The 115,343-nt window shown below is 31.1% G+C and carries 85 protein-coding genes (1 of these 85 running past the window's edge); 19 read left to right on the top strand and 66 right to left on the bottom strand.

Annotation, left to right across the window (positions count from 1 at the left end):
* Positions 1-185: 185 nt before the first annotated feature.
* From GQF29_RS09030 to GQF29_RS08970, 12 genes are all read right to left on the bottom strand, one after another.
* Positions 186-1,127: a hypothetical protein gene (locus GQF29_RS09030; protein ID WP_008788894.1), complete on the bottom strand. Its 942-nt coding sequence runs from the start codon at positions 1,125-1,127 to the stop codon at positions 186-188.
* Between the two features lie 130 nt (positions 1,128-1,257).
* A complete protein-coding gene (locus tag GQF29_RS09025) occupies positions 1,258-2,409 on the bottom strand; it encodes a phosphoglycerate dehydrogenase (RefSeq protein WP_008788895.1) in 1,152 nt (383 codons plus the stop codon).
* A gap of 9 nt (positions 2,410-2,418) precedes the next feature.
* The gene (serC, locus tag GQF29_RS09020) at positions 2,419-3,504 is read right to left on the bottom strand and encodes a 3-phosphoserine/phosphohydroxythreonine transaminase (protein ID WP_008788896.1); all 1,086 of its coding nucleotides are present in this window, start codon (positions 3,502-3,504) and stop codon (positions 2,419-2,421) included.
* Positions 3,505-3,679: 175 nt separating this feature from the next.
* Complete coding sequence (locus GQF29_RS09015) at positions 3,680-4,516, bottom strand: GGDEF domain-containing protein (protein WP_008788897.1); 837 nt, start codon at positions 4,514-4,516, stop codon at positions 3,680-3,682.
* Positions 4,517-4,652: 136 nt separating this feature from the next.
* On the bottom strand, positions 4,653-5,264 hold the full coding sequence (locus GQF29_RS09010; RefSeq protein ID WP_008788898.1) for a recombinase family protein: 612 nt from the start codon (positions 5,262-5,264) through the stop codon (positions 4,653-4,655).
* 76 nt (positions 5,265-5,340) lie between these two features.
* The gene (locus GQF29_RS09005) at positions 5,341-6,129 is read right to left on the bottom strand and encodes a PHP domain-containing protein (protein WP_008788899.1); all 789 of its coding nucleotides are present in this window, start codon (positions 6,127-6,129) and stop codon (positions 5,341-5,343) included.
* Between the two features lie 418 nt (positions 6,130-6,547).
* Entirely contained in the window at positions 6,548-8,953 is a 2,406-nt protein-coding gene (locus GQF29_RS09000) for a hybrid sensor histidine kinase/response regulator (RefSeq protein ID WP_236916411.1), read from the bottom strand.
* A gap of 158 nt (positions 8,954-9,111) precedes the next feature.
* A complete protein-coding gene (locus GQF29_RS08995; protein WP_054325167.1) occupies positions 9,112-9,474 on the bottom strand; it encodes an Hpt domain-containing protein in 363 nt (120 codons plus the stop codon).
* Between the two features lies 1 nt (position 9,475).
* Complete coding sequence (locus GQF29_RS08990) at positions 9,476-11,131, bottom strand: GGDEF/HDGYP domain-containing response regulator (protein ID WP_017143994.1); 1,656 nt, start codon at positions 11,129-11,131, stop codon at positions 9,476-9,478.
* Positions 11,132-11,692: 561 nt separating this feature from the next.
* Complete coding sequence (locus tag GQF29_RS08980) at positions 11,693-13,549, bottom strand: ABC transporter ATP-binding protein (RefSeq protein ID WP_008788904.1); 1,857 nt, start codon at positions 13,547-13,549, stop codon at positions 11,693-11,695.
* The gene (locus tag GQF29_RS08975) at positions 13,549-15,273 is read right to left on the bottom strand and encodes an ABC transporter ATP-binding protein (RefSeq protein ID WP_008788905.1); all 1,725 of its coding nucleotides are present in this window, start codon (positions 15,271-15,273) and stop codon (positions 13,549-13,551) included. The genes GQF29_RS08980 and GQF29_RS08975 overlap by 1 nt, the downstream gene beginning before the upstream one ends.
* An 11-nt stretch (positions 15,274-15,284) precedes the next feature.
* Complete coding sequence (locus tag GQF29_RS08970) at positions 15,285-15,713, bottom strand: MarR family winged helix-turn-helix transcriptional regulator (RefSeq protein WP_008788906.1); 429 nt, start codon at positions 15,711-15,713, stop codon at positions 15,285-15,287.
* A gap of 157 nt (positions 15,714-15,870) precedes the next feature.
* Here GQF29_RS08970 and GQF29_RS08965 point away from each other — a divergent pair, with 157 nt between their 5' ends.
* Both GQF29_RS08965 and GQF29_RS08960 read left to right on the top strand, forming a co-directional pair.
* Positions 15,871-16,911 (top strand): CobW family GTP-binding protein, encoded by a 1,041-nt coding sequence (locus GQF29_RS08965; RefSeq protein ID WP_008788907.1) that lies wholly within the window; start codon positions 15,871-15,873, stop codon positions 16,909-16,911.
* Positions 16,911-17,852, top strand: a complete 942-nt coding sequence (locus tag GQF29_RS08960) for a TIGR03943 family putative permease subunit (RefSeq protein ID WP_008788908.1) — start codon at positions 16,911-16,913, stop codon at positions 17,850-17,852. The genes GQF29_RS08965 and GQF29_RS08960 overlap by 1 nt, the downstream gene beginning before the upstream one ends.
* Before the next feature lie 318 nt (positions 17,853-18,170).
* Here GQF29_RS08960 and GQF29_RS08955 read toward each other — a convergent pair whose 3' ends face one another.
* The 6 genes from GQF29_RS08955 to GQF29_RS08935 form a co-directional block, all read right to left on the bottom strand.
* A complete protein-coding gene (locus GQF29_RS08955) occupies positions 18,171-18,503 on the bottom strand; it encodes a helix-turn-helix domain-containing protein (RefSeq protein ID WP_008788909.1) in 333 nt (110 codons plus the stop codon).
* Between the two features lie 170 nt (positions 18,504-18,673).
* The gene (locus GQF29_RS08950) at positions 18,674-19,846 is read right to left on the bottom strand and encodes an MFS transporter (RefSeq protein WP_008788910.1); all 1,173 of its coding nucleotides are present in this window, start codon (positions 19,844-19,846) and stop codon (positions 18,674-18,676) included.
* Positions 19,847-19,971: 125 nt separating this feature from the next.
* Positions 19,972-20,100, bottom strand: a complete 129-nt coding sequence (locus GQF29_RS18835; protein WP_017143996.1) for a hypothetical protein — start codon at positions 20,098-20,100, stop codon at positions 19,972-19,974.
* On the bottom strand, positions 20,097-21,506 hold the full coding sequence (locus tag GQF29_RS08945) for a glycoside hydrolase family 1 protein (protein WP_017143997.1): 1,410 nt from the start codon (positions 21,504-21,506) through the stop codon (positions 20,097-20,099). Before GQF29_RS08945 ends, GQF29_RS18835 begins: the two co-directional genes overlap by 4 nt.
* Positions 21,503-23,317, bottom strand: coding sequence for a beta-glucoside-specific PTS transporter subunit IIABC (locus GQF29_RS08940; RefSeq protein ID WP_008788912.1), 1,815 nt, complete (start codon positions 23,315-23,317; stop codon positions 21,503-21,505). Before GQF29_RS08940 ends, GQF29_RS08945 begins: the two co-directional genes overlap by 4 nt.
* Positions 23,318-23,327: 10 nt before the next feature.
* Positions 23,328-24,161, bottom strand: a complete 834-nt coding sequence (locus GQF29_RS08935; RefSeq protein WP_008788913.1) for a PRD domain-containing protein — start codon at positions 24,159-24,161, stop codon at positions 23,328-23,330.
* 503 nt (positions 24,162-24,664) lie between these two features.
* Here GQF29_RS08935 and tgt point away from each other — a divergent pair.
* Genes tgt through GQF29_RS08920 form a run of 3 tightly spaced genes read left to right on the top strand, consistent with a single transcriptional unit; the run spans position 24,665 to position 27,455 of the window.
* Positions 24,665-25,798 carry a tRNA guanosine(34) transglycosylase Tgt gene (gene tgt, locus GQF29_RS08930; RefSeq protein ID WP_008788914.1) on the top strand — a complete coding sequence of 378 codons (1,134 nt, stop codon included), beginning with the start codon at positions 24,665-24,667 and terminating at the stop codon, positions 25,796-25,798.
* Between the two features lie 2 nt (positions 25,799-25,800).
* Positions 25,801-26,826 carry a tRNA preQ1(34) S-adenosylmethionine ribosyltransferase-isomerase QueA gene (gene queA / locus GQF29_RS08925; protein WP_008788915.1) on the top strand — a complete coding sequence of 342 codons (1,026 nt, stop codon included), beginning with the start codon at positions 25,801-25,803 and terminating at the stop codon, positions 26,824-26,826.
* A 38-nt stretch (positions 26,827-26,864) separates the two neighbouring features.
* A complete protein-coding gene (locus GQF29_RS08920) occupies positions 26,865-27,455 on the top strand; it encodes an epoxyqueuosine reductase QueH (protein WP_236916410.1) in 591 nt (196 codons plus the stop codon).
* Positions 27,456-27,547: 92 nt separating this feature from the next.
* On the opposite strand, the gene GQF29_RS08915 is transcribed toward GQF29_RS08920, so the two are convergent.
* The 4 genes from GQF29_RS08915 to GQF29_RS08900 all read right to left on the bottom strand — a co-directional run bounded on the left by GQF29_RS08915 (position 27,548) and on the right by GQF29_RS08900 (position 31,458).
* Positions 27,548-28,921 (bottom strand): [FeFe] hydrogenase, group A, encoded by a 1,374-nt coding sequence (locus GQF29_RS08915; RefSeq protein WP_008788917.1) that lies wholly within the window; start codon positions 28,919-28,921, stop codon positions 27,548-27,550.
* A gap of 95 nt (positions 28,922-29,016) precedes the next feature.
* Complete coding sequence (locus tag GQF29_RS08910; protein WP_008788918.1) at positions 29,017-29,718, bottom strand: GTP pyrophosphokinase; 702 nt, start codon at positions 29,716-29,718, stop codon at positions 29,017-29,019.
* Positions 29,719-29,794: 76 nt separating this feature from the next.
* The gene (locus tag GQF29_RS08905; protein ID WP_117598839.1) at positions 29,795-30,967 is read right to left on the bottom strand and encodes an aminotransferase class I/II-fold pyridoxal phosphate-dependent enzyme; all 1,173 of its coding nucleotides are present in this window, start codon (positions 30,965-30,967) and stop codon (positions 29,795-29,797) included.
* Positions 30,967-31,458: an Lrp/AsnC family transcriptional regulator gene (locus GQF29_RS08900; RefSeq protein ID WP_008788920.1), complete on the bottom strand. Its 492-nt coding sequence runs from the start codon at positions 31,456-31,458 to the stop codon at positions 30,967-30,969. The genes GQF29_RS08905 and GQF29_RS08900 overlap by 1 nt, the downstream gene beginning before the upstream one ends.
* 104 nt (positions 31,459-31,562) lie before the next feature.
* On the opposite strand from GQF29_RS08900, the gene GQF29_RS08895 reads away from it, so the two are divergent.
* Both GQF29_RS08895 and GQF29_RS08890 read left to right on the top strand, forming a co-directional pair.
* The gene (locus GQF29_RS08895) at positions 31,563-32,594 is read left to right on the top strand and encodes a lactonase family protein (RefSeq protein WP_008788921.1); all 1,032 of its coding nucleotides are present in this window, start codon (positions 31,563-31,565) and stop codon (positions 32,592-32,594) included.
* Positions 32,595-32,665: 71 nt separating this feature from the next.
* Positions 32,666-34,588 carry a putative bifunctional diguanylate cyclase/phosphodiesterase gene (locus tag GQF29_RS08890; protein ID WP_008788922.1) on the top strand — a complete coding sequence of 641 codons (1,923 nt, stop codon included), beginning with the start codon at positions 32,666-32,668 and terminating at the stop codon, positions 34,586-34,588.
* Between the two features lie 90 nt (positions 34,589-34,678).
* Here the strand turns inward: GQF29_RS08890 and thiD are convergent, their stop codons facing one another.
* The 12 genes from thiD to mnmG form a co-directional block, all read right to left on the bottom strand.
* Complete coding sequence (gene thiD, locus GQF29_RS08885; RefSeq protein ID WP_117598837.1) at positions 34,679-35,470, bottom strand: bifunctional hydroxymethylpyrimidine kinase/phosphomethylpyrimidine kinase; 792 nt, start codon at positions 35,468-35,470, stop codon at positions 34,679-34,681.
* Complete coding sequence (locus GQF29_RS08880; RefSeq protein WP_160340796.1) at positions 35,467-36,111, bottom strand: HAD family hydrolase; 645 nt, start codon at positions 36,109-36,111, stop codon at positions 35,467-35,469. Before GQF29_RS08880 ends, thiD begins: the two co-directional genes overlap by 4 nt.
* Positions 36,104-36,757, bottom strand: coding sequence for a thiamine phosphate synthase (gene thiE, locus GQF29_RS08875; protein ID WP_008788925.1), 654 nt, complete (start codon positions 36,755-36,757; stop codon positions 36,104-36,106). The genes GQF29_RS08880 and thiE overlap by 8 nt, the downstream gene beginning before the upstream one ends.
* Positions 36,744-37,568, bottom strand: a complete 825-nt coding sequence (gene thiM / locus GQF29_RS08870) for a hydroxyethylthiazole kinase (RefSeq protein WP_054325169.1) — start codon at positions 37,566-37,568, stop codon at positions 36,744-36,746. Before thiM ends, thiE begins: the two co-directional genes overlap by 14 nt.
* A 232-nt stretch (positions 37,569-37,800) precedes the next feature.
* A complete protein-coding gene (locus GQF29_RS08865; RefSeq protein WP_236916409.1) occupies positions 37,801-39,288 on the bottom strand; it encodes an ABC transporter substrate-binding protein in 1,488 nt (495 codons plus the stop codon).
* A gap of 54 nt (positions 39,289-39,342) precedes the next feature.
* Positions 39,343-59,853 carry an SdrD B-like domain-containing protein gene (locus GQF29_RS08860; protein WP_160340795.1) on the bottom strand — a complete coding sequence of 6,837 codons (20,511 nt, stop codon included), beginning with the start codon at positions 59,851-59,853 and terminating at the stop codon, positions 39,343-39,345.
* Between the two features lie 511 nt (positions 59,854-60,364).
* Complete coding sequence (locus tag GQF29_RS08855; protein WP_008788929.1) at positions 60,365-61,216, bottom strand: tyrosine-type recombinase/integrase; 852 nt, start codon at positions 61,214-61,216, stop codon at positions 60,365-60,367.
* A gap of 160 nt (positions 61,217-61,376) precedes the next feature.
* A complete protein-coding gene (noc, locus tag GQF29_RS08850) occupies positions 61,377-62,144 on the bottom strand; it encodes a nucleoid occlusion protein (protein WP_008788930.1) in 768 nt (255 codons plus the stop codon).
* 360 nt (positions 62,145-62,504) lie between these two features.
* Positions 62,505-66,236 (bottom strand): hypothetical protein, encoded by a 3,732-nt coding sequence (locus GQF29_RS08845; protein WP_160340794.1) that lies wholly within the window; start codon positions 66,234-66,236, stop codon positions 62,505-62,507.
* A gap of 29 nt (positions 66,237-66,265) precedes the next feature.
* Positions 66,266-66,448 carry a hypothetical protein gene (locus GQF29_RS08840; RefSeq protein ID WP_008788932.1) on the bottom strand — a complete coding sequence of 61 codons (183 nt, stop codon included), beginning with the start codon at positions 66,446-66,448 and terminating at the stop codon, positions 66,266-66,268.
* A gap of 298 nt (positions 66,449-66,746) precedes the next feature.
* A complete protein-coding gene (gene rsmG / locus GQF29_RS08835; RefSeq protein ID WP_160340793.1) occupies positions 66,747-67,451 on the bottom strand; it encodes a 16S rRNA (guanine(527)-N(7))-methyltransferase RsmG in 705 nt (234 codons plus the stop codon).
* A gap of 9 nt (positions 67,452-67,460) precedes the next feature.
* On the bottom strand, positions 67,461-69,314 hold the full coding sequence (gene mnmG / locus GQF29_RS08830; RefSeq protein ID WP_054689343.1) for a tRNA uridine-5-carboxymethylaminomethyl(34) synthesis enzyme MnmG: 1,854 nt from the start codon (positions 69,312-69,314) through the stop codon (positions 67,461-67,463).
* Between the two features lie 96 nt (positions 69,315-69,410).
* Here mnmG and GQF29_RS08825 point away from each other — a divergent pair, with 96 nt between their 5' ends.
* Positions 69,411-69,788 carry a CoA-binding protein gene (locus GQF29_RS08825; protein ID WP_054689345.1) on the top strand — a complete coding sequence of 126 codons (378 nt, stop codon included), beginning with the start codon at positions 69,411-69,413 and terminating at the stop codon, positions 69,786-69,788.
* A gap of 54 nt (positions 69,789-69,842) precedes the next feature.
* Complete coding sequence (locus GQF29_RS08820) at positions 69,843-71,282, top strand: PstS family phosphate ABC transporter substrate-binding protein (protein ID WP_054689347.1); 1,440 nt, start codon at positions 69,843-69,845, stop codon at positions 71,280-71,282.
* Positions 71,283-71,490: 208 nt separating this feature from the next.
* Here the strand turns inward: GQF29_RS08820 and GQF29_RS08815 are convergent, their stop codons facing one another.
* The 17 genes from GQF29_RS08815 to rsmA form a co-directional block, all read right to left on the bottom strand.
* Positions 71,491-72,240, bottom strand: coding sequence for a GntR family transcriptional regulator (locus tag GQF29_RS08815; RefSeq protein ID WP_054325172.1), 750 nt, complete (start codon positions 72,238-72,240; stop codon positions 71,491-71,493).
* Positions 72,241-72,350: 110 nt separating this feature from the next.
* Positions 72,351-74,114, bottom strand: a complete 1,764-nt coding sequence (locus tag GQF29_RS08810) for a class I mannose-6-phosphate isomerase (protein ID WP_117598832.1) — start codon at positions 74,112-74,114, stop codon at positions 72,351-72,353.
* 15 nt (positions 74,115-74,129) lie between these two features.
* Positions 74,130-75,875 carry a class I mannose-6-phosphate isomerase gene (locus GQF29_RS08805; RefSeq protein ID WP_147331645.1) on the bottom strand — a complete coding sequence of 582 codons (1,746 nt, stop codon included), beginning with the start codon at positions 75,873-75,875 and terminating at the stop codon, positions 74,130-74,132.
* Between the two features lie 16 nt (positions 75,876-75,891).
* On the bottom strand, positions 75,892-76,854 hold the full coding sequence (locus GQF29_RS08800; protein ID WP_117598830.1) for a class I mannose-6-phosphate isomerase: 963 nt from the start codon (positions 76,852-76,854) through the stop codon (positions 75,892-75,894).
* Positions 76,855-77,661, bottom strand: a complete 807-nt coding sequence (locus GQF29_RS08795; protein ID WP_054689369.1) for an HAD-IIB family hydrolase — start codon at positions 77,659-77,661, stop codon at positions 76,855-76,857.
* A 14-nt stretch (positions 77,662-77,675) separates the two neighbouring features.
* Complete coding sequence (locus tag GQF29_RS08790) at positions 77,676-78,524, bottom strand: PTS system mannose/fructose/sorbose family transporter subunit IID (protein WP_117598829.1); 849 nt, start codon at positions 78,522-78,524, stop codon at positions 77,676-77,678.
* On the bottom strand, positions 78,521-79,324 hold the full coding sequence (locus GQF29_RS08785) for a PTS mannose/fructose/sorbose/N-acetylgalactosamine transporter subunit IIC (protein ID WP_054325180.1): 804 nt from the start codon (positions 79,322-79,324) through the stop codon (positions 78,521-78,523). Before GQF29_RS08785 ends, GQF29_RS08790 begins: the two co-directional genes overlap by 4 nt.
* A gap of 3 nt (positions 79,325-79,327) precedes the next feature.
* Positions 79,328-79,831, bottom strand: a complete 504-nt coding sequence (locus GQF29_RS08780; protein WP_160340792.1) for a PTS sugar transporter subunit IIB — start codon at positions 79,829-79,831, stop codon at positions 79,328-79,330.
* Positions 79,832-79,924: 93 nt separating this feature from the next.
* Complete coding sequence (locus GQF29_RS08775; RefSeq protein WP_054325182.1) at positions 79,925-80,326, bottom strand: PTS sugar transporter subunit IIA; 402 nt, start codon at positions 80,324-80,326, stop codon at positions 79,925-79,927.
* 140 nt (positions 80,327-80,466) lie between these two features.
* Complete coding sequence (locus GQF29_RS08770) at positions 80,467-81,405, bottom strand: G5 domain-containing protein (protein WP_008788938.1); 939 nt, start codon at positions 81,403-81,405, stop codon at positions 80,467-80,469.
* A 12-nt stretch (positions 81,406-81,417) separates the two neighbouring features.
* On the bottom strand, positions 81,418-82,176 hold the full coding sequence (locus tag GQF29_RS08765; protein ID WP_054689373.1) for a TatD family hydrolase: 759 nt from the start codon (positions 82,174-82,176) through the stop codon (positions 81,418-81,420).
* A 313-nt stretch (positions 82,177-82,489) separates the two neighbouring features.
* Complete coding sequence (locus GQF29_RS08760; protein WP_160340791.1) at positions 82,490-83,065, bottom strand: bactofilin family protein; 576 nt, start codon at positions 83,063-83,065, stop codon at positions 82,490-82,492.
* A gap of 152 nt (positions 83,066-83,217) precedes the next feature.
* Positions 83,218-84,174 carry a ribose-phosphate diphosphokinase gene (locus GQF29_RS08755; RefSeq protein ID WP_008788941.1) on the bottom strand — a complete coding sequence of 319 codons (957 nt, stop codon included), beginning with the start codon at positions 84,172-84,174 and terminating at the stop codon, positions 83,218-83,220.
* A 19-nt stretch (positions 84,175-84,193) separates the two neighbouring features.
* On the bottom strand, positions 84,194-85,591 hold the full coding sequence (glmU, locus tag GQF29_RS08750) for a bifunctional UDP-N-acetylglucosamine diphosphorylase/glucosamine-1-phosphate N-acetyltransferase GlmU (protein ID WP_160340790.1): 1,398 nt from the start codon (positions 85,589-85,591) through the stop codon (positions 84,194-84,196).
* Between the two features lie 80 nt (positions 85,592-85,671).
* Entirely contained in the window at positions 85,672-86,532 is an 861-nt protein-coding gene (ispE, locus tag GQF29_RS08745) for a 4-(cytidine 5'-diphospho)-2-C-methyl-D-erythritol kinase (RefSeq protein WP_054689376.1), read from the bottom strand.
* A gap of 5 nt (positions 86,533-86,537) precedes the next feature.
* Positions 86,538-87,284 (bottom strand): sporulation peptidase YabG, encoded by a 747-nt coding sequence (locus GQF29_RS08740; protein WP_008788944.1) that lies wholly within the window; start codon positions 87,282-87,284, stop codon positions 86,538-86,540.
* Between the two features lie 26 nt (positions 87,285-87,310).
* Positions 87,311-88,126 (bottom strand): 16S rRNA (adenine(1518)-N(6)/adenine(1519)-N(6))-dimethyltransferase RsmA, encoded by an 816-nt coding sequence (gene rsmA / locus GQF29_RS08735; RefSeq protein ID WP_008788945.1) that lies wholly within the window; start codon positions 88,124-88,126, stop codon positions 87,311-87,313.
* 91 nt (positions 88,127-88,217) lie between these two features.
* Here rsmA and GQF29_RS08730 point away from each other — a divergent pair, with 91 nt between their 5' ends.
* From GQF29_RS08730 to GQF29_RS08720, 3 genes are all read left to right on the top strand, one after another.
* Positions 88,218-88,721: a transcription repressor NadR gene (locus GQF29_RS08730; RefSeq protein ID WP_017144001.1), complete on the top strand. Its 504-nt coding sequence runs from the start codon at positions 88,218-88,220 to the stop codon at positions 88,719-88,721.
* Between the two features lie 151 nt (positions 88,722-88,872).
* Positions 88,873-89,280, top strand: coding sequence for an HTH domain-containing protein (locus tag GQF29_RS08725; RefSeq protein WP_054689379.1), 408 nt, complete (start codon positions 88,873-88,875; stop codon positions 89,278-89,280).
* A 5-nt stretch (positions 89,281-89,285) separates the two neighbouring features.
* Positions 89,286-90,230, top strand: a complete 945-nt coding sequence (locus tag GQF29_RS08720; RefSeq protein WP_243673026.1) for an IS3 family transposase — start codon at positions 89,286-89,288, stop codon at positions 90,228-90,230.
* 101 nt (positions 90,231-90,331) lie between these two features.
* On the opposite strand, the gene GQF29_RS08715 is transcribed toward GQF29_RS08720, so the two are convergent.
* Entirely contained in the window at positions 90,332-91,276 is a 945-nt protein-coding gene (locus tag GQF29_RS08715) for a PD-(D/E)XK nuclease family transposase (protein ID WP_160340789.1), read from the bottom strand.
* A 313-nt stretch (positions 91,277-91,589) separates the two neighbouring features.
* On the opposite strand from GQF29_RS08715, the gene GQF29_RS08710 reads away from it, so the two are divergent.
* Positions 91,590-92,165 (top strand): hypothetical protein, encoded by a 576-nt coding sequence (locus GQF29_RS08710; RefSeq protein ID WP_160340788.1) that lies wholly within the window; start codon positions 91,590-91,592, stop codon positions 92,163-92,165.
* A gap of 31 nt (positions 92,166-92,196) precedes the next feature.
* Here the strand turns inward: GQF29_RS08710 and GQF29_RS08705 are convergent, their stop codons facing one another.
* From GQF29_RS08705 to GQF29_RS08690, 4 genes are read right to left on the bottom strand one after another with little or no spacing between them, the layout of a single operon-like run.
* Positions 92,197-92,736 (bottom strand): RNA 2'-phosphotransferase, encoded by a 540-nt coding sequence (locus GQF29_RS08705; RefSeq protein WP_008788949.1) that lies wholly within the window; start codon positions 92,734-92,736, stop codon positions 92,197-92,199.
* Positions 92,733-93,260: a ribonuclease M5 gene (rnmV, locus tag GQF29_RS08700; RefSeq protein ID WP_008788950.1), complete on the bottom strand. Its 528-nt coding sequence runs from the start codon at positions 93,258-93,260 to the stop codon at positions 92,733-92,735. Before rnmV ends, GQF29_RS08705 begins: the two co-directional genes overlap by 4 nt.
* A gap of 56 nt (positions 93,261-93,316) precedes the next feature.
* Entirely contained in the window at positions 93,317-93,754 is a 438-nt protein-coding gene (locus tag GQF29_RS08695) for a hypothetical protein (protein WP_008788951.1), read from the bottom strand.
* A gap of 55 nt (positions 93,755-93,809) precedes the next feature.
* A complete protein-coding gene (locus tag GQF29_RS08690; protein WP_008788952.1) occupies positions 93,810-94,304 on the bottom strand; it encodes a superoxide dismutase family protein in 495 nt (164 codons plus the stop codon).
* Positions 94,305-94,403: 99 nt separating this feature from the next.
* Between GQF29_RS08690 and GQF29_RS08685 the strand changes: the two genes are divergently transcribed.
* The gene (locus GQF29_RS08685; RefSeq protein WP_008788953.1) at positions 94,404-95,090 is read left to right on the top strand and encodes a YjjG family noncanonical pyrimidine nucleotidase; all 687 of its coding nucleotides are present in this window, start codon (positions 94,404-94,406) and stop codon (positions 95,088-95,090) included.
* Positions 95,091-95,117: 27 nt separating this feature from the next.
* On the opposite strand, the gene GQF29_RS08680 is transcribed toward GQF29_RS08685, so the two are convergent.
* Entirely contained in the window at positions 95,118-97,496 is a 2,379-nt protein-coding gene (locus tag GQF29_RS08680; protein ID WP_160340787.1) for a YhgE/Pip domain-containing protein, read from the bottom strand.
* A gap of 151 nt (positions 97,497-97,647) precedes the next feature.
* On the opposite strand from GQF29_RS08680, the gene GQF29_RS08675 reads away from it, so the two are divergent.
* From GQF29_RS08675 to GQF29_RS08665, 3 genes are all read left to right on the top strand, one after another.
* Positions 97,648-98,073, top strand: coding sequence for an Rrf2 family transcriptional regulator (locus GQF29_RS08675; protein ID WP_008788955.1), 426 nt, complete (start codon positions 97,648-97,650; stop codon positions 98,071-98,073).
* Between the two features lie 75 nt (positions 98,074-98,148).
* Complete coding sequence (locus tag GQF29_RS08670; protein ID WP_054325229.1) at positions 98,149-99,165, top strand: M42 family metallopeptidase; 1,017 nt, start codon at positions 98,149-98,151, stop codon at positions 99,163-99,165.
* Positions 99,166-99,259: 94 nt separating this feature from the next.
* A complete protein-coding gene (locus GQF29_RS08665) occupies positions 99,260-101,464 on the top strand; it encodes a bifunctional diguanylate cyclase/phosphodiesterase (protein ID WP_117599001.1) in 2,205 nt (734 codons plus the stop codon).
* Here the strand turns inward: GQF29_RS08665 and GQF29_RS08660 are convergent.
* The 7 genes from GQF29_RS08660 to GQF29_RS08630 all read right to left on the bottom strand — a co-directional run bounded on the left by GQF29_RS08660 (position 101,461) and on the right by GQF29_RS08630 (position 111,713).
* On the bottom strand, positions 101,461-102,432 hold the full coding sequence (locus GQF29_RS08660) for an alpha/beta hydrolase (protein ID WP_117599000.1): 972 nt from the start codon (positions 102,430-102,432) through the stop codon (positions 101,461-101,463). The two genes, GQF29_RS08665 and GQF29_RS08660, sit on opposite strands and share 4 nt — an antisense overlap.
* A gap of 65 nt (positions 102,433-102,497) precedes the next feature.
* Entirely contained in the window at positions 102,498-103,901 is a 1,404-nt protein-coding gene (locus GQF29_RS08655) for an ABC transporter permease/substrate-binding protein (protein ID WP_236916408.1), read from the bottom strand.
* Between the two features lie 160 nt (positions 103,902-104,061).
* Positions 104,062-105,183, bottom strand: coding sequence for an ABC transporter ATP-binding protein (locus tag GQF29_RS08650; RefSeq protein ID WP_117598999.1), 1,122 nt, complete (start codon positions 105,181-105,183; stop codon positions 104,062-104,064).
* A 423-nt stretch (positions 105,184-105,606) separates the two neighbouring features.
* The gene (locus GQF29_RS08645) at positions 105,607-106,242 is read right to left on the bottom strand and encodes a hypothetical protein (RefSeq protein WP_017144003.1); all 636 of its coding nucleotides are present in this window, start codon (positions 106,240-106,242) and stop codon (positions 105,607-105,609) included.
* A 145-nt stretch (positions 106,243-106,387) separates the two neighbouring features.
* Positions 106,388-106,846 (bottom strand): DUF1307 domain-containing protein, encoded by a 459-nt coding sequence (locus GQF29_RS08640; RefSeq protein WP_008788964.1) that lies wholly within the window; start codon positions 106,844-106,846, stop codon positions 106,388-106,390.
* Between the two features lie 111 nt (positions 106,847-106,957).
* On the bottom strand, positions 106,958-111,181 hold the full coding sequence (locus GQF29_RS08635; RefSeq protein WP_008788965.1) for a 2-hydroxyacyl-CoA dehydratase: 4,224 nt from the start codon (positions 111,179-111,181) through the stop codon (positions 106,958-106,960).
* A gap of 100 nt (positions 111,182-111,281) precedes the next feature.
* The gene (locus tag GQF29_RS08630) at positions 111,282-111,713 is read right to left on the bottom strand and encodes a MarR family winged helix-turn-helix transcriptional regulator (RefSeq protein WP_008788966.1); all 432 of its coding nucleotides are present in this window, start codon (positions 111,711-111,713) and stop codon (positions 111,282-111,284) included.
* A 134-nt stretch (positions 111,714-111,847) separates the two neighbouring features.
* Here GQF29_RS08630 and GQF29_RS08625 point away from each other — a divergent pair, with 134 nt between their 5' ends.
* Complete coding sequence (locus GQF29_RS08625; RefSeq protein ID WP_017144005.1) at positions 111,848-113,152, top strand: amidohydrolase; 1,305 nt, start codon at positions 111,848-111,850, stop codon at positions 113,150-113,152.
* Between the two features lie 54 nt (positions 113,153-113,206).
* Here GQF29_RS08625 and GQF29_RS08620 read toward each other — a convergent pair whose 3' ends face one another.
* Positions 113,207-113,860, bottom strand: a complete 654-nt coding sequence (locus GQF29_RS08620; RefSeq protein ID WP_008788968.1) for a YggS family pyridoxal phosphate-dependent enzyme — start codon at positions 113,858-113,860, stop codon at positions 113,207-113,209.
* A gap of 128 nt (positions 113,861-113,988) precedes the next feature.
* Here GQF29_RS08620 and GQF29_RS08615 point away from each other — a divergent pair, with 128 nt between their 5' ends.
* Positions 113,989-114,945: a hypothetical protein gene (locus GQF29_RS08615; RefSeq protein WP_117598998.1), complete on the top strand. Its 957-nt coding sequence runs from the start codon at positions 113,989-113,991 to the stop codon at positions 114,943-114,945.
* Between the two features lie 124 nt (positions 114,946-115,069).
* On the opposite strand, the gene GQF29_RS08610 is transcribed toward GQF29_RS08615, so the two are convergent.
* Positions 115,070-115,343: the end of an accessory gene regulator B family protein gene (locus GQF29_RS08610; RefSeq protein WP_054325227.1), read on the bottom strand. The gene runs 278 nt beyond the window's last position; 274 of the gene's 552 nt are visible here — the last part of the coding sequence; its start codon lies off the right edge, out of view; the stop codon is at positions 115,070-115,072.

Raw genomic sequence — 115,343 nt, 5'->3', positions numbered from 1 at the left:
CCGTAAAGGTACAGATAAACGAACTTCATGACTAAATGAAATCCTTATAATAATCACACCCTTTACAATCCTATTTACTTAAGTTCATTATATCTTTTTATATCCTTTTTTTCAATAAAAATATCAATCTCCAAGATAGGATAACTATCTTATGACAAATAAAAAAAGAGATACAGTCATCAATATTATAACTGTATCTCAAATGTATTCCCTTCAACAAATAAATGTATTGTCCCCTTTTCAGATAAAACACTATTCTTTACAGGCATAGCCAAATACAATGTACGTGTTTGTAATGGCTCTATCTTTCCTGTTTTTGATACAGATTTATGATTTTCACTTTCTATAATAATTTGTGACTTAATCTGTTCTTGCCCTATTGTATATTCACAATAAATATAATCACTTGGATCTAGTGAACTATCTGTAGTATTTTTAATATCAATTTGTAAAATAACAAATGTTTCATCTTCATGATCAGTTGGAATATAACTGTAGAAGAAACCTTTATTAGAAGGCTCAATTTTATTCGATTGTGTTATATTATTTAAAGCAATTTGCGTTTGCTTAAGAGTTAAAATATCACCCAATGATTTGCTATCATTATTAACAATATGTTGTTCTGTTGTGAATGTATATTGAAATTCATGCTCATCTAAAACTTTAAATTGGAGACTTGCTTCTTCTTTAACTTGCTCCTTAGGAACTTCACAATAAAGATGTACATATCTTGTTTCATTTGTTTTTAAAGTATCTGTTGTACTCATTTGATTATAATTGACTGTTTCTATAGCATGTTTCATTGGATATGATTCTTTATTGATTTCAAATTGTCCATTAAATATATCTGTCATCTTCATTTCATTTTTTGATAAATTAACTGTTTTAACAACCATATCTATAAAAATATTATTTTCATCTGATAACTTAATATATTTATATGTTTTATTTTTATTTGAGGGTGCAATTTGTTGACTGACTTCTGTTTTCATAACTTCAAATTCTAACTGATCTTGATATGTATATGAATTTGCTTCTTTCAATATCTCCACTTCAGTTTGTTTTTGACAACCCATCAAGCAACAAGCAATACCTAGCAATATTCCTATTTTTTTCACAATTATCATTCCCCTTTTTCTTTATTCTAGCATATTTTACAATTAATTCCTACCAAACATTAAACCAAGAACAAAGAAATAAATAATCATATAAGACTTAAAAAGGATAGAAATTCTATCCTTTTGTCTCACAACTTCGTTATTCAACAACTCTTACTTTAATAACATTTTCCAAACTTTCAAACTCTTTTGTTCCTACAACATCGTTTGTATCAATAATTGTATAAGCATAATCATCCTTAGCTTTATTTACCATATTTTCAATGTTAATTTCTTGATTAGCTAAAAGAGTGGCAAATTGTGCTAACATGTTTGGTACATTTTTATGAATCAAACAAATACGATACTTTGTCGTGCGTGGTTCGTTAATAGTTGGGAAGTTAACTGAATTCACAATATTACCACTTTCTAGATAATCCTTTATCTCTTTTACTGCCATGCGGGCACAATTATCTTCTGATTCTGGCGTAGAAGCACCCAAGTGTGGCATGACAATCACATTTTCATGATCAATGATATCTGGTGTTGCAAAGTCAGTAATATACTTGGCAACTTTTCCAGAATCAATAGCAGTCAAAACATCTTGTGCATTGACTAAATCCCCTCTTGCAAAGTTCAAAATACGAACTCCATCTTTCATCATTGCAATACTTTCTTGATTAATAATCCCTTTTGTCTCTTTTGTGCTAGGTGCATGTAATGTAATATAATCACATTCACTAAAAATCGTTTCTACATTTTGAGCATTCTTAACCCATTTACTCATTCCCCATGCAGCATTAACTGAAATATATGGATCAAATCCATAAACTTCCATCCCCAATTTGATTGCAGCATTAGCAACATGAACCCCTATTGCACCTAAACCAATAATTCCTAATTTTCTACCTTCTATCTCTGGTCCTACAAACTGGCTTTTTCCCTTTTCCACCAATTTTGCAGCATCCTCATTCCCCTTAAGAGTTTTAACCCAATCAATCCCCTCTACTACCTTACGTGATGATAAGAAAAGTCCACATAATACTAACTCTTTAACTGCATTTGCATTCGCTCCTGGCGTATTAAAGACAACAATCCCCTCATTGCTGCACTTTTCAAGTGGTATATTATTAACACCTGCTCCAGCTCTTGCAATTGCTTTTAAATTATCATTCAATTCATATTCATGCATTGATGCAGAACGTACCAATACACCATCTTCTTTTTCAACATCTTCCCCAACAAGATATTGGTCATCAAATTGACCGACTCCAACTGGAGAAATTTTATTTAATAATTTAATATTATACATATATATCTCCTATTTATTCTCTTCTTCAAATTTTTTCATAAAATCAAGCAATGTTTGAACTCCATCCAATGGCATAGCATTATAGATAGATGCACGAATTCCTCCTACAGAACGATGTCCTTTTAAATTAGACATTCCAGCTGCAATAGATTCTTTAACAAATTTAGCATCCAAATCTTTATTAGGACAAGTAAATGTCACATTCATAAATGAACGATTATCTTTATCACTATGAACATGATAGAAGTCTGATTGATCTAAATAGTCATATAATAATTTCGCTTTCTCTTCATTTCTTTTTTGCATAACTTCTAATCCACCTAAACTATCAATCCATTCAAGCATTAAACCAAGCACATAGATTGAGAAAGTTGGTGGGGTATTGTACATTGAATCATTATCTGCAATTGTATTATATTCCATCAGAACTGGAATATTCTCTTTATGGTCCTTAATAAGATCTTCTCTTACAATAACTACACCTAATCCTGCGATACCCATATTTTTTTGTGCACCTGCATAAATCATCCCATAATCAGCAACATTGATTGGTTTAGACAAGATATTAGATGACATATCAGCGACAACTGGTACCCCTTTTGTATCTGGTACGTATTTCCATTCTGTTCCAAAAATTGTGTTATTAGAACATAAATGAACATAAGATGCATCTTCTCTTAAATCTAATTCCTCTTGTGTAGGAATATGTTTAAAGCCATTATCAGCACCATTGTAAGCAATATGAATATCACCAAATTTTTTAGCTTCTTGAGCACTTTTTTTAGAGAAAGCTCCAGTAACAATATAATCAGCTTTTCCATTTTTCATTAAGTTTAATGGAATAGTTGAAAATTGTTGTGTTGCTCCGCCTTGTATAAATAAGATTTTATAGTTATCTGGTATATTTAATACCTTTTTTAATAATGCCTTTGTTTCATTAAAGATTTCTAAATAGGACGACGATCTATGGCTCATTTCCATAACGCTCATTCCACTATCTTTATAGTTCAACATTTGAGCAGCTACTTTTTCTAATACTGGTACAGGTAGTGTTGATGGACCTGCTGAGAAATTGTAAACTCTTTTTTCTGTCATATTGACGTCCTCCTTTATAATGTTGTTGCTATTATATTTGATAAAAACAAATTTGTCCAGTGATATTATTAAAAAACACAAATTTTTATTATTTTTTATTTGAATTGTATACAATTACAAACAATTCTTTATATAATATGCAAAATAAGAAAAAAAAGAACCATGTGGTTCTATCTTACTCATAAAAATAATATTTTTGATCACACATAGATTTTGCTTTATACATAGCCATATCTGCTTTATGAAAAAATTCCTCATATGTGTCTTGACCATTATAATTAACAATACCAATACTTATTGAAAAAGGCATAATTTGATATTGAGATGTAACTTGAGTTAAAAGATAATCTATCTTATCAATAAGATTATCTTTTTTCATTGTTTTAAGATAAACAATGAATTCATCTCCTCCAATTCTCCCTATAATTTCATTCTGAAAAACGCTCGTTAATTCAGCAGCAAATCCTTTGAGAATTTTATCACCTTCTAAATGTCCATATTGATCATTTAATTTTTTAAAGCAATCAATATCTAACATCAATAAAGTTCCTTTCCCATGTAAAAGAATATTTTCCTCTATTCTTTTTTCAACTGTCACTTTATTATAGAGATGTGTTAACCCATCCTTTTGGGATACATCTAATAGATAACTTTCATATTGTTTCATGTCATCAATGTCAGTCATATAACCATCTATCCGTACTAACCTTTTATTCTTATAAATATATTGATATTCTAGTATCACCCATGAACCATTTAGATTTAATTGAACCCTCCCATAACAAGCTCCTTGTCCAGAAAGAATATTATCAAATAAATCATTATATGATGTCTCTAATCTATGTTTGGTGATATTAAAATACCTTTGACACCTTGGAACAACATATATATTGTGATTCTGGGGATTATATTGGAAAATAACAATATTTTGAAAGTGTTCTAATAAATAAATATGACAAGAATGAAATAGTAAGAACATTAATCTTTCTTTAAATCTTTGATATATATTCATAAAACACCTCCTTTGTTACAGATTGTAGACATTCTGTAACAAGCGAGTTATACTTTATTTAAGTAGTTTTCTTGGATATAATGGTTCATTTTGTTTTTATAGTTACTGTTACAAAAATTCTACATTTTGTGACAAATTAAATTATTTTTTGGTATTCTCTTTCTTTTGCTCGCCGTAAAAACGTTTGATAAGATATACCTAATTTCTGAGCTGCTTTTCTTGAAGAAATCTGGCCTTGATGCCATAGACATGCATAATCAATAAATTCTGGAGACAATTGAATACGATCTGGTCCAAAATGAACTCCTCTCGCTTTAGCTGCTGCAATACCTTCTGCTTGCCGTTGATGAATAAATTCTCTTTCTGTCTGTGCAACATAACTTAGTAATTGTAAAACAATATCTGATATAAGCGTTCCTATTAAATCTTGATCTTTCCTAGTATCTAATAATGGCATATCCAATACAACTATACTAATATGTTTCTCTTTTGTTAAAGTTCTCCATTGTTCAATAATTTCATCATAATTCCTACCTAAACGATCTATACTTTTAATAAACAATATATCTCCTGTTTTTAGCTTTTTAGTCAATTTTAAATACTTTGGTCTCAGAAAGTCTTTACCTGATTGTTTTTCAATAATAATATGAGAATCTTCTATACCAAAATTTCTCATTGCTATAACTTGTCTCTCTTCATTTTGATCTTTACTAGACACTCTTACATATCCATAAATCATTTCTTTCATTATTTTAACCTCCTTCTTTCATTATTGTAGGCAAAACAACTTTGAAGCAAACAAAAAAGCATATATCAAATATATGCTAAATTTTATTTCTTTCTTCTGCATCCTTTATATAACTTCCAACATCAGCAGGTTTATGTGCATCAGAAGCAGTAATTAATTGTACATGATTTTTTTTAAAGTTTTCTAAAAGTTCATCAGACAAGCCTTTATCTGGATGATTATACCTATAATAACAACCTGTATTATTTTCTGCTTTCATATGATGTTCATTTAAAAGTTCAGATAATCTCTGATATGTTGGTTTTAAGTCATATGTTGGATAAATTTCAAATAATTTAATTGTATCTGGATGTGCAAGTTGAGTAAATAAATCAGATTCAATTAATTGAAATATCAATTCATAATATCTTTTATAAATATGATTAACATCATATTTATCCCATAGTAAAGCTTTTGAAAATCCCATATCATATAATATTCCATCGATAGAATGAATAGCCCCTACTAGAAAATCAAAATGGTATTGTGATAAAATATTTCTAATGAATTCTTCATGTTGTGGAACATAACATACTTCTAATCCATATGTTACTTTTATAGGCAAATCCATTGCCTTGACATCTTCCATCAAATTAACAAAATCAGCAAGATGGTCCTTGAATTTCATCTTTTTATTTTCTAACCATGTTTTTTGGACCTCATAATCCTTAAGTTCCATATAAATAGGTTCAAACTCAATAAAGCGGTGTGTATGATCTAAGATTTGAATTTTATCAATTCCTTTTTTATGTGCTTCTTCAACAAATTCTAATACATATTCTTTTGTAAGCGGACCATTTTCTAAATGCATATGACCATCTATCATGTTTATTCCCCCTTATTCCCCTTCTTTTTGCTTATTATATTTTTATATATTCTATTTGTAAATAAAAATGATAAAATAAAAATTTAATTTGTATTCAAAACATTATTTAGCAATCACAATCAATTCTTGCCTTATATGATGAAATGAGTGTTGCTGATATGATGAATATAGCTCAGGATAGAATTGCTGATGAAAAGCAAATTATACTTTATTATATTGGCATAATAGACATTCACTGCAAAAATATGTATTTGTAATTATTAATGAATATAAAACGGGGTATGACTACCCCGTTAAAGATTTAAATTTTAATGATAAACTTTTATACTTATCTAAAATCTCCATTTATGTTGTCTAGTGGGTAAGTATTACATATATAAGCTTAATCGTTTAAATCCATAAAATCCCTTCTCAGACATCATATTAAATATTTCTTCAATAATCGAGTGAGTTCTTTAATATCAATAGGTTTTGCTATATGAGCATTCATTTGGCACTCTAAACATTTTTCAATATCTTCAGAGAAAGCATCTGCTGTCATTGCAATAATTGGAATAACTGATGCATCTGAACGCTCTAATGATCGAATTGCTTTAGTCGCATCATAACCTGTCATACGAGGCATACGAATATCCATAAGAATAGCATCATAATATCCTTCTGGTGATTCTTGGAACTTCTGAAGACATATTTCACCATCTTCAGCCCATTCCAATTCCATACCCATATCAGATAATATTTCTCTTGCAATTTCCCAGTTAAGTTCATTATCTTCGGCAAGTAAGATACGATGTCCAGATATGTCAATATTTTGATTCAATACTTGCTCTTGCATTGAATCAATACCCATATATTGGCGTAAACCATAAAATAAAGTTGATTTAAATAGAGGTTTTGAAATAAATCCATTAATACCGGCTTCACGAGCTTCTATCTCAAATTCGCTCCAATCATATGCAGAAATGAGTAAAATAGGGATGTCCCCTCCTAAATTATGTCGAATTTCTCTAGCAATTTGAATACCATCCATATCTGGTAGTTTCCAATCCAATAAGATAATTTGATAATCATTTCTTTTTTTATGATGTTGAATAACTAGATCTATAGCGTCTTCTCCACTTAATGTCCATTCAGCTTTAATACCAATAGAATCTAATGTTTTTATAGCACTCTCACAGAATAATTTATCATCATCAACAATCAACATATTCCAAGGCGGTAAAACCATATCCATTTCCATCGTCAATACTTTTTCAAAATCTAAAACGATATGAAACTCCGTTCCTTTTCCGAGTTCACTCTGTACATCAATAGTTCCTTCCATTGCATCGACAATATATTTTGTGATTGCCATACCTAAACCGGCCCCTTCAGTTTTATGTATTCTCCTTCCATCTGCCCGACTATAGGATTCATATATTTTTTCTAAAAATGCTGGAGTCATACCTATTCCGTCATCCTTAACAATGATATGAATACGAGCATAGTTCTCACCTTTTGGAGATTCTTCTTCTAAAAGAGAGAAATCTATAGAACCACCATCTGGTGTAAACTTAGTTGCATTAGATAAAAGATTTAATAAGACTTGATTTAAACGGACACCATCACACCATACATTTTCTGTTGAAATATCCTCAATATGTATACCGAATTTCTGTTTTTTTGCTTTTACCTGCGGTTGCATAATAATGATAATACCTTCAACAACCTCTTTCAATGAAATTGCTTCCATAGTTAAAGATAACTTACCACTTTCAATTTTAGACATGTCTAAAACATCATTTATGAGTCCTAATAAATGCTTACTTGATAGTGTGATTTTTTTCAAACAGTTTTTAACTTGTTCTTGATTATCTATATGTGCTGTTGCTATTGCTGTCATTCCTACAATAGCATTCATAGGTGTGCGGATATCATGACTCATATTTGCTAAAAATTCACTTTTGGCCTTATTCGCTTCTATAGCGGTTTCACGTGCTTTCTCCAATTCTTGCAATTGTAATTTTGTCATAACGAAAAAGCGTTGGAAAATGAGTATAAAAAGAATCAATATAGCAGCACAAGCAAGTACTGTCGTGCCAACACGTTGGATACCTAGATCATCTATGATAAATCCTAACATTTCAAACGGCATAACTGCGACTAAATGCCATTCAGAATAAGGTAAAGATGTGACATAAACTTGATGATATTGACCATTAATTTTAATCATTTTTGTATAATCTTTATTATTTTGAAGTGCTTTATCAAGTCCTTCAAGAAGAGTTTTTTTTGATGAATCAACTTTTTCAAAATTGTGTTGCTTTTGGATTACATCAAATGACTCCCATAAGTCAGTGTTAGAGTTACGAATAACAAAACTACCATCGGATCTAATAATATGATAATATGTCTCATCCCCTTCATTATCCAAAGAAAGAAATTCTGTGATATACTTCAAAGAAATAGCTACCACTAAACCAGTACATTTTTTATTGTTTTGCATAGGATAATCAGCATTAATCCCAAACAAAACAAGTTCATTCCCATTAGCATCAGTACCAACAGCAACTCGTTGCTGACCATTTTTTAAGGCATCTACGAAAGGCAATGGATTATTAGGAGATATTGCTTTTCCATAAATTGTTTCAAAAGTACCATCGCTAGCACATATTGATAAATGTTCAAATCCTCTGATTTCTGCCCTATAAGCCAATTCTTCATAGATTTCTTGTAAATCATTGTTTTCTTTTGAAACCGTAGAAACAATACCTGCCACTTGCTCAAAACGTAATTTAATAACGTTTTCAAAGTTTTTAGAGATTTCTTTATTCATGCTAGACATATAAATTTCGCCTATTTTATATATACTTTCATTACTTTTTTGGTTCATGAATACCCCTAACAAGAAAAATATAATTGTGCTAAACAGAATAAGCAAAATAAAACTACGAGTAAGAAAGCGAGTTATATGATTATTTGTTTTAATGCTACCCATTCTTGTTACTTCTCCTTAAACATTTGATATTCATTAATAGCATCAATTATTTGATAATAGTCTTTTGATAATTGGGGCATTAAATCAAGGGCTTTTTTATAATTATTATTTTTGAATTCATTTGTCATTTGATGACTGCTTTCATATAACTTAGAAAATGAAAGATTTTGACAAATTCCTTTGATAGTGTGAACATAGCGATGTGCATCTTCATAGTTTTCATTCTGGATAGAAATTTTTAAGAAATTAAAACTTTTATCTTTTAAAAACTTGAACATAAATTTCTCCACTATATACTCATTTTGTAATCTCTGAACGACCTCATCATAATTTCCATCAAGCTTCATATAACATTCTCTTAGGTTCATATTATATTTCCTCACTTTCTCTCATAATTTTTTTGTCATCATAAATAGCCACGATTCCTTTATTTTTTTTATTTTTTGCTTTATACATAAAATCATCAGCAATTTTAAATAGTTTTATTGGATTATCCGTTTTATAAATCCCACCCATACTTATTGATACACAAATGTTTGGACATTCATCAAATTCTAGCATATTTACTGAAGTACGTATAATCTTTAATCGTTTCTTAAATAAATCAGATGGAATACAACAGAATATAATAATGAATTCATCTCCACCATAGCGAATGACAGTATCTATCTTTCGGACACATGATACTATTGTTTTTGCTATTTTTTGTATAACACAATCTCCAACATAATGGCCATAAGAATCATTTATAGATTTGAAATTATCAATATCGATGACAACCATATTTTCAATATCTTGTTGATTGACAAAATGTTCATCATAATATCGACGATTGTATACTCCAGTTAGAGGATCAGTGTATAACAAATGCAATGTTTTTTCGTATGATAAGGGATCTTTATTTCTATCAAGGATTCCATTAATATTTTTCTTTTCAATCATATTTCTAATATTTTGAGGTGTTGGCTGAATCTTTGCTACATTTTTCAATTCAGTTTCAAGCATATCTGAAATATTTATTAAACATTGTAAAAGAATAGGATTAAAAGCCCCACATTCACCCCTTAAGATCATTTTTAGTGCTTGATTATGTGAATAAGCTTCTTTATAACATCTTTCTGTTGTTAATGCATCATAAACATCTGCTAAAGCAACGACTTGTGCTGCTATTGGAATTTCATCTCCTTTTAATCCATCAGGATATCCACTACCATCATATCTCTCATGATGCCATCGACATATTTCATAGGCAACACTAACAAGGGGAGATTCTTGTTGTTCAGTAGGTAAGTCCTGCAACATTTTTGCTCCAATTATAGGATGGGTTTTAATAACTTCAAACTCTTGATCAGTCAAACGAGCAGGTTTATTCAAAATAGAACTTGATATTGATATCTTTCCAATATCGTGGAGAGATGATGCTGTACTAATTAAAGCAATATCTGTCTCAGATAAAACATATTGATCAGTTTGTTGTATCAGCTTTTTTAATAAAAGATTAGTAATGGCATTAACACGTAATATGTGTAGACCGCTTTCACCATTACGGAATTCAACAATATGAGATAAAATTGAAATCATCAGTTTGTTATTTTTTTCCTGTTCATGAAACTGTTGTGTTATAATCTTTTCAAGATAATGCTGTCTCGCATATAGAAGCATTGTATTTGAAATACGACGATGGACAATTGTTGAATCAAAGGGTCGACTGATATAATCAAATGCCCCCAAATCATAAGCACGCTTAATATTAGAAGGAGAATTATCAGCAGAAATCATAATAACAGCAAGGTTATCATCCCAATGATATTTGTTTATATAAGTTAAAACTTCAAATCCATCCATTTCAGGCATAAAAATATCTAACAGTAATAGTGAAAAGTCTTTTCTTTGCTGTGAAAGAATTGTAATTGCTTCAGCACCATTATTTGCTTCTACAATATCATACTGATTTTTAAGAATTTCAACGAGTAGATCTCTATTCATTTCTGAATCATCTACAATTAATATTTTTTGTTTATCCATTATACTTCAGTCACTTTCATAACATTTTATAAATTCAATTTTATTATAATTTTTCCAATACTCATTTACAACTGGTATATTGGTGACGTATACTAATAGGTTGTATCATTTTCTGTTGATAAAATAAGAATAATATAAAATAAAAGGAAATGACTTGTCAAATCATCAGGAAGCATTGTTTGATTTAAATGAATCATTTTTTACTCTTAACTTCTTTTCAAAAATCTATATACTTGAATTAAAGAAATTTTAAGAAATTCAAATTTGTGATGAATAATAAACAAAAGTTAGCAAGGAACATGAAAGTATTGAATTAACATCTCTCTTATCTGACATTGCATACACCCCCACTCCCTATTGCTTAATTCTTTTATCCTCTTATTCATATATCCACATTTATGGCACTTTTGTGATGATGATTCACACTGCCCCACATTATATTTCAGCATACTAAAGTATCCTGACCATGATCCATCCAATATATATTTTTTTCGTCTATAGAGTTACAAAACAAAAAGAAACTGAACAAAATAACTACTAGTTATTTCGTTACAGTTCTTTTTAATCTAATTCAAACTGACCGGTATACAATTGATAATATCTTCCTCTTTGTTCAATCAGTTCATCATGACTGCCACGTTCAATAATTTGACCATGATCCAATACCATAATAGCATTAGAGTTTCTGACTGTTGATAATCGATGAGCAATTACAAAAACAGTACGGTTTTCCATGAGTCTGTCCATACCTTTTTCAATAAGCTTTTCAGTTCTTGTATCTATTGAACTTGTCGCTTCATCTAAGATGAGAACTGGTGGATTAGCAATAGCTGCACGTGCAATGGCTAATAACTGACGTTGACCTTGTGATAAGTTTGCTCCATCACCTGTTAACATAGTCTCATAGCCATTTGGTAAACGTTTGATAAAACTATGAGCATTCGCCAACTTTGCTGCCTCTATAACTTCATCCATAGTTGCATCAAGTTTTCCATAACGAATATTATCAGCTATTGTCCCTGTAAATAAATGCGTATCTTGTAACACTATAGAAATAGATTTCCTTAAATCGTTCTTCTTGATAAGTTTAATGTCAATTCCATCATAAGTAATACTCCCACTATGAATATCATAAAAGCGATTAATTAGGTTTGTAATTGTTGTTTTTCCTGCTCCAGTACTTCCAACAAAAGCAATCTTTTGTCCGGGCTTCGCAAAAAGATTGATATCTTTTAAGATTGTGACCTCAGAATCATAGCCAAACACAACATCATGAAAACGGACGTCCCCTTTTAATGGAACAAGTTCTACACTACCATCTGGTCGAGGATGACGCCATGCCCATAATCCAGTATGTTCCTGACATTCATATAAAACATCATTACGTTCTCTAACACGTGTTAAAGTCACTTGTCCTTCATCAACTTCTTCTATTTCATTCATCATTTCGAATATTCTCTCTGCACCTGCCATAGCAGCTAACACAAAGTTTAACTGCTGTGTAAATTGATTAACTGGTTGTGCAGTCTGCCTTACAAAAATCAAATATGATGATAAACTTCCCAAGTCCATCATACCAGCTATAGTAAAGAAACCTCCCACACAAGCAACAACTGCATAGTTAAAATAAGAAATACTGACAACTGTTGGTATTGTTCTTCCTGAGTAAGTTAATGCTTCTGTTGAAGCATATTGCAACGCTTGATTTCGCTTATTAAATTCATCTATATTTTTTTGTTCATGATTAAAGACTTTAACCACTTTAACACCATCAACCATTTCTTCAATAAATCCATTAAGTTGACCCATAGCTGCCTGTTGATGAGTAAAATAATACTTACTACGATGACTTAAATATTGAATAATAAAATACATAACAATCATGCAACCTAATACAATTAATGAGAGTTGCCAATTTAAAATAAAAATTAATATTAGTGTTCCAACAATCATAATAAAACTTTGAATCAAATTATCAAAACAATTATTTAAAGCATCCTGAACAGTATCTAAGTCATTTGTAAAATGACTCATAATGTTCCCGTGTGCATTGCTATCAAAGTATCGTAATGGTAACTTTTGCATTTTACAAAATAAATCCTGTCTCATTTCTTCAACTATTTTTTGAGAGGTATGAACCATGAGTTGTTTATATATTGCCGTAGAAGTTGCCCCTATTGCATAAATACAAGCCATGAAAATAAGAAATGATATTAACCCCTGAAAGTCTCTAGGAAGAATATAATGATTAACTATTGTACGAATTTGAAAGGTTCCCCATAAATTAACTCCAGTACTCATGATAACTAATAATGAAACACTTAATAATGCATATTTGTGATTCCCCATATATTTTTTAAAAGAACTGAGTGTTTTCATCATATCTCTAGGCTTAGCGTTCGTTATTTGTCTTGCCATTATAAACCAGCTCCTTCCATTTGAGAATAGTAAATATCTTGATAGATACTATTATTCTTTAAAAGTTCATCATGTGTTCCAATCGCATTGATATGTCCATCATCAAGGATAATGATTTGATCAGCATGTTGAATTGAGGATACTCGTTGGGCAATAATCAACTTTGTTGTTTCTTTAAGAGTTGCAAGACCTTCACGAATATTTGCTTCAGTCGCTGTATCTACAGCACTTGTTGAATCATCTAAAATTAAAACCTTTGGATGCTTTAATAACGCTCTTGCAATACATAAACGTTGTTTTTGTCCTCCTGAAACATTGACTCCTCCTTGTCCTAAATCAGTTTCATACCCTTTTGGAAATTGATGAATAAATTCATCTACACTAGCGACATGACAAGCCCAATCAATATCTTCGTCTGTAGCATGTTCATTACCCCATAAAAGATTTTCTCTAATTGTGCCACTAAATAGAACATTTTTTTGTAAAACCATTCCTACACTATCTCTTAAATGTTCTATAGAATACTCTTTTACATTATGACCATCTATGAGAACTTCTCCTTCACTAACATCATATAGTCTAGGAATAAGTTGAACAAGACTCGTTTTGGCTGAACCAGTTCCACCTAAAATACCAATTGTTGAACCTGCTGGAATATGCATATCAATATTACTTAAAACATATTCTTTAGCTGTTGTCTTATATTTAAAATAAACATGGTGAAATGTAATATCACCACTATTAACAATCAAATCTTTATTTTGCGGATCATGAATATCAGGAACTTCATCCAATACTTCTATAATACGTTCACAACTGGCAATAGAACGTGTTAACATTAAAAAAACTGCTGAAATCATCATCAAAGAGTTTAAAATTTGCATGACATAACTTAAAAAACCTGTTAACTCTCCAACTTTCATGACTCCTTCAAAAATCATCTGTCCTCCAAAGAAAAGAATGCAGATAATTGTTGTATACATTACATATTGAAATAGTGGCATATTCCAAACTGATGTTCTAAATGCATGTTCACTGTTATCTCTTAATGCAATATTCATTTTTTTAAATTTTTCTTCCTCATACCCTTCTCTTACATAAGATTTAACGACTCTTATAGCATTTAAATTTTCTTGCACAACTGTATTGATTTGATCAATGCTTGCTTGCATTAATCGATATAACGGTCCTACTTTCCTAACAATCACAAAAAGTCCGCAAGCCAATATTGGTGTCACTACAACAAACACCATAGTCAATTCTGGATTAATTGTAAAAGTAAAAAACAATGCCATTAATAACATAACTGGAGCACGTACAAGTGGTCGAATTCCATTACTAATTGCTGTCTGTAGAATTGTCACATCACTTGTTAAACGAGTAATTAAAGATGACGTTGAAAAATGATCAGTATTTGCAAATGAGAAATTCTGAACTCTTTCAAATTCATCTTTTCTAAGTTCTGCTCCAAATCCTTGTCCAGCTGTTGCAGCAAAACGAGCATACATTATTCCTAAAATCAGTGCTAATAAAGCACAGATAATCATTTGGGCACCTTTCCATAAAATATATCCTTTGTCACTATTTGCAACACCAATATCTATAATATCTGCCATTAATGTTGGAATAACCAACTCAAAAACTGTCTCCAAAATGACACATGCACATGCTAGCATCAAGTATTTACGATGTTTTTGTGCATAAGGAAACAAACGTTTTAGCATAAAAATTCCCCCTATTCTAATTCTTTTCCTGCTAAATTCATATACATTCTTGACAAATAGTCTTTAAATTGTTCTTTTTCTTGAGCACTAAAACCTTGCAGAGAAATAGCCTCTACTTCCCTACAATGAATATCCCATTTTTTTAAAGCCTCTTGTCCAAGTGGTGTAATTCTTAATTGATAAGCACGTTTATTGTGTGGATTAATCTGACGTGTTAACATATTTTTTTCTTCTAGACCATTTAAAATCTTACTCACTGTAGCTGGTTCTACATCACAAGCTTCAGCAATATCTTTTAATTTACAATCATCATTTGTAGAAATATAGCGTAAGACTTTTGGCTGTCCAGGTGCTAAATTCATTTCATACATTTGAGCACGATTTTTCTTTCTTTGAGCATGAAATGTTTTAAATAATAAAATATAGAGTGGTATCTGCATAAATTCACCTCTTTTGTTAGTATGCTAATAATTAGCATACTAACTATAATACTATATGAACCTATTGTCAAGATATGTCATACATTTATCTTGTATACGTTTTATTTGCTTGTCAAAAATATGAGTGTTATAATACGAAGAGAAAGAAGGTCATATTATGAGTAAAGTTGATATTATATCTGGTTTTCTTGGTGCAGGAAAAACAACATTAATTAAAAAGTTAATCAAAGAAAACTTAAGCCATGAAAAAGTTGTGTTAATTGAAAATGAGTTTGGTGAAATTGGTATTGATGGCTCTTTTCTTAAAGAGGCTGGTATTGAAATTACTGAAATGAACTCTGGATGTATTTGTTGTTCTCTGGTTGGAGATTTCAGTGAAGCGTTAGAAAAAGTTGTGAAAGATTATCATCCAGATCGCATTATTATTGAACCATCTGGTGTTGGCAAATTATCTGATGTTATTCAAGCAGTTATCAATGTCCATGATGATAAACTGCAATTAAACAGCTTTATTGCTGTAATTGATGCGAAAAAATGCAAGACCTATTCATTAAACTTTGGTGAATTCTTTAATAATCAAATTGAATATGCTTCAACAATTATATTGAGTCGTACTCAAGATGTTGATCAGCATAAGCTAGAAGAAGATATTCAAATCATTAAGACATTCAACACAAAAGCCAATATCATTACAACACCTTGGGATGATTTAACTGGAGATACAATTATGAATGCCTTAGAAAACAAAGATTCTTTACAACAAGTTCTCCTCAAAGAAGTAGAAATATGCCCAGTATGTGGACATCACCATGATGAAGAGCACCATCATGAACATGAATGCTGTCATGAAGACCACCATCATGAACATAGTCATGAATGTGAATGTGGACACCACCATGAACATGGACATCATCATGCTGATGAAGTCTTTACAAGCATGGGTAGAGAAACCATTCATACATACACACAAGATCAATTAGAAACCATTTTGAAAACTTTGTCATCTTCATCTCAATTTGGAAGTATTCTTCGTGCAAAAGGAATTTTACAAACTCCTGAAAAAACATGGTTACATTTTGACTTAGTGCCTGGTGAATATGAAGTTCGCGTTGGTCCTGCTGATTACACTGGACGTATTTGTGTCATTGGTAAGGATTTATTGGAAGATAAAATTAGTGAATTGTTTGGAGTTGAATAATGAAGACACGTATATATTTATTTACTGGATTTTTAGATAGTGGAAAAACAACTTTTATCAATGATACAATAACTTCAACTGATTTTTGTGAGGGTGAAAAATCATTATTAATTGTAAGTGAACAAGGTGAAGTTGGATATAATCAAGAAGAAATTGAAACTTTAAATTGTGATATTGTTTATGTTACGAATGAAGATCAATGGACATATGAATATTTTGAAGACTTAAGAAACAAATACAATCCAACTCAAGTTCTTATTGAACTCAATGGAATGTTTAATGTGAATCGCTTATTGGCTTGTAGTCTTCCTGATGGGTGGGAAGTTGTTCAAGTTTTAACAACTATTAATGCACAAACATTTAGCTTATATATTCAAAACATGCGTTCTTTATTATTTCAACATGTTGTACATACTGATTTATTAATATTTAATAGAATTGATAATTCTATTAAAAAATCTTTCTTGAGAAACAACATTAAGGCAATAAACTCAACTTGTCAGATTATTTATGAGAAAGATGACGGAACAGTGAACACTTTAGATGATGATGAATTGCCATTTGATATCTCTGGTGATGAACTTATTGTCCTGGATCATGATTTTGGTATCTTTTGTATGGATGCTTTAGATCATCCTGATAAATATGCTGGTAAAACAGTTACGCTAAAAGGCAAATTTATTGGACGTGATAAACAACTTGAAGATGGTTTCGTTATTGGGCGATTGGCAATGGTTTGTTGTGAAGAAGATACTTCGCTTATTGGAATGGTTTGTGAACACCCAGCAGCAAAACAACTTATTCCTGATGAATGGATTCAAGTCACTGGAAAGATTGTTCTAGAATTTGATTTGGATATTGGTGGAGAAGTTTGTATATTAAAAGTGGACGACTTAAAAGTCGTACCACCATTAGATAATGAATATGTAACTTTTGATTAGAGGACAATTATTGTCCTTTTTTCTTTGAAGGATATTGATTTTATTTATCATTTTCAAAAAATGAAGTTCTTATAAAGTAAAAGATGAGTGTACTTATAACTAGAGAAATAATTATTGGTAGATAAAAGATTAGAATAGTTCCTATTCTATTATCAATCAGTTGATATAATATGTTATAAAGATGCTGAAATGTCACTGTATATTCAATAAAATAGCGAATAGGTATAAGTGTTAACAACCAAATATTGATACTAAAAAATGTTTTCTGATATGATTGTTTATGCAATGGTATTGCAAAGACCTCAAAGAGTATAATACCTAATACCTGTATAAACATATTGAATTTTGATAATAATTCCATAACGTATAAGCTAAAACAAGTCCTAAAAAAATAATGAGTGTAGAAACAACGAGGATAATATCAATACGATTATCATCAGCCTGATTCTTCTCCATTTCATCTTTTAACAGATAATCAGTACTTACATGAAACAATTCACTCATAGCCACTATATTTTGTATATCTGGTATACTTTCGTTTAATTCCCATTTGGATACAGATTGTCTTGATACATCTAATTGTTCTGCTAGCTGTTGTTGAGATAGACCTCTTTCTTTTCTTAATTGCAATAATTTCTCATTCAGTTTCATTTTCTAATCCTCCTGACTCCTTTATTTTATCAAATTGAGTTGTTGCATACGACATAGCTCACTTGTCAGTTTCGCACCTAACAGTTGCATACTCTTATTTTACAAGAATTTTAAATGAAAACTCAAATATCTAAACTCTAAAATATTTTTCATCTCCCAGAATATTTTCTTTAGGAAATTTTTTCATATTGCTTTCGAATAACATATTGATAAACTATATAAATAACACTAACTACAACAAATAAAGTGATATAAGCAATCTTTAATCCAAAAAATTCACCAATCAATCCAACTAATGGAAAATAAATAATCATAACTAAACTAAATCCTAAAGATAAGACAGATAAGAGTGTTGCTCTTAAGTGACTTTCAACCTTTTCATTTAAAAAAGTCGTCATAGCTATATACAGTATTGTTTCAAAGAATGCCATCACACATATTGCTAAAATAGAAATAGGATAAAAAGGTATTCCAATCATAGAAATAACAATTCCTAATGGTAGAATTAAGAGTAACTTTTTTTGTGAATAATGTTTTAGAATTCTATAAGCCAACGTTCCTGCAATCATAGCAGCAACATTTTCTAATGATAAAAAGATAGAAATAGATGATATCTTTATACCTAACTCAGTCCAGTAATTTGTTAAGTAATAATAACATGTTGTTAATGATGCTGAAAAAAGTGATGTACTTAAAATCAAATAAAAGATTTGATGATCTTCTTTAATAAGCTGATAACTCATAATGACTTGTTGTTTCATATCATTTAGAATATGAGTTTTGACATAATGCTGATTTCGAATCTCTTTCATCTGCATCAAAACAAAAATAGATATTATCACAACAAGTATAGATAAGCCATATGTCAATTGATAACTCAATCCTGCAATGATTCCACCAATTGTTGTTGCTAATAAGGTTGCCATTTGAATCACAATTTCTCTTCTTCCCTGTATCTTAGGAAAAGTATCTTGTTCATGAGTTTCCATTAAAAGATCATAAACATAAGCACTATCAGTACCTGATTCTAAATTATATGATAATGCAGACAATATAAATGATAAATACATCATCCATTCTGATTGTCCTATAATTAAAACAATAATGGATATAATATCAATAAGTCTTCCTAGCAATCGACTCAATCGTCTTCCATATAAATCACTAATAATTCCTGTTGGCATTTCTCCTAACATTGATGTGATATGGAAAATACTTTCACATATTCCAACATCAATAAGAGTAAATCCTTTCATAATTAAAAATGTTGGCCAAAGTAATGTTGTGAGTTTCAAATTAAGTAAAAATTCAAATATATAATTTAAATATAAATTCTTTTTCATGATAAATCCCCTTTTCTCTTCTGGGGAACAAAAAAAGATTCCACAATAAAAATGGAACCTTTGTTTATTATTGTATTGACAGTTCCCCTATTTTGGACGCACTCATCCCTTGTAAGAAAAACTGGTTAATATTGTTCCTGTGTAAGCCATGCATCATGATATGAATTTGAATATTGTTGATTATTAATATGCATGTCTTCCACCTCACTATCTTTGTTTATTGTATCATTAATACATCTTATTGTAAACCTCATTCATACTCCTTGCTCTTTAAGAACTCTTTAAACCAGTAAAAAGAGTCTTTTTTTATACGCTGATACGAACCTGTTCCATCATCATTTTTGTCTACATAAATAAATCCATATCTTTTTTTCATTTCTCCACTTGTTGCACTTACTAAATCTATTGGTCCCCACATCAAATAACCAATACAATCAACATAATCTTTCTCTATTGCTTTTTGAATTTGGTCAATATGTTTTTGAAGATAATCGACTCTCACCTGGTCATGGATTTTTCCATCAATTATCTCATCTTCTAAACCAATCCCATTCTCTGTAATCAATATTGGTAAATGATATTTCCTATCTAAATAATTGAGAAGATATCTTAACCCAACTGGATCAATTGTTAAATCCCAAGCTGTTTTCTCTAAATAAGGATTACTATATCCACCAAATAATGCTTTTTCCTCATCAATTTCTATATGAGAACTCACTTCTGTACAATAATAGTTAATCCCAATAAAATCGATCTTTCCTTTTGCAAAAGCTAACTTATCTTCACTTGAAATTTCAATAAAGACACCTTTCTCTTGAAATTCTGCTAACTTATATTGAGGAAAGTATCCCATTGTCATAGCATCAAGTTGGTATAAGTCTTGATTCATATCCTGAAATGCTCTCATAACATCTAAAGGATGACAAGTTTTAGGATAAAAAGGGGTTATTCCAAAGACGCATCCAACTTTATTTTGAGGATTAATCTGGTGTGCAAGTTCAACAACTTTTGTACTTGCAAGCGACATATGATAAGAAAGTCTTGCCTCAAATTCGTGAATATTATCAAATTCTGATGGTTTTAATCCCGTGAGGATATATGTAAATAAATTAGAATATTTTCCTTTTAAATCTAAATGATTTGTTTCATTAAAAGTAATCCAATAATGTACCTTATTATTCAAAGATGTTATCACAGTCTGACAAAATCTAACATATAAATCAACAGTTTTTCGATTATACCATGACTGATATTTTTTCACAATATTCAATGGCATTTCAAAATGATACAAAGTTACAATTGGTTCTATATGATATTTTAATAATTCATCAATAACACAATGATAAAAATCCAACCCTTCCTGATTAGGATATTCATCATCTCCTTGAGGATATATTCTTGACCAGTCTATCGAGATTCTTAATGCTTGAAATCCCATTTCAGCAAATAAAGCAATATCTTCTTTATATCTATGATAAAAATCTATACCTGTATGATTTGGATAAATCACATCTTCTTTTATTTCATCATAGACTTGTCGCATTTGCTGATGGCTGCCAAAACTGACATAATCCATAATAGCTGGACCTTTCCCACCTTCCTGATAACCGCCTTCACTCTGATGAGCTGAAATGCTGCCACCCCACATAAACTTTTTCATGATAGCACCACCGTTAAACATGATTGATTTAAACTCAACTGATTTTCATTTGTAGGAACAATATCTAAATAATCATGAGAATTTGTAATGACCATAATCACTGTATTATCAAATCCTTCTTTTGAAATAGCTTCACGATCAAAATGTATCATTTCCTGACCAATATGAACATGATCTCCCTGTTTGATAAAAGATTTAAAATATTTTCCATTCAATTCTACAGTGTCGATACCTATATGAATAAGAACTTCTATTCCATAATCGGTCTTCAATCCAATTGCATGTTGTGTTGGAAATAAAGTCACAACCTCTCCACTCACTGGTGCATAAATCATATCTTCTTCTGGCATGAATGCAATTCCTTTTCCAAGTGCCTCACTTGCAAAAGCTTTATCCTCAACATCAGTAAGAGAAATAACTTTCCCTTCAACAGGTGCATGTATTTCTAAATTTCTTTTTTTATTTTGAACTGAATTCTCTTCATCTGTATCTGGGATTCCTAAAAAATAAGAGGCAATCCCCGCTCCAATAATAGCAATCACAACTGCTATAATAGCACAATAGAAATTACGATAGTCTCCATCTCCTATCCACGCTGTTAAAGAGACTAATCCAGCAAAAGAATAACCCTTTACACCCATAAGCCCTGCAAACATTCCACCTAGTCCACCACCAATCATAACTGCAAAAAATGGACGACGGAACTTGACAAAGACACCATAAATACCTGGTTCAGTAATATTCATAAATGCACTAAATGCTGTTGTTCCAAAAAGTTGCTTTTGTTGCGAATTCTTTGATCTTAAAAAATAACCTAATAACGCTCCACCAACTGCTGCATCAGAAATCAAAGACCCGACTAAGAAAATAGGATCATAACCTTGAGTTGTTAAGAAATTCATTAAAACTGGCATAACAAAATTTGCAGCACCAAACATAATCAAGAATGGTTGTAAAGCAGCATATAATGCAACAACTATCCAATTACCAACTGTACTCATTAAAAATTGACAAATGAGATTAATGCCATCACCTAACCAAGTTCCCATTGGTCCAAATAACAATAGAGTTACTGGCAGGCATATTAATAATGTTAAAACAGGTTTAAAGAAATAAGTTATTGCATTAGGAATAATACGAGATAAAACTTTATCAACATTTCCCATTAGCCAAACTGCTAATATAATAGGAAAAAATGAATTAGAATAAGTAATAGTGGGCAAAGGAATACCAAAGAGATTAAGCCCCTCCACACCATTAATACCTGTTGATAAAAGTGTAACTGCTAATGCAACTGCTAAGTAAGGATTCGCATTGAGTTTTTTAGCACATGACATTGCCATAAATACAGGCAGGAAATAAAATATAGCATTACGTAACGAATCTATAATCATATAAGTTGAGCTTTCTGCTGATATAATACCTGTTAAACTCAAAATAGATAAAACACCTGCTAACATACCAGCTGCCATTAAAGGCTGTAGAATCGGTGACATAGACTCTGACATCAAATCTAAAACAGAACGCCAGATATTCTTTTTCACAGTTACATCTTGAGAAACACCATCTCCTAATAATTTCATGAAATCTTTATAAACATCCATAACTTGTGGACCAATCACAATTTGAAAGACTGCTTCATTAGCTATAACATCGATCACTTCTTTTAATTCTAGAATTTTATCTATATCAGCAAGACTTTGATCAGTTAAAGTGAAACGGAGTCTTGTGACACAATGGACAACATTCTGTATATTATCTTTTCCACCAACAAGATAGATAATCTTTTCACATAAATTCTTATAATTCATAATAATCCTCCTATTTGTCTCGGTATGTCACACGATGAATATGCAATATCAAATATGCTTCTTCATCTTGTGACAATTCACATTGAAATACCTTGTAAACATATTGTTTCATCTTTTGTACACAATGATAGGATTGTGGATACATTTTATAGATGTGATTATACAATTCATTATCTGTCTCCACAAAGAAATCTTTATGTACTAATCTTTGGGCAAAATATTGAATATGAGTGACTAATCGCATATAATTCATTGAATCTTCATCAAACGTTGTATGGAAATGATATTTAATAATTGCTAATAGATCTTTAACAGTATCCATAATCAACATCGATTCTTCCATGTTATTATGTGTCTGAATATTAATGAAATGTAAGGTAATCGCTACAGCTTCATCTTCTGGACAATCTAGTTTGAGTTTTTCTTTAATGAGTTTAATCCCATATATGCCTATCTGATAATGCTTTGGATAAAACTTCTTTACTTCATAAGATAGTGGACTTCTCATAAATTGACCTTTTTTCATTCTCTTGATTGTAAAATCAACATGATCTAAGAGAGTAAGATAAAGATAATCAGACATTTTTTCTTCTAGAAGAGTTTCACCATAATCTATCACTTGATTGACAATCTGAAGATATTCTTCTTTTGTATTTGTTAATAAATAACTAAAATGTTCTAATTTATCATGTGAATCTAATACATATGTCTTATCTATTTCACTAAGTTCAATGGAATCTCCTGGTCGCTTTTTAAAAGAAATTCCTTTTGAATAAACAATAACCTCTTGTGATCCACGTTTGACAACTGCCACATTATTATTCAATATTTGGCTAACTTTCATATAATGACCTCCTTTCTAGAAAAAAAACTCAAACAACATGTCAAAAACATGTTATTTGAGTTCTGCCTGCATTCCAGTAACATACTCTTTTCTTGTAACAGCCTGTTACAAGGTTTTCTTTCTAATCCTAGTATAGAATATCATCTCATCCTTTGTCAAGCGCTTTCACAAATAATAATTTATATATTCACTCAACAAGTTATTTTATCATATAAATTCATGTTTTTTCTTACACAACTTATTGACATTGATTCTGCCTAAAATGTAAAAGGTATTGCTAATAAACAGTATCCTAAGGTTTCGTTATTTATTTGACTTGTTGATTATTTCAAGAAGTCATTCAACAACACTATTCATAATCATTAACATTTAATAATCTGTCATCCTATCACCTAATGTTATACACCATAGAATATGTTTTAAGCAAATATAAATAACAGATAAAATTTGAACTTATAACAACTTTCATGTATAATGAGTAGTGCTAAAAAAGAGGTGAAAAAATGGAAGGTTTTTGGTATGAATTAAAACATGTATGTAAGCAAAGTGGAGCAAGATATGGTATCTTGCATACCCCTCATGGAGATGTAGAAACACCTATGTTTATGCCCGTTGGAACATTGGCTACAGTCAAAGGTATCTCGCCTGAACAATTAAAAGAAATGAACTCACAAGTGATTCTTTCTAATACTTATCATTTATGGTTAAGACCTGGTGAAGATGTTGTCAAACAGGCTGGTGGTTTACATAAATTTATGAATTATGATGGACCTATCTTAACGGATAGTGGAGGCTTTCAAGTTTTTTCTTTAGGAAAAACAAGAAAGATAGAAGAAGAAGGTGTTACCTTTAAAAGTATTGTTGATGGAAAGAAATTATTTCTATCCCCTGAAAAAGCTATTCAAATTCAAAATGATTTAGGTGCAGATATTATTATGAGTTTTGATGAATGCGCTCCTTATCCTTGTACACATGACTATATGAAAAACAGTGTTGAAAGAACCCTTCGTTGGGCAAAACGTGGTAAAGATGCTCACCAAAGAGATGATCAAGCGTTGTTTGGAATTGTTCAAGGTGGAGAATTTGAAGATTTAAGAGAATTCAGTGCGAAAGAATTAGTGAAAATGGATTTTCCAGGTTATTCTATTGGAGGAACCAGTGTTGGTGAGCCTAAGGATGTCATGTATAAAATGATTGATGATGCGATTCAATGGCTACCTGTAGATAAACCACGTTACTTAATGGGAGTAGGAAATCCCATTGACCTCATAGAAGGTGCTATGCGAGGCATTGATATGTTTGACTGTGTTTTACCAACCAGAGTGGCGAGACATGGTGCATTAATGACACATTATGGAAGAATGAATATTAATAATGAGAAGTTTAAATATGACTTTACGCCTATAGATGATAAATGCCATTGTTATACTTGTCGTAACTATACACGTGCTTATTTGAGACATTTACATAAATGTGATGAAATATTTGGAAAGAGTTTACTCTCTATCCATAATGTTGCATTCTTATTACAATTAAGTGAAGATATTAGAAATGCAATTCAAGAGGATCGTTTATTAGACTTTAAAGAAGAATTCTTAGATCATTATGGTAGAGATGTATATGAGAGGGCATTTTAAATATGAAATTAAGTGAATTTGATTATCATTTACCTGAAGAATTAATTGCACAAACTCCCTTAAAAAAGAGAGATACTTCTCGTTTGATGGTATTAGATAGAAAGAATGAAACAATTGAAGATAAACATTTTTATGATATTCTTGATTATTTATATGAAGGAGATATCTTAGTCAGAAATAATACAAAGGTTATTCCTGCAAGACTCTATGGAACAAAAGAAGAGACCAATGGACATGTTGAAGTTTTGTTACTTAAGGATTTAGGTAATGACGTTTGGGAATGTCTCGTAGGTAATGCAAGAATTGTAAAAATTGATACTATTATTACTTTTGGTGACGGTTCTTTAAAAGCAAAATGTATTCATATTGGTGATGAAGGAATACGTCACTTTGAAATGATTTATGAAGGTATCTTTTATGAGATTTTAGATACTCTTGGAACAATGCCTCTTCCTCCTTATATCAAGGAAAAACTTGAAGATCAGGAGCGTTATCAAACTGTCTATGCAAAGATTGAAGGAAGTGCTGCTGCTCCAACAGCTGGTTTACATTTTACTGATGATATTATTGATAAAGTCAAAGCAAAAGGTGTAAAGATTTTAGATGTGACTCTTCATGTAGGGTTAGGAACATTTAGACCTGTTAAAGTAGATGATGTTTTAGAACATCACATGCATAGTGAATTTTACATGATTGATGAAGATGTTGCACAACAATTAAACAATGCCAAAGCAAATGGTCAGCGTATTATAAGTGTTGGTACAACATCTACAAGAACACTTGAAGCAAATTTTAAGAAATATGGACAATTTAAAGCAACTCAGGAAAGTACTGATATCTTTATTTATCCAGGCTATCAATTTGAAGCTATTGATGCTTTAATTACAAATTTTCACTTACCTAAATCTACCCTTGTGATGTTAGTGAGTGCTTTTGCCAATAAAGAATTTATATTAAAGGCTTATCATCATGCAGTTGAAGAAAAATATCGTTTCTTCTCATTTGGTGATTGTATGTTTATTCAATAATGAAAATAAACTATGATTTAAAGCTTCAAGAAGAATTAATGAAGATTGGAGATACAAAACCATCTCTATTGCTTCATGTATGTTGTGGTCCTTGTTCAAGTTATGTCATTAAAGAATTATCTGAATATTTTCATATAACTATTTATTATTCTAATTCAAATATTTACCCTATTGATGAATATCAAAGAAGATATCAGGAACTTTTACATTTTATAAAGAGATTTAATCAAGATTTCAAGCATAATATTCAAGTTATCGAAGATCCTTACAATCATCCCGAATGGGTTTCTCATCTTTATCCACTTAAAGAATTACCTGAGGGAAGTATGAGATGTAGACTATGTTATAGTTTAAGAATGCGTAGAACATTTGATTATGCAAAAATAAATCATTATGATTATTGGACAACTGTCTTGAGTATATCTCCACATAAAAATAGTCAATGGATTAATGAAATTGGAGATGCCTGGCAAAGTTCTACACCAAAGTTCTTATATGCTGATTTCAAGAAAAATAATGGTTATCTTAAATCAACTCAAATGACAAAAGAGTATGAAATGTATCGACAAAATTACTGTGGCTGTATGTTTAGTTATGAAGAAATGTTAAAAAGAGAAAAACAAAAATAGTATTTGAAAAGGAAGAATTAAATCTATGATAAATAGATTGAGTTCTTCCTTTTGTTCTTTATAGAGAATTATAATAGAGACTCATACATTTTTTATTTTCCTAATTCCTTACTTCTATCTATATAAGTTGTATGTAGCATGTTTTCTGCTAAATCACTCATTGGTTCTTGATAGAAATCCTTATATAACTGTTGAATTTCAGGATTATCATGACTTTTTCTTAAATTCATTGATTGGTCTCTGTTATAAAGTCCTGCAATTCTTTTTGCGCGAAGGAGATCGCCCTGATATTTCGTATCTTTTGGTTGACCACCACCACCAATACAACCACCTGGACATGTCATAACTTCAACAAAGTGATACTTTTTATCAGCAGTCTTCATCTTTTCAATAAATTGACTTGCATTTTTTGTACCAAAAATCACTGCAATATTTACTGTTATACCATTCATATCTACACTTGCTTCTTTAACATCATCCAATCCCCTTACAGGCGTATATGTAAGCAAATTGATTGGAGCTGATTCACCTGTCATTATTTCATAAGCAGTACGAAGTGCTGCTTCCATAACTCCACCTGAGTTTCCAAAAATAACACCAGCTCCACTTGCTTCACCCATTAGTGAATCAAACTTTGAATCTTTTAAAGATGTAAAATCAATATTTTCCTCTTTAGCCCACTTTGCGAGTTCTCTTGTCGTAATCACATAATCCATATCACGCATATTATCAATTCCTAAATATTTCCCAGCATCACACATCTCTTCTCTTTTGATTTCATATTTTTTGGCTGTACAAGGTGTAACAGCTATATTAACAATTTGAGTTGGATCTATGTTCATTTTTTTAGCAAAATAAGTTTTTACTGTGGGCCCTTGCATACCAATTGGACTCTTAGCAGTTGAAAGATGATTACGCATTTCTGGATGATAAATTTCTAAATATTTTACCCAAGCTGGGCAACAACTTGTGAATTGCGGTAAAGGCTTAGTTTGCTTTGTTAGGCGACGTATTAATTCTGTACCTTCTTCAAGAATAGTTAAGTCAGCTGAGAAATTTGTATCTAAAACATATTTAGCTCCTAGTTTTCTTAATAAAGCAATCATTTTACCTTCTACAAAAGTTCCATCTTCCATACCAAACTCTTCTCCTAAGGCAATTCTTACTGATGGTGATGTGTTAAAGATAATAATTTTATCAGAATTTTTCATGTCTTCTTGAATGAAAGGATATTCATAAGTTTCATGAATACTTGAGACTGGACATACATTTGCACATTGTCCACAATTGATACATACTGCTCTATCTAATGTATCTTCTAAGCTATACGTTCCATGAACCCCAATATAATCTTGACAGATATTCTTACATTGACCACACTTAATACATTTTTCTTCATCTCTTTGAATTGATGGATTATCACATTCTATGGGTACACGAATATCCATTCCTAAATGTTTGCTCATACATTATCCTCCTCTTAAATAGTAATCGTTACTATTATTATATCATCATGGAAAATATTGTCAAACAAAAGAGATATCTATAATGATATCTCAGTTTATTGAATCTCTGAATCATTATTCAGACGATTGTGTATACTTTGCATTTTATAATCTAACTCTGATATAGACATTGCACACTGGATTAATTCTTTTTTGATATCTTCAGGAACATTATTATCAGTTTTATATTTTAATTTATGTTCTAATGAAGCCCAGAAGTCCATAGCTATTGTTCTTAATTGAACTTCTACATGAATAGGCTGTACACCTTCAGCTAAAAATATAGGCACCTCTAACACTAAATGCAAACTTCTATAACCATTATCTTTTGGATTTTGAATATAATCTTTTATCTTGATAAGCTTAATATCATCTTGATTAATCAATAATTGAGCCACAACATAGACATCATCTATATAATTACATATCACACGAATTCCAGCAATATCATGTATATGACGCATAATTTCTTTTTCAGTCAATGTCACATCTTTATCTATCGCCTTTTTTATAATACTTTCTGGCTTTTTTAATCTAGACTCAATATGATGAATAGGATTATGATCATATTTCACCTTGAATTCAGAATCTAGTATCTCCAATTTTGTTCGAATTTCTTTAATCCCAGCTTCATAAAGCTGCTCCATACGTAATAAACTATTAACATTTTCCAAAATTGGATTTTTAACAACTTGATTAAGAATATTCTTTTTTAATCTCTTATTATCCAATAATCTTATTTTATCTTTCTTCAACATTTCACAATCTCCTTACCACTATTTAATACAATCGAGATGAACTCATGGTGAACTGATTGAAAAGCAAGAAAAGAGTCTAACGACTCTTTATTTTATCAACAAATATTTTTATTTTCTCTGTTGCGATTTTTAGTTCCTCAATACTATAAGCATATGAAACACGAATGAATCCTTCACCAGCTGGTCCAAATGCTGTTCCTGGTACACATGCTACCTTTTGATCTTCTAAGAGTTTTTCACAAAACTCATCTGAAGATAGTCCTGTTGATTGAATGCATGGGAAAACATAGAATGCACCTAATGGCTTAAATGTTTCTAATCCCATATCATTAAATGTTTTCACAAGAAAATTTCTTCTTGTTCTATATGAATCACGCATTTTCATAACTTCTTCCTGACAGTGTCTTAAACCTTCAATGGCACCATATTGTGCTGGTGATGGGGCTGACATAATAACATATTGATGAATCTTGCACATAGCACTAGACAAAACCGAATTGGAAAGAATATAACCTAAACGCCACCCTGTCATAGCATGTGCCTTTGAAAAACCACTGACAATAATTACTTGATCTTTAATTTCATCAAATGATGCAATTGAACAAAATTCCTCTTCATAACTTATTTCTGCATAAATTTCATCAGATAGAATAATAATTCCAGTCTCTTTTAGGATAGGAACTATCTTTTCATAATCCTCTTTTGTCATAAATCCACCAGTTGGATTAGACGGATAGTTTAACAAAATTGCTTTTGTCTTTGGAGTTATAGCAGCCTTTAATAAATCAGGAGTCAATTTAAATTGATCTTCATGACGAAGATTGATAGCAACTGGAACTCCACCTGCCAATTCAACACCTGGGGCATAAGCAACATAGCCTGGATCTAAAACAATCATTTCATCACCTGGATTAATAATTGAACGAATAGCAATATCTATTCCCTCAGATCCACCCACAGTGACAATACATTCTTTTTCAGGATGATATGATACCTGAAATCTTTTTTTATAGTAATTACATATTTCTTTACGTAATTCTAATAAACCACGATTAGCAGTGTAAAAAGTACGTCCTTTTTCAATAGAATATATTGCTGCTTCTCTAATTGCCCAAGGTGTTGTAAAATCTGGTTCCCCAACTCCAAGAGAAATAACTCCCTCCATTTGTGAGGCCAAATCAAAGAATTTTCTAATTCCACTAGGCTTAATAAGTTTAACACGGTCACTCAACATATTTTCATAATCCATTATGGAGTCACCACCAATCTATCATTAGAACCATCTTCATCTTCAATTAAAACAACACCATTATTTTTATATTGTTTTAATACAAAGAATGTTGATGTCCCTGTCACACCATCTAAACATGCTAATTTACTTGCTACAAAGTGAGCAACTTCCTGCATTGTTTTCCCTTTGACTATAGCTACAAATTCAAAACTACCACTTAAGAGATACATTGTATCGACTTCATCAAATTTATAAATACGACTTGCGATTCTATCATAACCATACTCTCTTTCTGGATTTGCATTGATTTGAATCAAGGCAGTGACAATTTCAGCATGAGTTAAATCCCAATTAACAATTGTATGATATCCACAAATGACTTTTTCTTTTTCTAATTCTGTTAATCTATCAATAACATTATCTTTCGTTTCTTCTAAGGCGGCCGCTAGATCAGTAATTTTCATCCTTGCATTTTTCTGTAACAAACTTAGTAATAACTTATCTTCCATAACGATCACTCCTTCTTTTATATTATATTTATTGTAGTACATTTTTTTATATTAGTAAATAGAATATTATTGTGTTAAAATAGATTTATGAAAGGGGTTTACTTATGAAAACATTCTATGTTGCCAGTTATGGAAAAAATAATGATAAGGGAATTTATATCATGAGACTTAATGAAGAGACACTTGAGATGCAACGTGTTCAGCAGATAGTCACGCAGGATTACCCTTCGTATATGATAACTAAAGATCATGTTCTATATGTTGCATATAAAAATGCCAGTTCATTGAATGATGGTGGAGGATTAGGGAGTTTCTCAATTTATAAAGATGAATTAATTCTTAATAATAATTATAATTCTAGTGGAAGATCTTATACACATTTATGTGTTGATGATACTCTCCGTTATATTTTTGCAGCAAATTATCATATTGGTGCAACAGCTTCTTATCAATTAGATAACAAAACAATAACTCAGAAAATTTCTGCTGTAAGACATAAAGGACTTGGACCTGATCTTTTAAAAAGGCAAACTGGACCCCATGCTCATTATGTTGGTATTACACCAGATAAACAATTTGTATATTCTGTAGACTTAGGTGCAGATAAAGTTGTTATGTATCGCTTTCATCAAGGGGTATTATTAGAAGATGCTGATTATACTCTCAATGTTATTCCTGGTTCTGGACCACGTCACATGATTTTTTCATATGATGGTCGTTTTGCTTATCTTGTGAATGAAATTGCGAATAATATTATGGTTTTTAAATACTCTGAAGGCCGTTTTAGTCTTATTCAAGCTATTCATTGTATTCCTAGACATTTCAAGGGGTTCTCAAGTGCATCTGCTATTCGTATGACATCAACTGGTGAACATTTATTTGTATCTAATCGCGGTCATGATAGTATTGCGATGTATCGTGTCAATAAAGAATCTGGTAAAATATCATTATTGTATATGGTTCATACTGGTAAAGGTCCTAGAGATTTTCATATTATTAATGATCAGTTCTTAATTGTTGGCTGTCAAGGTGATAATCAATTACAAGTATTAACCTTTGATGAAGATAATGAAAAATTACTTATGAGCGACTCAACAATAGATTTACCTGCACCTGTTTGTATAGCATTTGAATAACAGATAGACTCTTCTTAGCATTAAGAAGGGTTTTTATAGTTTGAATATCTTAAATGACAAGGAGGGATATCTTGTATTGGAATATTATACCTGAATGTATATCAATTATCATTCTTCTTATTATATGGTCTTACTCTAGAAAAGGAAGCAATTTACCAACGTTAACAAATCAGTTATTTCAGGCCTGTTTTTTAGTCACATTTCTCGCTATATCTACTAATATTCTATCAACTTGTATGTTGACTTATACTCAAATTTTTCCAATTTGGATGATAGAACTTGTGACGACTATTTACTTTATCTTCACCCCTTTAATGGGAATGATTTATTTCTTATATTCATCAACTCTTATTTACAATCATACAAAACTATCAAAAATAATGTGGTTAGGAACCTTGCCTGGACTTATTTATATCCTTATTGTCCTTTCCAATCCTTTTTCACATATATTGTTTAGTTTATCATCTGAAGGTGTTTACAATCAGGGTTCATTTATTTTTATAACTTACTTGTTATTTTACTTATACTGTTTGTTTTGTCTTATCATTGTGATTATCAATAAGAAAAAAATAAATTATCATATTTACAAGATACTTAGTGTCTTTCCACTTATTGCAGTTGCTGTTATTGTTATTCAACAAATTTATCCAAATATTATCCTCTCTGGAACAGCAGCTACTATGGCTTTATTAATTATTTATCTTCATTTGCAAAATAAGCAATTAACCTTAGATTCTTTAACAAATTTACCTAATCGTTCTGAACTATTTCAAATGATGGAAATATTAATTGAAAAATATGGTCATGATCCATTTGTTTTGCTTGTTATTTCTCTTAGAGATTTTAAGAAGATTAATGAATCATATGGACATGCTATGGGAAACGAATTATTAGTTAAATTTTCAGAGTTTTTATCTTCCATTGCACCATTAAATAGTGTTTATCGTTTTAATGGTGATGAATTTGCTATTTTAATTCAACATGAACAACGTCATTTGGTAAAACAAATTATTGATCTACTTGATAAAAAAACAATCTCTCCCTGGATAATTCAAGATTATAGTTTTTATGTTTCCACTGTTGCTGGAGTTGCAACTTATCCTCAAAGTGCTACAACAGCCGAAAAGATATTGAATGCTGTAGAATATGCTGTTATTCAAGCTAAACGTGATTCATCGAAGCAAGTCCATTACTGTGATGAAAATATTATGAACAGTATCAATAGAAGAGAGAGAATTATTGAGATATTAAAGGATAAAATAGCCAAACAGAGTTTTGAACTCTATTATCAACCTATTATTGATTTAAAAACTGGTAAGTATGATTTTGCTGAATCTCTAGTGAGAATTCCAAACTCATCATTGGGTCCATTATATCCTAATGAATTTATTCCAATTGCTGAAGAAACTGGTCTTATTATAGAAATAACTTATCAGATTCTTGAAAAAGCATGTGAATTTATAAATCATTTATCAAAAGAAAATATTCATATAAAATCTGTACATGTTAATTTTTCAGCTTATCAATTTAATGAATCAAACTTATCAAATAAAGTCATTGAGATTATAGAATCACATCATATCCCTTTATCAAAAATAAAAATAGAATTTACTGAAAGCACAATAGCTAAAAATGTAGAAGTTGTTACTCATTTTGCAAATTATGTAGCCCAAAAAGGAATTCGTATGGGTTTAGATGATTTTGGAACAGGCTACTCTAATATTGCAACAGTTATTGGTATTCCATTTGGTACTATCAAACTTGATAGAAGTTTAATATTAGCTGCTATGGATAATGAAAAGTCAGCTGGTCTTGTTAAAAACATAACACGTTCTTTTCAAGATTTAGGTTGTTCTGTTGTTGCAGAGGGTGTCGAAACGAAAGAACAAAATCAGTTTGTAAAAGATTGTCAAATAGATTTTGTACAAGGCTTCTATTATGCCAAGCCTATGCCTGAAAAAGATGTTATTGAATTCCTAAAACATAATACTTAATCATATTTATTATAAATAAAAGATGAAATACCTTTATTGATAATTAAGTGTATTTCATCTTCTTTTTTATTCCCTATTGAGAAAAATAAACTATCTCTTTTGCTTCAAATTCCAACAATGATTTAATGGTCCACTTCCATGCCCTAAATCAAGATTTGCTTTTAAGGCCCCACTAATATAATCTTTTGCTTTTCGAACACTTGTAATCATATCATATCCAGAAGCTAAATGACTTGCAATAGCACTAGATAAAGTACATCCAGTTCCATGTGTATTTGGATTATCTATATGTTCACATTCTAACCATATTTTTTCATTATTATGATATAACAAGTCATCAGCTCGATCTTCAAAATGGCCACCTTTAATCAAAATATCTCCTTGATACCATTGACGAATATCTTGTGCAGCACGAATCATATCTTCTTTACTTTTTATCTTCTTCCCAGTAAGAACTTCTGCTTCTGGTATATTAGGTGTAATAATTTCAGACAAAGGTATCAGTTCATATTTTAATGCATCAAGAGCACTATCTTCAATTAATCGGGATCCACTAGTGGAAACCATAACAGGGTCAACAACAATATGTCTCGCATGATATTGTTTTAATTTCTTAACAATTGTATGTATTAATTCTGTTTCTGACACCATTCCTATTTTCAATGCATCTGGAAAAATATCGTTAAAAACGCAGTCAAATTGTTCCTCCAGAAAATCTGGAGTTACATTCATAATATCTTTAACACCTAGTGTATTTTGAGCAACAAGAGCGGTTATAATACTCATCCCATACACGTTATGTGCCATAAATGTCTTCAAGTCCGCCTGAACACCTGCTCCCCCTGTAGGATCAGTCCCAGCAATAGTCAAAACAGTATTCATATTCTATCCTCCATCTCTATAAATGATTCATAATGTTCATGAGCAATTCCACATATCTTGTCCCAATCTTTTTGATTAGCCTGATCATAAATTGCTTTTACATAACAACCTGCATTTACTGCTGTCTCAATTGCATATAATGCATCTTCTACAACGACACATTCTTTCACTTTTAAATTCATACTTTTTACAAGAGTTAAATAACTTTCGATCTCTGTTTTATTATATCCACAAGTTTGACACGAATAAATATTCTGGAAATAGTGGAAAAGATTCAATCGCATGAGAGCTTTTGTTGCAAGTTCAACGGAACCAGCAGTGAATGCAACAATTTGATAATTCTTATCAAAACATTTTTCTATAACTTTTCGTGCTCCTATTTTTAATGGAATAGATTTTTCATATGCTTCTTCAATAATATAGGTTATTCCTAAAGCAACTTCATTAACAGATTGTGTTAAAACAAATGTATTTTTCATATATAGGGCTGCTTCTTGTAAAGACATATGTTCCATAAGAGAATCTAAATCATCTGACCCTTGAATCCCAATACTTTGTAGATAGCGATTCCCTACATTATCCCAAACATTTAGAGAATCTAAAAGTGTTCCATCCAAATCAAATATGTACCCCTTAATCATTAAAAAGCCCCTGACATATTTCTTTAAGACATTGTGTAGCTTTATGAATATCTTTTTGCGCTAGAATTGCACTGATAACTGCAACACCAGCAATACCACTATCTTTTAATTCCAATATATTTTGATAACCAATACCTCCAATAGCTACTACTGGTATTTGAACAGCATTACAAATATCTTTTAATGTCTGAATATCAACATCTACAGCATCTTTCTTTGTACCTGTATGAAAAACCGCTCCTACTCCTAAATAGTCTGCACCAGCTCCTTGTGCCTCTAAAGCTTGCTCAACACTTTGTACAGAAACACCTAGAATTTTATTTTCACCTATTAACTGTCTCACATTGTGAGCTTTCATATCGCTTTGCCCAACATGTACTCCATCTGCATCTACAGCCAACATGACATCAACATTATCATTAATAATAAATGGAATTGCATACTTTATACAGAGATATTTTAAATATCCTGCTTCCCTTATAAACTCATGATTATTAAGTTTTTTTTCACGCAGCTGTACACATGTCACACCTGCTTGAACAGCCTTTTCGACATCTTCACAAAGTGTATGCTTTCCTAACCAATAACGATCTGTAACTAAATACAATTGCATAGCTTTTCTTATTGCCTGCTTATCTTTTTTCAATTTGTATGCCTCCATTCAACAATTGACTATTCATCATACTTAGAGCATCAATGAGATAAACTCGTAAACTTCCTGTCCCACTATTTTCCTTAACAATTTTTTGTTTAGCAAGTTCACCACTATATCCCATGATAGCAACTGCACAACTAACCGCATCTAATAAATTATCTTGATTAACTGCTATATATGCACCTAATATCGCACTCAACATACAACCAGTTCCTGTAATTTGAGACATTTCTGGGCACCCATTTTTAATGATATAAGTATTCTTAGAATCAGTTATAATATCAATAGGTCCTGTGATTACAATAATTGCCTCTGTTTTTTGACTTAACTCTTTAGCAAAACTTATTGTCTGCATTAAATTATCATCACTAACAATATCATTAATATCTGCATCTACACCTTTTGTCGTTCCCGTTCCTGAATAAACAGTCTTCATTTCTGATATATTTCCTCTAATCACACTCAATTTCACTTCTTTGAGTAGACGAAATGTAGTCTCCGTTCGAAATTGACTTGCACCTGCTCCAACTGGATCTAATACGACAGGATGTCCAAGTTCATTTGCCTTTTTTCCCGCTTTAATCATCGCCTCTACTGTTCTCTCGTTAAGTGTTCCAATATTAATGACAAGAGCTTGAGAGATTGATGTGATATCTTCTACTTCTTGTTGCTCATCTGCCATAATAGGACTTCCATGTACTGCTAATAAAGCATTTGCACAATCATTCATTGTAACACTATTTGTTATACAATGAACCAAAGGATTTTGTTCTTTAACATTTTTTATAATTTTTTCAAACATTATTTTCTCTCCTTATAATATAAAAAGTGATATGCCAAACAACGGTATATCACTTCATTTTTAAGTTTATATCCCTCCGTTGGCATTACCCAAATCAGGTGCGGTCGAAGTTCACAACTCCCTCTCAGCCTATTTATAAGCTCCCGTTCTTGATATTTTTATCATAACACTTGACTATTTTATCGTCAATGAAAAACAACAGTAAACTAAATATTCTCATCAAAAGACAGATTTAACTGTTTATCATTAAATCTCTAACATTATCTTGGTCTACATCACTTGAAATAGCTAATCCATATGCAACTGTAGAAATAGGAACTGTAACATATTCATTATGACAATAGTCTTCGAAGTCTTTAAGTATATTTTGACAATTGTTCTGATATGAACTTTGTATAAATGTCTGATAACTTTCTTTTAATGAGGAATTCATAATACTCTCTTCAAAATCTAAAATAGGTGAAGTCAATTGATGAGTAGTATATCGAAGTGTAGCATCATATTGAGAAGTCTTTTTAAGATTTAATCCAACTTCTTTAAGATTTTTATTCATCATATCATATCTTAAAGCTGATACTGTATCTCCTAAGGTATAATACTCAATTTCTTTTATATTTTTGACATTACGGTATGCTTTTTTTGCAATATCTAAATCATAAGTTTCCAGAGATTTCTCATTATTTAGTGAAGACAATTGACAATTATTCATTCTTTCATTCTTATCAAATCCTTGTTGCAAATCAGATTTATTAATTGAATAATAAATTGTTTTTCTTATATCTTTATTCTCTCCTACTTTATCATTTAGATTGAATTCTAGATAATTGAGATGAAATGCTTCATTAACTTCATAAACATTATGATATTTTGCTTCTTTTATATCATTTATGTGACTGGTTAAAGAGACTTCACATATATCTAAATTAAATTTATCTACTTCATTTTTTCTTTCTATAGTAGAAGTTCCTTTAATAATTATTTTTTCAAAAGCATATTTTGAAGTATGTTTATATAAATTCTTTTTTAGCTCTATAGATTTATTATGAGAATATTTTTCAAAAGCATATTCTCCAGTTCCTATAGCCCACTTACTATTTTCAACTGTTTTAAATATTGGAATAGATAATCCCTGGATATTAAGAATTGAACAACTGTTAAATTGAAAAGTAAGTTCATACTCATTATCTATAATGATGCCTGAAATATCATTATTTTTTCCTAATTGATAATCTTCCATTCCTTTTATAGTTTTACATATATCCTTTTGAGAATATTGACTCGTTGTTTTATTCAATTCTAAATAAGATTTTTTAACTGTTTCAGCATTAACAACATCACCATTAGAAAACTTTGCTTTTTTATTTAATTCAACCTTTGCTTCTAACCCATCCTTTGAAAAGATAATTTTATCTGCTAACATAAACTCTATTGATAAATCTTTTTTTATATAAACTATAGGTTCATAAACAAGACGTTTTGTAAGTCGAGAGGTTTGATCTTGACCAAGATAACTTTTTGATTCTTGAGGGGGATTTGTGACTCCTATTGTTAATTGTTTCTTTTGTTCATCGCTCTTCTTTATATATTCAGGAGAACCTTCAAATATAAGTGTATTCGATTTCTCTCTATTATTAAAGATAAGAAACGTTATAACTAGACATAAACCAATGAAAACAATAAGAATATATTTTTTATCCCACTTTATTTTTTGTTGATTCATAATTTTCTCCTCAATACTATACAGCCATGAATACATAATTCATGGCTGCTTGTTTTAATCCTCTTTACGTTTCTTAAATGCAATGACACAAATACTTACAAATGAACTGATTGCTAATAAACAATATTCTATAAGTGTTGTATCATCAGCAGTAATAGTGATAACTATATTATCATTTGAAGCAAGTTGATAGAATCCTGCATTCATATCATCTATATCTTTTGATTTAACAATATCATAGCCATTTTTTACATATTGAGAACTGTTGATATCGTCTGCTCTTGAATGAGATGTTTGTGCAACAATCATATATCCATCTTTCTCATACATCGGATGACTCAGACGCAATTCTGCTTCTAATAATTTACTATCACTTTCCCCATTATTTTTGAAAGGCTCAGTAACTTCCATATCTGAAGGAACTTCATGAATATAAGCCTGATAACCAGCAAGGTATTTTTCTTCATCAATTTCTACATATGAATCTAAATCATTAAATTCATAGTAGCCATTTTGATCACTCGTTGCTGATTTAACCATAGTTAAATCTTCTACCCATTGCCCATCTTTATAATAGTATCTTTGTAAGTTTACAGTTTGATTTGCTAATCGTGGATCTAATCTATCAATCTTTCCAGTTTGACTCGCATCTAACCATACAATACCACAAATTTTACCTGACTCATATTGTGTAATTCCACCATCTAATGAATTCAGTTGATGAGCTTTAATAAGGTCAAATCCTTTATATTGTGATTGAACACTTTGATCATTAGTTTTTTGAATAAAGAGAATGTATTCATCATTTTCACGTAACAGTCCAGTTTCTGCAATCAAGTCACTATTGTTATATTTTTCATCTTGAACTTGATATTTTGTAATTGCATAATTATCTGGTATTGATTCTAAATCAACATATACGTTATAGTAATAGAAAATAATTTCTCCATCTTCATTTGTATCATAAGTTTTTAATTTGTTAAATTGATACTCACCTTTCTGATTTGTTATCGTTTCAAGCGTAAAATCTGTTTCTTGATATTCACCAGTTTCAGGATCATTTACAAATTGTTTAAGAATAACTTTTATTCCTTCTTTACCTAAGTCTTCATCATTAAAGAGTCCATCATATTCTATATCATCAAAGATCTTACCAGTAATTTCACCTGTCTGAATTTTTGAGATACCACCATTCAACTCTTCAACTTGAATACTTTCAATGAGATCATAGCCCTCTTGATAATATGAGATATCCTGACTATCTGTTTGTCCAGCAATAATGATAAATGGTTCTGAACTCTCTTGGAATTGATACTCACTTTCGCTTATTAATTCAAAATGAGACGATTCAAGCTTACTATTACGTTCATCTGTATCAACACGATATTTTGTTATACCATAACCTTCAGGCAAAGTATCTTGATTTACCGTTACACGATATGCATATAACACCATTTCATCTTCATCATTAAGACCACAAGTTGCCAAGTCATTAAATTGATAATATCCCTTATCGTCTGTAACCTTGAAATCAATTGCTCCAGTTGCAATATATTCATCTTCACCAGGAACTTTTGCATACTGACTTAACATGACATTAATGCCACTTTGTCCACTCTCATCTTTATTAAAGATTCCATCATAATTTTGGTCATCAAAGATATAGCCACTAATTGAACCAGGATGGAATTTTGTAAGACCTCCATTAAATGATTTAAGTTTATTTGCTTCAATAAGATCGTAACCGTTAAAATACTGTGCTAATGTTGTATCATTTGATTTTTTAGCCAAAATAATGTATTTATTCTTATTTTCTTTCATTTTGAAAATATTGTCTTTTGGATCAATATGACTATAACCATTTTCTCCATTAACATGATATTTTGTCACTGCGTATCCTTGTGGTAAACCTAATAATGAAATTTGATATGCATAAAGAACAGTATCTCCATTATCTAATTGACCATGAGTTACTAAATTATCAAATAAATACTCACCTTTCTCATTTGTTTTGACTTCTTCTTTAATTCCTGTCTCTATATATTCTCCTCTATCATCAATGTAATATTGTTTGAGTACAACTGTCACATCTTGATAAGGCTTATCTTTTTGACTATTAAATAATCCATCATAGTCTAAATCTTCAAAGACGATTCCGTTTATAAATCCATTTTGATAAACAGCTGCTCCAGCATTGATATTGCTATAAGCTTTTCCTTTAACAATATCATAACCAAGAACTTCATTTGCTGGTGGAGTATCATCATTTGCTTTATTCAACAGAATTAAATAGTCCATTCCATTATGCAATAATTTTCCATCATGAGACCAATCACTATCTAAATGACTTTCATTTCCACGATGATATTTTGTAATTCCTAATTTATAATCATCAGTTTTCATAAATGCATCATTAACTTGTTGGTCTACTGTTAACTGATAAGCATATAAATGATAATTTCCTGCATCATCAATGTAATACGCTGGTAAGTTTTTAAAGTTATATTGACCTTCACTATCTGTTAATGCTGGGGCATGAACAAAAGACGTATTTTCTGTATAAACCTTGTGACCAGCTGATTCACTTACTACATATTGTTTGATATTGACTTGAATATCCTCAAGGATACTATCACTCATACCATTTTGACTTGGTTTTGTATCGTTTTTAATTCCATCATAGTTATAATCAATCCAAATATATCCTTTTAACTCTCCTGGTTCTACACTTGATAACCCAGCATCATAAGAAGAAATATCTTGATGTTGTAAAATATCATAAGATTGACCACTGACTGTAACAACCAAATCATGGAAGTTACTTGTCTCTGTGTGTTTCTTTGCTTCATTGGCAACAATGATATATTCATTTGCTTTATTAAGATTATAATCTTTTGATGATGATATATCTAAATGGCTATCCTTATCAGCACCTCCCTGATATTTGAGGGTAGGTTTTAAGACTTCATCAATTGTATCTGAATCTAATAACAATTTATACCCCATTAAGTATGGTTGACCACCTACTAATATAGACGTTGGTAAATCGCTAAACTCATAGTGATAGAAGTTATCAGTTCCTAATGTAAGAGCACTGTCATCTTTAAGCCATGCAGCATCTTTCCATACTCCACCATCATAATAATATCCCTTAATCTTAACCTTAACTTTTGATAATAATTCTTCTTCTGGAGTCGGTTCACTGCCAATAACTTCATCATCATCTCTAATACCATCATAGTTATAATCTAACCAGACAATTCCATCCAAATTACCAGTATCATATAATTTGAGACCTGCATCATAGTTCTTAGTTGCAGCATTTCCAATATCATATTCACGACCATTTAAAGCAATAATATGTTCAGGCAATGTAATATCTGATTTATTTTCAGCTATGAATACATAATCTGAAGTCAATAAATATTGATCTAAATTATTTGGAACCTCTGTCATATCACTTTGTTTTCCATCATTAACAACACTTTGCCATGTTGGGGCATATGTCTTAAATAAATTAGCATTCTTATCTTTATCAATACGCACCTTATATCCCATTAAATATGGTCCTTTATCAGGTATTTTTGGATCATAGTATGTACTGACAGTAAATTGATATGCACCACCTGTATTTGTTTTTACAGTTTTCTCATCTGGTAATTTAATCCATTGATTTGTATCACTATTGTAGTAATAACTTTCTAATGTGACAGTTACATCTTCTATTCCTAATTCATCAGGATCTTGTATTCCATTGTAATTCTTATCATCCCATACAATTTGACCAATAAATCCTCTAGAAGATTGTACAAATCCTAAATCAATTGTATGTGTTTTTTCATAATCTTTCCATGTATCTACATGTTCTCCAATAATATATGGAACCGTAAATGCCTTTGTTGTGGAAACTTTGTTTTCCAAAACAAGATCATTGAATTTTGTATCATCTGTAGGTATATTACTATAAATTGGAGCTGTTGGTTTCAATGGTAGATTTCTATCAAGATTTGTAGTTATAACTACATAAGTTTTACCTGGTACCAATCTAAATTCATATTCACCTGCTAATAAATCATCGACAGCATTCTCATTTGTGACATAACTTGCCACTTGTCCATCAGCAGTGATTGCTGGTGATGAGCTTATTGGTTTTTGAGTAACTGGATCAGCTTCATAAACTTCTACACGAATATTGCCAAGTCGTCTTTCACTCAATCCATCTGGATCTTGCATAATACCATCAATTGTAACATCTGATAAATCATCATTTGCATCTTGATATGTTTCATCCAACCAAGTTGTCCCTTTATACATATTTGTTCTACCAATACCCAAGTTATATCCCATTGAAATACGATCATATTTTTGATGTGGAGTTATACCTTGACCATCAATTGTTGTATTATCCTCATTGACAGCCGTAACTTGAATACTTTCAGCTGTCTGGATAACAAGTGTATCATCTTTCACTTGATATGCTGCTTTTTGTGCACTGCTAATCGTTGTATCACTTAAATCTTTAGCAGCATTATAAACAACATCCCCCTTACGGTATACAACAACAGGCGTATTTATATTCGCTCCTACTCCATTCATATTAGCCGTATTTAAATTCTTAGTTGTGGCAGAATACTCAACATACTCTTTTGGAAGTGTGTAACGCATATTGTATTGACCTGGTTTCAAGTTAGAGAATACGTAATACCCCTTATTTCCATAATAATCACTTTCACTCACGTATGTCGCAGGCTGACTTGTTGAATAACGGAATCGCTCTCTATCTGTTCCTGGATCAAGCAATACTGGATTTCCTGTTGTATCATCAAGAACTATATACTTTCCAGTTTCAGTTCCACCATTGAAATCACTCTCTTTAGCAACTGCTTCACCCTCTTTATTCACAGGTCTACCATTTTCACTTAAGAGTTCAACCAATACCCCATTGACACCTGGATCATCTAATTGACTATCATTATTTAAGTCATACTTAGGTGTTTTCAAAAGGTCTCTTCCAATATTGTATATATCTTCATATGTACCTTCATCTCTTTTACCATTGAAATCAATATCTTGCCAAATATAACTTCCTATGTATCCTCGCCCTGTTGGCGCATTCACATAAGTTCCAGCAACTGTTTCTTCTTGATGTTCATATTTTACATTAGCTTCAGAATATCCTCTACTTAAGAATGTATTCCAACCAGTAAAATCTCTAACTGCTTCAATGATTTGAGCATTACTATCTTTTTCATCATCGGCATTTGGTGTAATTGTTCCTAAATACTTTGGTACATTCTGTGGAGCATGCATTGTATAGCGTAGTTCTAAACGAGAAGATGGCTGTATTGTATAATCTTCTTTCATTTGTAACCATACAGTACGTATTCCTTTGACAAGTTCTTCTTTTTCACTTTCCGAAACTGTTTCTAAATAAGTCTTCAGTTGTTCAAGTTCTACAAAATATTTTTTCTTTTCAGAATCTTGCTCTACTAAGTTCTTAAGATTTGTTTCATTACTGATATAAACAGCATCTGGGATTTGAGGTAATCCATTTAGATCATTGTTTAATACTATTTTTCCATCTTGTTCTACTAATGGTCCTACCCATATCTTGTACTCAGTTGGAGCAATAACTTGTTCATCTGAACCAGCCTCTGCTTTAATAGCAGTCAATGAATTGATATCAATCCATCCATTCCATTTAGAGTTACGCGCTGAATTGATAAAATTTTCTCCATCTTTTCTTGTTTGATAAACATAATTGTCATCAACATATGGCAGAACATCATAAAGAATATTCTTTGTATATTTATAATTTGCTGCACTTGATAAACTTGCTGAAGAAATCTTGAATGTGTAATCTCCACCTTCATTAACTGCTGCTGGAACATTTGTCACATTACTCTCAAGTTCTGTATCTACAAGTTTTGTTTGTCCTAATGACTGAACAGTTGTAAAACTAATTGCAGATGTCATTTTTGTAATGGCAGTATCATTATACTGTCCATTTTCATTTATATCTTGTGAATCATATTCATATGCAGATGAGTTCATATTCCCTTGATCTGGTGTATATGCATTAAATGCACCACTCTTGAATGTATATGCTTTACATCGTAATAATTCTGCTGAAATGGCATTTGAATTCATACGTTGAATTGGGACCATAACTTCTACTTTTAAATTTTCACCTGGTTGCAATTCACCTGTAAAGTAGAAGTTTAGAATTTTACTCTTTTCTTTTCTATTCGCCGTTAATTCTTTTGAAGTGACAACAGGTGAATCATCACTAACTTTAACTGCTTTTATTCCAGTATTTTGTACATAATTTCCATTTTCATCTAAAATATACCATGTCCATAATGGAGTCTCTTTATCTAGATTCTTATCATATACTTCATAATAATCATTAAGATAATCTTTTGGGGCTTGACTCTCACTAGCTTGTGCATCATATTCTACATATTGAAGTCTTGATGTATCTAGTTTTTCGTTATATGGCAATGCTAATGTAATATTTGGGGCAGTTGCATTATCTTGAATAAGAATACCACTATCCTTGTCTATTTTCTTGTTCAACATTGTGACACGATATTTCAGCATTGTACTAGAAACATCATCTATAGTTGAGTTATCATAATCCCAACCAAAATGGACTTTATATTGACCATCTATTTCTTCAACTTTTGGTTTAAAATAACCTTGTTCTAGGTCTATTTGAAGAGTAGGAAGTTCAGGATCAATATAGAATCCTGCTCTATTAGAAGTAGATATCGTTGCGTACTTATAATCATCATATTTTGCATACGTATTGACAAAGTAATTAACATGCTTTGCAATACCGTCTGATATATTTTTAGAACCAGTAACGACTCTTGCATAAGCAACATTGTCTACAACACCAGAATGATGCATTATAGCTTCATCTGTATTATTTTGGGCCTGGTCAGAAGCATTGATTTCTTTATTAGCTTCCCCTTCTGAATCAATCGCCATTCTTAAACCAATAGGAACAGGATAATTAATAGCTGCTTCTTTAGCTGTATAAGTTGCTCCATCATCTGCTGAAAATCCTTCCATTGTAACAACCCATTTTAATTGGTAAACTGATGCATGACTAGAATCTGGGTGACTTGCTTTGTAAGCATTGACGACTGAATCAATCTGATTCTCTGAAATTATTGCATTTTCATCTAGATTATATCCATCCGATTCTCCAAGTATTGTCCAAACTGCCTGATTTTGTGAATCAACATAATTAGGATCTACATATCCTGTCATTGACCATGGATCATTTACCAAAAGTCCATAAACGTAAACTTTTAGATGATCATCATAAATAGTCTTATTTGGATAATTGTCTGGAACTTCCCAATGCCCAGTTCGTATTTCCTTAAGATGCGATATCATTTCTCTTGCATCTACACCTGCAACTTGTGAAGTTGCAACATTTGTTCCACGATGTGGGATATTTAATCCAGCAATAAACTGATTGACATTGGCCTGCTCATTAACTGCCTGAGTAATACGAATATCCATTTCATCTGCTGAACGAACATGTGCATCATCAATAACAACTATTGAAGCATTATCATCACTTACGCGTTTACGCAAATGACTTGTATCAATTCTAATACTTGCTTCAGGTTTAAGAACTTGAATAGATGCACTTGATGCATAGGCATAAGCATCATCAAATTCACCATCTTGATCATAATCATTCTTTAATGTTCCGTCATCATTCTTTTCATCATTGACTTTTTTATCATTCCAATTCACCAGTGTTTGTGGTTGCAATGTAAATGTTTTATCATACTTAGAAAGAATATCTTTATTTAGATTATAACCATCATAAATAATTGTATCACTACCAGCGATTTGACTTCTTTCATCATCATTATATATATGACCATCATGAGTCATAATATATTCACTATTTGTTGAATGAATTGTTGCATATGCTTCACAATAATATCCTGACCAAATATCAGGTTGTGATTGATCACTAGGATCAATTCCATCAGGCTCTTTATTGTCTATGCGTGTTCTAATTTTTAAAGATATCGTATCACCGTAAGCCAAGTACCCAGCTGGTTTATATCCTTGTACATAGGAATCATAATCAACGAAATCCGGATCTGCTGCTGAAATCAATTCAAATGTAATGATTTGACCTGTATGATCATCTTCTTGACTAGCTGTACCATCAGCCTGTTTTTGATAACCTTTGTTGATAACTCTAATTGCCCATCCACTACCAGCTAAAGTGCTAGGAGTAATTGTCTGTTTAACTGTACCACTTTGATCTCTTAACTCAATGATGAAATCATCATCACGCCATTGATCCCAACTTTCTTCATCGGCTGCAGTTACAATATCAGGAAGATGATAACTAAATACAAATCTTGAATGATAGATACTTCCTTGACGTGCATAATCTGTATTCTCTGTTTTATTTGTTAATACTGCTTCATACCAAACTTCATCACCATAATCAAAATCCTTTTCAATCTCTGGTGTTGTATTATTCATATCATGATCATATGTATAATTTGTTGAACCTGGAATATTTTCAGATCCATTTCCCTTTAATGTAGGTGTTTGTTTTCCAACTTCATTAGCATTAGCACTTACAAAATTTTGTAATGTTAAATTTGGTCGACTTGTTCTGACTTTAGTTGTATTGACAAATGCAACATCACCAATCTCTTTTCCAGATCCCTCATAATCATAATGGACTTGATCTTGATTCATATTAAAATCATTTTGTTGAGCTGTAATGGTACCAGAACTATCTTTCTGGAATTTAAGAACAAGAGCATCTCTGATCTTATTCTTTGATAATGTATCTGGATCCGTTTGTTCACGATAATCTTCAAGATTATAAACATAATCCCCATTAGCCTTTTGAACATTTTCGTAGATACGCTCCATTCCTTGTCCAATAACATAATGATTTTCACCAGTTATTTTATCATTAAGAATATTATTTGGAATTTTCCCAAAATTAACTGTTGAATTGTTTGCAGTTCTTGTCTCAATAATGGCATCATAGCGATTATCAGGTTTGAAATATGCATTTGAATTTCCATACTTATAAAGATCATTAGATTTATGACCAACAGTATAACCATTGGTAGGTATATCTTCATCTATTAAAGCTTTAAAATTATCTAACTTGCTTGAAATATATGTGTAATTGTTTTCAAATGAATCACCTAAACCAGAAAGCGTGTCCCCACTTAATGTATCAAGTTTTGGTGTTGAATATGCAAAGGTTTCAAATGAGAATGTTCGTCCTTCTCCAGACTTGATTTTTGCTTCTAATGCTGGGTCACCTGCTTCACTGTTTGCTTTTGCATAGAATCTCACAACATATCTTCCTTCGGTAACCACTTCCCCATCTTTGATAACTTCGTTACCATCTTCATCCAAACGTGGAATATAGATATATTCAACTTCTACATCATAGAGATCTTTTTCAGATCCTGTAAGTGCACTTCCATCTATATTTAATAACTCCCAATTTAATTCACGATTTATGTTTTCGTTTGCTTTGGTTGAGAATATTCCTATATTTGATGTACCACTACTGTTATCTACGCCAACTGGTGCAATACCATATGGAAGAATATTTGTAACAACTGGTAGATAATATGTTCCTCTTGATCCACCATCTGTCGCATAACTGTGTTGTTCTTTAGAGCCAGTTGCATAACTATTGCTATAATAATTTTCCCAATCAGAACCTAATTCATCATAATAGTACTTATTCTCAACATGAATATTGAAATCAGTTTGACCACCTTCTGCTTCTAAATAATAATCAGATAACGTTTTCCCAGTTTTATCATCACCAACAGTAGTCCATTGGCGTAGAAGAGGTTTTCTCATAACTGCTCGAGTACCTGTTTGACTATAACGGTCTTGATTATTTGCCAAGTAATATGAATAATTATTCTCAATAGGGATTCCTATATTGAATCCCTGTCCGTTCTCTTGAATACGAACTTCTTGATTTTGAATATTATATCCATTGATATATGGCATATTCATTGAGCCATTGTAGTAATAATATGTACCATGACGGAAATAATAACTTGATGTATTTCCATCTCCACGATACCACATATAATCCATGCCATAACGTTGATTATGCTGCATGTTTTCTCGTGTTGTTCCTTCCCAGTGATCAATATCAAGAATTTGATAATAATAATGATCAGTATTTGTTGTATCTTCAACATATGGTCTTGTTTGTAATCTATCAAACCATTCTTCATTATCATTTGTTGAATAGACATGTGAAGGAATATAGACATTCATCTTATATCCTAAATCTGCACCTCTGTTAAACCATTTCTTTAAATTTTCTTTCACAATAATTTTAATAACCCAAGGAGATGTTTCTTCTCCAGTTGGATAATCATCTTTATCAGCTGTTTTCCAGATTGGATCTTGTGCTTGTGTTGGTGCACTATACTTATATGTTCCATCTGTTGGACGCTGTAGAATTTCTACTGCAAAATTAGTATCATTTAAGACTAATGACGTATACGCTTCATTGACTCCACTACTATCTACACCATTAATAGAACTTAAAATTTCTGCTTTAAATTTACTCATATCAACATGACCATCATTATCGAAGATAAGTGGTTCAATTCCTCTTGGCATTGTATAAGTAAACTCTATACCCTGACTCAAATCCCAATCCCCATAATTGAGAGCCTGTAATTTTGTTGTGAACTTTTCATTATATTCTAATGCTACTTCGTAGTTATCATCTGTAAGTTTATGTAAATCATTTCTTTGATATTCATCTGTAGCAGATGAACGTCCAGGATTAATTTTGTAATTTGGATTAGATGGTCTTCCATCTGTAAGTCCATCACCACTCGTTGTTTCATACTTACGATTTTCAGAATGTGGATCAGTATTGACAAATTCACTAGCACTTACTAACCATGCTTTTTCTAAATGAATTCTATTTTGTGCCCAAATAATAGGTGTATCACTTCCCCAATTATTGATATGAAAGATTCTTGGTTCCATAACAATTTCATACCAGTCTCTATCCCAAGTTGAAACTTTCATGCTTGTTTTCTGACTTTCTGGTAATGAATCTTTGCCAGCGCCATTTGGATCTGTTGTTCCAGGAGAATAAATCGTTTTTTGCATATTCTTCAATGATGAAATATCATAGTCCCCAAGAACTTTGTTTCCACCACCATATCTTGTATTTGCTAAAGGATCTGTACTACCATCTCCTGGAATATAAACATAACTATCCTTTAAGAATTCCCATTTATCCACATTATCATTTAACTGTGCACTCATACCAATATCATGAAGTAAATAATCCATATCCATTAAACGATCACTATTTTGAATAGCGCGAGGATATACACTTTCGTTAGTATAATTATTTGAGAAAGGATAAGCCTGTCCATTACGGGCTCCATAATAAGATAAGTATTCTTCTTTTATCTGATAATATTCTCCAGCACGTGGGAAATAAGCAGGGTGCTGGTCATTTGTAGTTGATAAATCTTTATCTTCATCAACATATACCATTGGTAAATTATCTTTGGCAACTTTCAACTGATAATAGACAATTAAGGTATCTCCAATATTCATTGTAATTGGTTTTCCTGTACTATTATCAATAATAGTATATGTTTTAACAGTATAATGGGTTTTCATTGTATGATTAGCATCAATAATCAAGTCATCAAATGGTTTAGTTCCATTTTCATAAAGCCTACCACTCTCATAAATTGGTTTCCATTGAGCAGTTTTAACTAAGTCTGATTTTTCATAAATCATCTTTCCGCCATAGTCATATGATTCATTATTTTCAATAACATTTTCTCGAATACTATAATTACCAGCAACTGGATTGCCATCAATATCTAACCATTTGAATTGTAATGTACCTGATTCAACACTTACATAATCAGTAGGAATTTTATCATATATTGTTGGATTAATGAGTGTTCCCTGTCTTGCATTTTGAACATCTGATGCATTAACCATTTCTCGATTGATTAAAGTAATCTTTTGCCAATATGTATCCTCAGGTCGATATCCTAACTTTTGTTGAGCAGTCTCATTATAATTCGCACTTGCATCATTTTCTGAATCAAATACTTGTGGATGTAATATCACTTGAGGAACTTCACGATAAATCTCCTCTTCCTCTACCTTAATATCATTTAATACAACCGCTCTTTCTACTGGTATATTTGTTTCCACATCTCCAACCATAACATTTTTTGTTTCAACATGGTTTTGTTGATGATCAATATTAGCTGTGGATACAGCAAGATATGTATCATCCATGACACCACTTGCATCAGTATCTTGACGGATATCTTCATAACGTCCTTCACCTGTTAAAACAACATTATCAAATTCAATGATATCTTTGTATGGACTTCCAGATACTTCATAACCAGAGTAGACATCAAAATAAGTCCAACGTATTGCAGTGATTTGTGCCATTGTATCTTCATCAGGTAAATTGGCATAATCAACTGTCACCCAAGTGTCACTAGCTCTTGTTTTTGGATGAGATATCTTATACTGTACACGAATATCTTTCATGTTATCATAGCCAGCTTTTGTTACCAAATCATCAGGATAATAAATATCTCCACCTTCTGATTTAAGAATTGATACAGTTGGAATTTTTGTAAGTGTGAACCCTCTATATCTATCTTTATCTAAGAAGTCAACTGTCACTGTCTGTTCATCAACAAAATGCATTGTATCATTCTTAATATCTTTAACAGTCAGTGTTGCTCCTTGACCTTCAAATAATCTATCATTTCTATCAAATTTATATTCAATTGTTAATGGATCATTATCATAATATTTTAATGTATTATGCATACGCACATTATACCTTGATTTTGCTGGTAATGATGTATCTTCATCATTTCTTTGATATCTAAAGTATGATATTTTATCAGTATTACTGATATCATTTCTTGTTGTATATGGGTTTGGGTTTTGATGAGTTAAATCCCAACCATTATTACTCATACCACCATTTGTATAATCAGAAGAGTTATATCCTTCAATCGCATATTGTGCATAACCATGTTTTGCTTCAGCATAAATATAAGCATTGGTATTTAAAACTTTATCTTCAAAAGTTGTAGTTAATGTTTTCAATTCATCTGTTAATTGTGTAATAATTTTAACTTTAATATATTGTCCTGGCTGAACTTGTGTTCCCTCACTACCAATGACCAGTTCAATCTTACGATAATGACTGTCTTTTTGATCAGCATTTAATGAATAATCTTTTCCCGCTTGTATATTTTCTAATTTATCACTACCATTAGAAAGCGTTACTGATATATCATCAGCTGTAATGGCATGACCTGTTGCCTTATCAATAATATTTTCACTGTCTTGATCACTTAAAATGAGTTGCCAGCCAACAATTTGTTGCCCTTTTTCAACTTCCATTGTTAAATGATTTCTTTCTAATGGAATTTCTGAATTGTTATGTGATTTTGAAGACAAAGTGTATTCAATATAATCATATGGCATCAAATGGTTGAGATCAACTTCAGTTTGTTTTCCTCCTGATGTCTCTGATTTTTCTACCTTGTCATAAGCAAATAATTCTCCATTTGTTCCACGCTTCTTTGTCAGTTCTGGTTCTAGGATACTCACTGCATTTCGTAAGTTATAATCTATCAGTTTATTGGCACTTGTAACATCGCTATATGTATCAGCATTGTTATCAATTGAACTAAAGACAACTGAACTCTTTTCTACATAATTGTAGACTTGTCTACGTCCAGAAACAGAAGCCACTGAATTTGAATATGGAGAGTATTCATTTCCTGTTTGACCAAATGTTGGTACTGAGTTTGCAGTCCAACTATCATCTTTAAACTCCTGAATAGGTCTATCAACATATGTTCCATCATAGAAATAAGTATATCCATCTGTTTTAGAGGCTGTTAAATATTCTCCATTACTTAAAACTGATGTATCATCTGTAAAGAGTGGATTGTTTGCTTCTAATGTGATTTTAAATGATGCAACATAAGATTTTGCTAATCCATTTTGTTCAGTGACAAGAGAGGTATAATTTTTTCTGGCAAATTCTTCCATGTTAATAACATAACAATTTTGCCCATTGACACTCTTTATCGTATCTAAAGGTATTGTTGTGACGAGAAGATTTAATCCTGATACTTCTAAAGTATCTCCAGTCGCATTAGGTTTAATGACAATATCTTTACCATTAATCCTCATCTGAATTTGTGACATTTTAAACCATTGTCCTTTTTCAGTGCCTGTTGCTGTTTCATCATTTTTGTAAATCCATTGTATTGGAATATATAAATTTCTTAAGCGATAGAATTCATTTAATGCATCATCTGTTACAACCTTTTTAATACGTGCAGGTACACTACGATCTGTTGGATTATTAACTGTCTGATTATAGAGTTTGACACCAAATTGAACATTAGTTGGCGTAATATTTTGTGTTATCTTATGTGTTTGTCCATTAAGCATTTCATAAGAATGCCCATCACTTGTCAGATAGTCCGTAATCTGTTTATTTCCATCAGCAGTAACTGCATCTTTGCTATCAATTGGTGTTTTTCCCATTGCGACAATGTTATGCCCTGCTTTAAACGGAATACGATATCCCATAATATATGCACTATCATATGTTTGGTCTTTATGTGCCCAATCATCAAACATATAACTATTGTATCCAGTATTTAAATCATAATCATGATATGTTTTTGTTGTTGCAGTATTTGTTGCTTGAGCAATCTTCGTAGAATTATTTTCATAAACCATATATGGTTTCACTCTTACGATAATATCATTAGCATTGCCAAGTCCATCAATTCCATTTTGAATATTACCATCGGCATCTACATAGTTATAATGATTATTCTTAATCTCTGATAGATATTCTCCATTTCCTTGTATATCCCATAATAAAGCTCTAAATGATAAAATATATTGATGTTTCTTTAAATGAAGAACACCATCTTTTAATTCAGTAACAATTCCTTCAGCATCTTCATCACTCATCTGATCAGCAGAATTATCAAATTGAAGGGTATAATAGTCTCCTACTTTCACCAAATCAGATTTTTTAATAAGAATTGTCTGTTTGTTTGTATTTTGTAAGGCTTGTGTTTTTCCTGTTCCTAAAACAAGTTCGATAGCTTTATCTTCATGCATATAATTTACAATTTGTTTATGAAAATCAAGTCCTGTTGTCAATGTTCCGCGATATTCATAAGTCTCATCTGGCTCTATTAATCCTAAAGTATCATTTATGGATACATGGTCAGTATAACCAACTCTACCACTCCAATCATCTGGATCTTGACGAACCCAATTTCCTGTAACACCAGATTCATAATTTTCTGATGTCGTATTAAATCCAGCGTTGGCTGTTCTAGATGCTCTAGAGAAATTAATATAATACTGATTACTATCTCCAATTTTAGCTTGAATATTATAATCATTCTTTTCATCTGTTGTCGCACCTTTTAAAATACGATTAAAATCACGCACTATAACCACATCTGCATTTGAGTACAAATCATCTGCTTTGTATTTTGCTGTTGTTGCTCCCCATCCATAAGAATCAGTATGTTGATAATAATTTCTAAACGACCAGCTATTTCCAGATGGCTGTGAAGAAGTTCCTGTCGTTTGACGTTCAATACTGTTGTGTTTACTATCACTTCCAATTATTACAGAAGAACTTACAGATGCTTTTGCTTGTCCTACTTTGTAAAAACGACCAGCAAATTCAAACATATATTTAGTACTTTCATCACTATCATTCCACCATGTTCCATAATCAGGAGTATTAACCTTTGTTTCTCCATTATCTAAGGTTGTTGTTTCTTCCTGATTAATTTTTAATGTAATAACTGCACTTTTGATTGGATTTTTAGCATTATAATTTGTATCAGGAGATTTATAATAATTTTCTTCTTCAGTTTTAAAGAATTGTTCATTACTAAAACTTTCATTATTTTGTAATAGATTAATGCGACCATATCCTGACTCTTCTGCCTGGAAGTGACTTCTGATATCATTCCCATCTATAATATAAGAACTTCCATCACTTCTAGTCACTTCAATAGAATCAATATAATCCTTTGCTCTTTCATCAATTCTTAAATAATAGGCTTCAAAACTCTGTGTTGGTAAAGTCACATTCATTTTTACAGTTGCAGCTGTATTGAATGATGTTGCTTTGATATAATTCATACTTTGATGTTCTTGACCTGACATTGCATCATCACCAGGTAAATTTGATCCTGTATTAAGATATTGTCTAAAATCAACCGCATATGAACCTAATCCTTTATATCCTACTTCTAATTCAGAGTTATCATTCCAATACCCACCATTACGATAACGCATTCTCACATGTTCTCTTGGTGTTGCTGTCTTTGTAAACTTTACATTTGACTGATTATCATTATAGCCAGCAACAATCGTTGTATCATAATAGAGTTTAGATATATAAGCATTTGCAGTATCTTTTGTGTTAACAGTATATTTTGTATTATCTAGCCCACGTAATCCGTCTATATAATGAGTTGCAAGTGTATTTAAAATATGAGATGTATTTATTGGTGAGTCTGCCCAGCCATTTATTTCAAGGAATGGTTTTATATCTAGTCCATCATTTATCACAAATTTCTGCCCAGTCAACATAATAGATTCTAAGCTTTGATCTCCAGCAATATCTTCAATTGGAATAACAAAACATCCCTGTGAGTCTAACTGATATGTTTTCTCACTATTTCCAATTGTATGATTCATAGGATTATATGTCATTGTTATATTTGAATCATCACCAAACAGAGATTGTATTGGTGTTTGCTTTTGTATAAAAGTCATTTTTTCAAATACCCCATATTGTTTTAATAAATCTTCATATATAACAATTGACGTTGGATGGAATCCTCCATCATTGATTTGTGGTAGTTCAATCAATGTATCTACATCATCAAGTATAGATAAAGAACGATTCCATAATTCTACACGATATGTAAAATCTCGAGCATAAGGCACTCCTAATGTTTTTTCATTTTGATCAGTATTCGTATTTTTTGTAATATATCCTGATTGAACATCTCTTTGATAAATATCGTTACTTATTGTTAATTGACCTGATTGTACTGAGAAAGCAGCACTTTCTTGTTTTTTATCATCATCATTATACAATGGTCCAACTGGTTCAAATAATAAGCTTGCTTCTAATCTCTTATCTTGATAATAAGAATTATAAGAATCACTATCCCCATAAACATTAATAATAACAGAATCATTATTAACAATTAATTTTTCAAATTTTTCTGTCACAATACGAACTGTTTTTAATCTCGTCATGACACTAGAAAAAGCACTTGACTCAATAACAATATCACCATGACTATCAATATAATTTGCTAACTCATCTTGACCAATTTGAAATGTTGGTGTCCCATTCGTTGGTGCATCATAATCAAAAAATTCAATATGATCAATAGTCATTGCCTTATCATAACCACTCTTGATCACAATCTTCTCAGTATTAAAGCCCTTAATAAGTGTTTGTCCAGATAAATCAACATTTTTGACACTTAATAAATCTAAAGTCAAATGAACATTCAATGCAGCTGATTCAGATTCGTTACCTATTTTAAATTGATAATAAGTAGGATCTGTAGGGTTTAATGTAGAATTCTTATTTGGAACAATTAAAGGACTATTAATATTCGTAGAAGATTGACCATACCAATTTGCAGAAGCCTCTATTTTTGGTTTAATACGTTGAACCTCTAAAATAGCTTCTGTTGTTTTGACATCTTCCACTATATTTCCTATCTCTGCAACAGCAGGATAATCATTATATAAAGTTGAAAACAATCCATTAAATCTATGAACACCAGTCGCATTTGGAGTTCCATTAATTTCAACATAAGAATTTAAACCATTATTTAATGGTATATTTCCATTAAATTCATCAAAATTAATAATTATTTTCACCAAATGGGAAATTTGAATGCCATTATTTGGTTGCCATGCTGATTGTGGTATAGTTATACTCCCCTTAGAACTATCCAAATACGCTTGTAACTGACTCCATGTCAATTGTATCTTTGTACCTGTTGCGCTATATAAATCAATTGTCTTTATCTTCGAAGAATTTAATAGATCAGGACTCAAATAAATATTTGATGCAACTAATCCTATATAGGCATTATTGCTATTGACTTTGAGAAGACCATCTATTTGAAGATAACTTGGAATCATCATTGAAGTCGTACCAGTACCAACTTCAAATCGAATGGCTGATTGTGGATCAGCTAATGAAACAGCTTGATATTTTTCGCCACTACTATTTGTTAAAGAGTTCATGATATCAGTAACTGTTCCATCTTCTGCCTCATCATGATAAACACCAAATCCACCAATTAAAGGTTTCGCACGTTCCCCATCAATAATAGCTGTTACAGGATCTTTTATCTGCTGTAATTGCTTATCATAACCTGGGACAGATTCTGCAGTTGTATAAGGTGTCCAATTCCACCTTTCATAAAATGTATTGAGTGTATTTTCATATTCTAATAAATAGTTTGTTTTTCCTATAACTGCAATACGCCCATCGAAAGTTTCATTAACTGCAATTCTTTCTTTAAATGAAAATTTGATATCACGTGAAAATTGATAATCTGTATGTGAATCTAGATAGTCTTTAATCTTCTGATCCAGGTCATTTATTTCCCAAATATTCTTATTATCATTTGATGTTTGTGTAACAGTTGCTCCTAACTCCTTAAGAGAAACATACAAATCTCTATCTTGATCATCTATAAATTTTAAAGTTATAAATTCTAAAGGATCACTAGTGGCAGGAGTTCCTCCGTTTTCAGCTGTGGTATGATAAAACCAGTCTATTAAATCTGAACTGTTATTATTCATTTCTATTCTAATACCATTAAATTGATAATGTTCAGGCAATGTATCAACAGCGTAACTGTTAAATACTGGAGTATTACTTGTATTTTTAAAACTATCTAAATAATATGTTTCGTTTTGGCCTAAGTATCCGTTCTTTTTGGTAACAGGACTCTTATTTTCTTCAACATATTTATTATGCTCAAAATCGACTTTTTGTCTAATGAAGCTTGAAGTGACATCACTATCTTTAGACCATGCTAAATCACGGCCACCAAAATATATAGTTTGTTTCAATTTAACAGTATGACTATAGTCACTTCCAAAATTATTAACATATGGAACTGCAACATAATAGCTACGTTCCTCATCTTTCTTTAATTCTCCACCTTTCTCTTTATCAATCTTAACCCCTATTTCTCCTGGCATAGAGTAAATATAATTATACTCACTAGCCATCTTACTTCCTTCATCATCTATACTCCAATCTGAGAGGTCTTTCCCTGTTACATCCCAAATCAGCGCTCCACCTTCTCCATATTTACCACCAAAAGAGAAGTCTCTAGCATGATCACTAATATCAGTATTAGGTACAAGTGACCCTGTTGATGAATCCCACTTCCAAGCCATCATATCTTGTTCTAATACACCACGCCCTGCATTGTTGACACTATTAGGAACTTGAAGCATGAAATGAAAATAATCTATTTTACTATTTGCATCTTCAGAAGTATTTTTAATATTGACCTTATAAACTGCATAATTATATTTATCCCATAACACTGGTGTTGAAACACTTGTTATCTTTGTCTCCCAATTCAAATTTGAATTGACAATATTGATTGCTCTTAAATCTGATTTGTCCTCATTCCCTGATGGAGTAGACCCAGGTTGGATCACATATCCTGTTGGAGAAGGTTCGTTCGTACTTGAATCATAAAAGTTCACATAACTTGCCCCTAAAGCTATAGAAGCAGATGTATTCTCAGGTATAACATTATCTCCCAAGGTAAAGAACTTAAAAGTCACTTCTGGTGTTGCAGATCCTTTAAATAGATTTGTTGGTGTCGATTGAATTTCTAGTTGTTGACGTCGATATGCTTTGGCACCATCTTTATCAGATCCCCATTGTTCTTGATCAGTTGGCTGAGGAACAACCCAGTTTGTTTCAGTTGAACTTAACTTTGCTTCTACCCCTCCAATGAATTCGACATCTGGATTCTGTGCAATCACTTCATTACGATCAAAAGTTTGTAATATAACACCCGATTCACTATAATAAAACCAAGGTAGTTTTAACGTCATTTTCGTCCCTTTAGCATACCCTTCGTTATCATTCCATTCAGCTTTTATTTTAAGATATAAAGACATTTGCTCTCCAGTTGAAAGCAAATAATTCCCAACTCCTGCTGGTTTTAAATTTCCTCCACTTCCATCATTTAAAAATGAAACTGAGATAGCTCTCGCTTCTACGTTCGCAGCAAAAACATCTCGCAAAAAAGATACTGGCAAATATTGTACCAGCATTGCAAGAGTTAAAATAGAACAAACGATTTTTTTGGTCCTTTTTCTCCATTTATAAGATTTACGTATTTCTTCCATGATTTTGACCTCCCAAGTGTATATAACTTTTTAAGCGCAAAAAGACATAGAGCAACTCTTGAATTAAAACGATAACTATGTCCTTAAAATAATCTTCATATAAATTCAGTGAACTTTATCACTTTAGATTCTACATTCTTGATGTTAATGTGACATTTTATAACAAAATATCACATATTCAATTCATAGTTATCCTATTACAATTTAATCATGATAAAGTCATTAAGAGTTCTCATAATTTACTGAATCCATTTACTACATAATTGTTATTATGTAGTAATGTTCAAAAAAAAAGAAATTTTTTGTAACTTGAAAAAATTTCTTTTTTGATTAATATATTTTTATTGTATAAAAATATTGGTATAAATTGGAAAAATTTAAGAATATCCACTTGATTATCCCTCCAACGTCTTGAAAACCTTTACATTTTGACCTATAATGTAAGAGTAAAAACACAATATAAAATAGTAACTACTACATAATAACAATTATGTAGTAGTTTTCTTATGTACTAGTCATTTATGCATAAATTCATCTTTGATAATGAACGCAAGCAATTTTTACCACTCTTCATTGTGTAAATTCTTGTTGTATCTATAGACGTGTGTCCTAATAGAGAAGCAAGAGTGTCTAAATCCTTTTCTAGTTGATAATATGTAATTGCAAATAAATGTCTTAAATTATGTGGAAAGACTTTTTGGCTATCTACCCTTGCATCTTCACATAGCGATTTCATACTACTCCATATATTGCTACGATCCATTGGCTTTCCACCTTTCGTAACAAATATTGGTCCACATTTAATATTTTGTTTTTTACAATAATTTAGTAACAATCTCTTTAATTCAATGGGTAAAATGATTTCTCTTACCTTTCCTTTGTTAATAATGACTGCTCTTCCCTTTTTTAAAGCGTCTACTGTTATGTATTTATGTTCACTTACACGTATTCCTGTTGCACATATCGTTTGAATAATCATGTATAGTCTCTCATTATTTTTTGACTTCGCTGCAAATAATAGCCTTTTATATTCTTCTTTGGTCATTTCCTTATTATCGTCACCAAAAACACTTTTTTGAATTTTATTTAGTTTAACCTGACATTCAGGAATATTTAGAAAAACAAAAAACCTATTTAAAGCAACAAGCATACTATTCACACTTCTTGGTCTATACTCTTTAGCTAGTTTTAATTTATATGATACAACACATTCTTTAGTTATTGTTTTATCTTCTTGAAGGTAATTATAAAAAGTTTGGATATCTCTTATATATTTATTTATAGTTGCTGTACTTTTTTCTTCCTCTATTAATTCTGTTTTAAAACTCTCTATGTTTTTTAATGTTATTGTCTCTTTTCTCATAAATAATCCTCATTAACTTTCTTATTTTCTTTATTATATTTTAGCATAGTTAATTCAAATATTCTCCTGGTAATATTTGGTAATTCCTTACATTGATAAGGTTATATCAATTGAAAAAAAGACTGAATAACAAAAAAGTAACGCCTTTGCATTACTTTTTTTATTTCTTCATTTTAATTGTATAAACAACTTCATCATCTGTTTCTTGAATATCTACATGTGTATTAACACCAGCTTGTTGTACCATTTGAATTGCTTGATCTAAAGTATTCATAGCAATTTTTAGATTTTGGGAAATACTTTTTGCTTTTGGTTTTTGTTTTTTAGGTTCAATTTTTGCTTTAATTTTTTGCTCAGTTTGTTCAACATTTAAACCTTTAGCCATAATTTCTCTTAACATATTATTTTGTTTAGCTGTTGAATCTAATCTTAAAAGCGCTCTTGCATGACGTTCAGTAATATCTTTTCTTCTTACTGCCTCTTGAACAGTCATTGGTAATTGTAATAATCTTAATTTATTAGCAATTGTAGATTGTTTCTTTCCTACTTTTTCAGCTAATTGTTCTTGTGTTATATCTTGCGTATCTAATAATTGTTGATATGCTAAAGCTTCTTCTATAGGAGATAAATTTTCTCTTTGTATGTTCTCAACTAATGCGGCAGTTGCTGTTTGATCTTCATTATATTCTTGGACCATACAAGGAACTTCCTCAAGTCCAGCTAATTTACATGCTCGAAATCGTCTTTCACCAACAACAATTTGATATTTACCATTGTATGGTCTAACAACAATTGGTTGTAATAACCCATTTTGTTGAATTGATACAGATAATTCCTGTATCTTTTCTTTTTCAAAATGTGTTCTTGGTTGTTTTTCATTAGCTTCAATATCATGAATATCAATAAATTTATACATTGGTTCTTTCACTCAGTTCACTCCTCACAATATGTTTTATATTATAACATTATTCGGCATAAAACAAAAGTCATCTTTCTGATATTGCAAAAGAAAACTCCCCTTTTTACACACTGTTTTTTCTTCTCTATTTAAAAAAATAAATAGTTATAACTATAATGTCATCCATTGTATATATGAATACATTATCTTTAAATATTCAATACTAACTCTTTCCAAACTTTCGTTTTATTGACACATTATAGCACAAGTTCATATTAATTTGATGATAACACGCTTAAGAAATCACAAAGCTAACATTTGTAATCAATATATAATCATTATAAAGTAAAAATCAGGTAAGCCACATTTTTTGACTTCCTGATTTTTATTTTATATTACTTTTTTATTTCTTTTATAATATATCATTGCCATTAAACTTAATGAAATCAATATGCAATAGCCTAAGACAAAGTTATCGTCACCTGTCTTAATTTGTTCTGGTTTTGATGTGATTGGTTTTTCATTGACTTGAATTTTAATCAAAGGATTACCTGTACCATATTTGATATCACCTATTTCAACAATTTTTTCTGGTTTCCAGTAATCATCAACACCATCTCCATCCTTATCAACAGCTGGACGATAGTCTTTTGAATCTGCTTTACCGTCACCATCTGTATCTATGTTTGTATCTGGTTTCCATATTCCATCTGAGTTTCCACCCTCAGTGCTTGGTTTCCATGTTCCTGTATTATCTGTGTCGATATTGATATCTGGATGACTATCTCCATTAATATCTATATTAATATCAGGTATCCCATCTCCATTTGTATCAATATTAATGTCTGGTTTTCCATCTCCATCTATATCAATATTTATATCCGGTTTTCCATCTCCATTCGTATCAATATTCATATCTGGCTTCCCATTTCCATTTGTATCAATATTAATGTCTGGTTTTCCATCTCCATCTATATCAATATTTGTATCTGGTTTTCTATCTCCATTTGTATCAATATTGACATCTGGTTTATTATCACCATTTGTATCAATATTGATATCTGGGATTCCATCTCCATCTGTATCAATGTTAATGTCTGGTTTGCTATCTCCATCTATATCAATATTGATATTAGGATTATGTGTATCATATTCTAAGTCTTCTATACTGACATTAGTATTTGGTTTCCAGTTATCATCTACACCATCTCTATCTTTATCAATAGCTGGACGATAGTAGTCAACATCACCTTTACCACTACCTTTTGTATCAATATTTGTGTCTGGTTTCCATATTCCATCTTTATTTCCACCTTCACTACTTGGTTTCCAATTGCCTGTATTATCTGTGTCGATATTGACATTTGGTATCTTATCACCATTTCTATCAATATTGATATCTGGTTTGCCATCTCCATCTGTATCAATGTTAATGTCTGGTATACCATCTCCATCAACATCCACATTCACATCTGGATTATTATCACCATTCGTATCAATATTGACATCTGGGACTCCATCTCCATCTATATCGATGTTAATATCAGGAGTTCCATCTCCATCTGTATCGATATTAATATTTGGATTATATGTATCATAATGGAAATTGTCCTCTCCATATTCTACATTTATGTTTGGCTTCCAATTATCATCTATACCATCACCATCTATATCAATCGCTGGACGATAGTAACTCTCTTCTGAATGACCATCTCCTTTTATATCCATATTGGTATCTGGTTTCCATATTCCATCTTTATTTCCACCTTCACTGCTTGGCTTCCATACTCCTGTGTTGTCTGTATCAATATTAATATTTGGTTCCCAGTCATTATCTGTATCAATATTAATATCTGGAGTTCCATCATTATTTGTATCAATATTGATATCTGGAGTTCCATCCCCATCAACATCTATATTAAGATTGTCTATCTTAAGTATTGTCTCGTCAGTACTTCCTTTATTATAGTTTCTGTCTTCTCCAATATATTCTATTGTAACAGTTTGTCTTGTCCCTGGTACACAATAACTTTTATCCACATCTTTCCAGTCAATTGAAGCAGTACTATAATTATATTCAGATGGATCATCCTTAGTATGAGTTACTAATTTGACAGGATTTCCATATTTTCTACCATTAATATAGAATTGCACATACCCCTCAGGTGAAGCACAGTCAATACCTTCTCCATCAGCTGGAGAGACTTTTGCTTTCAATGTAACTATCTGATCTGGTCTAAATATATCTGGTTGTTCACTCAACCCATCTATTGTTAATTCTGATTTTGTATCTGCTGGCGTAATTTCAGCATATTTGAAATAAGTTCTATGTCCCCAATAAGCATCTTTAAATCCTTGAACAGTAGAATCTGCATATTGTGTAGATGTAATGATCAGTTGGTGTTTTCCCCCACCTGCATTGCTTCCAGAAACAATCTCTGCATTTTCTTCAGGTGTGATACCATCATCTTTTAAAAGCTGAGAACTAATTGCCAGCTTAGAAGCATCACTCAATGAACCACCTAATGGTATTGTTGTTGGAATATTAAGTGCTGCAACTGCATTTTTAATCTGATTATCATCTAACCCTTTCCCATCATATCTTTTTGTTATAAGTCCGTGAGAGAGTCCATCAATATCAAAATTAACATATTGTTTCAAAAAAACATTACCTGGAGTTCCAACATCTTTAGCAAAAAATGTATCAGTATTAAGAGTACCTCCTGAAGACTTATCAATAACATCAAGATCAATACTGACTTCTGACCCTACATTTGTATCAGGTAGCCAAAAATAAAGAATACCAGCATCATCAGTATATGAAGGAATACCATAATTATAGTCTATTCCATTTATCTTCATATCCATATTATCAACAAGTGTTGTTCCAACCTTATTTGTTCCCCAACTACTTAAAGAAATCTTTGTCATAAAGACTTTTGTAGATTTTTCCATATCTCCATAAGCAACTGTTCCTTCAATACTTTTAAATCTCTCTGCTTTTAAAGAACCACCTAAAACAAAAACATTAGCCTGTGATCCACCTAAATGAAATCTACTACTTGGTGCGTTTGGAATAACTGTACCACCAGTCATGATAATTTTATACTCAGTTGAATCTGAATAACTGTAACACCCATCCCCAAAAGCATCACCATGGGTTCCACCATTAGAATAAGTTAATCCACCATTAATTGTTATATTGCCACTTTTACCTTTACCAGTATTAGAATTGACAACAGCAGGAGAAATCGCAGATACTGCAGGGGTTGATGCGGTATGATACCCACCACCAACTCCAGCAGCATGATATGCACCTTTAGCCGTTATAACACCACCATTAATTGTTATATTTCCACCAGTTCCTCGACTTCCACCGCCTATACCACTTCCTCCATCAGAGGTTGTAGAGCCAGTTGAAGTTGTCGCATTAACAATTCCACCATTAATATTAATATATCCACCATTTTCTGCATCTCCACCGCCTATTCCTGCAGCAAAGGTATTTCCAGTAACAGTGAGTGTCCCAGCATGGGGACTGTCTAATAGAGTGAGACGATCACCTTTTTTTAATTGTGTTCCATTTAACAATGTCACATCATATGGAATCCTTCCTAATTCTGGAATGATATCATTTCCATTTATATCCTTATTAACAATTGAATCATCTATGTATAACGTTGTTGTTTCTCCACAACGTAATCCAGGATAGCGCGCTGCCCCTGAAACAAGTTTATTCGTTGTACTATCTGCCAATATAATATGAGCCATTGCCCCTTTTCCATCTCCATTTGCATCTGGAGTTAATGTAAATGGACTATTTGCGCTTGTCTTAATATTAACTCCAGCAAATATTAAATTTGCTTTTACATTTTCTGGAATAACAATTCTGTCTGTTGTTGCTGTAGCAGGATTCTTATTTTTTATTGTTAATGTTTGGTCACTTAGTATAGTCAATACACCAGATGCATACCTGTAGTCAGCATTCAACTGTCCACCATCTATACGAAAATTACCAACCTCTACCCCATCTTCTGCTTTTACAGTTCCAGTAACACTCAAGAACATTCCAAAACATATTGTTAATAATAAAATGAGTTTTTTCTTTTTCTTCATTTGCATTCCCTTTCCTTCCTTTAAATCTAGCGGTTCTACACTTCAAACATAGGTCCATCTCGACTCTTATAGACACTTAAATCAACTGTGCTATGAAAATGAATTCCATGTATGCATATAATTGTTTGTTTCATCTTAATCAAAAGAATAAGAATCATTTTAAATATAATAAAACTGGTTAATCTTTGATACAATTCTAATATCATATTCGTAGTCATAAGTTCTCCTTTCTATGTCTTTTAAAGCAGACAAAAAAAGACAAGCAGAAACTCTGCTTATCTTATGAATTTAACAAATATATTTGTATGAACTTATGATTTTTTAAATAAAAAGAAGGTTCGTTAATGTCTAGTTTTACGAACTTTAACTTATTCTTTATCATTATACCATATTTTAACATTTTTTGTAATTATTTGTAAAAAAACATCCTATTTATCAATGTTTTTATTCATTTATCATTTATAGATAACAAAAAACACCTCCTTGAATTTATAAAGGGGTGCACTTTGCTCTTATTTATAGAGGTTTCTTTTTTATTTTTCCAAATGGTCTAGGATACTTTTGGGGTGTTTCTTTTATTTTATGAATGAATATATTACATCTGTGATCATTTTCATTAGTGAGTGTAAAATGAGTTTCTTTCATAACTTTCCCACCAAGTTTATCTATACCATGTTTTGCTTCATTTAATTCTTCTTTTGCTTTTAAACCTTTTAAGGTTATAAAATGACCACCAATTCTTACCAAAGGTAAACATAATTCATCTAGAATATTTAATCTTGCAACAGCTCTTGCTGTAACAATATCAAATGTTTCCCTATGTCCAATGGCATAGTCCTCTGCCCTTGCACTCACAGCAGTCACATTATTTAATTTGAGAACCTGAGTTAAATAATTTAAAAAAGTTATTCTTTTGGTTAAAGAATCTACAATCGTTATTTTCAAATCAGGATAAACAATCTTAAGAGGTATAGAAGGAAAACCTGCTCCTGCTCCTATATCACATAAAGTTTGATTATTGAAATCATAATCAAATGAAATAGTTAATGAATCATAGAAATGTTTTAAATAAACATCTTCTTTTTGGGTAATAGCTGTTAAATTCATTTTTTCATTCCATTCAACTAATGTATTGTAGTAAATTTCAAATTGTTTTAATTGATAATCAGATAAAGAAATACCTTTATCATGTAATGCATTTATAAATTGTTCAATATTCATATGTACCTCTTAATAATGTTGTTTCAAATAAATTAATAAGACAGATATATCAGCAGGATTAATCCCTGATATTCTTGATGCTTGAGCAATTGTCAAGGGTCTTATTTGAGAAAGTTTCTGTTTTGCTTCTAATGAAAGATTTAAAACAGCATCATAATTAATATCTACTGGAATTTGTTTTTCTTCCATTTTCTTTTGTTTATCAACTTGCCTTAATGCCTTGTCAATATACCCTTTATACTTAATAAGAATAGTCACTCTTTTTTCTTCTTCTAAAGTTAAAGAGGTTTCACCAATATATGGTTTTATCTTTGAATAATCCATTTCTGGTCTTTGTAATAATGATTTTGCACTTATTCCTTCACTCAAACGTGTTGAGCCCAAGGTTTCTAATATATTATTAATTTCATGTTTTGGTGTAAAGCGAATAGTTTCAAGTCGTTCTATTTCATTATGAATACGTTCCATTTTATCAAGATATATCTGATAAACTTCTGGTTTGACAAGATGAGCATCATAACCATATTTTCTTAATCTTTCATCAGCATTATCATGTCTTAACAATAAACGATACTCAGCTCTTGATGTTAACATACGATAAGGTTCTTTTGTTCCCTTGGTTACTAGGTCATCAATCATAACACCGATATATGCCTCATCTCTTTTTAAAATTAATGAGTTTTCCCCTCTTAACTTCTTAGCTGCATTTAAACCAGCAATTAATCCTTGCGCAGCAGCCTCTTCGTATCCACTCGTTCCATTAATTTGACCTGCAGTAAATAAGTTTTTGATCACCTTTGTTTCTAATGATGGCCATAACTGTAAAGGATCAATTGCATCGTATTCAATAGCATATGCATATTTTAGAATTTTACAATTCTGTAATCCTGGGATAGTCCGAATCATTTGTTCTTGAATATCATGTGGCATTGATGTTGAAAAGCCTTGAACATAGATTGTATTCATTTCTTTTGATTCTGGTTCTAAGAATATTTGATGTTGTGGTTTGTCTGAAAATTTTACAATTTTATCTTCAATTGATGGACAATACCTTGGACCAATTCCTTTGACAATACCTGAATACATACTGCATTTATGTAAATTATCTTTTATAATCTTGTGTGTATCTTCATTTGTATATGTTAAATAACAAGGAGTTTGTTCTTCTATAGGAATATAAGATGTTGTTTCATAGCTAAAAGCAAGAGGTTCATTGGTTCCAGGTTGTAATTGAGTTTGAGAGAAATCAACACTTTCAATATCTACACGTGGTGGTGTTCCAGTTTTTAGTCTTTGAATACGGAAACCCAGTTCAGTTAATCGATCTGATAAAAATAACGATTGTCTTTCTTGATCTGGTCCACTAGGTGTTTTTTGATCACCAACCAGAATTTCTGCTTTTAAATATGTTCCTGTTGTTAAGATAACTGTCTTTCCAAAATATTCTTTACCATTATCCAAGATAACACCTTTAACAGTTTGCTCCTCTACTATCAGATTCTCAACCATACCTTCTATGATATCAAGATGTTCCTGTTTTTTGAGAACTTTTTGCATATATCGCGGATAAGCTTTTTTATCAGCTTGTGCACGCAATGATTGAACACCAGGTCCTTTAGCAGTATTTAGCATTTTTAATTGCAAATATGTTGCATCTGATGTTTTTCCCATTTGTCCGCCTAAAGCATCAATTTCTCTGACTATTATCCCTTTTGCAGGACCTCCAATTGATGTATTACATGGTAATGAACCGACATTTTCAAAATGGGATGTTATTAATAAAGTTTTCATACCAATTCTAGCAGGAGCTAAACATGCTTCAATGCCAGCATGACCTCCTCCAACAACTATAACATCATACATAATTTTCTCACTCCTTAATTGCTATTCAATATTAGCACAAATCAATAATATTATCAATTTTATTTGATTTATGCTATAATGAATTGAGGTGAGTTTATGAATCCAAAAGATATCTTAAATAAATATTATCATTTTGCAGTTATTGGTGTTTCTCCAAATAAAGAAAAATTTGGTTATAAAATCTATCAAAGATTAAAAGAACGTGGTTATGATACTTATGGTGTTTCACCTTTATATGACAATGTTGACAATAATCTACTCTATTCATCTTTAGAAGATATTGAAAATCCAATTGATGTTGTTGTTTTTGTCACCAAAAAGGAACATGCATATGATTATGTAGATGAAATGACAGGTTTAGGAATCCATTATGCATGGATGCAACCTCACACATATGATAACGAACTATTAGAATATATGAAAAGTGTTGGTATAACACCTATACTTGCATGTATTCTTGTTGAAACTTCTTAATGATAAGAAGTTTTTTTTGTATTATGATATACTAAAGATAGGAGGGGTAATCTTATGAAATATTTAAAAATCTATCTACATAATTATTTTCTCATTTATCTTATTTTATCAGTATTTGCATTTTTCTTTATGTTTTTCTATCAAATCTATACTTTCTTTATTATTCTTTTTCTCATCTGGTACAATTACTTTCTGCATAAGAAGAAAAAACTGACAATAGATATTTTTCATTTTAACTATGTTATCTCATTTTTATCGCTATTAGTATTATGTATCTGCTTGCTTCTTTCACAAGGATATTATACAAGTCCTTTTTGGATACCACTTTATATCATCCTAGCACCTTTTGCACCACTATTTTTCTCTTTTCAGTTTTTTGGTCTTTTCATAGAAGCTTTTATAGTTATTCTCATTCTCTTATTTGCTAATTGTCTCTTCAGCTTTCTTTATTTAAAACCAAAAATAGATTATAAAAAAATGATTATATCCTTTCTCTGTATTGGTTTTCTTATTTTAACAACACAGTATGCCTATACCAACAGACCAGCTATCAAATATAAAGGACATGATTTTGAATATATGAACGGTTATTCCAGTACTGACTTGTCAGCATTTTTACCATATGCCACAAATAGTCAATTGATTACTTTAGAAGAACCTAGTCAATTGATTATTGAAAATGAGAGTGACATGCCTTATCTAGATGGTGCAGAAGCCTGCTATCCTGTTTACAGTGCTATTGCTAAAGCAGTTTATAAAGATATAGATAAAATTGAAGAACATTATAAGTCAGATTATTCACATAGTAATGGCAAAATTGTATCATTTACAAATACTTCTGTAGGTTATAGTCGCTTGTTTAATGGTGAGATTGATATGTTTTTTGGTGCTAAACCTTCACAATCACAGCTTGATGAAGCCAAAGACCTTGGTGTTGAATTAGAATATACACCCATTGGCAAAGAAGCCTTTGTTTTCTTTGTCAATCAAAATAATCCTCTTAATTCATTAACGACTCAACAGATTAAAGATATCTATCATGGTGATATTACTAATTGGAAAGAGGTAGGAGGAGATTCTCATGATATAGTTGCATTTCAAAGACCAGAGAGATCAGGTAGCCAAGCTATGATGAATTATTTCATGGGTGATGTAAGTCTTAAAGTTCCATTGACATATGAAATGCAATCGGCAATGGGTGGTATTATTACTGAAGTTGCTCAGTATTATAATGAAGATGGTGCAATTGGATATACATTTAAATATTTCTTAGAAGGTTTAAATCAGGAGGAAAATGTAAAGATATTATCTGTTGATGGAATCTATCCAAATGTTGAAAATATTAAAAATCAGTCTTATCCAATATCAACATTTCTTTATTGTGTAACCTTAAAATCAAATGAGAAAGAAAATGTAAAAAAATTAAAAGAGTTCCTGCTTTCCTCTCAAGGACAGTACATTATTGAGAAAACAGGATATTGTGGTTTAAACTAAGCTCAGAAATGAGCTTTTAATTATGATAAAAAAGCGCTTTTTACCTGCTTAATGGTATTTACGCTTATTTCAATAAATATTTTATAGATATATTATCATACTAATCTTTAATATCTATCATGACTAATTATTACCGTTATGAAATACACTTCAACTTTGAAACTATATATCTTCTTTTAAAGATAAACCCAATGTATTTCTCTTATGACTAACGCTTAAATGTTGCTGAAAAATCTACAAATGAAACATCAAGGACAGATATTGAAAATTCAATAGGTTTCCCATTATCTAGATAACCTATATCTTCTATTAACATAATAGGATTTTTTCCATCTAAAGATAATGCTTTTTTAATATCTTTATCAGGTAGTCCAGGTTTTAATTTTTCTCTAATAATTGATATTTTATAACCTTTACTTTCAAGATATTGATAGAAATGTTGAGAAGCTGTATGTGCATCTTCTACAAAATTATCAATAAGTGATTTATTAAAATATGAACGTGAAAATGAAGCTGGTTTATTATCAGCGTATCTAATTCTATCCATAAACCAAACTTCCTGTCCAACTTCTATTTCTAAGTATGTAGCGACATCATGAGGAGCTGGAACAACTCCTGCATCTAGAAATTCTGTTTTACAAATAAAACCATTTCTGTTAATAACTCTATCGATTTTATAGATACTTGTATTAAAGGCATCAGATTTTTCATCAATTTTTGATTGGGGTGAAACAAATGTTCCTATTCCTTTTTTACGATAAAGATAACCTTCATTAACTAATTCATTTAAGGCTTGTCTAACAGTTGTTCGACTGACATCATATTTACTAATGAGCTCAAATTCAGTAGGAATAGCTGTATCCTCTTGATAAATACCTTCATCTATAGAATTCATAATAATTTGTTTAAGTTGATAGTATAAAGGTAAAGGTAAATTTTTATCTATATGATATTGCATATATTCATCTCCTCAATTGATTTTTATTTATTTGATTATACCATTTTTTGGTAACTTTTATAACGTTATAGTGAATATTTATCAAAAATTAGGGTATAAAATACCCTAATTTAATGATAAGCATCTCCCATATCCATATAACACTCTAATATCGCAAGTTCTTCATGATTGGCATCAAAAGGTTTAATCACATACTGCCCTACACTTGCTGGTATAAAGACAGCTTCTGCATAATGAATAGTTATAGGTTCAAACTTTTGTAAAGGACTGATGATTTGTGCTTCTTCTCCTTCTACTAAAACATGAAGTTTTACATGATCTTTTGTTTCAAAGAAAATAGGCTTATGAAACCAGTATCGATCTACTTTTAATAATTCATATTCCATTGTTCCACTGTGTTCTTTACGCCATCCACTTCCTCTTGCAACTTCACTTTTCTTAGAAATCAGATGATTTTTAACAAATTCTGTTTGATACTCCTCTTGAATAACCTTTGCTCCATGTTCAATGTTAATTGGTCGTGGTTTGCCATCAGCATCAATACGTCCCCAATCCCATAGTTTAAAAGTTTGAAAGCCAATCGGATTAATTTCCAACACTAATGTATCTTTACCTGAAGCATGAATTGTTCCACTAGGTATATAAATATGATCATGTGTTTTCATAGGAAAACAATTTATATATTTTTTATCATCAAATTCTCCTGTTTCTTGAGCTTGCTCGAATGCTTTAACAATTTCATCCTTTTTCACTCCATCTTTTGTTCCCAAATAAACACAAGAATTTTCATTCGTATCAAGCATATAGTAACTTTCATAATGTCCAAATTGAGAATTAAAAACTTCTTGTCCATATGCTATATCAGAGTGAACTTGTAAACTCAAATTTCCTCCACCCCATGTATCTAAGAAATCGCAGCCAACTGGACAATTGTATCCAAACCAAAAATAATTTTGGTGCCCTAAAAAGTTTAATGGCTGATATTGAATAATATCTCTTCCAACAATTCTAAACTCATGATCACCAATTTTCGCTAAGGCATTTTGTGCGTTCATCCAGCCTGTCATTCCCCATGCTGTATTTTCCTTATCCAATCCTCCATTTAAGACATCTTTGCACCAATGTCCTCCCCAAATGCCACGGTTAAAGAATGGTTCTAACTTAAATGGATGACTTGCAAAATAATTTAATGCTTTTCTAAAATCATCTCCACTTATCATAACAGGAGCATATTCATCATCCCCATCAATAACATAATCCATATGAGGAAACATATGTCGTTTATGATTATCCAACAAACGTGATTCTACAAAGTTAAACCGTTTTTCTTTGGTTAGTGGATCTTCATTCTCATTATGTGCTCCCCAGTTCGACAATGCTGAGAAATAACCATCTTTAATACGTTGAATAGTTATATTGTTATAAACGAAAATATCGCCATGAGTCATTATTCCTGCACCAACTCCAAAAATAACAACCAACCCTGTCGCTTCTTGAATTTTCTGTTGTGCCAAGACAACTTTATCTAGATCAAAGTATTGTTGAATATCACCTGTTACAAAAACACCATTAATACGATCTTCGGTAATAAACTGTCCTAGTCTTTGTTGAATCATAGCTTCATTGTATTTGATTTCATTCATATCAATAAATAATTGTGGATTTAATAAATCAATGATTTTGTCTTTGAGTTGTTGGTGATTAATCTCATAATAAGAATCAATTACCACAACACATGGTTTTTTAAATGTTTGAACTTGTTGATATATAACATTGAAAATCTCCTCGTATCCCAAATATGATGTTGTCTGAGGTATTTCAAAGACAGGATGCAAATCAAAGTTAGGTGAGCGTGTTTTTATTTTTTCATACATATTTTTATCCTCCTTTTAAATATCCATATAAATTTCTAACAGAGCACATTCAGTATTTTGAGATTTTCCATATGGTCTTATTGTATATTGTCCAGCTGCTGCTGGAACAAAAACAGCTTCAGCGTAATGAATAACCATAGGTTCAAAACTTTCATCTAAGCTTTCAATAATAGCTTCTTCACCTTCAACAAGAACATGAATCATAATACAATCATTTGTATCAAAATGAATAACATTCTTAAACCAATATCTATTGACTTCCATTGGTGCCTCAAATGGCATTGTTCCACTTCTTTCTTTTCGCCATCCATATCCTGAATCTACCTCAGGATGTTGAGATATAAATTGATCTTTTATCATTTGAGTTTGAAATTCTTCTTGAATAACATTCTTTCCATGTTCAATATGAATTGGACGTGGTTTTCCATCATAATCCAAACGACCCCAATCCCATAACTTAAAAGTTGTAAAACAAAACATATCTATTTCTAATGTTAAGGTATCTTTTCCAGATGAATGGATTGTTCCTCCAGGTATAAAAACATGATCATGTTTTTGAACAGGAAAGTTATTTATGTACTTTTCATCATCAAATTGACCTGTTACTTGAGCAGTTTCAAAGGCATCAACCAATTCATCTAATTGAACACCATCCTTAGTTCCTAAATAAACGGAACTGTTCTCATTAGCATCTAAGAAATAATAGCTTTCATAATGACCCCAAGAGGAGTTAAACTCTTCTTGAGCATAAGCAAGAGTTGGATGAACTTGCAAACTTAAGTTTTCTCCTCCCCATGTATCTAAGAAATTAACATGTAAAGGACAACGATATCCATATAAATACCAAATCTTATATCCCAGTAACTCTTTTGGAGCATACTGAATTAAATCAGTCGAAGGAAACTCAAATACACAATGGTTAATTTCAGCAGCGACTGCCTGCCAATCAAGAAATCCTGTGATTCCCCATGCTGTATTTTCTAATTCTAAACCTGCTCCCAAGACCTTTTGACACCAATGTCCTCCCCATACTCCTTTAGAAAAAATAGGAATAGGTTTAAATGGACTTGTTACAAACTGATGAATCATATAGTCATAATCTTTATGTGTTAACATCACAAAATCATTATCACGATTACAATCAATAACATAATCACAGTTTTTCAATATCGCTCTTTTATGTTTATCTAAAACTCGGCTCTCTAAGAAAGTAAAACGTTTTTCTTTACGTAAATATTCTTCTTCATAATTCTGTGCTCCCCAGTTATCCATTCCATCCATAAAACGATTCTTAATTGTCTGATAACTCATTGAACCATAAACAGATAAATCACCTGTGTGTATTAAGCCTGCTCCTACTCCATAGACAACAATCAATCCCTCTTCTTCATGTATTTGCTTTTGTAATAAAGCTATTTTATCTGGATCGAAGAATTCCTGTATCTTCGCAAAACTAAAAACACCATTCACTCTATCATCTGTTATAAAGCAATGAAATTTCTTTGATATCACTTCTTCTGGATATTTTGCTTCATCTACACAAATAACATGATCTGGATTTAAAGCATTTATAATCTCTTTTTCTATAAGTGTTTGATTGACACCATAATAATAATCAATACAAATGACAGTTGAAGGTTTAACAATATGTTTCTTCAACTCATCAACAATTGCTTGAAACCCTGAAAAAACATATTTACAATCAATCTTTTTCATAGGATATAATTCAAAGTTAGGATTTCTTTCTTCTACTTCATACATATACATACTTACTCTATTAGCCAGAATAAGCCAATAAAGTCATTTCTCCTTTCCATAATAATTTTTTTGTGTTGGCTGTAATCAGGAAACTATCTCCTGCTTTTAAAGAAACACCATCAATCTCACCATGACCCTCAATAACAAAAGCTCCTAAATAAGATTTGGGCATAGACAGTTCTCCAACACCTGCAATAACATATTTAAAAACTGAAAAATTTTCATTATCTGTTAATTTTATTTCAGTAACACCACCATTTTGACGATATTGATAATGTGTATCCTGGCAAACAAAAGGTATTAAAATATTTTCTTTTGCAAGTTGAATATGTGTATCTCTTGGTTTCCCTTGACGATCTAATCGATCATAATCATAAAAACGATATGTAATAGGACAAGGATTACACACCTCCATAAATGTTGTCCCTTTTTGAATGGCATGTAATGTTCCAGCTTGTATATTATAAAAACTTCCTGGCATAATTGGATATCGTTTTAATAGTCCCTGCCAATTTTTCCTATCAATATAATTCTCTAACTCTTTCAATGTTTTGGCATTATGACCCATAACAATATCTCCATGAGAGTCACAATCTACAATATACCAACTTTCACTTTTTCCATGTCTTCCTAAATTCTTCATGGCAAATTCTTCTGTAGGATGGACTTGTACACTTAAATCAGCACAAGCATGAGCAATTCCCATAGATACTGGAAGATGTTCCCATTTTAAAGTTGAAGGCGTTCCAAATAATTCAGGATGTTCATCATATAATTCATTTAACTTTCTTCCCTGATATTGACCTGTTAAGATTTCATTTGCATCTTCTGGTAATCCACTCATTGCTCCTAAGCCTGTAATCTCATTGATAGGCATACCTTTAGGAACATATTTTTCAACATGATATTGATAGACTAATTTTCCATTTCCCCATATTGCTGTAGAAAAAGTCGGTTTTAAAAATATATATTTCTCATTCACTCATTTTTCATCTCCTTCCAAACACTCTATTGCTTCACTTACTGAACAAACAACTTTATAAGCAGCCTTTTTAGCTTTTGGATGACCATGTTGCATACAAAAACTTTTTTGTACAAGTTGCATCATACCTATATCATTTTGGCTATCTCCTATAACCGCTGCATCTGTAATGGGTATATTATTGTATTCTAAATATGCTTGAATTCCTTTTTCTTTTGTTGCATTAGGCATAGTTAAGTCAAAACTTGTAGGTGATGTGACTTTACATTGTAGAAAATCTTCCTTGAATAACTGTTGATAATCTTTTATAAAATATTGAGCTTGTTGAGCAGTTTGAAAAATATAATTCACATGAACAATAGGTTTGTTTTTATTGCGTAAATATTCGTTTATTGAATATGGATATATACACTGGTGTTTTATTTCACTATCAAACAAATGGTAGGCATAAGAATCTATTTCACCAAATATATACATGTTTTCAATATTTGTGACTTTTAACATAGCTTGATAAGACTTTAACTTTTGATATAACGCTTCTAATTTATATGAAGAAAAGGGATATAGTTTTGTGACTTTATGATTCATATAGATTTCTGCACCATTCCAGCCAATACAATCAAAATCAAATTCATGAAACTTATCTGAGATGTTATTTAAGAAGGAATGATGGCGTGCAGTAGCAAGCACAAATAAATGTCCACTATCTAACCATCTTTTAATAGACTGCTGATCCTGATAAGTTATTTCTTTTGTTTTAGGTTGTAACAATGTATCATCTAAATCACAAAATATCACTTTAACCATATCCCTCACCTCATTTATACAATTCCTAATACACCTAAGACAATTGCAATTACTAGATAAACTCCAATTAATTTGACAGCACTCATTTTCTTTTTCTTTAATAAATAATATCCTAAGAATACTAAACACATTGGAATCAGTTTTGGAAAAATTCCATCTAATATTTCCTGAAAATTAATCGTACTGTACTCACTCACATATTGAGCAGTAATTGTAAAGTTAACATAACTAGCAGTAATAGCACCAACAACTGTTAAACCCAAAACTGACATTGCATCTTGAATTCTAGACATTTGTTTTCCCAATAAAACATGAACTGCCTCTCGCCCTGATTTATAACCTTGCATATAAAATAATCTTGATAGGATGATATTGGCAGCGTAGAGAGCAATCACTGCAAAGACAGCACCCATTGCACTTCCACCTGATGAAAGCCCAATTGCAATACTTAAAATAATCGGAGGAAGTGTTGCTTGTGTAACTGCATCTCCAATACCTGCCAAAGGTCCCATGAGTCCAACTTTGATACTGTTAATGAACTCATCAGTCATCTCTGTACCATTACCTCTTTCTACTTCCATAGAAGCAACTATACCATTAACAACTGCACCAAATACAGGATTTGTGTTATAGAATACTGCATGACATTTGAGACGTTTAACCATTTTTTCTGGATCATTTCCATAAAATTTCTTAAAAATAGGCAACATAGAAAGAATAAAACCAGGAGCCTGTAATCTTTCATAACCAAAAACTGTTAAACAATATTTAAACCATGAATACCAGCTTTTATTGACTTCTTCTTTTGTAAGTGTTATTTTCCCATTTTCTAATTCTTCTTTTTGATCTATTTTTTCACTCATAATAATTCGTCCTCCTCATCTTCAGATTGACTAGACTGATTACCTGACTGGTTTCCCATAAACATATAATACATAACTGCTAAACAACTTCCAATAACAGCAGTTGCTACCATGTTTAAACCTAAAAATGTAATACATACAATACCAATTAAAAAGTAAATAATAAATTTGAAATCCTTTAATGTATATGTTACCAATATAGAAATACCAACTGCAGGTAAAATTCCACCAAGTACACTTGCAATATGTAATACCAATTCAGGAATAGAAGCTAATAAATCAGCTGCATAAGCACTTCCTAGCATAACAATTGTAAATGTTAAACCAAATCTGATTACAAAACTTGTCATTGGAGGCAAAACTATGTAAGCCATCTTCATTTTCTGAATATTATTTTCTGCAATATATTTATCACCTAATTGATAAAATACAGAACATAAGATTTCATAACCTGTAAAGACTGCTGCTCCTAAAACACCAACTGTAGCAGCTAATGTGACTGCAACTGTTGCATCTGCTCCAGCCAACATTGCTAAAGCAATAGATGGGTAAGAAACAAATGCCATATCTGCAGTTGCAACTCCACCAATAAGAACTTGTCCTAAGTACATAGCTTGTATGGCTGCACCAATTGTAACTCCAGTAGGAATATCGCCTAAGATCATACCCACAATAGTTCCACCAACTATTGGTTTAGATAAAGCATCTGAAAAAGCAACTCCTAATGGTTGTGGATTCTCAACACTCCCAAGCCAACATGAAATACCAATTAAGATGGCTTGTATAACAGTAATTTCCATAAACTACTCTCCCTTCAATAATCCATTCTTTACTGATTCCCAACTTAATCCTTGTTCATCTGGAATCAACTTAAAATGTATTTTCATTCCTTTTGCAGTTAATTTATCACAATATTGAAAATCTTTTTGAGAAAGATAAATATTGCTATAAACCTTCTGCGTCCCCTCTGCCTTACTAGCAGTTCCAAAAATGATTTCATTACCAAATTCAACACCTTTAACACTTAACTGATAGAGTTGTTCAATCTTTTTTGCAATTAAGTAATAGCTTTTTTTACCTGAAACAGCTTTAGGAATTTTTTCTATTGCCTGTTCAACAGTAAAAATATAAACTTTTTTACCAATTGCATTTCCAGCATTCACAAAAACTTCTTTTAAAAATTCATCATGTCCTAATTCATCATCAACCAGCAAAATAATTGCATCTCCTTGTCTAACCTTAGACCACATTAAAACAACCTGACCATGAATCAAACGATCATCAACTCTTACTAAACTTAATGACATATTTATTCCTCCTTTCTAGAGTCATCGTGTTGTCGTGTTGTCATGACATCTTACATTATTAAATTAGCACATCCAATATAGAATTGCAAGTGCTTACACATGTTTTTCAAATTTTGTAAGTGATTGCCTAGCACTTTCTAAAACTTGCAGACAAAGTTCTTCATTTTGAATATCCGTTGAAGCGAAAATAGCGAGTTCAATAACCATAGCTAAATTCATTCCTGAAAGTAATTTTGCTGAACTTTGATGACTTAATATATAACGACAGCATTCATTATATGGTGTTGCATTGGGAATATCAGTTACAATAATTATATCATCATATATTGCTTCTATTTGACTAAGTCTTTCTTCTAATTTATGTCTAAATAATTCAACTCCTTCTTCATCTAAAGATAATGTATATATATTCTCTTTTTCACCAATAATCATTTCACAACTTTCATAGATTCCTTGACATAAGGATCCATGTGTTACTAATAGTATACCTTTCATATTCTTCTCCTAACTCTTTACTCTCTATTCTTTTCAAGTATTGTAATGATGTCATGTCAACATTATCATACATCTCGAACTTCTAAATGTCAACTCTTTCAAAAAAAGATAGAATAATCAACTGATTATCCTATCCTTCTTTATCTCCAAAAATATGCTCTACCGCTTCCTACAGAAACGATTTCAAATTTTGTATTCGTAGAAGTTCCACCACCAAAATACTTGGCTCCTGATCCTTCACTGCCTTTAAAGATATCAACTTTATTACCTTTAATTGCTCCTCCACGATCAACCACAATACCATAAATTGTACTATCAGTATTTAAATTATGGTTTGAAATCTTAATAACAGTCCCAAATGGGATAGACCTATCTGCAGCTAAGCAATAATATTTACGACCTTTATAAGTCAAGTATGGTGAATGTGAATTATTAACACCTGATGTTGGTGATAATTTAACACCTGATGAACTGTTTCCTCCACAACCATTACAATCTCCACCATATGTTGTTAATCGACCAGTGAACGTTGTTCCCTCATCAATTCCTCCATATCTGATCACTTTATCAACCGGTTTCTCAAGTATCTCTTCCTTAATAACTTTTCTTGCAGTTTCTTTACCATTGGCATAAGTGACTAAATATGTTCTATTTATCTTACCATCTTTTCCTTCTTGTTCGACAGTTCTTGTCCAGTTTCCTGAACCCTTTGTAACTGTTGAGTACTTGAGATTTTCTACTTTTGTTAATGTTTTTGTTTCTACTCTTGTAATTTGGATGAAATCATTTTGTTGAACAATATAATCTTTATCTTTATTTAAAGAATCATTTTTTCCTAATTCAACACTAAGTTCTTCCAATACATTCGTTACTGTATCTTGTTTAACGAGATAATCTTTTTCATCATTGATACCATCTTGTAATTTGATATCAACAGTTGGAATAAAATTCATAATTTGATTAACGGCTCCTGATGATACTGTTGTCAACATAACAACAAAGTATACACATGCCACTGCTAAAATTCCCTTTGTTCGGCTGTCCGCCGAGACAATGATTTCTTTAGCTTTCTTTAACATAAAATATCCTCCTTATTTAATCCCAAACATTCTTTTGGCATTAAATGTTGTGATTCTAGCAACGTCTTCTATCTCCATGTTCTTTAGCTTTGCTATTTCCTGGGCAATATACACAACATTTGCTGGCTCATTCAACTTCCCTCGAAATGGGTGAGGTGCTAAATAAGGACAGTCTGTTTCGATCATTAAATGATCAATACCAATAACCGTAGCAACTTCTTTTGGAACTCTTGCATTCTTAAATGTCACTGGTCCAGCTAATGAGATTTCAAAACCAATCTCTATATATCTCTTCGCCATTTCTACTGATCCACTATAACAATGCATAATGCCACGGTGTGCTGCCTGCTTTAAAATACGATAAGTATCTTCATAGGCGTCTCTTGCATGAATAACAATAGGTTTATCATGTTTTTTTGCAATATCAATCTGTTTTTGAAAGATATCTTTTTGTTTATCATGAGGAACATCTTCCCAATAATAATCAAGCCCAATTTCGCCTAAGGCTACAACACAAGGGTTTTGTAATAATGCTTCAATTTCATTCAAATCAGCATCTGTAGTTTCTAAGCAATCATTAGGACTAATACCTACTGTTGCATAGATAAACGGATACTCTTGTGCAATCTCTACTGCATATTTTGATGATGGTAAATCGTATCCAGCAACAACAATATAATCTACATTGTTATCCAATGCACGTTTAATGAATATATCTCTTTGTGAATATAATTCTTTACTGTTTAAATGAGTATGTGTATTGAAGTACATTTTTTTCACCCTACGGCATCATATCAAAATTTAATAACTTTGTCAAATTTCTAAATAACTGCTTATAAAAAATATGGCTTTTCATCGACATAATTTGCTTACTTTCGCATATAAGCAATATATTTATTTGTAAAATTAACAAATTATTATCATATCTTTTCCACATATTCCATATCTCTAGGTATTATAGACGAGATAGTAGATATTCTGCTGAATCACAGTATTCATATCTATATTATGTGATTTTTTGTCAAATAGAATACATAAAAATCACATATTAAACAAAAAAAGAGCCTGATTGGCTCATCATATATTAAATCATTTTCAAGTAACCTTCAAGAATTGCTCCATCCTCAATCCTAATTAATTTTGTTTGAAGATCTCCCCTAATCATTGCCCTTTCTAAAAGTTTCAAATGTTCAGAGGCAACAATATTTCCTTTACATCTACCATTAATAACAATATCTCCACCTTTGATATTCCCTTTAATTTCACTCTTACCAATAATATCAATCATACTATCACTGTCAATATTTCCATCAATAATACTATCTTTAATAAAGATCTTTGTTGCCTTGATATTTCCAGTAACAGCCCCACTTAAGACCTTAACCATGCCCTCCACAGTAATGTCACCAATAATTTGTCCACAAACTTCTAAATCGTTACTACCATTAACATTACCTTGAAGAACTGTTTCAGAAGAAATAATTGTTGGTGTTTTAACAACTGAAACTTCATCTGTTACAGAAGCTGTTTCTACTCTAACTTCACTTTGTTCCATATTATCAACTGGTGAGGTTATTGAAGATTCTGTTATCACTTCATCCTCAACAACCTCAAAGTATCTATCTAATATTTTATTTTTAAAACTACTTTTTTTGTCCATCTCAATTTACTCCTTCTTATCTCAAACTCAATACCTTGTACCTTATAGTACTATTATAATATAAAACTCTATTTGTTTCAATGAAATCTGTCAAATACTGTATCTTATTAACAAAAAAAGGTTATCACAACAGATAACCTCCTTATTTTATACTAACCTTTAAAATCAAATTGAGTAAATACATCACTTACTGGTAAATTATTCTCGATACTTTCAATCGTATGTGCTAATAGCTCAGCAACACTAATTTGAACAAGTTTATCAAATTCCTTATCTTCTGGAATGGCAATTGTATCTGTAATCACAACCTCTTTAGCAACACAATCATTTAATCTTTGTATAGCTGGTCCTGATAAAACACCATGTGTACATGCTATATAAACATCCTTAGCCCCTTTTTCTTTCAATACAGAAGCACCAGCAACAATTGTTCCAGCTGTATCAATCATATCATCAATTAAAATACAATTCTTTCCTGATACATCACCAATAATTCCCATAACTTCAGCAATATTAGGCTTAGGTCTTCTTTTATCAATGATTGCAATTGGACAATCAAGCAATTCAGACATCTTTCTTGCACGTGTAGCCCCCCCATGATCTGGAGAGACAATGCATAAATCTTCAATATTTTTATTTTTAAAGTATTTACAGATAAGAGGTAAGGCTTGCATTTCATCTACAGGGATATCAAAGAATCCTTGTATTTGAGCAGCATGTAAATCAATTGTGACAACTCTCGTTACTCCAGCCACTGTTAACAAATCAGCGACTAAACGAGATGTAATTGGTTGTCTAGGCTTTGCTTTTCTATCTTGTCTAGCGTATCCAAAGTATGGCATAATTGCTGTCACTTCTTTAGCTGATGCTCTTTTTAATGCATCGGCTAAGACTAAGATTTCCATTAAGTTTTCTGTAACTGGATTCGAAGTTGATTGAACAATAAAGACATCTTTTCCTCTGACTGATTCTCCAATTTCAACTAAGATCTCACCATCTGCAAAATGATGAACATCACATTTTCCCACTGTTGTTCCTAATTGTTCTGCGATAGATTTTGCTAAATCTTTACTTGATGATAAAGCAAATACAGTAATGTTGTTTTTCATTTTTTACCTCTTTTTCTCCTTATTTTTTCTTGTTTCTTTTTGCGTATTCTTGTTCTCTAATTTCTTTTAATATTTTGCTATAACCCTCTTTGTTCACTTGACGGGCTCTTGCTATAGCTAAAGCATCTTCTTCTACTTCCTTAGTTATTGTTGATCCAGCTGCAATATATGCATTCCTTCTCACTGTAACTGGTGCGACTAAGTTTGTATTACATCCAATAAAGACATTATCTTCTATTTTTGTCAATGACTTATTTTTGCCATCATAATTAGAAGTAATTGTTCCACAACCAAAGTTAACATCTTCTCCAACTTCTGCATCACCTACATAAGTCAAATGAGACGCTTTACTTCCTTTCCCGAAGATAGCCTTTTTCATTTCAACAAAATTTCCTAAATGTGCATTCTCTTTAATATGACAGTTTGTTCTCAATCTAGAATAAGGACCAATATCAACACCACATTCAATAATGGAGTCACTTAATACAGAGAATTTAATTTCAACATTATCTTTGATTTCCATATTTGTAAATTCACAGTATGGTCCAATATGACAATTATTTCCTATAACTGTATTTCCCTTAATAATACAACCTGGTTCAATTGTTGTATCTATTCCAATGACAACATCCCTTCCAATATAGGTATTTTGGGGATCAATAATATTAACACCGTTTAATAAATGTTCTTTGTTAATACGATCTCTTAAGATTTGAGTTGCTTCTGCTAATGCAACACGGTCATTAATTCCACCAACCTCATTGAAATCATCAATCTTATAAGCATCTACCTTTAAGTTATCTTCATTCATAATTCCAATGACATCAGTCAAATAATACTCTTTTTGAGCGTTATCATTTGTTACCTTAGCCAAAGCAGCAAATAAAGCTTGATTATCAAAACAATATTCACTTGTATTCATCTCAGTAATATCTTTCTGAGAATCCTGTAAATCTTTATACTCTACAATACCTTTGACTTGTCCATCAATCTTAATAACTCTACCATAGTGTGTTGATGTATCACAATCAGCACTCATTAAAGTTGCCTTATTTTGGTTTTCTTGATGATAATTAATTAATTCTTTTAATGTTTCTTTACGAACTAATGGAGCATCTCCACATAAAACCAAAGTCATTCCTTCTTTGTCAGCCAACACATCTTTAGCTTGTAATACAGCATGTCCAGTTCCTAATTGTTGGTCTTGATATACAAACGTTACACCATCAACAATATCTTCTACCTGTTTAGCTTCATGTCCGACAACAACAATAATTTCATCTACACCTAAGGCTTTTAATTCATCTACTACATGATTAATCATTGGTTTGTATAAAACCTCATGCACGACTTTTGGTTTCTCAGACTTCATACGAGTCCCTTTACCAGCCGCTAAAACGACAGCATAAACTTTCATTTCACTCTCTCCTTAACGCCACTATTCTAACAAAAATTCAATTAAAAAAAAAGAGGAAAGAAGAAATACTTACCTTATTTTCAATATTTTTCTACCTCTTTTTGTAAGATTCGGGTTTTTCTTACAAAATTATATTTATTTTTAAAATATTCATACCCTTTTTCTAGTATTTCTTCATCCAAAGTTAATCCAAAAACGCAAGAACCACTCCCTGACATTAAAGCTCCAGCAAATCCTAAATCCAGCATTTCTGATTTAATTTTTTTAATATCTTCTACCATATCAATGGAAGGAGCCTCTAATGTATTTCCTAAGCTTTCAACAACTAATGGAAAATTATTTTCTTCAATAGCTTCTTTCATCTTGAGTATTGATGGATGTTCAGCTTTTGTTAAATCTAACATTCCAAATGATTTTTTTGTTGGAACACCTTTTTTAGGTTTCACCAGTAAAAGATGACAATTCAATTGACTATGAATAAATTCTAGTTTTTCACCAATACCTCTCACAAGAGCTATTTGCTCATAAATACAAAACGGAATATCTGCACCTACTTCTTTACCTATATGAGCCAATGTTTCTAAAGATAAATTCAAACGAAACATTTGATTCATAGCCTTTAAAACAGCAGCTCCATCAGCACTTCCACCAGCTAAACCAGCTTGTGTTGGAATATGTTTAAAGATATGAATCTTTACTCCAAACTGGATATGATAGCGGTCAATCAATATTTTTGCTACCTGATACATAATATTACGTTCATCAGTTGGCATGCGATAATTATTAGATGTAATTTCTATGCCTTTTTCAATACGATCAATGTAAATAAGATCATGTAAAGTAATAGGTGCCATAATCATATCTAATTCGTGATATCCATCTACTCTTTTACTTACAACATCCAGTGCTAAATTAATTTTTGCATATGCTCTGATTTTCATGACTCTCATCCTTTCGTTGGATATATTTTTCTAGCAACTCCCTTTGTATCAATACCTCCAATACCACTTTGTTTATGTGAAGTATGGCTAATGATGTCTTCTATATCACAATAGTTTCGGACACTTTCATTGGCAACTAAACTGGCTACATAAACAGGATCTAAAGCATGTATATTGATACGCTTTGGACTTGAAGCGAAGTTTGCCCCACTTGCTAATAACATTTCATAATAAGATTGACATGCTCCTGCAATAATAATAAGAGCATCCTTATCATCTTCATACAATCTTGCATTTCTTATTGTTTCAGCATAATCAAGAGAGTGTTGATAATTTTCAGCTTCCCCTTTATCTCTCTCTTTTCTTAAAGCATCATGTCCAGTAATAACTAAAATCTGTGGCTTGTGCTTTTCTAATAATTCATATACATAATCCTTCATTTGACTTTCTTTCATATAATAACAATTTGCTCTGATTTTTAACTCTTTGTATTTTCTTTCACACATGTTAAGATATTTTTCATCACCATCAAGATGTAAAACCTTTCCTCTAATCATAGGTTGTCTTTCAATTGTGAATTTATCTTCAGAATGTGGCTGCACTTCACTTAATTCTAAATCTTCTAAATCACTATCTGCTATTAAACGTAATTCAACCCCTCGTAAATAACAGATATTTTCTTTTATATCAAATATTTCAAAAAGTATATCTCGTTTATACTTCTTTCTTACTACATAATCTCCTATTTTCATAATCTCACCATATTAATATATGGTTATTATAAATATTTTGTGAGTTTTAAATAATCTTCTATCTTTAATTCTTCTGGTCTCTTGTTTTCTTTTATTTGACATTGTTCTAAAATATATTTTGTATTTGTACCAAATATAACTTTAAGATTATTATAGATTGTTTTTCTTTTTTGAGTAAACGCCTGTTTCAATAAATGGGTTAACAAGATATTATATTCTTTATGAATATGTATGGCTATAATTGCACTATCAACTCTTGGTGCAGGTGAAAAAACATTTCTAGAAACGTGCATATCTAAAGAAATTGTTCCTATACTTTCAATCATAAATGTTAAAGGACTGTGATATTGTGTATCTGTCAGCTTTAAAGCGACTTCTTTTTGTACCATAGCATGAATACTTGATAAAGATGCTTGAGAACATATAATATGTTCTAAGATATCTGATGTAATATAATATGGAAGATTGGCAATAATGCATACTTTTGAATATGTCTGCTTTAATTCTTCAACAATTTTCTTTAAATCAACAGTCAAAAAATCTTGAAAAACAACTTCTATATTTGTAAATTCACCTAAAGACTCTTTTAAAAGATCTTTTAATCTTGTATCAATTTCATAACATCTTACATATCCAGCATGATATGCCAATTGCTCGCTTAAAGCACCAATTCCTGGCCCAATTTCAATAACACATGTTTCTTTATCAATGTGAGTTGTCGCAACAATTCTTTTAATTGTATTTAAATCAATTAGGAAATTTTGACCAAATTTTTTTGATGCTTGAAGTTTGTATTTATCTAATAAATATTGTGTATTTGATTTTTTTGCTATATCCTTCATACAATCACCTTTTTATATTATAGCATAAATCACTAAGAACTCATTTATTTTTGTTACAATTTGATTTATAATGCAATAAGAGGTGTTGAATATGGATCGAAGAGAAAAAATTATTGAAGAGATTAAAAAAAGTAATAAACCAATATCAGCAAGTAAATTAGCAACTATGTTAGGTGTCAGTCGCCAGATAATTGTTGGTGATGTTGCTCTTTTAAGAGCAAGTGGTTTTTGTATTGCTGCAACACCACGTGGCTATATTTTAGATCACCAAAGTCAAGCGACTACGTATACAATTGCTGTTAAACATTCTAAAGATGCCCTAGCTGATGAACTCTATACAATTGTTGATTTAGGAGGATCTGTTGTTGATGTCATTGTTGATCATCCTATTTATGGTCAACTGACTGGTAAATTGCATCTTTCATCTCGCTATGATATTGATCAATTTCTTAAAAAAGTAAGTCATGAAAAAGCTAAACCATTAAGCCAATTAACAGATGGTTTACATCTTCATACTATCGAATGTCAAAATGAAGATACTTATCAAAGAATAATTGACTCGCTTCATAAAAAAGGTTATCTCTTTACAAAATAACAAACTCTAAGATAACAGTTCTCCCTAGTTTGATAATATTTATTTAAAAGAAGATCTTAAATTAAACTATACCCTATAGAATGGACACGAAATAAAAAAGCGTGTCATCTATAGGGTATTTTTGTATACTTAAAGAAAGGATGTGTTAAAAATGGGAAGAAATTATTTTACTGATGAACAAATAGATGAATTCAAAAAAAATAAGTATATTAAAAGTATCACAAAAGCTAATATTACTTTTACTAAGGAATTCAAACAAAAATTTTATGGATTATTACTTGATGGGATTGGACCATCTCATGCATTATCTCAACTAGGAATTAATTATAGAACATTGGGAAAAAGAAGAGTTGATCAGTTGGCTCATCGTATAAGAATACAAGCACAACGTGAAGAAGGATTTGATAGAAAAAAGGGCAGGCATGTAGGCAGACCAAAGAAATTAACTTTTGATTCACCTGAAGAAGAAATTAAATACTTAAAGGATCAATTAGAATATCAAAAACAGGAGATTGAATTTCTAAAAAAGCTAGAAGCACTGGAAAAGAAATACCAATAGTTCCAGTGCAAGAAAGATTTAAGATTATTTATGAGATGTCATTAAAGGGAAGATTGGATATTCAGTATATGTGTCAAATAGCGCATGTATCACGCTCAGGATATTATGCATATGTAAAAAGATTAAAATATCCTTCATCTAAGGAGCTGCAAGATCATTTTGATTTCCAAATGATTAAAGCAGCATATGAATATAAATCATGGAAAAAAGGTGCAAAACAAATCAGGATGCGTATAGAGAGAGATTATGGAATTATTATGAATCTTAAGAAGATCCGTAGGTTAATGAAAAAATATAATCTTGTTTGTCCTCTAAGAAAAAGGAATCCAATAAAAGCAATGATAAAAGCTCAACAGAGTCATCGAATATATAAGAATGTAATAAATAGAGATTTTTTACAAGGCAAGTCTAAGAAAGTATTGTTAACAGATATTACTTATCTTACATATGCGAATGGTAAGAGAGCTTATCTATCAGTCATTAAAGATGCATCTACCAGGATGATCTTATCATGGCAATTATCATTAACACTGGATTTAAGATTCGTTATCAATACAGTAAATGAAATCCTAGATTTCTATAAAGGAGAATTAGATTTAAATGTCATTATCCATTCAGATCAAGGAGTTCATTATACAAGCATTGCATATCAGGAACTATTAAAAGGAAATGGGATAACCCAATCAATGTCAAGAAGAGGGAACTGTTGGGATAATGCGCCACAAGAATCATTTTTCGCTATATTAAAAACAGAAAGTGAATTACATAAATGTACAAGTTATGAGAAATTAGTGAATACAATTATTGAATATATAAAATATTACAATTATGACAGACCGCAATGGTCACTCAATAGAATGACACCATATGAATATGATAGGTACCTAACTAAGAGAAGACACTTATTATTACCATCAACTTATATCAAATCACAAATTATATATGCATAGAAAAAGCCATGAATTTTCATTCATGACTTATACACCCTTTTTATTTATGTGTCCTTGACATAGGGTATAGTTTAAATTTTAGATCTTCTTTTTCTATAAATTTATTTGTGCTTTAAAACTTTTTCTTGAAAACGAATATAATCAATATCATTAATAATCATATCAAATAAATAATCTAATTGTTGAGATGAGCATGTTTTTAACCATTCTAAGTTGTCTACTCTGTATTTCTTCTTAACTAACTGACATGCTCTTTTCAAATTTTCTTCTCTTTTACCTTGTTCAATTCCCTTTTCAATTCCTTGTTCAATTCCTTGTTCAAGCCCTTTTTCAAGCCCTTGTTCAAACCCTTTTCTTGTTCCCTCACCTATCTTAGATTCTGCCCATAGTCTATCCCTTTGTATCGCTTTATAATAGATATACTCCTCTAATGAGATAAACCTATCATAGAGTTCCACTGCTTCCTTTGCTACCTCACTTGTCTGTTCCTCCTTATGATTATCCTCCTGCTCAAACAATCTCATTAACTGATAAAAATCACTTCTTGCCAATTCCATACTTACCTCCTCCATTTTCTTAGTCTGTAAAAAACTCATCACAATCAGTCCATTATACAGTTCCTTCTCATACTTCCCATCAATCAGTTCTACCTCATGCCAGAGATGTTCAAAATTCCTTATCGGATTTCCCGTATAGATAATAAGAGAATGAACCTTTCTCATATCCTGATACTGTACTCCCTCCTGTATCTGCAGATCTATCATACTCATTGTATAAATCTGAAACCTCGCCAGCTCTGCTGCTGAGATATAGCCATTCTGCATCTCAATGTTATAGAGATTTCCTAAATGATCCTTGAGTGTAATATCCAGGACATATTTCTTGCCATCCTTATGAGAGGGATACCTCTCAGAATTGATAACATCAACAGTTTTCAATTCCAATCCCGATAAATGCTCAGCAATGCATAATCGCACCATCGGACTGTGAATCAAAAGATAGTGAAAAAAATAATCAGTACAAAAAGAAATAACCTGTTCATCCATATGAATACCTTCTTTCCAGGAGAAAAACCCTCCTACTTCTATATTCATAAAAAGAAGTCCATTTTTCTTTTTTTATTTACACTTTTTTCAACTTTTATAAATACATTATACTTCGTATAACAAATATATGCAATAAGCAAATAAAAACTATAGTCATTTTCTTTGAAAGAATATCAAAGAGGTAAACTCATTTTATACTATTATTTAATAAAGATATATTTTTTAATTATTTATTGACATCAAGATATTTATGAATATAATAAGTCATAACATGTGTCATGACACATGTAAATAAATATAAGGGAGAGGTTTTATGAATACACATAAAAAAATATACACACTAACACTTTCAGCTATTTTAATTGCCGTTGGAACAGTCATTCCATTATTTATGCCTAAGGTAATTGTTGGTCCAATGTCATTTACATTAGCATCACACGTTGCAGTTATGCTTGCTTTGTTTATTTCACCTTCTGTCGCTGCTGCAGTAGCTTTAGGAACAACGCTAGGGTTCTTAATCGCAGGTTTCCCATTTGTAGTTGTTCTTCGCGCTTTAACACATGTTGTTTGGGCTCTTGTAGGATCTTTGTATGTACAAAAACATCCAGAAACTTTTCAATCACCTGAAAAATCAATTCTCTTTAACTTATGTATTGCCTTATTACATGCAATTGGTGAAATGATTGTTGTCGTTCCATTCTATTGGGGTACTGGTATGGATATGCAAACATTCTGTTATATGGTCTTTGGACTTGTTGGTTTAGGTACAATCATTCATAGTTCTGTTGATTTTATGATTTCATTAGTGACATGGAAGGTACTGAGCAAAAATTCTAGTATTGCAAATATTTCTAATGTTAAAAATGTATATTTAATTAAAAATGCATAATAAAAAGCAGTAGGTATCAGAATATTGATTTCTACTGCTTTCTTTCTTCAATATATTGTGGGGGTATGGTTTCTGATAACCATACTTTTTCATTACCTAAATAAAATGCGACACCATCTTGAAAAGCAGATTGGGCGTTAATCATAAGAATAACAGGTTGAGTATCATGACGCATTCCAACTTGTTTCGCCGTTTCTACATCCTGTGATAAATGGACATACTGTCTACTCATAGGTTGAAGACCAGTTGTCAAAATAGAGGATACAAATCTTCTTGCTGTACCATGATACAATACTTTTGGAGGGATGTTCCTTTGTTTCATAATTTTCTTTGAAAAAGAATGTCCATAATAAGCTCTTATTCTATGATTTTTCAGTTCATATCTTTCTTTCTCAGACTGTTGCATAAGTGCTACAATATCCTCTTCTTTTAATAATCCAAATCGACTCTCAAGAGCATTTAACAAATCACCTACATCAACCCATCCTTCATTATCAATATCAAGATTATATTTTTCAGGATGATGTCTTAAAACATAAGATATTTCTTTACCCAATTGAACATAATTCATTTTGACTCACCCAGTTTATTCAAAATATCTTGTTTTGTGATACGTGCAAGATTAAGTCTTTTAAACAATGTTTTGGCATTTCCATAGCCCAGATGAAATAAGTCATAAATCTGTAAACGTCTTGCCTTATCACCAATGATATCTAATGATATAAATTCTTTCCAAGAAATGGTTTCTTGATCATTAGAAAAAGTCACAAGATTTTCTAGAGCACTAATTATTGCTTCTTCTCGTGCTTCAGCAATTCCTAACTTCTTGTCACCAATTGCATCTTTTTTATTTACAAAAGCATGTTTAGCTTCTGGTACTCTTTGCATAATCTTGTTTCTAATTTGCATGCCTGGATAGTCAGGATCTGTAAGGACTATAACACCTCTAGATTTTTGCGCTTGCTCAATTAAATCAAGAACTGCATCATCAATAGCTAAACCATGTGTTTCAATTGTTTGAACATCAAATAATTTTTGAATTGTTGCTGTATCTGTTTTTCCTTCAACAATAACAACTTCTTTTATTGTTTTCATATCATCACCAAACTTATTATAACGAGAAAGTCAAAAAAAAGAAAGCCCTCGCTTTCTTATTTTAAACCTCTAAAAACATTCATGATATCATCTGATAAACCATCAGAAACAATAACATAATGATCATTCACTTCTACATTTGAATCTTTATCATTCATACGAATTTTCTTTTCTTTCATAATTCTATTCAATTCATCACCATCTTCAAAACGATAAACATCAATATTACCATTTTCAGTCGCATAACGATAACCTTCAGCACCACCAATTGTTGTCGCATCTAAAGAAGTTTTATTTGAATAGTTGACATTCTTTCCTTTTAAATCAGATTCAAAACGATCAAACCAATTATCATTAGTATTTGTTTTGTTGTCATTTGTATCAGTTACATTGTTGTTATTAGCAGTATTGTTATCATTGTTGTTTTTCTTATCGTCATTCCCACAACCAGCTAATAATGTAACACACATCATTACCATCATTAATTTTTTCATTTTTTTCTTACCTCCATATACTTATATCATGTACAAATATTTGGAGATTATACTCTTATTTTGAAAAAAATTTGATTTCACCACAAGCAATTTTACCGCCAGAATTTCCAGAAGGCTGCGTATGAAAATCATCAGGATGCTCATGAATAACAAGTGTTCTATTCACAATATCCTGTGGCTTAAATTTATCTATATAAATCATTCCCCATGCCATTCCTTTTGTTGCAAATAAAGGTGGTAAATCACCAAGATGATAAGGATGTTGTGTTTGATTTGGATTGAAATGTCCTTTCGTTTTCTCATAAGGAACCTTTGTATCATTTATACATGTATTTCCTTCATGAATATGAAATGCATAAATACCGCCAGTATCTTTTGAACTTTTTGGTAAACCATTAATTTCATATATCATAATAGTTCCACCTTGATAAGGATAAAAACATACTGTTCCTGATATGTCTTCTCCTATAACATAAGCAAAAGTCATTGGTTTTTCATTAATAACTGTTGTTAAAATACGTGTTGTTGTTGAAGTAGGTTTTATTTCCATTTTTATCACCAACCTACTATATGATTTATATAGTAAAAAAAGAACCAGTTTTAAACATATATAAAATCATATATAATAAGAGAAGAATGGAGGAGTTATATGTCTAAATACACTACATTGTTGTTTGATGCTGATGGAACATTATTGGACTTTAATGAATCAGAGCGTCAAGCATTAATAAAGACTTTTCAAAAATATCATCTTTTTTTCAATGAAGATATTAAAGAATTATATGAAAAAATAAATGCTGAATTATGGAAACAGTTTGAAAATGGTATTATTGACAAAAAAACTGTTCTTTATACACGTTTTGTTAAACTTTTTCAAAAATTAGATATTCAACTTGATGGAATTGCATTTGAAGATGATTATCAAAATGAACTTGGCAAAGGAGCATTTTTACTTCCTCATACAAGAGATGTATTAGAACATTTATCTAAGTACTATGATCTTTATATTGTAACGAATGGTGTTTCAAAAACTCAATACAATCGTTTATATAAAAGTCATATAGATAAATATTTTATCAATATATTTGTATCAGAGGATATTGGTTATCAAAAACCAATGAAAGAATATTTTGATTATTGTTTTGCAAGAATATCTGATTTTCAGCTTAAAAAGACATTAATCATAGGAGATTCATTATCAAGTGACATATTAGGAGGCATTAATGCTGGCATAGATACCTGTTGGATTCATACAGCCCATACGAATCATACAACAGATATCATTCCAACTTATTCCATCAGAGATTTAAGAGAATTATATGATATACTAAAATAATCCGGACCTTATGATCCGGATTATTTACTATTCATGTTTTTCAAATGCTTGAGGAATAAGATGCTTTTCTCTATTTTTCTTAAAATGATAATACAAAATTGTTAAAACTGAGCATCCAATTAAAATTCCAACAAAGACTATAACTTCTGTTGTAAGAGAAGCATTAGCCATACTAATCACTTTTCTGAACCCATTGACACTATATGTGTAAGGAACAAAATTATGAATAGCCTTAAAGAATCCAGCAGATGTTTCTAATGGATATGTTCCTGCTGAACCACCCAAGTTAATAATCATAAAGACAAGTAATAAAAATTCTCCTATATATCCTGTAGTTACATTTAATAAAACAATTAATGCCATAAAGGCTGCAGATACAAGGATTGCAAATAAATAAGTCTGCATTAGTTGTTGTGGTTCAAATCCATTGAAGATTCTTAAACAACTGATCATAACTATAGCTGCAATTGTCGAGATAGTAAACATGACAGTTGCTTTTGATAACCAATATTTCCATCCTGATTCAGCTTCTTTTGCACCTTCTAAGACTGGATACATAAGTGTAAATGCTAATCCAGCAACATAAAGAGCTACACTCATCATATAAGGTGCCATAGCATGTCCGTTATTTTCAACAGTCGATATCTCATTATGAGTTGTATCAACAGGTGAAGCCATCATATCAAATGTTGAATCTGTTGTTGTCATCTTGCTTTTATCAGCACCATCCTTTAAACTTGTGTTTAAAGTTGATACACCCGTTTTAACAGTATTTAAACCTGTCCCTAGTGTATGAGACCCATCAGCTAATTGATTAGCACCACTACTGATTTGATTAGCACCAGTTGACAAAGCTTTTGACCCATTTAATATTGTAGAGTTATTAGAAACTAAAGCTGATGTCCCTTTATATAAATCTGAAGCACCAGAGTCTAATGCTTTGACACCACTCATTAATGTTGGTGTTTGCTTAACAAGTAACTCTGTTCCTTCAGCCAATTCTTGGCTACCTTTGGTCAAAAATTGGTTGTTTGCTGTTAAATCCTTTAATCCATTATTTATTTGTGATGCTCCTGCTAAATAACTTTTAACACCATAAACAAGACTTTGTTTTTGATCAACAGTCACTTGAACAGGTTGATGTTGTGAATTAAGAGTTGTATAACTGCCACCATTAACTTTTGCATTGAGTTCTTGAGTTCCTGGTTTCAGTTGAGTCTTCACAGCGGTGTTCAGTTCACTTACACTATCATTCATTTGGAGTAACATCTTCTCAAAAGATGGCAGTTCAGTTGTGACTTTCCCACCAGTTATTGAACTTACAGTTGCTGCATCTAAACCAGAATCTTTCAAACTATTTGCTAAAGCAAGATTGCTACTCTTAAGTGTATTATAGAGTTCAAGGTAGCTTGACAAACTCGTCTGTGCAGCTGATACTTTACTTTCTAAATCATTCACTCCAGCAGATAATGTTTGAGTTGCCTGACCAAGTAATTCTGTTCCTTTTTGTAATACTTGGTTATTTCCAATCAATTGTTGTGTACCTTCATAAGCCTGTTGGGCTCCTGCTGTATATTGATTCACACCTGTCTGTAATTCCTTTGCACCTTGATTCAAACGATTGACTCCTGTTGCTAATACACCAGTTGAATCATTTAATGTGTCTAAACCATTTTTCAATGTATAGACACCATTATTTACAGTGATAATACCATCAGTATAATCTTTCAAGCCTTTTGTAAGAGTTGATGCACCATCTTGAAACGTTAATGAACTTGATGCTAAAACTTTTAGGTTATCAGAAATTGTTTTATTTCCATCACGCAATTGATCAACACCATCAGTTAATTGATTTGTCCCATCACTTGCTTCTCCCAATCCATTAGATAAAACTGAAATTTGTTTAAAAATCGATTCTGCATATGTTTTTGTGACCGATGAAGAAACTTCTGCTTTAATCTTTGCAATTGCTGAATCATCCATTTTTGAAGCAATATAGTTGGTTCCTGGATTTGTTGTATAATTCAAGACCATTTTTTGTGGTTGCTTATCTAAAAGTGTTGTGGCATTTTTAGAAAAATCATTTGGAATTGTGATAATCATATAATATTGACTATCTTCTAATCCTTTCAATGCATCAGACGCATTCACAAAATGAAATTCCATAGAGTCATTGTCCTTGAGATTCTTAACAAGTTCTTCTCCAACAGCGAGACTTGCATCATTGTAAATAACTTCTTTATCTTCATTAACGACTGCTACAGGAATCGCCCCTGAATTCCCATAAGGATCCCACATAGAACCTAGGAAAATACAGGCATAAAGACTTGGTATAGCAATAATAGCTACCATAACAACTTTGATCCAAGTATTATGGAAAATATTTTTCCATTCTTGTTTCACCATAAAAATCCTTCTTTCTTTTTTTCTATAGACATTTAATATCTATGGATATATAATGTCTATAGAGTATTATAGTAAATTGATATGAAAAGTCAACTCTTTTAGATACAAAATATGTTTTTTTTGTTAAAATAAAGAAGAAGGTGGAGAGAGTATGAAGATAAGGCAAAGTTTTGAGCAGGCAATATGTATACTACTATTAATTGGAGCAAGTGAATCTCCTATCAAAAGTCATGAGTTAAGTGATAAATTAGATGTATCTGACTCTTATTTGAAAAAAGTGACAAGACAACTTGTTGTTGCAGGACTGATTACTTCAAAAGCAAGTAAATTAGGTGGATTTGTATTAAAGAAGAGATTAGAAGATATTTCTTTCTTTGATATTTTTGAAGCTATTGAAGGGAAAGAGAAGTTTGTTGAAACAACTCATCTTGTAGAAAAGGTTTTTGATCCCTCTTTAAAGGTAAAAGAAACGGAAGCAGTTATTGTGGATCACTTGAATAAAGCAGAAGAACAATATAAAGCGAAACTTCGTGAGATTACATTAGATCATATCTTAAGTGCTGCACATTCAATTTAGAAGAAATTCATTTTTCTTCTTTTTTAATGCAATAAATATGATATGATTATATGCATAGTATGGAGGAATAAGACAATGAATAATTATATATTACAAATATTAGAGGATATTATGGCAATTGATAGCCCTTCTGGCTATACTAAAAATGTTATAACTTATTGTGAAAAAGAGGCTCATCAATTAGGTTTTCAAACAAAGAGAACAAATAAAGGTAATTTAGAAATTTTTGTTGATGGGAAAGATGATTATACAGTTGGATTTTGTGCTCATGTAGATACATTAGGTTTAATGGTTAGAAGCATTCGAAATGATGGAACTTTGGCTTTTACAAATGTAGGTGGACCCCTTGTTCCAACATTAGATGGTGAATATTGCAAGATTATAACAAGAGAACAACAGATTTACACAGGCACTATTCTTTCTAATTCGCCTGCTGTTCATGTTTTTAAAGATGCAAAATCTTTAGAAAGATCTTGTGATACAATGCATATACGCATTGATGAAATTGTCAAATCAAAAGAGGATGTTGAAAAATTAGGTATTCAAAATGGAGATTATATTGCAATTGATACAAAAACAACAATCACTGATTCTGGTTTTATCAAGTCACGTTTCTTAGATGATAAAATGAGTGTTGCAATCTTATTTGGTATGTTAAAAACATTATCTCAAGAAAAAATAAAACCGCTACATAATCTCGTGTTAATGATTTCAACCTTTGAAGAAGTTGGTCATGGAAGCAGTTATGTTCCAGAATATATTAGTGAACTGATTGCTGTTGATATGGGATGTATTGGTTTAGATCTTGCTTGTAGTGAATATGATGTTAGTATCTGTGCAAAAGATGGAAGTGGTCCATATGATTATGATATGACAACAAGACTCATTGAGCTCGCCAAAAAACATCAATTACAATATGCAGTTGATATTTATCCATTCTATAGCAGTGATGTCTCAGCGGCATTGCGTGGTGGAAATAATATCAAAGGTGCTCTCATTGGACCTGGTGTAGGTGCTTCACATGGTATGGAAAGAACACATATTCAAGCTGTTGAAAACACCTTAAAACTTATCCTTGCTTATATCCAATAACTCTTTCAGTTTGAAAGAGTTTTCTTTTTTTGTATATTTGTTCGTGCTTTTATAAATATAATTTTATATAATAGAGGAAAAGGCTGGTGATATTGTGCGAAATCCATTAATGAAGAAGTCTATTATTATAACAATTATTTCACTTGTTATATTTAGTTTTTTAGCAACTCTTTATACAAACAATTTATCACGTAATCTATATGATGAAACTAACGAGTTCCTCAAGGAAATAGCTATCCAAACTGCATCATCAATCAATAACAGAATGAATGAAAATATTACTCAGCTAGATACAATTGCTTTAATGATTCATACCAATAATACAGTTGAAAAAAAATTACTAGATTATCTCAATGAACTTGCTATTGAAAGTAACATTAAGCGTTTTGGCATTGCTGATCTTGCTGGTAATGTTAGAACATCTGATCAACAAGTTTTTAACATCAAAGATCGAGACTATTTCCAAAAATCACTTCATGGTGAAAAAGTTAAATCAAATAGTATGAAAGATTTTGTAGATGGTGAACAGATTATTGTTTATTCCGTTCCTTTATATAATAAAGATGATCAGATAAATGGTGTGTTTTTTGCAACTTATGATACCGTTAAATTATCGAAGACACTAGACAATGCCTCTTTTAACAATACTGGATATTCATTTATATTTAATGAATCAGGAGACATTATTCTTTTATCTACACAAGCAGAAGATGTTAAGAATATAAAAACTATTCAAGATTTGTCCCAACAAAAAGATATTAAGATTGAAAGTATTGATAAACAAGGTTCTGGAATTATAAGTTTTACTGATCATAACAATTCTCATAATTACTTTACATATGCCAATATTAAAAATAACGACTGGTTAGTAGCTTCAGTTTTCCCTCAAGAAGTTGTCACTGATAGAATACAAAATTTAATTATAACAGCTTTTATTACATGGTTACTCATTGGTTTAGGAAGTGCTTTTCTATTAAGTTATACTTACTTTATCCAAAAGAAAAATAAACTTCAGCTTACAAAATTAGCATTTGAAGATTCACTAACTCAGCATTATAACTTTAATAAGTTTATTGAACTTTGTAAAAATAATTCACATTTAGATCAATATGTCCTTATCAATTGTGATATTAAAGGATTTAAATGGTTTAATGAAATCTATGGTGAAGATATTGCAAACAATTTATTAATGACAATTATGAAATGTATAGATAATAAATGTCATATGGATGAACTATGCTGTCGTCAGAAAGATGATCACTTTGCTATTCTATTCAAAAAGAATAATCCTGATAAATTAAGAGAGAGATTATTTAATTTAGCAGATCAGATTCGTTATGAATTTAATAAGCTCCAGGCGACTTCACAATTTTATTTTCATTTTGGGGTTTATGAAATTATTGATAAAGATATTGATATAAAAGTTGCTTTTCAAAAAACTCAATATATTAAAAATGATTTTAAGCAATTATCACAAGATGATGTCATTCTTTATCAAGAAGATGTTTTCCAAAAAGATTTACATGATCAACAAATAGAAAAAGATTTTCTTAATGCTTTAGAAAATCAAGATTTTAAAGTATATATTCAACCAAAAGTTGATATCAAAACAGGTAATGTATTAACTGGTGAAGCACTTGTCAGATGGCAGAATGCTGAGCATGGTTTAATTTCTCCAGGAGTGTTTATTCCAATCTTTGAAAAAAATGGAATGCTAGAGTCATTAGATGTATATGTTTTTCAACAGATACTACGAACTTTAGAGCATTGGCGTCATAATTATCATAAAGATATTGGTATTTCAGTAAATGTTTCAAGAACATATTTATTTAATGAGGGATTTATTGATCAGTTTATTCAACTGGTTCTTAGGCATGATATCCACCCAAGTCAAATTGAAGTCGAAATTACTGAAACAACTGCTTTAAATCACAAAAGTGAATTAATTGATATCTTAAATAAACTACGTAAACATGAAATCAGAGTTGCTTTAGATGATTTTGGAAGTGGTTATTCATCATTAAACATGTTAAAGGATTTCCCTATTGATGTTGTAAAAATCGATCAGGAATTCTTTAAAACAACATCATCAACTTATTTAAGAAGTCATATTATTATAGAAGAAGTTATTGAATTATGTCATAAATTAAATATTGTTGTTGTAGCGGAAGGTGTTGAGACACAAGAACAAAAAGATTTCTTAGTAAAGCATCATTGTAATTATATTCAAGGATATTATTACTACAAGCCCATGCCAATTCAGGAATTTGAAGATTTGTTTATCAAAAATGCTGACTAGTTTGTCAGCATTTTTTCATTTATAAAAGAAAATACCTTATTCCAATAATTCTTGGGATTATAATTTCGAGCCTCAGCATGACCTGCCTTATCAACAACAAATAAATCCTTTTCACAAGTTGCAGCGTCATAGCATTTATAAACCATTTCTGTTGGAACAAAATCATCTTGACCACCATGAATAAATAATATTGGTTGTTTCGACTTCTTAACCTGCTCTATACTAGATGCATCCTTAAAATTATATCCAGCTTTCATTTCAGCTACAATATTAGAAATATCTAAAATTGGAAAAGTTGGCAATGAGAATTGATTCTTTAATTCACTTGCAAAAATATCCCACACACTTGTATAACCACAATCCTCAATATATCCAATGACATGTTCTAACTGATCCCCTGAACACATCATTGCTGTAGCACCACCCATAGAAACACCATGTAAAACAATTTGTGCCTGCGAATCACGTTTGACTATCCATCGTACCCATGAAGCAATATCCTCTTTATCTAACCATCCCATACCAATATAATCTCCCTGACTCTTACCATGCGCACGATTATCTGGCAAAAGGACATTCCAACCAGCCTCAGCATATCTAGCACCATATGACATCATTTCAGTATTCTGAGATTGATAACCATGAATAACAATAACCCAATTGTGAACATCTTTATTTTGATAGTATTGTGATTGTAAAAGAATATGATCAAAACTTGACACATTCATTGGTTTTGTCTTCTTTTGAAATTCTAACCCTTTTTGTGTTTCTTTGAGACTATTTTTATAAATCATCAATTCTTCTTGATTAAGCTCACTCTCATTTATTTTCTCTTGAACTTCTTCATTTGTGATATGAGGTGCTAATGCATAATTTACAAAATAACTTCCAATTCCATAACTAAGACTTAAGACAACACAAAAGATTATAAATATAATAAGTGGTAATTTCTTTTTCACAATTCTCATACTCCTTTTGAATCATTTTATATAATCTCATGATAATTATCAAGAAAAAGAGTAGATTATGATTTCTACTCTTTAATCAGTTGATGTTGAACTAAGAATTCTTTAGCAACATCTTTTGGTTTTTCTTTTAATTCATCAACACGATAATTTAAGTCAACCATAACATCTTCATTTAGATATTTTTGTAATTGATTGACAATAGGAATAATTTCTGGAAATTCTTTTTCAATTCTTTCATTGATAATTGGGATTGCATGATATGGTAAAAAGAATGAGCGATCATCTTTTAAAACCTTTAAATCAAATTTCTTTAATAATCCATCTGTTGAATACGCATCAATAACATCACACTCATGGCTTGTAAGAGCAGTATATCTAGGAGAACCATCAATAGGTATAATATTCTTAAATTGAATTGGATATGATTTTTGCAATCCTAACCAGCAATCCTTTCTTTCCATGAAAGTTAACGTTGGTGAGAAAGTCAGTTGCTTAGAAACTTTACATAAATCACTTATAGTTTCAATATTATACTTTTTCGCCAAGTCTTTATCTATGGCAAGAGTATACGTGTTATTGAAGCCAAGTGCATCTAATACTGTTAAATGAAATTGTGATTGAAATTCTTCTTTAACAGTCTTATAAACTTCATCAACATCACTATTAGGCTCAAGTCCTAAGATACTACCATAGATTGTTCCTGTATAGTCTATATACATATCAATATCGCCACCCTTAATAGCATCTAGAACTATCGAACTAGAGCCTAACGAGAGTGCTTGTTCAACTTCAACATCACTATTACCTTCAATTAAATATTTTAACATATAGTTTAATGTTTCTTGTTCAGAAAAATCCATACTTCCTATTTTTATTTTTTTACTACTATTACTATTTCCCATATTTGTATAAACAAAACTTCCTGCTAATCCAAGACATGTTAACACAATGATAGTCTTATCAACAATTCCTTTAAAAACTGACCTTGGTTTAGCTAATTGGAAACTCTTAGGTGTCACTAATCGTTCTAAAATAGAGAAAATATAATCTATTAATAACGCTAATATGCAGGCAGGAATAGCACCAGCTAAAATTTGATCTGTATTTGTTGTTCGAATACCAGCATAAACAAGATATCCTAAGCCACCTGCACCAATAAATGCAGCAAGTGTCATAAGTCCAACAGAACTCACAGCACTAATTCTAACTCCAGCCATAATAACCGGAGCTGCTAATGGAATCTGAACTTTATATAAAACCTGTAATCTTGTTAATCCAATTCCTTTGGCAGCTTCTAATGTTTCTTCGTTAATACTATCAAGACCAGCAACAGTATTTTTTATAATTGGCAATAATGAATATAAAATCACCATAACAATTGCCGGTTTTGTTCCTATCCCTAATAATGGAATCATAAACCCTAATAATGCCATTGATGGAATTGCCTGAATTAAATTTGCTATAGCCATAACTGGCTTTTTAGATGGTTTAAAATAAGTAATGGTATACCTAAGGGTATCCCTACAACTATTGATATGATAATAGCTAGCACTGTTAATTGGACATGCTCTACAAACAACCCTAAGATAGTTGAAATGTTTTGGATAAAATAATTAATAAATCCAGTCATTATTCTCCCTCACTTTCATCATACTTCTTTGATAGAGTTGTAACTAATGTACTCTTTGTAATTAAACCAACCAAATGCCCATCATCTACAACTGGAATCGTATATTTATTTTTTTGTCTCGCAATATTTAAAATATCAACTATTGAATCATCAGACTGAGCAGTTACACAATCCGTTTGCATAATCTCATCTACTCTTTTTCCTTTATTTGATTCATCTGCTACTTGATCCGCATAAACCATTCCCATAAATGTATGTTTTTTATCAACAACCATTAAACTATCAACACGATAATTAAACATAATATTTAAAGCCTTGATACATTTTAAAGTATATGGGCAAACAATTGGTTCATCAATCATAATATCTTTTGCTTTAATAAGTTCAGGAGAATCCCAAATACGTTTCTTTCCAACAAAATTTAAAACAAAATCATTGGCTGGATGTTTTAGAATTTGTTCAGGTGTGTCAAACTGCTGGATTTTACCATCATTCATAATACATATACGATCCGCTAACTTAATAGCCTCTGCCATATCATGTGTCACAAAAACAATTGTTTTCTGAAGATTATTCTGCAATGCTAAAAGCTCATCTTGAAGCTGATTTCTTGTAATAGGATCGAGTGCACTAAATGGTTCATCCATTAATATAATATCTGGTTCACTTGCAAAGGCTCTTGCAACACCTACCCTTTGTTGTTGTCCTCCACTCATTTGAATAGGATATTTATCTAAATATTCATCTGGATCTAGTCCAACCATATCTAAAACCTCTTTGACTTTAAGAACAATATGAGGATCTTTTTTATTTTTTAATTTAGGTATAAGTTCAATATTTTCTTTCACTGTCATATGTGGAAATAATCCAGTTTGCTGAATAACATAACCTATTTTTCTTCTTAAATCTATTTCGTTTTCTTGACTAATATCTATATCATTTACTAAGATTTTTCCTTTTGAAACCTTAATGAGTTTATTAATCATTTTTAATACGGTTGTTTTTCCACAGCCACTTGGGCCAATAATACAAACAAATTCCCCATCATTGACTGTAAATGATATATTTTCTAAAACGTGCTTATCTTTAAATGATTTATATACATTCTGAAATTCTATCATCAAATCACTCCCTTCATATTTTATTATACACTTTTCATGTGACTCATTTGTGAATTTTTGATCATTATTATTGTATATATTATTTATCATAACTCAAATTTGTTTATTTTGCAAATTCTTGAAATTTATTTATTAAAAACAAAAATATGAAACGTACAAAGATGTTTACTATGTACAAGTAACTATTTCTCTATAAATATGATTATTTCCAATAAAACTTTTGTTAACAACCTCTCTTTAGGCTTCCTTTATATCGACAAAGTCATTCATAGAATTTTATTGACCTCTTTACTAAGTTGTGTGATGCATTGTACTAGATTCTATTAATCATCATACTTTCTGTATAACTGTTTAAACAATAGAAAGAAAATTATTGAAAAAAGAAAAAACATAAGTACAATAAACTTATGTTTTCTACTCATTTTATTGATAAACTTGAATTTTTGAAATCAACCAATTATCCCCATCTGCCACAACAGTAAATAACATTTTTTCTTTAGATTCTTTAATGGTTTTAATTTGTTCTTTCATACTTGCATATAATTGCGGAGCAATATCTGCATAAATCTTTTCTATCATGGCTTGTTGCCCTTTAGATTTATAAAGTTCTTGTAATTCTGAAAGATGCTCCTTTTGGTATTTTTCAGCAATTGTAGACATTTCAGATGTTGAGAAATTGAATCCTTTATAATCTTTCATTGTTGCATCAACTGTTATAGTATAATTATCATCTTTCTTTTCAGCCTTTTTAATTTCATAAGAAACAAACAATGTAGAGAATACCTCTTTCATAAAAGAATCTGTCTCATCTACGAAAACCTGACCAAATTTCTTAGGATCACGATAAGCATCTAACCCAGAAATCATACTTGTTATGTCCTTTAAATCTTGATTATCCTTAGTACAGATAGTCGTAAGCTTATCCATGTCTGCTTCCTTAAAATACTCAAAAAAATGTTTAACAACTGCTTCCTGTTTTTCTGTAGAATCACTTCCTCCACAACCAACAACACCTACAACCATTAACAAACATATACACACTTTTAAAAATCTTTTCATAATATCCCTCCTCAATGACATATTATACCATATTTTCACATAATATGATAATCTTTAACAAATGATGAAAACATTAATATCTTATTTATATAACAATAAATATCCCATAACATCAAAGGTATGGGATAAAAATAGTTATTTCATTTTATTTTTTAGTTAGCCCAGAACTTTCTAAATTCTTTACTGTTTGTTCATAACTCACATAAAGAATTTTACCATCTTCTTTAGTACTTGTAATTAATTTAGCAGTTTTTAAAGCATCAAAATCCGCATTCTCATAATCAATAACAGTTGTTTCACTAATTGTATCATCAGTTATATCAGCTTTATAAGTCACACCTTTGATATCATATAATTTTTTATATTGTGCTACAGTTTGTTCCATTAAATCTTTTGTAATTCCCAAATCCTTAAAGTTCATTTCAGATACTGATGTCTGTTTTAAAACACGATCACCTGAATAATCAATTGTATTTGAAACCTTAACTCCATTGATCTCACCTTCATATACTGCTGTCTCAGTTTTCGAATTTCCTCCACCACAGCCACTTAATACTACAGCAGCCATCATTATACAGATTCCCATTTTTAATAATTTCTTCATAATATCCTTCTCCTTTATTTTGTAATTTTATAATAACATAATATCACATTGAAGTCACACTATTGTCACAAAGTTATCTAAAAAGGGAATACATATGAAAAGAATATAAAGTTAATCCTTTATATTCTTAAATGCAGTTGATAACATCAACTTAATTCTATTTAATTGATTGACCTCACTTGCACCTGGATCATAATCAACAGCCACAATATTACTTTCGGGATATCTCTTACGTAATGCTTTAATAACTCCTTTACCAGTGACATGGTTTGGTAAACAGGCAAATGGCTGCATACAAACAATATTAGGAGCACCTTCTTCAATTAATTCAATCATTTCACCGGTTAAGAACCACCCTTCACCAGTCATATTTCCCATTGAAACAATTTCAGTTGCCTTTTTAGCAATTTGATCAATAGGATGTGGTGCATCAAAACGCTTTGATGCTTTTAATGCTTTTATCATATCCCTACGTAAATAATCTACAAACCAAATTGCAAAATTACATAATAAGACTGATGACTTTTTAACATCAAAATGTTCATGTTCATACCAAGTATTATAGAAACAGTATTGGAAAAAATCTATAAGATCCGGCATAACAGCTTCACCACCTTCAGCTTCAATAATATCAACAATTTGATTATTAGCAGTAGGGTGAAATTTAACCAATATCTCACCAACTAATCCAACGCGTGGCTTTTTAATGTCTAGCAATGGTAACTCATCAAAATCTTTAACAATTTGATATACATTCTTCTTAAATTCTTTCATATTTCCATTCTTAACATTTTCTTGGCATTTTGCTACCCATGATTCATAAAGTTCATTTGCTGATCCAGGAATAGCCTCATATGGTCTGACTCGATAAAGAACTCGCATAAATAAATCTCCATACATAGCTCCAATGATAACTTTTTTAGCAACCTTATATGTAATTTTAAACCCTGGATTGCTTTCTAAACCTGATAAGTTTGCTGAAATAACAGGAATGTGTTCCATACCAGCATCTTTTAATGCCTTACGTATAAAAGCAATATAATTCGTTGCTCGACACCCTCCACCTGTTTGAGAAATCATTAATGCAACTTTATTTAAATCATATTTGCCACTGTTTAAAGCATTCATCATTTGTCCAGTTACCAATATACTTGGATAACAAGCATCATTATTAACGTATTTTAATCCTTGTTCAACAGCATCTTTATCAACTGAAGGTAAGACAACAAAGTTATAACCTTCAGAATTCATAGCAGTTTCAACGAATTGGAAATGCAATGGTGACATTTGTGGGCAAAGAATTGTATAACGAGCTTCTCTCATTTCTTTTGTAAATGGAACTTTTATTTGTTCATATTTCTGATTTAAATTGATGATTTCTTCTTTCTTTTCAAGGGTTGCTTTTAAAGAACGAATACGAATACGAATGGCACCTAAGTTACTACCTTCATCAATTTTAATTAATGTATAAATCTTATTTCTAGCTTTTAAGATTTCTGCTACCTGATCAGCTGTTACAGCATCTAAACCACAACCAAATGAAGTTAATTGAATAAGCTGTAAATCATTCCGTGATGAAACATAAGATGCTGCCTTGTATAGACGTGAATGATATGTCCATTGATCAACAACTCTTAATTTTAAATGTTCCTGATCCAAATAACATACACTATCTTCACTTAGAACAACAAACCCTTCACTTGTAATTAAATCTGCAATTCCATGATTAATCTCTGGATCAATATGATAAGGACGACCAGCCAAAACAATTCCCTGTAAATGATGTTCCTGCATATACTCCATTGCTTTTAATCCTTCTTGACGAATATCTTCCTGACAACGATTTAATTCTACATATGCTTTATCTATAGCAATTTGTAGTTCTTGATCACTCACATGGAATTCTTTTAATTCTTCTTTTAATACATGAAACAGAGTTTTAGGATTATTTAATGATACAAAAGGATTTTTAAAACATATATCATTATGATCTAGACTATCAACATTATTTTTTATAACTTCTGGATAAGAAGCAACAACTGGACAATTATAATGATTTCCTGCTTCTTCATTTTCTAATCTCTCATAAGCAACAGATGGATAGAAGATAAAGTGAAGCCCCTTTTCAATCAGGTTTTCAATATGTCCATGTGTAATCTTGGCAGGATAACATGCACTTTCACTTGGAATAGATTCTATTCCTTTTTCATAAATAGCTTTTGAAGAACGTGCTGATAAAATAACTCTAAACTTTAATTCAGTTAATAATGTATGCCAAAATGGATAATTTTCATACATATTTAATGCTCTTGGAATTCCAACCATTCCTCTTAACGCCTCTTCCTCTGAAAGTGAGCGATAATTAAAAACTCGTCGATATTTATAATCAAAAAGATTTGGTAACTTTTTAGATACTAATGGTAAATTTGCTCCACGCTCGCATCTATTTCCACTAATATACTCTCTTCCATCATTAAATGTTGTAATTGTTAACATACAATTATTTGTACATTTGCCACAATTTTTCATAGCATTTGTATATGTTAGCTTTTCTAATTCAGTGAGTGATAAAATTGTAGAACCCTTACCATCATCTTTATCCATTGCGATTGTTGCCATTCCATAGGCACCCATTAATCCAGCAATATCTGGTCGAATAACTTCTATATCTGCTTCTTTTTCAAAAGCACGTAAAACTGCTTCATTATAGAATGTCCCACCCTGAACAACAACATTTTTACCAATCTGTTCTTTATTTCTTAATTTAATAACTTTATAAAGAGCATTTTTAATGACCGAATAAGATAAACCAGCTGATATATCAGCTAATGAAGCACCTTCTTTTTGCGCCTGTTTGACTTTTGAATTCATAAAAACAGTACAACGACTTCCCAAATCTAATGGATGATTTGATAATAACGCTAATTCTGCAAATTCATCTATTTTATATCCTAAAGAATGAGCAAATGTCTCCAAGAATGAGCCACAACCTGATGAACAAGCTTCATTTAGTGTAATATCTTGAATAACATCATCTCTAATAGTAATGGCCTTCATATCCTGACCACCAATATCTAAAATAAAGTCCACTTCTGGTTGAAAATGTTTGGCAGCAGTATAATGAGCAATTGTTTCAACCTCTCCAATATCTACTTTAAGTGCAGCTTTAATAAGAGCTTCTCCATAACCAGTAACACCAGCTTTTTTGATTTTACATCCTTCTGGAATCATTTCATAAACTTCTTTCATAATTCTAATAATTAAATCTAATGGATTACCTTCATTTGAATTATAGAAAGAATATAAAATAGAACCTTCATTATCTATAAGAATAACCTTTGATGTTGTAGATCCAACATCAATACCTAAATATATATCACCTTTATATTTTTTTATATTTTTCTTTTTTGTCATTGCTTGAAGATGTCTTTCTCTAAAGCCTCTTAATTCATCCTCATTATGGAATAATGGTTCCAAAGTATGTACTGCTTCATTTCCTTGATTCTTCAACTCTTTCAAACTCATAATCAACTGTTGTAAACGAAGACTTGTTTTAACCTCTTTAGCATTTAAACATGCTCCCATAGCTACAAACAATTGAGAATTATCAGGAAAAATAACTTCATTATCTTTTAAATTTAATGTATCTATAAAACGTGCACGTAACTGATCTAAGAAGTATAACGGTCCACCTAAGAAAGCAACCTTCCCTTTAATAGGTTTTCCACATGCCAACCCACTAATTGTCTGATTGACAACAGCTTGAAAAATTGATGCTGCAATATCCTCTTTTTGAGCACCTTCGTTAATTAAAGGTTGGATATCTGTTTTAGCAAAAACACCACATCGTGAAGCAATTGGATAAATTCTGTTATAGTTCTTGGCATAATCATTTAAACCTGATGCATCAGTTTGAAGTAATGTTGCCATCTGATCAATAAAAGCACCTGTCCCACCAGCACAAGTTCCATTCATTCGTTGTTCTAATGAACCCTCAAAATATGTAATCTTAGCGTCTTCCCCACCAAGTTCAATGGCAACATCTGTTTCTGGTATATATGTTTCTATTGTTTTTGTACAAGCTATCACTTCTTGTACAAATTGTATATTTAATGATTCAGAGATTGATAGACCACCTGAACCTGTAATGACTGGATAAATAGCAATATCTGAATACTTTTCTGATATGTCCTCTAATAATGTTAAAATAGTATTTCTTACATCCGAATTATGCCTCACATAATTTGAATAAAGACACTTATCATCCTCATCTGTTAAATATGCTTTCACCGTTGTAGAACCTACATCGATTCCTAAATAATATTGACTCATCATTGTCCTCCTAAAACCATTCCTATTACCTGCTATTTTTCCGCAAAATACTCCACAAATACTAACTGAATGTGAAGATAATTTCAATCATGATGCTTAAAAACTAGTCCATTTCCTTAAATATATCAGTAATCTTCTTCATTATCCTCACATACTCCTTAGCATCTTTCTCACCAAGTTCTGATAACATTCTTGTGACATGGGATAAAACATCATTGTATCTCTGTAAGCAGAATGATTGCCCTTTTGGTGTTATATAGACATGTATTTTTCTTTTATCATCAGCATCAGACATACGTTTAACATACTCTTTACGACATAAACTATTAAGGATAGCTGCTACACGTGATGTATTGATATCAAAACGACGACTAATTTCATATGCATTCGCGCCATCTTTTTCTTTTAACAAATACATCAAAACAGCAATTTCCCCCTTAGCAATCTCAGATATATTATATTGAATCAAACGCCCACGCTGTTCACCTATAATTAAATATTCAATTAACTCATTTGCATAATTCTGAAATTCCATTTTTAATACCTCACACTATGAGCATTTTATACCTCTTGTCATAATTTGTCAACGCTTTAAAATTTTCATTTTCATTCTTTAGAATTGATGTTCATATTTGAAATTGATACAATAGAGAAAAGGAAGTGAAATATATGTATCAAAAAATCAAAGAACTTTCGCATTCTTATTACTATGACACAGTCAAAATACGACGTGATCTTCATAAATACGCTGAACGTGGTTGGTTAGAAACACGTACTGCATGCCTTATTGCAACCCAATTGGAAGAATTAGGATACGAAGTTCTTGTTGGTGAAGAGATTATGAAAAAAGAAGCCCGCATGGGTCTTCCACCAGAAACAGTTCTTCACTTAAATTATCGCCGTGCCCAAAAAGAAAATGCCAATCCTAAATATTTAGAGAAAGTCAAAAACGGAATGACTGCTGTAGCTGGTGTTCTTAAGAATGGAGAAGGTCCTACAATAGCCTTAAGATTTGATATAGATGCTTTAGGATTAATTGAAGAAACCTCTCAACATCATTATCCTTTTCAGCAAAGGTTTTCTTCTTGTCACATCGGTGCAATGCATGCATGTGGACACGATGGACACACTGCTATAGGTTTAACTACAGCTCGCATACTTATGGAATTGAAAGATAAACTTCATGGCACTCTTAAAATTATATTTCAACCAGCTGAAGAAGGAGTACGTGGTGCTAAATGCATTTGTGAAAGTGGTTTTTTAGATGATGTTGATTATATTCTTGCTGCTCATATTATGCCTCAAGAACATAGAAAATATGATCTTTATTTAGGCATGGATGATTCTTTTGCAACTACAAAACTAGATGTCACTTATCATGGTATATCTACTCACGCTGCAGAGTCACCACAATTTGGTAAAAATGCATTATTGTCAGCTGCTAACTGTATCCTCAATCTTCATTCCATTCCACGTAATAGCGATGGTTGTACTCGTGTCAATGTGGGGACAGTTCATGCAGGAACAAGCAGAAACGTCGTTCCTGAAACTGCCAAACTTGAGATAGAGGTTCGTGGTGTTACAAGTGAATTAAATAGATATATGGAAATTTATGCCAGAGATATTATAAAAGGTTCTGCTTTAATGCATGATACAGTTGTTGAAATTGAAGAAATGGGAAAGGCATATGCACTGAAATGTGATAAATCATTGATGGATAAAATACGTTCTATTTGTGAAGAATATATGCCTGATTTAAAACTATCTAAGCGAGACTTAAGCCCATTAGGTGGGAGTGATGATTATTCTTATATGATGGAAAGGGTGCAATCTCATGGTGGAGTTGCAACTTATATGAAGTTCCTAACTCCTATGACTTCGTCACCTCATAATGACTCTTTTGATTTTGATGAAAAGGTTCTCGAAAAAGGACCTAGAATATTTGCCAGTTTGGTTTATAATATAATGCAATAAAGTCTATCTCGTCGGATAGACTTTATTACATTATATATTCATAACCTTTGCATTTCATGACTGTTCATCTTTAAATAAGGCTCGACCAATTCTCACAAAAGTGGCACCTTCTTCTAAGGCAATGTGATAGTCTTCTGACATACCCATTGAGAGTTCTTTTAATGGGTGATGTGGAAAGTCACGTTTTAATTTATGAAGAAGTTCATGAGTTTGCTGAAAATATGGTCTTGTTTGTTCAGCTTCAATGTGCGGTGCCATCATCATCAATCCATCCACAATAAGTGCACTACACTTTTGTATATACACCATGACATTATTCATCTCTTCAATAGTAAACCCATGTTTACTGTTTTCATTTGCAATATTTACTTGTAAGAGGATATGAATTTTTATATCTCTTTTGCTTGCCTGTTTTTCAAGTTCATCTATTAAACTATAACTATTAACAGAATGAATAAGATCAACCTTATCAATAATATATTTCACTTTATTTGTCTGTAAAGTCCCAATGAAATGCCAATGTCCTTTCCCATGATATTTTTCATACTTTTCCAAAAAAGCTTGAACCCTATTTTCACCATAATAAAAACATCCACATTTTTCTAACTCTTCAATTTCTTTTTCATCTATATATTTAGTTGCTGCAACAAGTGTTGCAGGTTTAATCTCTTCTAATATTTTATAAACCGCCTGCTGATTAACTATCATTTCAATTCACCTATCCTTATTATTATTTTATAACTTTTTGATAATTTTACTATAATTTTATGACATAATCAAAAAGAATTCACATATATGTGTTATGATTGTTATAATAAAGAAGGTGGGTGATGTGAGTGAATGATTTACTTGAAAGGTATTTAGGAGCAGTTTGTTCTTATTTTTTAGGTCCTAAAAGACATCGTGTTTATACAGATTTAAAAGAACAAATTCAAAAATCGGCACATCACTATGATGATTTAGAGGATTTACTCGTCAGTTATGGTCATCCACGAAGCGTTGCCTTAAGTTATGGCTATAGACCATTTCTACAACATATATATAATCCTAAAATCGTCAATTTTATTGAGAAAACTGTATTTATTGTTTCAGGAATATATTTATTCTTCTCTACACTTTACTATTTGCAACAATTAAATTGTCTGCCCTTCCAATCAACTGAGCATGTAACTGCAACGTTAAATACTTCAACACTATTAACATGGTTACTCTCTCATCCCTTCATTATTATGGGGAGTATCGCTGTTATATCTTTTATCGCACTCATCATTCTAGATTATAAAAACAGAGTAACTCAGGAAATTGATCCTTTATGGTCACTAGATAAGCTCTATAAATTGCCTCATCAGTCGCACTATCCTAGTCATATAGCTGAAACTGTTCTGATGATTATATTTACAATTTTTTTCTCAATTTATGCTATCTTTTTTTCTAGAGATATTATAATGCAAATTCAACATGAATCTTATCAGATGATTCATCTTATGACATATTTCTTTCAGCCATTTATTATGATTATCTTTGTAGATTATATAATTGACATGACTAAAAAAAGATATACTAAAAAATATTTGAAATATAGTACTGCTATAAACATATTTACATTAACTGCTTTAACTATTTTCGTTGTAAATTCTGGGTTTCTCAAAGATTATCTATTACCATTAAATATTAATTTCAATTATACAATGGTGAATGTCTTTATTATGAGTGCGCTTATTATGATTTATATGATATCCCTCTATAAACTCTTAAGAAATTTAAAATCATATCGTTCACTTTTTAGAAAATAAAATCATCTTATGATAAAACATAGGATGATTTTTAATTTTGATTTATTTATTTTTTTGAGATGGTTTTTGTGGTTTGTAAAATTCCCACGGAGAACAATTATTTAAGTTCTTGATAGCTATTTTTTTAATAATCTTCAACATTTTTATGACCTCCTCCTAAATTAGATATTGCAGTTACAGCAAATGCATATGTTACAGTTAAACTCAGATTCGAATATTTTAATGTCCATAAGCTTATAACACAACCTAAACACATCATGACTTTATTGATTATTTTATATTTCTTAACTTGCGAAAGTAAGATATCAGGGTTTTGAGGAACTCTATAAATATATATAGGTATAATCATAACCCATAAATATAAATAACAATTCAATTGATACTTTAACAAAAGAATA

It is taken from the genome of Coprobacillus cateniformis, from assembly GCF_009767585.1.
Classification (GTDB): domain Bacteria; phylum Bacillota_I; class Bacilli_A; order Erysipelotrichales; family Coprobacillaceae; genus Coprobacillus; species Coprobacillus cateniformis.
The sequence above is the reverse complement of the archived record's forward strand: the minus strand, read 5'-3'. Positions and strand labels throughout refer to the sequence as shown.

Bases quoted from the DNA above. Each gene is read 5' to 3' on its own strand.
- GQF29_RS09015 (WP_008788897.1), bottom strand. From the start codon at position 4,516: ATGAATATATATCAAAGATTTAAAGAAAGATTAATGTTCTTACTATTT.
- GQF29_RS09030 (WP_008788894.1), bottom strand. From the start codon at position 1,127: ATGATAATTGTGAAAAAAATAGGAATATTGCTAGGTATTGCTTGTTGC.
- GQF29_RS08640 (WP_008788964.1), bottom strand. From the start codon at position 106,846: ATGAAGAAATTATTAAAAATGGGAATCTGTATAATGATGGCTGCTGTA.
- GQF29_RS08775 (WP_054325182.1), bottom strand. From the start codon at position 80,326: ATGAAAGGTATACTATTAGTAACACATGGATCCTTATGTCAAGGAATC.
- GQF29_RS08625 (WP_017144005.1), top strand. From the start codon at position 111,848: ATGTATCAAAAAATCAAAGAACTTTCGCATTCTTATTACTATGACACA.
- GQF29_RS08810 (WP_117598832.1), bottom strand. From the start codon at position 74,114: ATGTATGAAAAAATAAAAACACGCTCACCTAACTTTGATTTGCATCCT.
- GQF29_RS08760 (WP_160340791.1), bottom strand. From the start codon at position 83,065: ATGGACAAAAAAAGTAGTTTTAAAAATAAAATATTAGATAGATACTTT.
- GQF29_RS08790 (WP_117598829.1), bottom strand. From the start codon at position 78,524: ATGAGTGAAAAAATAGATCAAAAAGAAGAATTAGAAAATGGGAAAATA.
- rsmG (WP_160340793.1), bottom strand. From the start codon at position 67,451: ATGAATATTGAACAATTTATAAATGCATTACATGATAAAGGTATTTCT.
- GQF29_RS08865 (WP_236916409.1), bottom strand. From the start codon at position 39,288: ATGAATCAACAAAAAATAAAGTGGGATAAAAAATATATTCTTATTGTT.
- GQF29_RS08975 (WP_008788905.1), bottom strand. From the start codon at position 15,273: ATGCTAAAACGTTTGTTTCCTTATGCACAAAAACATCGTAAATACTTG.
- GQF29_RS08910 (WP_008788918.1), bottom strand. From the start codon at position 29,718: ATGTTGAAGAAAGATAAAATAAGATTATTGGATAATAAGAGATTAAAA.
- GQF29_RS08655 (WP_236916408.1), bottom strand. From the start codon at position 103,901: ATGGCTATAGCAAATTTAATTCAGGCAATTCCATCAATGGCATTATTA.
- GQF29_RS08670 (WP_054325229.1), top strand. From the start codon at position 98,149: ATGAATAATTATATATTACAAATATTAGAGGATATTATGGCAATTGAT.
- GQF29_RS08730 (WP_017144001.1), top strand. From the start codon at position 88,218: ATGGATCGAAGAGAAAAAATTATTGAAGAGATTAAAAAAAGTAATAAA.
- GQF29_RS08840 (WP_008788932.1), bottom strand. From the start codon at position 66,448: ATGACTACGAATATGATATTAGAATTGTATCAAAGATTAACCAGTTTT.
- GQF29_RS08660 (WP_117599000.1), bottom strand. From the start codon at position 102,432: ATGAGAATTGTGAAAAAGAAATTACCACTTATTATATTTATAATCTTT.
- GQF29_RS08940 (WP_008788912.1), bottom strand. From the start codon at position 23,317: ATGAATTATAAGAATTTATGTGAAAAGATTATCTATCTTGTTGGTGGA.
- GQF29_RS08855 (WP_008788929.1), bottom strand. From the start codon at position 61,216: ATGAGAAAAGAGACAATAACATTAAAAAACATAGAGAGTTTTAAAACA.
- GQF29_RS08905 (WP_117598839.1), bottom strand. From the start codon at position 30,967: ATGGATTATGAAAATATGTTGAGTGACCGTGTTAAACTTATTAAGCCT.
- thiM (WP_054325169.1), bottom strand. From the start codon at position 37,568: ATGTTTGAAAAAATTATAAAAAATGTTAAAGAACAAAATCCTTTGGTT.
- GQF29_RS08895 (WP_008788921.1), top strand. From the start codon at position 31,563: ATGAAAACATTCTATGTTGCCAGTTATGGAAAAAATAATGATAAGGGA.
- GQF29_RS08825 (WP_054689345.1), top strand. From the start codon at position 69,411: ATGAATCCAAAAGATATCTTAAATAAATATTATCATTTTGCAGTTATT.
- GQF29_RS08630 (WP_008788966.1), bottom strand. From the start codon at position 111,713: ATGGAATTTCAGAATTATGCAAATGAGTTAATTGAATATTTAATTATA.
- thiD (WP_117598837.1), bottom strand. From the start codon at position 35,470: ATGAATACTGTTTTGACTATTGCTGGGACTGATCCTACAGGGGGAGCA.
- GQF29_RS08965 (WP_008788907.1), top strand. From the start codon at position 15,871: ATGAGTAAAGTTGATATTATATCTGGTTTTCTTGGTGCAGGAAAAACA.
- GQF29_RS09010 (WP_008788898.1), bottom strand. From the start codon at position 5,264: ATGAAAGAAATGATTTATGGATATGTAAGAGTGTCTAGTAAAGATCAA.
- GQF29_RS08805 (WP_147331645.1), bottom strand. From the start codon at position 75,875: ATGTATGAAGTAGAAGAAAGAAATCCTAACTTTGAATTATATCCTATG.
- GQF29_RS08710 (WP_160340788.1), top strand. From the start codon at position 91,590: ATGAATACACATAAAAAAATATACACACTAACACTTTCAGCTATTTTA.
- GQF29_RS09025 (WP_008788895.1), bottom strand. From the start codon at position 2,409: ATGTATAATATTAAATTATTAAATAAAATTTCTCCAGTTGGAGTCGGT.
- GQF29_RS08740 (WP_008788944.1), bottom strand. From the start codon at position 87,284: ATGAAAATAGGAGATTATGTAGTAAGAAAGAAGTATAAACGAGATATA.
- GQF29_RS08680 (WP_160340787.1), bottom strand. From the start codon at position 97,496: ATGGTGAAACAAGAATGGAAAAATATTTTCCATAATACTTGGATCAAA.
- tgt (WP_008788914.1), top strand. From the start codon at position 24,665: ATGGAAGGTTTTTGGTATGAATTAAAACATGTATGTAAGCAAAGTGGA.
- GQF29_RS08675 (WP_008788955.1), top strand. From the start codon at position 97,648: ATGAAGATAAGGCAAAGTTTTGAGCAGGCAATATGTATACTACTATTA.
- GQF29_RS09005 (WP_008788899.1), bottom strand. From the start codon at position 6,129: ATGATAGATGGTCATATGCATTTAGAAAATGGTCCGCTTACAAAAGAA.
- GQF29_RS08980 (WP_008788904.1), bottom strand. From the start codon at position 13,549: ATGGCAAGACAAATAACGAACGCTAAGCCTAGAGATATGATGAAAACA.
- mnmG (WP_054689343.1), bottom strand. From the start codon at position 69,314: ATGTATGATGTTATAGTTGTTGGAGGAGGTCATGCTGGCATTGAAGCA.
- GQF29_RS08650 (WP_117598999.1), bottom strand. From the start codon at position 105,183: ATGATAGAATTTCAGAATGTATATAAATCATTTAAAGATAAGCACGTT.
- GQF29_RS08970 (WP_008788906.1), bottom strand. From the start codon at position 15,713: ATGCAGATACCACTCTATATTTTATTATTTAAAACATTTCATGCTCAA.
- GQF29_RS08945 (WP_017143997.1), bottom strand. From the start codon at position 21,506: ATGAAAAAGTTTATGTGGGGTGGCAGCATTTCAGCTCATCAGAGTGAA.
- GQF29_RS08770 (WP_008788938.1), bottom strand. From the start codon at position 81,405: ATGTTAAAGAAAGCTAAAGAAATCATTGTCTCGGCGGACAGCCGAACA.
- GQF29_RS08935 (WP_008788913.1), bottom strand. From the start codon at position 24,161: ATGAAAGTTAGCCAAATATTGAATAATAATGTGGCAGTTGTCAAACGT.
- GQF29_RS08620 (WP_008788968.1), bottom strand. From the start codon at position 113,860: ATGATAGTTAATCAGCAGGCGGTTTATAAAATATTAGAAGAGATTAAA.
- GQF29_RS08900 (WP_008788920.1), bottom strand. From the start codon at position 31,458: ATGGAAGATAAGTTATTACTAAGTTTGTTACAGAAAAATGCAAGGATG.
- GQF29_RS08785 (WP_054325180.1), bottom strand. From the start codon at position 79,324: ATGGAAATTACTGTTATACAAGCCATCTTAATTGGTATTTCATGTTGG.
- rsmA (WP_008788945.1), bottom strand. From the start codon at position 88,126: ATGAAGGATATAGCAAAAAAATCAAATACACAATATTTATTAGATAAA.
- GQF29_RS08990 (WP_017143994.1), bottom strand. From the start codon at position 11,131: ATGGATAAACAAAAAATATTAATTGTAGATGATTCAGAAATGAATAGA.
- GQF29_RS08815 (WP_054325172.1), bottom strand. From the start codon at position 72,240: ATGCAATATCATATAGATAAAAATTTACCTTTACCTTTATACTATCAA.
- GQF29_RS08635 (WP_008788965.1), bottom strand. From the start codon at position 111,181: ATGATGAGTCAATATTATTTAGGAATCGATGTAGGTTCTACAACGGTG.
- GQF29_RS08765 (WP_054689373.1), bottom strand. From the start codon at position 82,176: ATGTACTTCAATACACATACTCATTTAAACAGTAAAGAATTATATTCA.
- rnmV (WP_008788950.1), bottom strand. From the start codon at position 93,260: ATGAAAACAATAAAAGAAGTTGTTATTGTTGAAGGAAAAACAGATACA.
- GQF29_RS08820 (WP_054689347.1), top strand. From the start codon at position 69,843: ATGAAATATTTAAAAATCTATCTACATAATTATTTTCTCATTTATCTT.
- GQF29_RS08860 (WP_160340795.1), bottom strand. From the start codon at position 59,853: ATGGAAGAAATACGTAAATCTTATAAATGGAGAAAAAGGACCAAAAAA.
- GQF29_RS09000 (WP_236916411.1), bottom strand. From the start codon at position 8,953: ATGTCTAGCATGAATAAAGAAATCTCTAAAAACTTTGAAAACGTTATT.
- glmU (WP_160340790.1), bottom strand. From the start codon at position 85,591: ATGAAAGTTTATGCTGTCGTTTTAGCGGCTGGTAAAGGGACTCGTATG.
- GQF29_RS18835 (WP_017143996.1), bottom strand. From the start codon at position 20,100: ATGAGGTTTACAATAAGATGTATTAATGATACAATAAACAAAGATAGT.
- GQF29_RS08690 (WP_008788952.1), bottom strand. From the start codon at position 94,304: ATGGAAATAAAACCTACTTCAACAACAACACGTATTTTAACAACAGTT.
- ispE (WP_054689376.1), bottom strand. From the start codon at position 86,532: ATGAAAATCAGAGCATATGCAAAAATTAATTTAGCACTGGATGTTGTA.
- GQF29_RS08695 (WP_008788951.1), bottom strand. From the start codon at position 93,754: ATGAAAAAATTAATGATGGTAATGATGTGTGTTACATTATTAGCTGGT.
- GQF29_RS08920 (WP_236916410.1), top strand. From the start codon at position 26,865: ATGAAGATTGGAGATACAAAACCATCTCTATTGCTTCATGTATGTTGT.
- GQF29_RS08725 (WP_054689379.1), top strand. From the start codon at position 88,873: ATGGGAAGAAATTATTTTACTGATGAACAAATAGATGAATTCAAAAAA.
- GQF29_RS08915 (WP_008788917.1), bottom strand. From the start codon at position 28,921: ATGAGCAAACATTTAGGAATGGATATTCGTGTACCCATAGAATGTGAT.
- GQF29_RS08880 (WP_160340796.1), bottom strand. From the start codon at position 36,111: ATGATTAAGGGGTACATATTTGATTTGGATGGAACACTTTTAGATTCT.
- GQF29_RS08960 (WP_008788908.1), top strand. From the start codon at position 16,911: ATGAAGACACGTATATATTTATTTACTGGATTTTTAGATAGTGGAAAA.
- GQF29_RS08705 (WP_008788949.1), bottom strand. From the start codon at position 92,736: ATGAATTATGTTCAATTGGGTAAAGAAATATCTTATGTTTTAAGACAT.
- GQF29_RS08995 (WP_054325167.1), bottom strand. From the start codon at position 9,474: ATGAACCTAAGAGAATGTTATATGAAGCTTGATGGAAATTATGATGAG.
- GQF29_RS08715 (WP_160340789.1), bottom strand. From the start codon at position 91,276: ATGGATGAACAGGTTATTTCTTTTTGTACTGATTATTTTTTTCACTAT.
- GQF29_RS08845 (WP_160340794.1), bottom strand. From the start codon at position 66,236: ATGCAAATGAAGAAAAAGAAAAAACTCATTTTATTATTAACAATATGT.
- GQF29_RS08645 (WP_017144003.1), bottom strand. From the start codon at position 106,242: ATGAAAAGATTTTTAAAAGTGTGTATATGTTTGTTAATGGTTGTAGGT.
- GQF29_RS08950 (WP_008788910.1), bottom strand. From the start codon at position 19,846: ATGAAAAAGAATTTATATTTAAATTATATATTTGAATTTTTACTTAAT.
- GQF29_RS08795 (WP_054689369.1), bottom strand. From the start codon at position 77,661: ATGGTTAAAGTGATATTTTGTGATTTAGATGATACATTGTTACAACCT.
- GQF29_RS08955 (WP_008788909.1), bottom strand. From the start codon at position 18,503: ATGAAACTGAATGAGAAATTATTGCAATTAAGAAAAGAAAGAGGTCTA.
- queA (WP_008788915.1), top strand. From the start codon at position 25,801: ATGAAATTAAGTGAATTTGATTATCATTTACCTGAAGAATTAATTGCA.
- GQF29_RS08780 (WP_160340792.1), bottom strand. From the start codon at position 79,831: ATGTCATTAAGTTTAGTAAGAGTTGATGATCGTTTGATTCATGGTCAG.
- serC (WP_008788896.1), bottom strand. From the start codon at position 3,504: ATGACAGAAAAAAGAGTTTACAATTTCTCAGCAGGTCCATCAACACTA.
- GQF29_RS08755 (WP_008788941.1), bottom strand. From the start codon at position 84,174: ATGAAAAACAACATTACTGTATTTGCTTTATCATCAAGTAAAGATTTA.
- GQF29_RS08685 (WP_008788953.1), top strand. From the start codon at position 94,404: ATGTCTAAATACACTACATTGTTGTTTGATGCTGATGGAACATTATTG.